Below are 113,118 nucleotides of genomic sequence, written 5' to 3'. Positions count from 1 at the left end.
TACCGATGATTTCGAGCGTGAACAAGCTTTCTCCGCCCAGGGTTTCAACCTCTGCACTCGCACTGACAGCAGCGTTATCGGCCATCGTGACGCTGACGTCGCCAGTGCCAGGTGCCGCGCCTGCGACAAGTGTCACCTGCACTTGGCCGCTTGCGTTCGTCCGGCCCGATGTTCCGGCAAGTTCGCCCGCGGTCGCTGCAAAGGTGACAACCCGGCCTTCAACGGGGCCATTCGCACCCGTCAGGGTGGCCACTATTGTCGCCGAATGTTCACTGGTCACTACACTGGCTGTCGGGTCGCTATAGTTCACCTGCAGCGCCAGCTGGAAATCCTGCACCGCAGTAAAGTTATGGGTAGTAAACTCGCTGTGAGAGTCGAATTCCGTTCGTGCCGTCAGCGTGCCCGCGCCGGACGCGGCGCCAATATCCAGCATGATGCGGGCCACCCCGGTCGCGTCCGTCATTACTCTGCCCGATGATGGCTCGAAGGTACCGAGCTCGGAAGAGAAGACAACGATCTGGTCCGCCACCGGAGCGCCGGATGCGTCGGTCAGCCGCGCTGTTACTTCTTCCGGCTCACTGGCGTTGATCGTCCTCGGTGCGGTCAGGACAATATCGCCCGCTGCTGGCTCTTCGCCCGTCAGCATATAGTTTACTTCCGCGCTCAAGCTGCCAAAGGTGGCCGTGACAGTGCCGGCACCCGGTACGCCGCCGGACGCCAAATTCGCCTGTGCACGTCCATCCGGCCCAGTGAGTACCAGTCCATTTGCGGGCAGTAAGTTCCCGGCAGTGGCATCCAGGCGCACAATTTCGTTCGCTACACCATTTCCCTGTGCATCAAGCAGGCGCACCATGACCAGGCCAATATCATTGCCGCCTATCTGCGTGATATCGGTGCTGTTGGCCTGGTCACGCAACGCCAGCTCCAATGTCCAACCCGTTTGCGGATTTTGTGCAACGCCATCGTCACCAGCGGTGTTGAAATTAACGGAGTCCGCAACGTCTGCCACGCCCCTCAGCGCCGCGGTAATCGTCCCGGCGGTCTCTACCTCACCCGCCAGCAAGCTCAGCGTGGCCACACCCGAAGCATCAGTCAAAGCATTACCGGAAGTGGGGCTCAGGGTTCCCGCGTCGGTTGAAAATTCCACCACCACACCCTCTAGCGGGACACCCCCTTGGGTCACTGTCGCCCGGGCCAGCGCCGGATTGTCCTTGTCCACCTGGATATTGGAAAGGGTCAGCGCAAGCACTGGCTTCTGATCAACCTCGGTGTTGACCAGTGCAAAGTTGAGGGTTACCTCGTGTTGCTCACCTGCCAGCGTAAAGAATGCCCGGAGCGTGCCCGCACCACTGATATCATCAGGGCCTACAGACAGTCGCGTTGCCGCCACGCCGCTTGCATCAGTGAGCCTTGTTTGCTGCTCCAATTGTCCCAGTTCAGTTTCGAAGGTTATTACCTGACCGGGGAAGGGTATCGCATTGTCACCCCGTGTCAGGGTTAGTCGTACTTCGCCCGGGCTGGTATTGGTCAGTGGATTCAATGCATAGGGGTTGGACTCGCCGTCCAGGCTCAACGTCAGTGTTACCGTTTCGCCATCTTCCTCAGATAAGCCGCGCGTCAGGAAGTTGACATTGGCGGTGTAGGTCTGGCCCTGGTACGGCACGGCCGCCAGCAGAGTACCCGCGCCTTCCTGTTGCCCTGCATGTAAACGCACAACAGCCTCGCCCGCTGTATCTGTCAGCGCACTGGCTGGTGCAAGCTCACCAAAATTGCCGCTGCTGAAATTGACAACTTCACCCTCCAGCGGCTGACCATCCAGGGTGACCGTTGCCGTAACCGTTGCCGACCGGTCCTGAGTAACAGGATTGCCCGCGGTACCCACCGGATCACCGGTAGCGTCCCGGAGAGCAAGACTGACAACGAGCGGCGCGGTACCCGTGCCGGGCTGTTGCCCGCCCAGCGATTCCGCATTGATACTGGCATTTACAGTTGCTTGCCCAATGCTCGCAGTGGCGGTGATTGAGCCCGCGTTCGGGGTGACCCCCGCAGACAACGTGGTTTCGGCAATACCTTGGCTGTTTGTCAGTCGCGACGCATGCTCAAGCTCGCCCACGGCGGTAGAAAACCGGATCACCTGGCCAGGTACGGGCGCGCCGTTCTGCGTCATCGTGGCGCGCAATGTCAGAGGCGCCGTAGAGGTTACGATCGCCCCCGCCGGCGCAACTACCGTGCCCGCAGCGTCCACCAACTCCAACACCAGCAGGTAATCCTCGGTTTGCACGGGCGGCGCTCCAGATGCATCGCCGTCAGTCGCAAAATTTACCGTATGAGTCGCTACGCGCTCGTCTTCGCCGTAAAGATAATCATGGATGACTGTCAGCGTGCCCGCGCCTCGCGTTTCGCCAGGCCCCAGGATTACCGTTGCCAAGCCAGAACTGTTCGTCAAGGCGCTGTCTTGTGACAGCTCGCCCAAGGTCACCTCAAAGCGCACCACCTCACTGGCCAGCGGCTGGCCCTCGGGGCCACGCAGCATGACCTGGACGGTCGCGTTCTGGGCTTCACTAACCGGATTTTCTGCTACCCCCACGCCGTTGAGGGAGACCGTCAGGCGGCGTACGCCTGGGTCAGCAGGATCATTCTCTTCAGGGTCTGGGTCCGGCGGGATAACCACCTCGGCGCCACAGCCCACCTGGTGGACTCGATTCGCATCCTTGGAGGCAATGCCATTACGTCCGTTACTAAAGGTACAGACTGTACCCGTAGCTGCCAGAGTCAGGGTATAGCTTTTGTTATCCTGCACCTGGGTGGCGAACGAACGCGTCTGGTCGGTGTTAAAGACGAGCTCGCTTCGGGCGTTAAGCGAGACGGTGACCGTTTGGCCTGCCGTCAGCCCCAGCACTGACACAGAGGGACGTCCCAGGCTGATACCGTCACCCCCGCCGCCACCACCACCGCCGCCGCAACCGAGGAGCAGCCCTGCCATTATCATCCATAGCCAGATATTTTTTTGCATTCCTGTTCCCCCGATGACACGAGCCGTTCGCGGCACTCGCCCACCCCTTTATTAAGCTGTTATAGAGTCCACTATTTAAAAGCGCCAAATAGCCCCGAATGAAGGTCCTTTCAGGGTTACGTTGCCAATATCGTAGTACTGCACATACTCTGCGTTAACACCGATACGCTTACCCAGGCTGATATCCATGCCAACCGCGTAGGAAACGTCATCAAAGGTTTCCCTGAATTTACTGCCGTTGGCCAACTCCAGCCATTCTTTACCGTATGTCAGCCCTACCGCCGCGTACGGCCGCACAGGCCCGATATCATAGCCAGCGCGCAGCATTATCGAAACGATATAATCGTGGCCAAATTCACGGCCGCTCCCGGTTTTTGTCGAGATCGTCGTACCCGCCCGCAGTTCGGTATCAAAGATCTCATTAAGATGCCCACCCAAGCGGAAAAAAACATCTCCGGTATCAAACCGGTCATCGCCAAAAAAACGGTCATTTTGCTCTGGCTGGGCATAGCTGATACCAATATAACCCTGCGGGAAATCCTGCGCCTGAACGCCCCCCCACATACCCATTGCCGCAGCAGCTACGGCCGCACACACCTTTTTCATTTAATTATCTCCATTAAATACCGGCTTTTTGGTTTTGCCGGCTTTTTATATCGATTCGCTTATCGATTCGCGTCGCGGGTACGCTTCGCAGCCTGACGCTGTTCATGCTGTGCGGGTGTGCAACCCAGGCAGCGCAGGAACGTGGAGCGGGCTGGTGCCTTGACGAGTGTCTCGCCGGCTTCATCGACATTGCCGCCCAGTGCACTGAATGGCAGCGAGACCGTAAATGCAGCCAGGCCCAGGCCGGTAATCACCAGCATCACCGGACGCGCAATCAGAATATCCCCCGCCACCGCCATTTCGGTAGGACGATCCTCTGCGTAATACGTGCTGGCGTTAGCGGTAAGTGGTGCCATCCCCATGGTGATCAGAGAGGCGGCAAGGACACCGGCCAGGAACGGCCGCTTGGCTCGCAGCATGATCAATCCCTCATTGATTGTGTTTTATGGAGTGCTTCTTATAGTTAGGGTCTGTTGCCGCTTCATTCATCACCGCGTTGCCGCCCCCAGGCACGCCAGGCAAGGCGCGGGCGCAGGGAAGGGCAGCCCCTTTCCAAGCCCCGCAACGCGGCCTAGCGTGCCTGGGGGCGGCAACCCGAAGGGCCGGGCCTGTTTTTGCGTGGCGCCGCGTTGCTCGCCGCTCATTTAGAATGACTAAACTTCGCTGCTCGCGCCTTGCTCCACGCAAAAACAGGCACCGGCGCGGTGATGAATGAAGCGGCAACAGACCCTCATGTATTGCTGTCATTATCCATTCTAAGTGGTTAATAAACCGGCAATTGCATCACAATCTACACCTTTGGTCTGAGAGCGGCAACCATCCTTACCGCTGATCCGCCGGCTCTTTCAGGTCTGGCAGCGACGGCAATAGACGGTGCTGCGTTGCCCGTGGCGGCTCTGGCTGAGCAGGGTGCCACATTGCAGGCAGGGCGCGCCCGCGCGGCCATATACCGACAATTCCTGCGCGAAGTATCCGGGCTGGCCATCCACCCGGCTGAAATCCCGCAACGTGGTGCCGCCAGCCCTGATTGCCCGGCCCAGCACCTCGCGGATCGCGGCGGACAGACGCTGGTAGCGTGCAGCGCTGATACGGCCCGCCGGTCGCGACGGGTGAATACCCGCCATGAACAGGCTTTCCTGAGCGTAAATATTGCCAACGCCCACCACGATCCGGTTATCCATGATGAATGTCTTCACGCTCTGCCGGCGCCCCCGGGACAGCCGGAACAACAGATCGTCATCAAAGGCGTCGTCCAGCGGCTCCGGCCCCAGGTGATCCAGCATCGGGTGCTGGCCCGGTGAAGCAGTCCAGAGCAGGGCGCCGAACCGGCGTGGGTCGGTAAAGCGCAGCATCTGGCCGCTATCGAGCACGAAATCCACATGATCATGCTTGTTCGGCGGCGTTTTCTCCGGCACCACCCGCAGTGAGCCGGACATGCCCAGGTGCATCAGCATCTGGCCGCGAGGCAGGTCCACCAGCAGAAATTTGGCACGCCGGCCCACGCTGCTCACGGCCGCATTTTTCAGGCTCGCCACTTCATCGGGCACCGGCCAGCGCAGTTGACGCTGGCGCAGGTCCACCCGGCGGATACGGCGGCCTTCCAGATGTGGCGCGATACCCCGGCGGGTGGTTTCGACCTCGGGCAATTCGGGCATGACGCAGTGTTTCCTGTCTGTGTGATAGGGCGATGACATCCGGATGATACCTGCATTATCGCCGAATGCATCGACGACACGGCGCATCCGCGTTACCGTTTCGCAGGCTTTCACCTCAGCGTTACAGGCTCGCTCTTCATGACCTCACCCCGCTTCTGGCTCGGCGTCGACACCGGCGGCACCTTTACTGACTTCGTGCTGCTCGGAGAGGGCATCGAGCGTATCCACAAGGTGCTTTCCACGCCCTCTGCGCCGGAGGAGGCGATCTTCCAGGGCATCCGCGAGATGGGGCTGGAAGAGGCTCTGGGTAGCGGACGGCTGGCGATCATTCATGGCACCACCGTGGCCACCAATGCCGCGCTGGAAGGCAAGGGCGCACGCACGCTGTTCATCACCAACGAAGGGCTGGAGGACGTGCTGCTGATCGGACGCCAGACCCGGGCAGAGCTGTACAATTTAACGCCAACCCGTGATGACGCGGTGATCCAGGCAGATGACATCCTCGGCATTGCCGGACGCCTCAACGCAGACGGCCAGGAGATCGTACCCCTGGATGAGGCGGCCATTGAGCAATTAGTGGCGCGTGTCCGGGCTGTGCGGCCGGAGGCCATCGCGATCAGCCTGCTATTCAGTTATCTCAACCCGGAGCATGAACAGCGCTTGCATGCGGCGCTGGCAGACTGCGCCGGGTTTGTCTGCCATTCCGCCGAGGTGTTGCCCATTGCCGGTGAGTACGAGCGCGGGCTGGCCACTTGGCTGAATGCCTGGCTGGGCCCGAAGGTGGCGGATTATCTCGACCGGCTAGGGCGCGGCGCTTCCCCGGCGCCGGTCAGCATCATGCAGTCCGGCGGTGGCACGCTGGCGCTGGATGCCGCCGCTGGCCGGGCGGTAAATCTGCTGCTGTCCGGGCCGGCCGGCGGGCTCAATGCGGCACGCGCCATCGGCGAGGCACTGGATGAACCGCGCCTGATGACTTTTGACATGGGCGGCACCTCCACCGACGTCGCCCTGCTGGATCATGGTTTCCGGCTGACGCTGGAAGGGCACATCGGCCGCTGGCCGGTCGCGGTACCGATGGTCGACATGCACACCATCGGCGCGGGCGGCGGCTCGCTGGCCGCCGTCGATGCCGCCGGCATGCTGCATGTAGGGCCGACCTCCGCTGGCGCCGACCCCGGCCCGGCCTGTTACGGACGCGGCGGCACCGGTGTGACGGTGACCGACGCCAACCTGGTGCTGGGCCACCTGCCGGACGATCTGCAGCTCGGCGGCGGCCTGCCGCTGTCACGCGCCGCGTCCGAGCACGCGCTGGCGGCGCTGGCCAAACAACTGGGCACATCGCCCGAACACGCAGCACGCGGCGTCATTGATCTGGCCAATGAGCACATGGCCCAGGCACTGCGCGTCATCTCCATCCAGAAGGGGTTTGATCCGGCGGACTTCATGCTGCTGTGCTTCGGCGGGGCCGGCGGCCTGCATGTGTGCGCCCTGGCAGAGATGCTCGGCATCCCCCGCGCCTTGGTACCGCGCAACAGCGGCGTACTCTCTGCCCAGGGGCTGGTGCGCGCGCCACGGCAGCGGGAGCTGATCCAGGCACTGCCTACAGAAACCGATACCGAGAGCCTCAATGCGCTGGCCAGCACCCTGATCATGCAGGCACACGAGGCCATGCAGACGGAAGAGGGCGGCGCCCTTGATCCTGCCGCGCTGGAGCAACAGGTCATGCTGGATGTGTGCTACGCCGGCCAGTCGTTCCCGCTGAGCGTGCCCTGGCAGGGCGACATTGCTGCGGCAGAAGCGCATTTTCACCAACTGCATGAACAGCGCTACGGGCACCGCCTGCAAGCGCCGGTCGCGCGGGTGAACCTGCGTGCCCGTCTGAGCCTGAGGGAGACTCTGCCCGATGCCCCGGCTGGCCGGGTCACGGCGCCCGGTCCGGTCCGGACGAGCCAGGTAGCCGGCCTGGGGCCCGTGCCGGTGCGGGGGCGCGACAGCCTGCCGGTGGACGAGCCGCTCAACGGGCCATTGATCGTTACCGAGGCCGTGGCGACCACCTTCGTGAGCCCCGGCTGGCAGCTGCTTCGGCTGGTGTCGGATCATCTGCTGGTGACGCGTATCCAGTAAGGGAGGTGGCGGGATTCGCTGCGCGCTTCCCGCCGAGCCCACCCAGCCTGCCACACCATTCCGCTTGCAAACTGCTCCCGCGCCCGCACACTAGTAGGGAGAGCGCCCTATCCCGGCGCCTGCGTCATTCAGGAGAAAGCGCCTGTCCCGCCAGATGCGGCTCCTCCGCCCAGCGCTATTGGCCTTACAGCCCCTGCCGAGCCAACGCATCACTGGCTAGAATGGCGACTTTAAACTGTTACCCCGCCCATCGGCGCCGTGGACATTGTTATGTGGAATGGTCTGTTCAACCCTTCGGTCTGGCAGCTTGTACTGATCACGCTGGTCCTGACCCATATCACTATCGTCAGTGTGACCGTGTACCTGCACCGGCACTCGGCGCACCGCGCGCTGGACCTGCATCCGATCGCAGCGCATTTCTTCCGTTTCTGGCTGTGGCTGGCCACCGGCACGGTCACCAAGGAATGGACGGCGATTCACCGCAAGCATCACGCACGCTGTGAAACCGACGAAGACCCTCACAGCCCGCAGGTGCTGGGCCTGAAAAAGGTCCTGCGTGAAGGCGCCGAGCTGTACAAGGCAGAAGCGATGAACCAGGAAACGCTGGCCCGCTATGGCGCCGGCACGCCTGATGACTGGATCGAGCGCAATCTGTACAGCAAGTATTCTTTCGCCGGCATCTTCCTGATGCTGGGCATCGACATTCTCTGTTTCGGCGCCATCGGCATTACCGTCTGGGCGGTGCAGATGGTCTGGATTCCGTTGTTCGCCGCCGGCGTCATCAATGGGGTCGGGCATTTCTGGGGGTATCGCAATTTCGAAAGCCGCGATGCGTCACGCAACATCAGCCCGATCGGCATCCTGATCGGTGGCGAAGAGCTGCACAACAACCACCACACCTATCCGAATTCAGCCAAGCTGTCCGTGCGCCGTTTTGAGTTCGATGTGGGCTGGTTCTGGATTCGCGTGCTGGAAACCCTGCGGCTGGCCAAGGTCAACAAGGTGCCGCCGCGCCCGGTGCTGGCCAGAGACAAGCAGGTGATCGATCTGGACACCCTGCGTGGCCTGATCAGCAACCGCTTTCAGGTCATGGCGCGGTATCGCCGCGAAGTGATCACACCCGTGTTCCAGGAAGAACGCGAGCGCGCCTGTGAAGTCACGCGCAGCTTTTTCCAGCGTTGCCACAGCCTGCTGCACCGAGATGAGAGCCTGATTACCGAACGCTGCCGTGAACGGCTCGACCGGCTGACCTCGCACAATGAAACGCTGGCTGCAATTTACCAGTTCCGGTTGCGGCTTCAGGATATCTGGTCGCGGACCAGCCTGAGTTCGGCGGAGATGCTGGAAGCATTGAAGCAGTGGTGTCAGGAAGCTGAGGAGAGTGGGATACGGGCGTTGCAGGAGTTTGCGGCCAAACTGAGAGCCTATACCGTTCATTCACCTGCCTGAATTTAGAGGATAAAGGCCCGCTGCGAAACGGGCCTTAAATTTGTCTACTCATCAAGTAGCTCACAATTCACGAGGAAGCAGTCTAGCAGAACCACCTGATCCTGACTGACATGGGTTACATCAACAGACATTCCTCCGAGGTTTAAACCCAGGCCCGCAAGCAGCGGGCCCAGAATGTCACTGGCAAGACCATTCAAGACTCGAACCAACGTATCATTCACCAACGACTCAATGGCGGGCCCGGTAATATCGTTCAATAACTCGTCAAGCAGTGGGTTCAGCAATTCACCCAACGGGCAGGTCAGCCAACTGAGCAGGCCGCGGCAATCCTCTTCCTGCAACCTGACGTCCACATCTATCTCCAAACCTGCACCAACCGATGTCACTCCCAACCCGGGCGAAACATAAGCTCCCACAGGCTCTTTTGAATAGAGATTGAACACCAATTCTCTAAGCACAGGTTGTGACGGCCTGCTACCGACTGTTAGCTCTCCAAGACGAGCAGACACAGAAATAGTCAGCAAGCTACGAAGCGCCTCTAAAAGATGAACCTGCACCCCATCTTGCACTAGTGCCCCATTAGCTTGCAGTGTCTGCGTCGATACTTTCACCACCTCGGGCTGCAGCAAAAAGCCAAGCAAAACATTATTGCTCGTCCCCACAGCACAGTCCGCATAAGCTAGATAGCCACTCCCCCCACCGGTTTTAACCAAAAGCGGGACCGTTATCGTAGCCAAGCCAGGTATCTCAACGCCTACCCGCAAACCCAATATCACATCGGCGACTTCAAACGTCAGCATGGGATCACCATTGGGTTCAAACCGGGCGGGGGCTATCAGCACAGCGGGCGCTTCACCCACGGTCAAATCGAGATCGACCGACACTATATCGCCCAAACCGACATTTACCTCTCTAGGTGCAGCGAGACCCACAACATTCCCGGAAAGCGCGTTCAGAACAACAGCCATTACAGTATCGTACACAGGAATCTTGACGTCACCTGGCCTCTCAATAGGGCCGACGCTACGTAATACGTCTCCCAGCCGCACATTGGTGGTGATAAGGCCAGCAGCATCCAGCATTTGATCTATTGCGTCACCCGCATCCCCTCCTCCCTCACCAAGACCGGCGAGAATTGCTTCAAGGAGGTGATCTACTGGCACAAGGCGGTCAGCACCCACCAGAAGATCGCTGACACCGATATTGTCAAGAAAGCCACCAAGAGCAAACGTTGTACTTGCCAGGCTCCTAACGTCCGTTGCATCCAGCGCAAAGGGTTTACCATTTGTCAAAAGCGCCCCGAGCAGCGCGCCCAATAGCCCAGCGGTTTGATCATCTCCGCCGATAACAGCCGTTGATCCGCCTGCGGAAACGGTAGCTACGACTTCTTTGCGTGCCACGGCAATCGCTGCCATATCAACGCCACCAAACAAACCGGGTAGCAATGAGGAAATTGGCTCGCGCAGCGAGTAAACGACTTTTACGGCATTGGATTCTTTGACCGACTGATCGAATTCTCGGAAGTGCCAGCGATCATTAACAGAGGTCAGCGTCCCGGCCTGTATCACCGTCAAATCTCCGCCAAGGGCTTGTTTCCCTGCGGCAACAGCCGCCGCCTCTGCGATACTCCGAATAGATTGATCGTTTTCCAGTTCCAGTCCCGCGCAAGCCTGCGCGCCATCCGCTGCCGCCATGGCAGCCGCATTTGCTACAGCCTGCATTTCGCGCTTTACCGCATACAGCCTCGCACCATCAAGCAAAAGTACTGTGAAAAGGACAATCAATATGATTAGTAACGGCGTGGTAACAGCCAGCACACCGCGCTGGCGGGACAATAATACGATGCGCTCACGACGGTTCATGACACATCTCCTGCAGACACCGCTCAGCGACCGGATTGCTCGCGTGTCTGCTCACCAAAGGAATCGGGAATCGGCGTCCTGAAGCTGTCACCCAGACGACGCTGACTGTCCACGTACAATTGTGCGGGCAGTTCGCTCTCCACCGCGGGCGCGTTCTGTCGCTGTTGTTGCAGCAGCCAGTCGGTCACGGTCTCGCGCTGCATATTGACCACAGTGTCGGAGAACCCGGAAGGATAGGATTCAGGCTCAGCAGCCAGAGCCGGCAATGCCATCACGCCGCTCAGCAATACGACAGAAATCGGCAGGTGTTTCCACATGATCAGAACCTCCTGAGCTGGTTGGCCAGGCTACGCGCATGCGCCAGCTCGTCATCGGTGTAATGATAATTCTGTTGCAGCCTTTCAAGCCCGGCGCTGTCACCAGACAACATGTAGGCCGCCGCCAGGTTCTGGCGCGCACGGCCGGCGCCATTCTCCAGCTCCAGTGCCGTGATCAGTTCGAACATCGCCTCATCGTGACGGCCGGCCATCAACAGCGCATAGCCATGGTCGTTACGTACATCCGGGGAAGCTGGCAGCATACGCGCCGCACGTCGCAGTTCCGACAGGCCGCTCTGTAGATCGCCCTGTTTCACCATCACCATACCAAGGCCATGGCGCGCTTCGCCGGTATCACACTTTTCTACCAGTGTTTCGAATACCGAGCGGGCGCGCAGCAGTTGTTGGGTCTTGGCCTGTAGCTGCCCATAGCGCAGCCAGTACTCAATGTTTTTCTGCTGCGTCTTTTCCAGTTGTGCCAATGCCGCATATGGGCGCCCCCGGGAGGTGAGGGTGTCCACCATTTCCAGCTCCACGCGCTCTTCGGGCGCCACGTTGGTCGAGCAGTTTACTCGGGGCCGGAAGTCACTGCGTACCGGCGTCTCCGCCGGCGCTTCGACCACTCGCGCCGGGGCTGGTGCGGGCTCTGCGGCAGCGTCGGCATGACCACCGTTCAACGGGCGGTTTGCGCAGCCGCTGGCTACAATAGTGATGGCGACCATCAGGGCTGTCTTCATGGATCTCATCCGGGTCACTCCCTTCCTTTTATCCGTTATCGGCTCAACGCCTGTCCGATCGATACGATCGCCGGGCCACCAATGATGATGAACAGCGCCGGCAGCATGAACACCATCATCACAATGGTCATTTTGGCGCCCACGCGGTTAACGTCTTCCTTGATGCGACTTTTTTCGATGTTCTGGCCTTCGTTGATGATCTGCTCGATGCCGCTGGTGATACCGCCGCCGAGCCGGCTACCCTGCTTGAGCAGTTGCGTCAGGTTGTAGAGCACCGGCACGTTGCGGTCGCCGCCCATTTCCGCCAGGGCTTCGCTGCGGTCTGCGCCGGCTTCCATCAGGCGGCCGAAGCGGTCCAGCCGGTAGATCATGGTCGGCATCAGTTCGCGGGCCTGCAGTGTGGCGATGCGAATGGCGCGCTCGATGGACAGGCCAGATTCAATCAGCATGCGCAAGACATGGCCAAACTCGATGGCTTCCAGGTTCTGCCGCCGGCAGGAGCTGTGCCCCATGCCGCGAATCATGCGTCGTGGCAGGATAAACCCCACTGCCAGCAACACCATGAAAGGCACTATGCCGCCCAGAACAAGCCCCAGCACCGCTACGGCGGCCGGCAGCATCCAGCACGCTATCAGGTAGATCGTCTGGATTGATTCGGCACTGCGGCCAGTCAATCGCAGGGCATTCGCCATTTCGAGATAATCGGCCTTCGCAAAGGAGGAGCCCGCAACCCGACGAGACAACATGGACAGCACCGCACTCTGCGGCGCAGGCCCTTCCTCGTCGGGACGTTGCAGCATGCGCTCGGTGACACGCTGGTGGCGCTGCCAGACTTCCGCGCGTCCCACCGCCAGCCAAAGCGCGACCAGCGCGAGCAGTATGACGACCAGGAAACTAACCACGGCCCACCCCCTGAATCATGCGCAGAATGACGATCACGCCCAATGTCTGTAACGCGCCAGCCACCATCAGCATGACCTTGCCACTGTCCGTGCCGAGTAACACATCACGATAGGTGTCGTTGGTGAGCACCATATACAGCGACAGCAGTATCGGCACAGCGGCGAACACACCGGCTGTCATGCGTGTTTCAGCCGTGGAGGCCATGAATTCGCGGCGCATTTCCTGCTGTGCACGCAATGAATCGGACACCTGCCCAAGCACCGGACGCACCGATGAACCAAATCGGCTGGTGGTCCGCAATGTCACCGCCACCAGCACCATCGGTGGCACCTGATACAACCGCGCATAGCCATCGAACAGCCCGGCATATTCACGGCCGGCTTCCACGGCGCTGCGCACCCGGAACGCCAGCGGTGCAAACACCTCCGGCGCTTCCCGCAGGCTATCGATCATGGCCTGGTCCAGCGACCGGCCCGCATCCATGTTGCGCAGTACGTTATCAATAATGGTCGGCAGGTTATCGAAGATCGCGCGACGCAGGCGCTGATAACGCAGGTTCCAGTACACCCAGCCCAGCAGCATCCACCCCAGCAGTGACAGCAGCGCCGCCATCGGCCCGTACAGTGCAAGAATCACTGCTGAGGACACCAGCAATACCAGCGCCAGCAGCATCAGGCCGCTCTGCGTGGTGCGAATACCGGCCTTCATCAGCAGCTTTTCCAGCCGGCCTGTAATCAGCAGACTCTCACTGTTTTCGTCCAGAAACTCACGCTGACTGACCATGCGCGCGCCGATCACTTCGCGCATCTTTCGCCCACGGCGGTAGTGCAGCAGCCAGCACTGCGCGACCACCACCAGGATGGCGAGCAGGCCCAGCATGCGGGCTGCGGACAACAGCGCTTCAGAGCTCATCGGGGCTCCTGTACAGATATTTCATGGCATACAGGTTGTCGTCGTCCGGCGTCAGTTGCACCACTTCCTTGAGGATACGTTTGCCGCTGGGCAGACGTTCAAGCTGGACGATGACATCCAGCGCCGAACTGATCAGCCGGCCAATGGCTTTTTCGCTGGCTTCATAGCCGCTCACCGCCAGCAAGGTTTCAATCCGCACCAGCGCTTCGCGGGTGCCGTTGGCATGGATGGTGCTCATGGAACCGTCGTGGCCGGTGTTCATGGCCTGCAACAATTCGATGATCTCGGCGGAACGTACTTCGCCGACTATGATCCGGTCAGGCCGCATCCGCAGGGCATTGACCACCAGATCTCGCGCTGAGATACGGCCCTTGCCTTCGGCATTGGCCGGGCGGGTTTCCAGCCGCACCACATGCGGATGGTTGAGCACCAGCTCGGCGGAGTCCTCAATGGTAAGAATGCGCTGGTTGCGGGGAATGTACTGGCTGATCAGGTTCAGCATGGTGGTCTTGCCCGTGCCGGTCCCCCCGCTGACGATGATGTTGCGCTTGCCCTGAACCGCATCAATCAGAATGCGCAGGCATTCATCGGTCATTGACCCGGCCTTGATCAGATCATCCGCCATCAGGTGGTGACGGGTGAATTTCCGCACCGACACCGACGGACCGTCCAGCGCCAACGGCGGGATGACCGCATTGACACGCGAGCCGTCCGGCAGGCGCGCATCCACCATTGGGCTGGCTTCATCGAGGCGTCTGCCCAGTGGCGCGAGAATACGGCGGATTACACGCAGTACATGATCATCGTTGATGAAACGGGTTTGTGCTTTTTGCAGCACACCAGCCACTTCCACAAAGACACTGTTCGGGCCGTTAACCAGAATGTCATTGATCCGGGGGTCTTTCAGCAGGGGCTCCAGCGGCCCAAAGCCGGTGACTTCATCGATCATGTCACGCACGAGCTGGTTCATGTCCTGGCTGGAGAGCGGCGTGCGGCTTTCGGTGACGTGCTGGATGACGGCGCGGCGCACGGTATCGTGCAGCCGCTCGGTCTGCGTGCGACTGACTTCAATACCTTCCTCATCCAGCCGCTCCACCACGCGCGAATGCGTGGAGGCTTTTAGCTGCTGGTATTCGTCGTCGATACGTCCCGCCACAATATGCCCCGATCAAAAAAGTTGGTCGCCGTCAGGCGCGTTTCCATGGCCAGAAGCGCCGGCCCGCGCCGCCGCTCTGCACACCACCAAGCGTCATGACCAGTTGATCCATTTTTCGGTTGTACGCGGATTTCGGTGCCACATCCTGAATCGGTTGCCCCAGGTTGATGGCTTCCAGGCGATGCTTCCAGTCCATCGGCAGCGCCCCGGCCACACTGGCGCCGGTGGCCTCTGCCACTTCTTCCACACTCGGCGGCAACTGGGTCTCATGGCCATCCAGCACCAATTGCAGGTTGGAATTGCCGGAAAGATAAGGTCGCCAGTTCATCACCTGCTCACGCACCTGATGCACCTGCTCCACCTGGGGGTGCAGCATCAGCAGCACATGGTCGGCGTGCACGCCCAGCGTGCGTACCCAGGCATGGTGATGACGGCTGCCGATATTCAGCAGCACTTTGTCGAACATGCCCATCAGGCGGTTCAGTGCAATGAACAGATCCGCGCCACGATCGCCCAGCACGTCACCCTTGCCCAGGCCACCGCGCAGCAGGCGCACACCAGGGCGGTATTCTTCCAGTGCGGTGTCGATCAAGGCACGATCGAGCGTGTCCGGGCTGCTGAGCAGATGGTTGAGATCGAAATCACTGCGCGCATCCAGATAGAAGACGCTTTCGCGATGCGACTCGATATCGATGGCCAGGAAGGATTTGTCTGGTTCGTGCCGGCCCATGGCCAGCGCCAGGTTCTGGGTGAAGAAGGCGGTGTCGACCAGCGGATCAGCGCCAGCGACCAGCACCAGATTGCGTATCTTTGATTTCAGCCCTTCCCCCCAGGAGGAAGGGCGGATCAACTGATGGCGGCGCAGACGATCACGCATTTCCGCAGTATCGCCGCCCATGATGATGCAATCCCGCGCACCAGCACGCATGCATTGCAACAGCAATTCCTGGTCGGTGCTGCGGCACACCGCAATCACCGTGACCCAGGGTCGCGCATTGGTCAGCGCGGTGATCACCGCCAGCGACTGGTTAATATCCGCCTCGACCACTTCCACCAGCGCAATCTGCGCGCCGGTGGCTTCCAGCAGGCGCAGCACGCGCCCGAGATCGGCACGGCTCACATCCTCAAGCCTCCAGTTATCTTCCAGCGCGCGGTCCAGCCAGCGTTGCGTATCGGCATCGTCGGTGACCGACAGCAGAATTTCATGCTCCACCATGCTTGGCTCCTTACCAGCTCAGGCCGTGGCGAATAGGCTGCGACCCCTTGCGGGTTTCCGTCATCATGTCCAGCCAGCCGGTGCTGCTTTCGTGGTAACCCGCGCCCGGCAGCACGCCCGGAGGCATGGTCGAACGTTGCGGCGTGACCAGATGCGGCGTCACCACCATCACCAGTTCCTTGTCGTCACGGCTGATGCGGCTGGAACGGAAGAAGGCACCCAGTACCGGAATATTGCCCAGGCCCGGAATACGGTCGCTGTTATTGACCGTGGAACGACTGACCAGGCCGCTGATGATGAAGGTTTCTCCTGGCGCCAGTGACACCGTGGTTTCTGCGCGGCGCACTCGCAGACCCGGCACGGAGACGCCGCCGGTGGTGACGCCGGCAGAGAAGTCCAGCTCGCTCACTTCCGGTGCCACTTTCAGAATGATCTGGTTTTCATCAATCACGGTCGGCGTCAGTGACAGCCCGACGCCGAATTGCTTGTACTCCACCTGAATACCGTTGTTATCACTGCGGATCGGTACCGGAAATTCACCGCCGGAAAGGAACGATGCGTTCTGGCCAGACAGACTGGTCAGGCTGGGCTCCGCCAGCGTGTAGGCAAAGCCGCCGCTTTCCAGCGCGGTGATGATGGTGGTGGAGTTACTGCCGAGACGAAACAGATTGAAGCCATCGGCGCTGATTGGCGCCGTAACACTTCCCGCGCCGCCCGGCGGCACATAACCCGGACCACCCGGAGGGCTGATACCCACACCAGTACCATTGAACACATGACTGTAGGCAAAGCCGAGTGCGTTGAGCTCCGTCTTGCTCACTTCAAGAATGCGGATATCGGTTTGCACCTGTGTCCCGAAGGGCAGGGCACTTCCCGCAGTGGCCGAGACCACCACAGTGCTGACCATCGGCTCACTCATGCCTCGCAACCAGACCGACAGCACCGAGGAACCCTCTTTTTTTGCCGTCAGCAGCAGCTGCGTTGTTTCGCTGACCGTCACCGCCGCCACCTCCGGATCAGAGGTGGCAACACGGACAACCCGATCCGCGTACGTCAGCACACGCTGGTCACCGGGCGCAACACGCATGACGTCGCTGTCCATCTGTGACTGGCCTTGCGCCGGCCATGCCAGCAGCATGCACAAGGCCCCCAGTACGACTCCGACCACTGCGCACTTGCGGCGCACTACCTCTGCCACCCCACCCATGGAACCGTCTCCCTTTTTGCAGTGGCCCTGCGGGCACACGTCGCTAGTGGACATAAGTGCTCCTTGAACTTGACCCCTCGATCACTTCCACACGCTCACCCGGCCGTGCAGCCGGTGCAGCTCGTTGCGGTTTCGGGAACAGGGAATCAAGTTTCATGACGTCTGTTTTAGCCGTTGCGGCAGTCTGCGCGGCCTCACCATCCTTGCCGGCATCAAAGCGCGCCTCACCGGCCACGGCGAGACGCAATGAACCGTTGTCCGACGCCACCAGCAGCCGTGTCAAATCCTCACGCGGCACTGCCAGCACGGCAGAACTGTTGCGGCTGCTACGTTGTTGCCGCGCGTTCTCTGGATCAACCGGCTCGCCATCAAGCTGGCCATAGACGGCGAGCACTTCGATGCTGCTGAGCAAAATCACGGCCGTGGGTTGCGCATCCTGGCCGGTGCGGAATGACGCCAGCACATCCACCAGATCACCGGGCTTGAGCAGCCCGCCTGCGGCAACCACATCATCGATGGAGATAGCAAAGGCGCGATAACCCGCCGGCACGGCGCGGGCAAGCTGATTACCGGCTTCAAGATGGGTGCGCGCAAGGACTTCGCCCTGGCGCAGATTGCGGCGCAGCAACTGCCCCGCCATATTGGTCTCCGCCGTCACCGCGTCCGCAAGCGGCACACTGACTGCGATACGCGCCAGGTCCTCCTCGGCAATGACCGTGCCCACCGGCAGCTCACGCGTGCCAACCCAATATTCATGGGTGAGTGTGGGCTCGCGCTCTTCGACCACCTGGATCACAGTACCAGGCCCCTGCTGCTGATCGGGATCCGGCATGCGCGCCAGACCCACCAGCGCCAGAATTACAGCCAGCACACTCAGCAGTATTGCGGGCAGCATATAAAGCCATCGGGACCCCATATCCCCTCCTGTGTTCACCGGACCGGCACGGGCGACCTGCACTGCTGACGACGGGCCGGTGTGACGTCCCTGTACTACGTGTGATGCGCTTTACGTCAAAACGCCACCTGGGCACTGGCCCGGATACCGTTTGAGGGCGCTGGTGGAAATTGGCCCAGAAAACCAAACGTTATGGCAGGTAGCGCAGCCTGAAGAGCCGCTTGAGGCATTGTCAGCTCACACCGCACCACGACTATGCTTTGCGCAGATACTGTTTCTGTTACACAGTTATCCGCCGACAACTCCAGACGCTCCTGCACGGGAGATGGCAGGTCTTGCACCAGCTCCGTCAGTGCGCTGTAAGCACGGGTACGAACCTGCGTGCCAAGCTGCTGCTCAGGAAAGCGGGAACGGTCCAGATACATCCCACTCGCCACCGCGCCGTCTACAACGCTCTGCATCCTATACTGCCAAGAGAAGAGAACGCTGTAGTAGCCGGCGGCATATAAAATCGCAACGATGAAAGGGAACAGCAGCAGGAACTCAAGAGTTACCACTCCGTCTTCTGCTTTCCCATTGCCATGCGTTACATTCATGGGCCGTGTCCTTTAGAGGGGCAGGAACACCCAATCAACCCTCACCGGCAGGCATGTCAGCCGCATCTCGGAAGAGTTTCTCAAACGCTGCCTCCAAGGTCTCTTTAACCGTATTGTTGGTTGCAAGCACGCCGATAATTATGATGATTGTCGCGGCAAGAATGATGTATTCCAACGCCGAAGCCCCTTTCTGCCGATCTCTCGCCGACCAGCTCGCCACTTGCGTACGTGAAGCCACGACGCGGGCCAACTGAAGCAACCCGCGATACAGAAAGGTAAATACCGATGCAATCTGAATAAGCATTTTCATTTTGACTCTCCCTGAAACAGGAACAACTCTGATACCAATCCGCTTGGCCTGACATCCTGTGTGACGACTGCTCGCCATCCCGCAGAAACCCTGCCGGCCGACCTGAAGCAAGTCATAAGATGGAGATGGTTAGGAAGTGCCCCCGGCAGTCAGGAAAACTGCGAAAAGTAGATTCATCCTTTATTGCTTTATGGGCTTTCCCTAACAACACCGCACCCTAAGCCTTTAGTCGTACCGACTGATTGTTATACTACGGCCGGATAATCCAGTTTCTCAATATGCTTTTGTATCTGAAATCGTCTCTTTCTGTAAGCTATGGCTTACTTGTTCACCTTTGTCATTACTCGAAATGACAGACGCGCCGAAAAAGGTGACCAAAACGATTTGCTTAATGTCATTGTGCTAGGCCAATTATGTTTTCTTATATAATTCACTCGTTCAAATAGATTATTAATTTTGCATGGCATCCTCACTGGCCATGCTTTCTTCTAGTGCATGAACGCGGCCCGCCTCCCGCTTGCCGCGCCACCCTTGCCTCGGCAGCCCGCAGGCGAACTGTTCCCATTTTGCCGCTCATACCGGCCTGTATCTGATATCAAAAGTACAGCCCCGGATTAGCAAAGCAGTCCCTGTCACCGACCAAATTCCCTTAGTATGGCCACAGCCTTTCACGCCCTTTAACCAGGTGTTACTGATGCGCCGTACATTGCGAACACTTCTGGCCGTGAGCGTCATGTTTGCCGGACCAGCCCGGGCCATCACTGTCTATGCCGCCGCCAGCCTGACCGATGTGCTCGATGCCATAACGGAGAAATACCAGCAAATCCGGCCCACCGATATCCGTCTTTCGTACGCCTCTTCCTCCACCCTGGCGCGCCAGATTGAGGCGGGCGCCTCCGCTGATCTCTATATCCCGGCCGATGAACAGTGGATGGATTACCTGTCCGAACGTGACCTGATCGACAAAGGCAGCCGGCGCAGCCTGCTGCGCAACTCGCTGGTGATGATCGCACCCGTGGATCATCCACGGCAGGTAGACATGGCTGCGGCCACGCCACCAGGCTTCGACGGACGCCTGTGCATGGGCGAGCCCGACAGCGTGCCGGCCGGCATGTACGGCCGGCAGGCCCTGGCATCGCTGGGCTGGTGGCCCTTTCTGGAGGCCCGTGTGGCCGGCATGCAGGATGTTCGCGCCGCGCTGGCGTTTGTGGCGCGTGGCGAATGCCCGCTGGGTATCGTCTATGAAACAGACACGCGGGTGACCGACCAGGTCATGATTGCGGGCCGCTTCCCGGAGCACAGCCATATGCCTGTGCGTTATCCCGCAGCACTACTGCACGGGGCAGACCCCGCAGCACGCGATTTCCTGGATTACCTGAGCGGTCCCGAGGCCGCCACCCTGTTTCGTGCCGCCGGCTTCACGGTCATCGCCCCCTGATGCTGACGCCAGCCGAAGGAGAAGCCCTGGCGCTGTCCGCGAAAGTGGCGTTCTGGTGCATGGTGATCGGGCTGGTGCCCGGTGTGGCGCTGGCTTGGCTGCTGGCGCGCGGGCGCTTCCCGGGCAAGGCATTGCTGGACGCGCTGGTGCATCTGCCCATGGTGCTGCCGCCGGTCGTGCCGGGCTATCTGCTATTGCTCGCGTTTGGGCGGCAGGGGCCAGCGGGGCAGTGGCTCAATGAGACATTCGGCATCAGCCTGGCCTTTCACTGGACCGGCGCCGTGCTGGCGTCGCTGGTGATGGGCCTGCCGCTACTGGTGCAGCCAGTACGGCTGTCATTCCAGTTGATCGACTCCCGCCTGGAGCAGGCCTCCCGCTCCCTCGGTGCCGGCCCCTGGCGCACCTTCCTCACCATCACGCTGCCGCTGGCCGCGCCGGGCATCCTGGTCGGAGCGATTCTGGCCTTCAGCCGCAGCCTGGGAGAGTTTGGCGCGACCATTACCTTCGTGGGCAATATCGCGGGCGAAACCCGCACCCTGCCGCTGGCTATCTACAGCTACATTCAGCAGCCGGGCGGTGAAGCGCCGGCCGGGCGGCTGATCCTGATTTCGGTCGGGCTGGCCCTGGCGGCCCTGTTGGCCAGCAATGCGCTGACCCGACGCCTGCAACGCCAGTTGGGGTACCGCGACCATGCTTGAGTTCGATCTGCGCTGGCAACGCGGCGACTTCAGCCTGCGGGCGCAAGGCCGGCTTGATGGCGGCGTCATCGGGTTGTGCGGCCCCTCCGGGGCCGGCAAGAGCACACTGCTGGCAATGATCGCCGGCTTGCAGCGACCGGATGCCGGCGCCGTCCGCTGGAACGGCGTCGCGCTGGTGGAGACAGGCCGGCGCGTTTTCCTGCCTCCGGAGAAGCGCCGCATCGGGCTGGTCTTTCAGGACGGTTGCCTGTTTCCACATCTCACCGTGCAGAACAATCTGCTCTACGGCTATCGCCGCCGGCCCGCCAGCGAGCGGCTGTTTCCGCCAGACGCCATCATTACATTACTGGACATCGGCCACCTGCTCACCCGCCGGCCGCGTGACCTGTCCGGGGGCGAGAAGCAGCGCGTCGCGCTGGGGCGGGCGTTGCTGTACTCGCCGTCGCTGCTGTTGCTGGATGAACCGCTGGCGTCGCTGGACAACCATCGCAAGCAGCAGATCCTGCCGTTCCTGCTGCGGGTGCGGGACACGCTGGGCCTCCCGATGCTGTATGTCAGCCATGCCGAGGACGAGGTGCGCTATCTCACCGACCGGGTCTGGCATATGGAGGCGGGCCGGCTGCATACCGGCCCGGCAGGGGAGAGAATCGGCCCATAGGCTCGCAAATCGGCTCATACCGGTCCAACAATGGGCCGATTACTGGCAAAATGAGCCGATTAACGATAAAGTGAGCCGATACGAGCCGATTTGAGACCGCCTTCATGTCCACCCGTGAAGCCATTCTTCAAGCGCTGTACCGCCAATCCCAGACGACGCATCCCTGGTTAGTCTCCAGCGAACTCGCCAGTGTGGTGGGGACCAGTAAATCCACTGTGAAACGCCATCTCGATGCACTGGTGGACTCAGGCGAGGTCATCCGCGAAGGGCAGGCACGCTCCACACGCTACCGAATCTCAGCCAGCTCGTCGGCCGTACCGACTGTCGTCCACACACCTTTCTCAGGGTTTGCCCTGTCGGCAAAGAGCCAGGCGCTGCTGGCCTCGCTGACGCGCCCACTCGGCGCGCGTGATGTGGTCGGGTATCAGCGCGCCTTTGTGGACGATTACACACCGAACAGAAGCTCGCTGCTACCACCTGCCCTGGCACAGTCTCTGGCCAGCGAAGGGCGCTTGCCAGGCCAGCAACCTGCTGGCACCTATGCCCGCAAGGTGCTGGAACCCCTGCTGATCGACTTGTCCTGGTCATCTTCACGCCTTGAGGGCAACCGCTACTCCTTGCTTGCCACGGAAGCACTTTTCCAAAGCGGCAACGCCGGAGGCGACACCGACGCAGTGATGCTGCTCAATCACAAGGCGGCCATCGAGTTTCTCGTCGATGCGGTACCCGAGTACGGCCTGACGCCCGCCCTGATTCGCAACCTGCATGCCATCCTGATGCAGGATCTCCTTGCCGACGCCTACGGGCTAGGCTGCATTCGCCAGAAGGTGGTGAACATCTCTGACACCACCTATACGCCAAGCCATGTACCCTCGCTGCTGGAAGAAATGTTCGAGCTTATTGTGGAAAAGGCGCGCCAGATCAAGAATCCGGTGGAAGCCGCCTTCTTCCTATGGGTTAACCTGGCCTACCTGCAACCCTTCGAGGACGGCAATAAACGCACTGGCCGGCTATCGGCCAACATTCCGCTGATGCTCTATAACTGTGCTCCCTTATCCTTCCTGGATATCGAGCAGCAAGATTATGCCTACGCCATGATGGGCATTTACGAGCACCGCGATGTGGCGCTCGCTGCGGAGCTTTTTGAGTGGGCCTACCGGCGCTCTGTCGCAAAGTACGCAGTAACACTTGAAGCCATGGGAGCCCCCGACCCGGTCCGCCTGCGCCTGCGCAATGCACTGAATGACGCGATCGGCATGATCGTTCGAGATGGCGCATCGGCAGAAGTCGCTACTGGCACATTGGCATTGTCCGGGGACACAGAGGTTTTCCGAAAGCTACTTTCTGAGGAATTGCGCGCGCTGGGCACGCACAACTGCGCACGCTACCGGCTGACCATGCGACAGACACAACAATGGGTCATGGCCGGGCGACCACACTGACACTCAGAGCAACGACGGAAGGCCACTGCCCAGGGCCATTGTCACGTCTTTGCGCAAGACACAAAAAAGCCCGGCATCGCCGGGCTTTTTCAGCAAGACTTCCGACAGGAAGGCTTACTTGATCTTGGCTTCTTTATAAGCCACGTGCTGGCGCACCACCGGATCGTACTTGCGGATCTCGATTTTCTCGGGCGTGGTCCGCTTGTTCTTGGTGGTGGTATAGAAGTGGCCGGTGCCTGCACTGGACACCAGACGAATTTTCTCACGTACCGCTTTACCTGCCATGACTCAGGCCTCCGTTATACTTTCTGGCCGCTGGCGCGGATATCGCCCAGCACTTTATCGATGCCGAGCTTGTCGATGATCCGCATGCCTTTGGACGATACACGCAGACGCACGAAGCGGTTTTCGCTGGCTACCCAGAAACGATGGTAGTGCAGGTTCGGCTCGAAGCGGCGCTTCGTCTTGTTGTTGGCGTGCGATACGTTGTTACCGGTGACGGGGCGCTTACCGGTAACCTGGCAAACCTTGGACATTGTCTTGCTCCAGAGAATCGTTGCTCGGGGTGTTCCGCAGGCGTGTGGCAGCTGCCGGAACCCCGGAATAAGGCGGCGATTTATACCAGAGGGGACCGGGGGAGGCAAGGCTCTTTTCCGCCCCCGGCCCGGAATGACAGGTTCTCCGCCCTTCAGAACATCTTCCGGCTGGCCATCGACACCCACTTCTCGTCGCCGACCACCAGATGGTCCAGCACCCGGACGTCGATCAGCTCCAGCGCTTTCACCAGGGCCCGGGTGATACAGCGGTCCGCCGAGCTGGGTTCCGGGTCGCCGGAAGGGTGGTTGTGGGCAAAAATCACCGCTGCCGCGTTATGGTCCAGAGCCCGGCGCACCACTTCACGCGGGTACACCACCGCAGCATTGATGGTGCCGCGGAACAGCTCTTCGTAGGTGATGATCCGGTGCCGGTTGTCAAGAAACAGGGCCGCGAACACCTCGCAGGGATGCGGTCGCAGTCGCGACATGAACAGCGGCCCGACATCACAGGGCTCGCGCAGGGGCTCTTCACGAATATAGTGCTGATCCAGATAGCGCTTGCCCATCTCCAGCGCGCCTTTGAAAAGGGCGAGCCGGGCCGGGCCAATACCCCGGAGCTTGCAGAACTGCTCTCGTGGCATATCCAGCAGTTGCCGCAAACCGCCAGCCTGTCTGAGCAGGTCTCGACCAAGGTCCACCGCATTGCTGCCGCCGGGGCCATGTCCGATAAAGAGTGCCAGGAGTTCGGCGTCGCTGAGCGCTTGCGCGCCACGCCGGATCAGTTTTTCGCGGGGCCGTTCGGTTTCATGCCAGTGTTTGATCGCCATGTCACATTTCCCTGTGATACGTGAGAGACCCGGACCACCCGTGCGGGTGTCCGCCTGTCATCTCCCCGAGCAGCCAGTGAGTGGGCAGTTACGCCTGTTACCCATTCGGTGCTACTCTTTGCGCCTTCCCTGGCGCGGCTTTACAGGACAATAGGCACTATGGAACGACTGGTCAACAAACGCATCCTGCTGGGCGTCACGGGGGGCATTGCGGCCTATAAAAGCGCCGAACTGATCCGCCGCCTGCAGGACGCCGGTGCCGACGTGCGCGTGGTGATGACCCAGGGCGCGCAGGAGTTCATTACCCCGCTGACCATGCAGGCGTTGTCCGGCAACCCGGTGCACACCGACCTGCTCGACCCGCACGCCGAAGCCGGCATGGGCCACATTGAACTGGCCCGCTGGGCCGACCTGGTGCTGATCGCGCCAGCCTCCGCCAACTTCATGGCGCGCATGGCCCATGGCCACGGCTCGGACCTGCTCTCCACACTCTGTCTGGCCACCGGCGCACCGATTGCCATTGCCCCGGCCATGAACCAGCAGATGTGGGCCGATATCGCCACCCAGAAGAACCTGCTGATCCTGCAGGAGAAGGGCGTACACGTATTCGGCCCGGCCGCCGGCAGCCAGGCCTGCGGCGAAGTCGGCCCCGGCCGCATGCTGGAGCCGCACGAGATCGCCCTGTGCGCGGCCAACGTGTTCGATTACAACCTGCTCACCGGGCTGCATGTCGTCGTCACCGCCGGCCCGACCCGCGAAGCTATCGACCCGGTGCGTTACATCACCAACCAGAGCTCCGGCAAGATGGGCTACGCCATCGCCGAGGCGGCAGCGGAAGCCGGCGCCCGGGTGACGCTGATCAGCGGCCCGGTGAACCTGCCCACCCCCACCCGTGTGAAGCGCATCGACGTGGTCCGTGCCGAGGACATGTATAACGCCAGCATGGCGGTCGTCGACGAAGGCTGCGACGTGTTCATCGCCACCGCTGCCGTGGCCGACTACCGGCCGTCAGTGACCGCCGAACACAAGATCAAGAAATCCACCGAGGAGATTCACCTGACCCTGGTGAAGAACCCGGACATCGTCGCCGCTGTGTCAGCGCACGCGAAGCGCCCGTTCACCGTGGGCTTTGCCGCCGAAACCCGGGACGTGGTGGCCTACGCCCAGGCCAAGCTGGACAACAAGAAGCTCGACATGATCGCCACCAACGATGTGTCCGGCGAGAACGTCGGCTTCAACAGCGACAATAATGCACTGACGGTAATCTGGCCCGGCGGCCACAAGGTGCTGCCGCTGGCGGCCAAGCGGCAGATCGCCAAACAGCTCATCGAGCTGATCGCCATTCGTCATAAACGCGACTGACCGGGACCGGATAGATCGCGGCACACGGACGTGCCAGCCAGCCCGCTCCCGCGGGCACAGGATGAGACGGCACGGGAAACGCCAGCCTCACCACCGGAGACACTCAGCCGACACGCCGGGGAAGGACGCATGCAATTGCAGTACAAGGTACTCAATCCGAAACTTGGCAGCGAATTCCCGCTGCCGGCCTACGCCACCACAGGCTCCGCCGGTCTGGACCTGCGCGCCATGGTCGAACAGCGCCTGCAGATCGAGCCGGGCCAGACCGTGCTGATTCCCACCGGCCTGGCCATCCATATCGCTGATCCGGGCTACGCCGGGCTGGTGCTGCCGCGCTCGGGCCTGGGCCACAAGCACGGCATCGTGCTCGGCAATCTGGTCGGCCTGATCGACTCCGACTATCAGGGCGAGCTGATGGTGTCCTGCTGGAACCGCGGCCACGCCACCTTTGCGCTGGAGCCGGGGGAACGGCTGGCGCAACTGGTGATCGTGCCGGTGATGCAGGTGACGCTGGAACAGGTGGAAGAATTCGAAGCCAGCCACCGTGGCAGTGGGGGGTTTGGTCACAGCGGCAGGCAGTAACGCGGGGCGCGTCTGGGGGACAGCACCATGGGCAAGAAACAGCAACCGGCAGACAAGAATCCGGCCACACCGGATCAGCCGGACAGGAAAAGCAGAAAGAAAGCCGGCAGCAAAGCCAGCCGGCACGCCGCAGCGCGAGGCATCCAGCGTTTCATGCTGGCCAGCGCAGCCATTACCGTGCTGTTGATCGGCGTGCTGGGCGCGGGGCTGTCGTACCTGCATCAGGGCGAGCGCGAACGTACTGCCAACCAGGCCGCGCACGCGCTGGTGCTGCAACCGGCAGCGCTGCTCAGCCAGGCCATCAACCTCAGCCAGGCCAGCGTGGAAACCCTCGCCGCCAGCTATGCGGTGCGCGACGCGCTCGCCAGCGGCCGCAGCCCGGAGGTGGTCTCGCAGCAGCTCAGTAGCCAGCTGCCCGCCAGCCGTGTCCACCTGATCCGTATCGGGGAACTGCCACGCGCCACCCTCTCGTTCACCGCCCGTGACCTGGTCCAGCAGGCCCGCGAGCACACGCCGCCTGTGGTCCTGTTGCCCGGCAACACACCACAACTGCTGTTCGCCCGGCGCACCCCCGACGGCCAGGGCATCCTGCTGGTGGAACAGGACCTGAGTGACACCCTCAAGCACCTGCGCCGGCTGGACATGCAGACTGGCGGCGTGCGCATCGTGCAGGCCGGCACGCCTGTGCTGCAGCTCGGCAACCCACAGGGGCCGGAGCGCGCCACCGTCCAGGCCAGTGGTGGCCTGACGCTGACCTATCTGGGCACGCCCGGAGGCGGTTTCGATGAAGTGGGCCCGCTGGCCGTGCTGGGCTTCGGCTGCGTGCTGGTGCTGATCCTGCTTGGCCAGTGGCTGGTGTTACGGGCCATCAGTGCCGGTATCAGCCGTGATGCCGGCCACCTGCAACAACACGCGCAGGAAGCCGGCCGCGCCGGTGCCGGCATCGGCCGCCGCTATACCTTCTCGGCGCTGGAAGCCGTGCGCAACCAGCTCGACAAGCTGGCCGGCCAGCGCCGCTCCAGCCGCCCGGCCAGCGCGGCTTCGCGCGGCAGTTCATCAGCGGGCGGCAGCGCCTCCCCGCCGCCAGACGCGTTCCTGGATATCCTGGTGGAGGACGACGCCCACCCGCTGATCGACGACACCGCAGCCCGCAAGATCGCACTGCCGGACGACATCTTCCGCGCCAGTGATATCCGCGGCGTGGTCGGCCGGACACTGACCCCGGACATGGTGGAACTGCTCGGCCAGGCAATCGGCTCCGAAGCTGGCGAACAGGGCCAGCACACCGTGCTGGTAGCCCGCGACGGCCGCACCTCTTCCGACGAACTCAGCCAGGCGCTGATGCGCGGCCTGGTGCGCAGTGGCCGCGAAGTGCTGGATATCGGCGCCATGCCATCACCCGTGCTTTATTACGGCACCGCCGTCATGGACACCCAGACCGGCGTGGTGGTCACCGGTAGCCACAATCCCTCCACCTACAACGGCCTGAAAATCATCATCGGCGGCGAGACCCTCGGTCGCGAGCGCCTGCTGGCCCTGAAGGCCCGCATTGAAGAAGACCGCCTCAGCGAAGGGCTCGGCGAAGTGATCTCGCGCGACATCAGCGAGCGCTACCTGCATGCCGTCAGCGACGACATCCTGCTGGCGCGCCCACTCAAGGTCGTGGTGGATTGCGGCAACGGCATCACCGGCGTGATCGCCCCGCAGCTGTTCCAGGCGCTCGGCTGCGAGGTCATGCCTCTGTTCACCGAGGTCGACGGCCACTTCCCGAACCACCACCCGGACCCCGGCCGCCCGGAGAACCTGCACGCCCTGATCCAGGCGGTAAAACAACACGGCGCGGATATCGGCATCGCCTTCGATGGTGACGGTGACCGCCTCGGCGTGGTCACCCCGGCCGGCGAAATCATCTGGCCGGACCGCCTGCTGATGCTCTACGTGCGGGATCTGCTGACCCGTTCCCCCGGCGCCGACATCCTCTATGATGTGAAGTGCAGCCGCGAGCTGACCAAGCTGATCAGCCGCATGGGCGGCCGGCCGCTGATGGTCCCGTCCGGCTATGCACAGATGAAGGCAAAGCTGCGCGAGACCGGCGCGCCGCTGGCGGGTGAGCTGTCTGGCCACATCTTCTTTGCCGACCGCTGGCACGGGGTAGAAGACGCGCTGTATGCTGCCGCCCGGCTGCTGGAGATCCTGGCACTGGAATCGGCTGGCGCGGACAGCGTATTCGCCCGCCTGAAGACCGGCCTGGTCACACCAGAGCTGTTGATTCCCGCCAGCGACACGGGCAAGTTCGAGCTGATGGACAAACTGCTCGCCCGACAGGACGCCTTCGCTGACGGCAGCATCACCACGCTGGACGGCCTGCGCGTGGACTTCGATGACGGCTGGGGCCTGGTACGGGCCTCCAATACCGTGCCCGCCCTGAGCGTCCGTTTTGAAGGGCGGGACAAAGCCGCCCTGCAACGCATCGCCGGGCTGTTCCGCACCGAACTTCAGGCCATTGAACCGAAACTGAAACTGCCTTTTTGATACGGAGACACCATGGACCAGCAGCGGGCAGGTGAAACCGCGCGCATTCTGATTGAAGCGCTGCCCTATATTCAGCGTTTTTCCGGCACCACCGTGGTGATCAAGTACGGCGGTAACGCGATGGAGAACGAAGAGCTGAAGAACTCGTTCGCCCGCGACATCGTGCTGATGAAAGCCGTCGGCATCCACCCCGTGATCGTGCACGGCGGCGGCCCGCAGATCGGGGACCTGCTGGCCCGGCTCGGCAAGGAATCAAAATTCGTCCAGGGCATGCGCGTCACCGACAGCGAGACCATGGACGTCGTGCAGATGGTGCTCGGCGGGCTGGTCAACAAGGAAATCGTCAACCTGATTCACCGCAATGGCGGCCGCGCCATCGGCCTGACCGGCAAGGACGGCGAGCTGATCCGGGCGAAGAAAATGCTGCTCAAGGGCGACAGCAATGACCCGGCACTGAAAGCCCCGGAAATCATCGACATCGGGCATGTCGGCGAAGTGCAGGGCATCGACGTGCGTGTGCTGGAGATGGTGGCCGGCAGCGACTTCATTCCGGTGATCGCGCCGATCGGCGTCGATGACGAGGGTATTTCCTACAACATCAACGCCGATCTGGTCGCCGGCAAAGTGGCCGAAGTGCTGCGTGCCGAAAAGCTGATCCTGCTGACCAACGTGTCAGGCCTGAAAGACAAGCAAGACAACATTCTCACAGGCCTGTCCGCTCAGCGTGTCCAGGAACTGATCGACGACGGCACCATTTATGGCGGCATGCTGCCGAAGATCGGCTGTGCGCTGGACGCGGTACAGAACGGCGTGCACAGCGCGCACATCATCGATGGTCGTGTACCGCATGCGGTGCTGCTGGAGATCCTGACCAATCAGGGTATCGGCACCTTGATCACGCGCCGCTAGGGGCCGGTGACGCGGCGCACCGCCATCCAGAGGGGAAAAGGGGAGTTGTGATGAGCGAACAGAAAGTCTCGCGCAAGGATCAGATTCTGCAGGCCCTTGCGCACATGCTGGAGGCGGAACCGGGCGGACGCATCACCACCGCCGGGCTGGCCCGCGAAGTGGGCGTGTCCGAAGCAGCGCTGTACCGGCACTTCCCCAGCAAGGCGAAGATGTTCGAGGGGCTGATCAATTTCGTCGATGAAACCGTGTTTTCCCGCATCAACCGCATCCTGCAGGACACTCCGGATGCGCTGGCGCAAACAGAACAGATTCTGACACTGCTGCTGACCTTCACCGAGCGCAATCCGGGCATCACCCGGTTGCTGACCGGCGACGCACTGGCGGGTGAAAACGAACGGCTGCGGCAGCGTATCGAGCAGTTCTTTGACCGCGTGGAAAGCCAGCTCAAACAATTGCTGCGCGATGCGGAATTCAAGCAGGGGTTGCGCACCAGCGCCACGCCTGCAGTGACCGCGAACCTGCTGCTGGCCGCTGCGGAAGGCCGTATCGCCCAGTTCGTCCGCTCCGGTTTCCGCCAGCCGCCGACACAGGGCTGGCAGGAGCAATGGCCGCTTCTGGCTGCAGGGCTGTTCAGGGAATAAACAAAGCGTGGTGGCTTAACGTGAAATCACGCGCAAGCGTTCTATGATGGGCTCGAAGGATTCACGCACCTTGATGATTTCCTGTTCGTAATGCGCGATATCGGTTTCCAGCTCACTGATCTGGCGGGTGTAGCGATCAATCACCAGCGCGGTGTTCTCCGGCACTTGGCGGCCGCTGCGCTCGATACGCGCCGCGTTGCTGATTTCCTGATCCAGCCGGGTGCGGGTCTGTGTGATGTTGCCCTTGGCGTAATCGATGTTCAGCCGTAACGCGCTGATCTGCCGGTCTCGGGCACGTTCGGCGTCTTCCGGTGCCGCATACATGCGCATCAGTTCTGCATCACGTTGCGCCTGCTGCTGCTCCCGGCGTGCCTGTTCACGGGCTTCGCGGATTTCCGCCAGCTCATCAGCGGATGGCGCAGGCGGCACGGTTTTGATCACACGTCCCTGGCTGTCCACCACCTCATAACCCACCTGCACACCTTCCGGCGTAAGCATGCTGGTCATCACCATGTTGCCCTGCGCGTTGATGTAGCGATAAACCGCCCCCGGCGGCAGCACGTCCGGCCCTGTTGACGGAGCCGGCGCACACCACACCGACACCGGCGCCGCCAGCGCCAGGCAGAACACCACCACCCGGGGAAGTCTGATCATCATGAGACGCCATATTCGCGGCGATATGCCTGCATCGCCGCAGTCTGTTCCTGTTGTCCGGTCTGCGCCAGATATTCGATGATATCCGCCATACAGACGATACTGTAGACCGGCACGCCGAGACTGTGTTCGACTTCCTGAATTGCCGACAGTTCGCCGCGCCCTTTCTCCTGGCGGTCCAGCGCCACCACCACGCCGGCCATCTGTGCCTCGGTCCGCTCAAACAGCGTGGCTACCTCGCGGATGGCCGTGCCGGCGGTGATGACATCATCGATCACCAGCGCACGCCCCGTCAGTGGCGCACCGACCAGCCAGCCGCCCTCACCATGATCCTTCGCCTCCTTGCGGTTGAACGCCCAGGGCACATCGCGACCGTGATGCTCGGCCAGCGCCACAGCAACCGCCGCCACCAGCGGGATCCCCTTGTAGGCCGGCCCGAACAGCATGTCGAACTCGACACCACTGGCGACAATCGCCTCCGCGTAAAAGCGCCCCAGCGTGCCGAGCATGGCGCCGGTATGAAAGGTGCCGGCATTAAAGAAGTAGGGGCTCTTGCGGCCGGACTTGAGCGTGAATTCACCGAACTTCAGCGCTTCGCGCGCCAGCGCAAAATCCAGAAACGCCTTCTGATACGCCTGCATGCTCGCCTCTCCGTTACCAGCCCAGCGCCTGCTGTTGCAGGCGGATCAGTTCACGAATGCCGCTGTCCGCCAGGGTCAGCATGGACTGCTGCTGATCCAGCGTGAACGGCTCCGCCTCGGCGGTGCCCTGGATTTCCACAAAGCCGCCCTGCTGGGTCATGACCACATTCATGTCCGTGTCCGCGCTGGAGTCTTCCACGTAATCCAGGTCCAGCACCGGGGTGCCTTTATAGAGGCCCACAGACACCGAGGCGACCAGGCCCACCAGCGGGTCTTCCTTGATCTTGCGGGCATTGAGCAGGTAGGTGAGCGCGTCCACCAGCGCCACACAGGCACCGGTAATGGATGCCGTGCGTGTACCGCCATCGGCCTGCAACACATCGCAGTCAATCAGGATAGTGTTTTCACCCAGCTTTTTGGTGTCCACCGCTGCCCGCAGCGAACGGCCGATCAGGCGCTGGATCTCCAGCGTGCGGCCACCCTGCTTGCCACGCGCCGCTTCGCGCTGGTTACGGGTGTTGGTGGCGCGGGGCAGCATGCCGTACTCCGCTGTGACCCAGCCTTTGCCCTGGCCCTTCATGAAGCGCGGCACGCCGTCCTCCACCGACGCGGTGCAGAGCACCTTGGTGTTGCCGAACTCCACCAGCACGCTGCCTTCGGCGTGCATGGTGTATTGGCGGGTGATACGGATATCGCGCAGTTGGTCCGGGGCACGGCCTGAGGGACGCATGCTGTCTCCTTGCATTCTCGGGGATTGAGTCAGGCCGCGATTCTAGCACAGGCCGGCGGCTCGCAGCCCCGCGCCCGGCGGGTTAGACTGCTTCTCTTCGCAGCATGACGGAAGAGATGATGATTCAGAGCATGACCGCCTTCGCCCGCCGGGACACCCATGTCACTGGCGCCACCCTGGTGTGGGAACTGAAATCCGTCAATCACCGCTATCTTGAAGTCACCCCTCGTCTGCCGGAAGCCTTCCGCGAGCTTGACGGCCCGTTGCGCGAGCTGTGCCGCAAGCATCTCAACCGCGGCAAAGTGGAAGTGGGCCTGCGCTACCAGCTGGACAGCGGCGACACCGACATCGTCATCGACGACGCCCTGGTCACCCAGTTCGGCGCCGCCATGGACCGCATCAACGAACTGCTCGGCCCGACGTCTGCGGTGAATCCGGCTGACATCCTGCGCCTGCCGGGCGTGATGCAGACTCGCGAAGCCGATTTCGCACCGCTGATGGCGCCAGCCCTCGCGCTGCTGGACGAGACCCTCGCCGTGCTGGTGGAAACCCGCGCCCGCGAAGGCGCCGCACTGAAACAACTGCTCGAAGACCGCCTCGACGGCGTGCTGGTGCAGGTGAGCCGCACCCGCGCCGCCTTGCCACGCATCCAGGACGCGCTGCGCCAGCGGCTGGTGAAGCGCGTGGAAGACGTGATCGCCAACCCGGACCAGGACCGGCTGGAACAGGAACTGGTGATGCTGGCGCAGAAGATGGATGTGGCGGAAGAACTGGACCGCCTGGAAGCCCATGTCACCGAAGTGCGCCGTGCGCTGGGGCAGGGCGGGCACGTTGGCCGGCGGCTGGATTTTCTGATGCAGGAACTGAACCGCGAGGCAAATACGCTGGCGTCGAAATCGATTGATACGGAGACGACACAGGCGGCGGTGGAGCTGAAGGTATTGATTGAGCAGATGAGAGAACAGATTCAGAATATCGAATAGAATCCACAGAGATCCACACCTATCCTCAATTCATTGTTTTAAAAGAAATTAACTGACAACTTCGTCCATAGCGATCCATCAGAACCCGCCAGAATCCAGACCATCCTGGTGGGCAAAATGGTGGGCAAAACGTGACTTTCTGCCCACCACCCCCTATTCTCGACACCAAATGGTGGGCAGCAATAACCGCTTCTCACTGAAAGGCCCATAAGCCGCGCCACACAGCTGCAATCCATAATTCAAAAGCGGTGGGCAGCCATTTCGTGACGGCAAGAGCAGAGGATAGGGATGAGTAAACTGACAGCCATGCAGATCAAGTCGCTGCTTAACCAGCCCCCCAAGAAACACGCTGATGGAGGTGGCCTGTATTTCTGTGTCCGGCCATCCGGCTCTCCCTACTGGATGCTGCGCTACAGCAACCAGGGCAAACGACGCGAGGTCACTCTGGGGCAATATCCGCAGATGACACTGGCCCAAGCCAGAGAGGATGCGGTCATGGCCAAGCAAGGCCTCCGCCAAGGCTCAGATCCTATCCAAGAAAAGGCCAAACTGGCGCTGCCGGAGCTCAACACCGTTTCAGAGTTGTTCCAAGACTGGTACGACAGCGACCTTTCAAAGCGTCTGAAACATCCGAATATTCCCAAACGAATCTTTAGGAAAGAGATCGCCCCTGTCATCGGCAAATATACCATAGGCGACGTTTCCCCCAGGGACATACGAGCCGTACTGCAAAAGGTTCAAAGCAGTGACAGACCCACGATTGCCAATGACACCCTCATGTACATGAAACAGCTGTTTCGCCATGGCATTAAACTGGATCTGCTACAAACCAACCCCGCCTCACCTTTTTCACCAAGTGACGCCGGCGGAGAAGAGCGCAGCCGCGAACGAAGCCTTTCCCTGGAAGAGCTAACGCATGCTTTTCAGGTCTTCAAGGAGAACATCAACAGTTTTGGCAGAGATAACCACCTGGCATGCTGCTTGTTTCTTGTACTCGGCGTGAGAAAAAGCGAACTGTGTGAAGCTCGCTGGGATGAATTTGACCTAAATGCCGGCATCTGGAACCTGTCAAAAGAGCGAAGTAAGACTGGAGCAGCCATCACCATCCCCCTGCCCACACAGGCTATCCGGTGGCTCGAAATCCTTCATGGCCATGCCTGTGGTGCCCCCTACGTTTTTCCGGCTCGTCGCGCCAGCAAACGCCCCCATATGGGTCCTGATACCCTAAACCGAGCTATCAGCAAACTGTTTGGCCGGGAAACAGGACGCAAAAAACAGCCTCCCAACAAGATGGGAGGGCTTGAACACTTCACCGTTCACGACCTGCGGCGCACCTTCCGCAGCCTTGCAGCTGCGGAAGGTGTGCCTGGGCATGTGGCAGAAAGGTGTTTGAACCATAAATTGAAAGGGGTGGAAGGTATTTATGACAGATATGACTACTTTGAAGAACGGAAGCTTGCACACCAGAAAGTTGCCGACCGCATTGAACCGGTGATACGGCTCTGATGCACAGGTGTGTTTAGACCGAATATAAAGACTTTCCTGTTGATTACTTCAATACCCTACACCTAGCCCTACACCAGAATTGTGGATTATAGCGGACGAAGATGAACTGATCTGGGCATAAGAAAGACGCGCCGCGCACAGCGGCAGACACATGCATGGTAGGGTCTGAAATCCAAAGGTACCCAGGCATAACGCCACTGGTCATCGCTCCTTGCCTATCCATGACCCAATAATATCGATCAAAAGTAAAGGTACAGCCAAACATCAGCTAGCGGATAGGCGTAACCGTCCGGCGAACTCATCTACCCGACGCCATTTCCGCCAGTAACTTAGGTGTCCACCTATTTCTAAGTGGACACCTAATATGAGTGAGATGCTTCCAGCCAAGACACCAGCCAAGCGCCGCCGCTATTCCCCGGAGTTCAAAGCCAATATTCTCCAGGAGTGCCAGGCCCCGGATGCTTCCGTCGCCAATGTGGCGCTGCGCTACGGTCTTAACACGAATCTTATTCATAAATGGCGCCGTGCTGCCGAAGGCAGTTCCAAGCCGTCGGTTCAGCGTGAGTTTGTCCCTGTGCCGATGCCGACGCCCTCTGTGTCCGGCGCGGCGGAGGTAGTGTTCGAGCTGCCTGGCGTAACGGTACGCTGGCCTCTGGCACAGATCGAGCGCGCCCTTCCCTGGCTGCGGACGTTTACGTCGTGATCCGGATCGACGCCATCTGGATGGCCACGGAGCCGCTGGATATGCGCGCCGGCCCGGATACGGCCCTGGCCCGTGTGGTCCAGGTATTCGGCGAAGCACGTCCCCACTGCGCCTACCTGTTTGCCAACAAGCGAGGCAACCGCATGAAGGTGCTGGTGCACGATGGCTTTGGCCTGTGGCTGGCCGCGCGGCGTTTGCATCAGGGCGGCTTTGTCTGGGGCAGACTGAGTCAGGGCGAGCGTATCGCCCTGACATCCGAACAGCTTCAGGCGCTGGTGGTCGGTTTGCCCTGGCACCGGGTTGGCCGTGACAAGGCCATTGCCATACTTTAAGCCGCTTGGCGCTGGCCTGTGCGCCGGTCAGCGCGCCCTCTCTGGTATCACTCCCGGCGGTGTCGTCTGGCAAGATAATGGCCATGACGACACCGCCGCATCTCGACCAGCTCACTGCCGAACAGCTACGCCAACTGGCGGCGCAACTGTTGGCCGATGCGGCGGAAAAAGAGCACACCATCGCTCAGCAAGGTCAGACCATTGCGCAGCAGGGTCATCAGCTCAAGCGTCACCAGCTGCTGAACGACAAGCTCACGCATGAGCTGGCTATCCTGAAGCGCCATCGCTTCGGCAAGAGCAGTGAAGGCCTGGATAGCCACCAGGCCAGCCTGCTGGATGAACTGGTGGACGCGGATATCGCGGCGATTGAGGTGACACTGTCCGAGCCCGTCGCATCAGTGGGGGCCACCTCGGCACCGGAGAAGCGCCAGCCCAAGCGTGTGCCGTTACCGCCGACCCTGCCGCGCACGATCATCGCGCACGAGCCGGACCACACTGAATGCCGTTGTGGTTGCCAGCTCCAGCGCATCGGCGAAGACATCAGTGAAAAGCTCGATTACACCCCCGGCACCTTTACTGTCGAGCGCCATGTGCGCGGCAAGTGGGTCTGCAAACACTGTGAACGCCTCACCCAGGTCCCGGTCCCGGCGCAGATCATCGACAAGGGCCTGCCCACCAGCGGTTTACTGGCCGACCTGCTGATCGCCAAATACGCCGATCACTTGCCGCTGTACCGGCAGGAAAGGATCTTTGCCCGCGCCGGGCTGGGCATCGCCCGCTCGACGCTGGCTGACTGGGTGGGCCGCTGCGGCGTGGCCCTGCAACCGCTGGCAGATGCCTTGCGTGAAACACTGCTTACGCAGCCGGTCCTGCATGCTGACGAGACGCCTGTGCCCATGCTGTCGCCCGGCAAGAAGAAAGCCCACCGGGCCTACATCTGGGCCTACTGCAGCCCGACCACTGCCGCCCTGCATGCCGTGGTGTACGACTTCGCCGAGAACCGGGCCGGCGCCAACGCCCGCACCTTCCTCGAAGGCTGGCAGGGCAAACTCGTCTGCGACGACTACAGCGGCTACAAGGCGGGCTTCCAGACCGGCATCACCGAGATCGGCTGCATGGCCCATGCACGCCGGAAGTTCTACGACCTGCATACGGCGAACAAAAGCCAGATCGCCGAACAGGCGCTGAGACTGATCCAGCAGCTCTACGAGATCGAGCGCGAGGCCAATGCCTTGTGCGCCGATGAGCGACAGCGTCTCCGGCAACACCGATCAAAACCCATCCTGAACAGCTTGCACCAATGGCTGATGACACACCGGCAGAAAGTGCCGAACGGCTCCGCCACGGCCAGGGCAATCGACTACAGCCTCAAGCGGTGGCAGGCGTTGATACGCTACTGTGAGGATGGGGCCGTGCCCATGGATAACAACCAGGTAGAAAACCAGATCCGGCCCTGGGCGCTGGGGCGTTCCAACTGGTTGTTCGCCGGCAGCCTGCGCAGTGGCCAGCGTGCTGCTGCCATCATGAGTCTGATCCAGTCAGCTAAACTGAATGGGCATGACCCGTACGCGTATCTGAGAGATGTGCTGCAGCGACTGCCGACGCAGAAGAACAATGCCATTGATGAGCTATTGCCGCATCACTGGAAGCCGGATGCCGTTTAGCAAGGCGTGATAGCCGGACGCTTACGGATAGGCACCTTATCGCCGCCGTGCTAAGGGAGCATTTCCTCGATTATTTTCCCCGATATCATTGCATGTATGCTCTGGATTAGGACATCCAACGCGGTGCTTGCCAGCAGGCCGGCATCGTCGAAGCTGAAGCTCGCGCAATCTTACTATTTACGCCCCACTGGCGAAGCCAGACCAGAAGGGGGGGGGGGGGAGAGTTTTCTCTTTTGGCACGATTTCTTCGAACCCGTAAAAGGTCGAGACCACAGCACTACGATACGCGGCTCAACCAACCAATGTCACACCACAACAACCAGAATTCGATCAATGATTACATTCTTGCCATTAACGATCGTGCCATTTATTCGTTGATAGAATTTGGTTTGGGAAAGGAACTTGAACAGTAACAGTTAACCCACCTGACCGGCCAAGCCCGCATCTTACCTCCCCCCCGTAGCGCTGAACGATTTCAAACACAATAGCCAGTCCCAGTCCGTGACCCGGGGCTTGCTCATCAAGTCTTAACCCCCGCTTTCCCAGCGTCTTCAGAGCTTCCCCGGCCACACCCGGGCCATCGTCACCCACGACAATTATCATCTGATCTCGGCATTCCTCCAGAAGGAGCTCTACGCAACGAGACGACCACTTTCCAGCGTTATCGAGAAGGTTGCCAAGTACCTCATTCAGGTCTTGCTCGTCTATAGGCCAGCACCGCTCTTCTGCTAGATTTGTTGCAAGCTCAAAGGATTTTTCCGAGTGTAGACGACCCAGCATCCATAGCAGGTCCCGTGCCAATTTAACCGGGTAAGCGCTTTGGCCTACATGAGCGCCCGCAAATTTGCTACGCCGTAATTTTGCCTCTAGTTGCTTATCGATATCGTCCAGCCTCGAGACTATTGCCTGCCGCAGCTCCTGATCTAAAGGGCGGCCAGTGTCTTGTAGAATCTGGCGTACCGCTGCGATAGGTGTCTTGACGCTATGTGATAAGTTGGTGAGAGCATTCCGAGATCGCTTGAGTCGATGCTCGAGAGAATCCAACAGCTGGTTAAGCTGACCAACAAGCGGACGGAATTCATCTGGTCCGGTGGCGTCGATTCGAGAAATCTGGCCAGACTGAAGCCTGTTCAGCGCGCTCTGAAGGGCCTCTACAGGTCGAAGGGCCAAGGTAACACCTATCCAGAGGCTTCCAACCAGCAGCACCATTAGCAGGACAGAAACAACCGCCGTCCAAGTGTGCAGCGTCTCTTGACTCTGTTGCAGCGACTCCATATTTTCGGCCACAATCACCACAATCATGACTCCATCAATCATGAATGACCGACGATAAGCGAGAATCCATGGCGGTGCTTCAGGTACGGACGCATCATGAATGTTAACTCCCCCCTGTTTATCGGAAGCGAACAAAGGCTTTAAGAGAGGGGCCCAGGACTCAGGGGAAACCATCTGTTGTGACGGTGAGGCAATAGCGAAGGCATGATGGAAAACTTCTTGGAAATAATCACCGGTATCTAAACTATCGATCGCCCCCCCGGACTCTCGTATTCGATGCTCCAGAAAAGCGACCTCTTCCTTTAATCGACTCTCCACAAACTCACGGGACATGCGCTCCAGCAACGTGCCGTGAATAAACCAAGCCAAAGCCATCAAGGCAACGCCTGCGGGCAATAGCAGGAGTAAAAGCATCCCCCGTACCGAGCTGGGCCTTTTAGTCACGGGCATCGAACATATATCCTTGGCCACGTCGTGTTTTAATCGTGTCTGTACCGACTAGCTTCCTCAGCCGGCGGATGTAGGCCTCGATAACGTTCTCACTCGGATTATCGTTTAGGTTATAAAGTTGCTCCATTAACTGCTCCTTGGAAAACACGTGTCCGGGACGCCCCATGAGACACCTGAGCAGCCGGAATTCAGTGCCTGTCAGGCTGTGCTCTTGGCCATCGTTTGCTTTAAGGGTCTGGCGACTCTGATCCAATTCGAAATACCCAGCCTTGACGATATCTACCATCCGCCCTTCGCTACGCCGTATTATCGCATGCAGCCGGGCAATCAGCTCTTCGGCCTGGAACGGCTTGGTCAAATAATCGTCAGCTCCGACCTTCAGCCCGTTGACCTTTTCTTGCCAGTCTCCCCGTGCCGTCAGGATCAATACTGGAAAGCCGATGTTGCTGCCGCGCCAGCGCCGCAAGACGTCCAGGCCGCTACCGTCAGGCAATCCCAAATCCAATATACATGCCCGGTAGCTTTCCTGTTCACCCAGCACTATCCCATCATGGGCTGTAGACGCAATGTCCACACTAAAGCCTAGCTTCTCCAATTGACTCGACAGGCCGTCCGCTAATAGTCGGTCATCCTCCACCAGAAGCAGCCTCATTATTTACACCTTTTAGTCAGTATTTAGATACCCCATCAATATCGCAGAGCAGCCTGAATCCAGCCTGAAAAAAATGGGTAAGCGGATTAAATGGTTGATCTTACCTTTGCATGAGAGTGAGACAGACCGGCATCTCATCGGATTATCTGGTTGATGCTTCACCTACTGCTGGTGCATGTTTCCTTCGCTAATTCCAGCAAGAACCCCACACGCCTCAACTTCCCGGTCATCGTTGCAACTCGCTCTCAGTGAAACGAGTTGTTTCTCAAGCGCTTTCAGAGCGGTTATCTGCGACCGCACATGAGAGATGTGATCATCGAGCAAGGCGTTGACGGCGGTACAAGGCTGATGAGGGTCGTCCTGATAGCTCTGTAGTTCGTGAATCTCAGCCAGTGACAGGCCCAGGATTCTGCAGCGACGGATGAAGGCCAGCCCCTCACCATGCTTCTCGGTATAGACACGGTAACCGTTGTCCTGCCGATCAGGCGGCGGCAACAAGCCCTGCTGTTCATAGAAGCGGATCGTCTGTGTTTCGACCCCTACCAACTGCGCCAACTGACCAATGCGCATCAGCCTCCTCCCCAACGGATTCTTTACTCTATTGACCTTATAGTAGCTTTATAGTTTTAAATGGTACCACAACATTGTTCAAGTGGAGTCGTATCATGAGCAAATCCTGTGGTGGCGCCTGTGGCGGTGATGCAACGTCCGCAGCGGATACCGATATACAGGCCTCCTCCGAGGCGCCAGGGAGATGGGTCAGTGTTTATGCCGTGCCGAAGATGGACTGTCCATCAGAAGAACGAATGATTCGCCTAGCCCTGAACGGCTTTGAGGAGATTCGGGCGCTGTCCTTCGACTTGTCGAACCGCCGGCTGAAGGTCGTGCATGACGGCGAGGTCGAGCCCGTCACCTCGAAACTGAAGACCTTGGGGCTAGGCGCCTCGCTTCAGGAAACCGTCGCTGCAAATCCGGAGACCATCAAGGCCGCCGAGTTTTCGGCAGCTTCTGCTAAGCAAGAATCCGGGACCCTGCGCTGGTTGCTCGGCATCAATGCACTTCTGTTCGTGGTGGAAATGACTGCCGGTCTGATCGCCCAGTCCACCGGCCTGATTGGAGAATCCCTGGACAATTTTGCCGATGCGGCGGTGTACGGGCTTGCCCTTTATGCGGTTGGACATAGCGTGAAAATGCAGGTACGTGCCGCGCATCTTGCTGGTGTACTGCAACTGATCTTGGCTGTGGGCGTGCTCGTAGAGGTGGTGAGACGCTTTGTATTCGGTAGTGAGCCTGAATCGCTGGTGATGATGGCTATCGCATTCGTCGCATTGATTGCCAATACCAGTTGTCTGCTGCTCATATCCAAACATCGGGAAGGCGGGGCGCACATGAAGGCAAGCTGGATATTCTCGGCCAACGACGTGGTGATCAACCTGGGGGTCATCACCGCCGGCGCCCTGGTCGCGTGGACCGGTTCCAATTATCCGGATCTGATTATCGGCACCATCGCGGGGGGCATTGTACTTAACGGTGCCAGACGCATTTTGGCGTTGAAGGGTTAAATAATGCTCATTATTGGCAAAAAGCTCTCGCCGTATGCCCTATTGTCCATATCGGGCCTGCTGGCAGCGTCTGATCAGGCTGTAAAGTGGCTGGTGCAGCAATCAATGGCCTATGGCGAGTATGTTTCGGTGACCCCGTTCTTTAACTGGGTGCACCTATGGAACACCGGTGCCGCATTCAGTCTTTTTGCGAATGGTGGAGGCTGGCAGCGCTACTTATTTATCGGAATCGCGGTAGTGGTCTCGATTTTTCTGATCAAGCTGATCCTTGAAAATCGTCATAAAGGAGAAGCCATCGCTTACAGTCTTATCCTCGGTGGCGCCATGGGCAACCTGATTGACCGGGTCTTTCGCGGCTATGTTGTGGATTCCTTTGATTTCTATTGGCGAGACTGGCATTGGCCGGCCTTCAACCTGGCTGATATTGCAATTGTCCTCGGTGCCTTACTTTTCGTTTCCAGCAGCTTGTTGGGTAAAAAAGCAAACACCAATGCCGAGCCGGATGGATCTGACTGACACCTACGCCTATACAACACCATGACCGAACTTCCCGACAACATCCTTCACCTGCCGCAATACCAAGTACTGGGCTGCAAATCAACCGACGACGAAATGCACTTCCAGGTGGACGTGCCCGATCCCATCGCCTGCGAGGAATGCGGCGTGCAGGGTGAGTTCGTACGGTTCGGCAAGCGTGACGTTCCCTATCGTGATCCGCCCATCCACGGCAAGCGGGTCACTCTCTGGGTGGTCCGCCGCCGATACACCTGCCGGGCCTGCAAGACAACATTCAGGCCCCAGCTACCGGAGATGGTGGACGGATTCCGTATGACACTGCGGCTGCATGAGTACGTGGAGAAGGAATCCTTCAACCACCCCTACACCTTTGTGGCGGCACAGACCGGCCTGGACGAGAAGACGGTGCGCGACATCTTCAACGCCCGCGCCGAGTTCCTGGGGCGCTGGCACCGCTTCGAGACGCCCCGCATCCTGGGCATTGACGAGCTATACCTGAACAAGCGCTACCGCTGCATTCTGACCAACATTGAGGAGCGAACCCTGCTCGACCTGCTGGCCACCCGCCGCCAGGACGTGGTGACCAACTACCTGATGAAGCTGAAAGACCGGCAGAAGGTCGAGATCGTCAGCATGGACATGTGGAACCCCTACCGGGCAGCGGTCAAGGCTGTGCTGCCCCAGGCCCGTATCGTGGTCGATAAGTTCCATGTGGTGCGCATGGCCAACGATGCCCTAGAGAGAGTGCGCAAGGGCCTCAGAAAGGAGCTGAAACCGTCCCAGAGCCGGACTCTCAAGGGAGACCGGAAAATCCTGCTGAAACGCGCTCACGAAGTCTCAGACCGGGAGCGCCTCATCATGGAGACCTGGACAGGCGCGTTCCCGCAACTGCTGGCCGCCTACGAGCACAAGGAGCGCTTCTACGGCATCTGGGACGCCACCACACGGCTCCAGGCAGAAGCCGCCCTGGACGAGTGGATAGCCACCATCCCGAAGGGCCAAAAGGAAGTCTGGAGCGATCTGGTCAGGGCAGTGGGAAACTGGCGCGAAGAGACCATGACCTACTTCGAGACGGACATGCCCGTCACCAACGCTTACACGGAGTCCATCAACCGACTGGCCAAGGACAAGAACCGTGAAGGGCGCGGTTACTCCTTCGAGGTGATGCGGGCACGAATGCTCTACACCACGAAGCACAAGAAGAAGGCACCGACTGCGAAGGTCTCTCCTTTCTACAAGAAAACCATCGGTTACGGACTGCCGGACTTCGCAGAGTGAACCTGCCCCGCTGAAACGGACGCCAGGAAGCGATATTCTCATCGCACCTGGAGGTTCTCATGCAACGTATACCCCGTCGTCGCTACACAGACGATTTCAAGGCTCAGGCGGTCACGCTGGCCGGCTCAATCGGTCGTGCTCAAGCGGCACGACAGCTGGATATATCCGTCAAAACACTGGCCAACTGGCTGGATGCATCACGGGCCGAGCGGCCCGTGAGCTCACCCTCGCGTGCACCGGTTAGCGACCTGGAAAGTGAGCTGGAGCGGCTCCGAGCCGAGAATGCCACGCTCAAGATCGAGCGTGAAATCTTAAAAAAAGCGACGGCGTTCTTCGCCAAGGAGTCCAAGTGAAATACGCCTTCGTCGCTCGTGAACGGGCTCTGTTTCCGGTCAGGTTGCTATGCCGAGTGCTGGCAGTCTCGGTGTCCGGTTTCTATGACTACCTGCGTCGGCAGTCAGCACCGCGCCGGGATTCAGACGCGATGCTTCGGGCGGACCTTCATGCCATCCATGCGGTCAGCCGCCGGACCTACGGCCGTCCACGTCTGGTCAGGGCGTTGCGAGCCCGTGCTCATGTTGTCGGCCACAAGCGTGTTGCCCGCCTGATGCGCGAGGAGGCGCTTCAGGGCAAGGTGAAGGGCGGCTTCAAGCCCCGCACTACCGATAGCCAGCACAGGCGGCAGGTGGCTCAGAACCTGCTGGATCGCCAGTTCGCCGTAGACAGTCCTGTGCCGGCCTGGGTGGGAGATATTACCTACATTCCCACCAGGGAGGGTTGGCTGTATCTGGCTGTGGTACTCAGCCTGCAAACCCGGCAGGTGCTCGGCTACAGCCTGTCCGAGCGCATGCCTGACGACTTGGTGCAGCAGGCATTCCTCAATGCCTGGACCGCTTCGCCGGTCGGTGAGGGCGTGCTGTTCCACTCCGATCGTGGCAGCCAATATGCGAGCGGTGACTTCCGTGCGATGATCGCTGCGCTGGGCTTCGTGCCGAGCATGAGTCGCAAAGGTAATTGCTGGGATAACGCCGTGGCTGAGAGCTTCTTCGCGACGCTCAAAAACGAGGAAGTCACGGGCGCGTATGCCAGCAAAGCGGAGGCACATAACGCTATTGCCAGCTACATCCACGGCTTTTACAACCCCACAAGGTTGCACTCAGCCCTCGGATACGTGTCACCCAATGACTATGCAAGCAGACTGAAACACGCAGCTTGATTCACGGCTTCTTGGCGTACGTTTTCGCGGGACAGGTTCAGATAGACCGCTTCACAGAGCCCTTCTTCATGGGCGAGGGGCAGATTCCGGGAGGTAAACTTGACCAGCCAGGCCTCATCGCCTGGCCTCGCCACCGTGCGGCAGTGATCTGGCTCATCCGGGGAGATGTAGAGCTGCGCCTTAGGCCTGGCACCACCGGAACTGCCCGCCGCTACCAGATCCGCCAGCACCTCTTCCGTCTGACCGTCAAAAAACGCCTGCGCCTCCATGCCTAGCGTCGCTAGCTCGATGTCGCCGGTTGAGGCAAGCGGGTATTCCGAGGTCGGCGAGAATGACAGCCCCCCCATCCCGGAAGCCCCAACGAACGCCAAACGATCCATGGCGGTAATCTGGGCCGGGAGAATGCCATGCTGCCGGAATACGCGATCTTGCAGCAGCACCCCCCAGCCATCCGGCAGACTGTCGCCGAACAGGCCATGCAGGCCCGAGTGCGGCCTTTTGGGAGCAAGCTGCAGCTCCGTGGTTGCCTTTAGGCCAAAGGGCGAGAGGTTGCCATATCGCCCCAGATAATCGGCATCGTACTGAAAGAAGACGCCCTGCCGGTTCTGCGCCAGCACGCCCACCATCACCGCCTGCCCCGTTGTCAGCGTCCGGGTCACCGTCAGCTTGCGAACCGGTTTAAAGGTCATCGCTCAATACCTCATCGATACTGGATGGCATCTCGGTTTGGTCAGAGGAGTGACGGGTTAGCGCGTACAGGCGACGCAGATCATCCAGGCTCTGCCAGAGCAACAGCAACTGCCGGAACGAGATTTGGCCGGTGAGCTCGAATTTCTTGATGGTGGATGCCGGCACCCCGCTACGCGCAGCTAGCGCATCGCGAGACAGCTTGGCCTGCTTGCGCAAACGCCGCAGATGGGTAGCAAAGGCCTGTTGAACATCGGCATCGTCAAGTAGGGCGACCATATCACACCTATATGGATACTATTTTGTCCAATTATCGCATCAAATGAACAAAATAGACACGATAATGCCCATTACCGACAGGCCGTGCACCAAAGACCAGGAATCGTTCTGCCTTTAGCAACAACTCCTTCGCCAGCAATCTTAGCCAAACCCCTTCACTAACAAACGTGAGAGCCCTGGAGCCTCATTCAGTAATAAAGCCAATGCCGGGCCCAATGAAGAATCCGCCTTCCAGGTCCTCAGCACCGCCCCTTCTTCATTAGTAGCTACCAGCCATCCATCCAGATAACGCCAACAAATTGTCATCTTGCTCTCCAGTGAGTATGTTCACCAGAAAACCTATCGTCACGACCTGAAAACCGGGCAACATGGACCCTGAATTTTCAGCAAGCCCCCTCCTCCAAAAGGCCCCGCGTATTTGCTCATTAAGCTAAATCAAGGGCTTAAAAGTGGTGGGCAGCATGGTGGGCAAAGCAAAAACCGCCACACAAAAACACCTTCAACCAATTGATTTCCAAGTATTTTAAACTTTTAACCAACAAACAAATTCAGAATATTGAGTAACCTTCGCATCGCCGGCGGAACAATCCCCAACTCTGAGAGGTCAGCATGTTCAAGTACGGGTGGTTAGTATTGATACTATGTCTGAACCTGCCGGCCCATGCTGGCGAGGCACGCTTCGACGATATCCCGTTGAGCGAGTTCACAACCGGGAAGGCCGTCAGCATTGCTGGCCTGGAAGACGACAAGCCCACTTATCTCAAGTTCTGGGCCACCTGGTGCAAACCCTGTATGGAGCAGATGGCTCATTTTGAGGCACTGCACCAGACGTATGCCGACCGGATGAATATCGTCGCGGTCAATATCAATATCAATGAACAACGCCCCCATATTGAAGGCGTTATTGAACAATATGATCTGAGCATGCCGGTATGGCTGGATGAAAAAGGCCAGCTCGCGCAGGCCCTGGGCCTGGTGGGCACGCCCTACTCCGTACTCATCAACACCGCTGGCAACGTCGTCTATACCACCCACGAATCCGATGACAGGCTTGACCGTTTCATCAGTATGCTGGCACAGGGCCAACAACTCGAAAGCGCCGGCACCGAGGCGCTTACCGAAACGCAGCAACAGGCATTGCTCGAACCCTGGATGAAGGGCGAGCACCTTTTGTTTTTTACAGCCACCTGGTGCGACTGGTACCTGAAGGATTCCAGGCCCGAAATGTCACAAGCCTGCGCGCAGGTGCAGAGCGGATTGAATGACCTGCACGCACGGCTCGACGACAAGCACTGGCAAGGGGTGGTCAATCACCTTTGGACCGACGAGCAGGCCCTGGCGGATTTCACGCAGCTGTATGACCTTGAGATGCCCTTCCAGGTGGATACCGGCGGAGCCTTGTTCACTGCGTTCCAGGTCAGAAGCATTCCCACCCTGATCCGGGTGAAGGACGGGGAGGTTCAGGCCAGAATTACGGATTTCAGCAATAGCGATACCGTGATAGAGCAACTGGCATACTGATCCCCCGGCAGCCTCATATTGGCGGGTATCAACCCAGGGAACCTCTGAATAACTCCCCGGGACAATTATCAGAAACAGGAAAGTCAGCCGCACTTCAACACAACACACATACCTCTCAACAGGCAGGCCAGCCGCTCCCCCAGAGACAATTGATCGGCACGGCGTACAACCCCTCGCCAAACCGCACCACTGAATCGCCATCGTAGAGCACACACCCCACGGCAAAACGCTTGCCCACGGTGCTCTGCAACATTTTCAGCCCCTTGAAATCACCTGCCGTGACAGTCGATGCCGCCTTGACCTCAACCCCCACCAGCTTTCCGGCAGATTCCATCACCACATCCACTTCCACTTTTTCCTTGGTGCGGAAATGGAAGAATCTCACAGGGGCTTCATACCAACTCGCCTGTCGTCGCAATTCCTGGAAGACAAACGATTCAAGCATCTGCCCGTACAACGCACGATCTTCCCACAGTGCCACACCGTCCATGCCAAGCAGGGCACAGGCGAGACCAGTGTCACCGATATGCAGTTTCGGTGTTTTGATCAGGCGGCTCAGTTGATTGCTGTGCCAGGGCGGCAAGGTGTCCAGCAGGAAAACGCGTTCAAGCAGGGTGATGTAATCACGAATGGTCGGGCGGCTCATCTGAAACGGCGCGGCCAGGTCCGTCACGTTGAGCAGGCGAGCGGTCTGGCTCGCCGCCATTTGCAGCAGACGAGGCAGGGCATCCAGGGCATTGATGCGTGCCAGGTCCCGCACATCCCGCTGCACCAGCGTTTCGATGTAGTCCCGATACCAGGCCGCGCGGCGCTTCATGGTCTGGCGCATTAGCGCAGCAGGGTAGCCTCCTGCGACAATCCGCTCCGCCAGAGCCTGCCCCTGCCGCGCCCCCACGTTGCCAGCAGAAAGACGCCCTGAGAACAGCGCGACCAACAACCCGTCCGCCGACCCATGCAGCTCTGCCTGCGCCAGCGGATGCAAACGGAGTATCTCCATCCTGCCGGCCAACGAATCCCCCAGTCTGGGCACCAGCAATACGTTGGCCGAACCCGTCAGAATGAAACGTCCAGGCGTCCGCCGGTTGTCTACCGCCGCCTTCAGCGACGTGAACAGTTCGGGAACGCGTTGCACTTCATCCAGAATCACCCTGTCAGGCAGCTCCGCCACGAAACCGACCGGGTCCGCTTGAGCGGCCGCTTTCTGAAGGTCATCGTCAAAGCTCAGGTAAGTGTAATCCCGCGTCTCGGCCACCTGCCGGCACAAGGTTGTCTTGCCGCTTTGGCGGGGTCCGTGCACCAACACCACGGGGGTGTCAGCCAAGGCCTCCAGCAGGTTCGGCATCAGGAACCGCTGGTGTAGTGGCGCGTCCATCCGGCTTCCCTCATGGCATCATCAAACCCGGTCATTCTGACTGATCGAAAGGTAGCATGTCGACCAATTGAAAGTTAAAGGGCGACCGATCGAAAGCAGCCATTCTGATTCATTGATATGACATGGTGTGAGGAAGCCCCTCCCGGCCGCCGATAAGCCAGCTACCGTTTTGACACCGCCCATTGATCAAGAGAAGATGCGCCGCAGAACAAGGCCGGCACCCAACCGGCACCCGTCCCACCCCGATCCGACCGAGTACCCGCATGCATCCAGTGTCCCATCGCGGCAGCCTGTTTATCGTTTCCGCGCCCTCCGGCGCCGGCAAGACCAGCCTGGTGGCGGCGCTGGTGGCGCAGATGCCGAACGTCTGTATCTCGGTGTCGCATACCACCCGGGCGATGCGCCCCGGGGAAGAAGAGGGTGTGAACTACCACTTCACCGACCGAGAGAGCTTCCTCAGGCTGGTGGCCGACGGACGGTTTCTGGAGCATGCCGAGGTGTTCGGCAATCTGTATGGCACCTCGGCGGACTGGGTGGAGCAGAAGCTGGCCGAGGGGCTGGACGTGATCCTGGAGATCGACTGGCAGGGCGCGGTGCAGGTGCGGCACCTGGTGCCGGCGGCGACCAGCATCTTCATCCTGCCGCCGTCGCTCCCGGAGCTGGAGAAACGCCTGCGTGGCCGCGGCCAGGATGACGATGCCGTGATCGCCCACCGGCTCTCCGGGGCCCAGGAAGAGATGGCCCACTATGCGGAATTCGACTATCTGGTGGTCAACGACACCTTTGACCACGCCCTGGGCGACCTGAAGGCCATCCTGCACGCCAGCCGCCTGAGCCAGGCCCGCCAGCAGGAGACGCTGGCCGAGGCGATTGGTGAATTGTTGTCCAGCCCCCCCGCAAACGGGTAGAATCGCCCGTCCGGCGCCCGCCAGACGGGTGCGCACCGCATCAAGCACTTACTGAGGTAGCAGCATGGCCCGCGTCACCGTTGAAGATTGCCTGGAAAAACTCGACAACCGCTTTGAACTGGTGCTGGTGGCCAGCAAGCGCGCGCGGCAGCTCCAGACCGGCGGCAAAGAGCCCCGCGTGGCCTGGGAAAACGACAAGCCGTCCGTGGTTGCCCTGCGTGAAATCGCCGAAGGCTATGTGACCCGCGATTCCGTCGACAACGACCTGTCCGATCGCAGCGGCGAGATCGATGAACTGGCGCTGCTGACCGAGTCGTTCGGCGAGTAAGCCCCTTCCCGACAAAACCCCCGCTTTATCAAGCACTCACGGCGCTTTCATCAGAAAGCGCCGTAGACAAAGCCCGGCTTCAGACTTAGGCTTGGGTGTAACGATCCGTTACAGCCCGTGATGCACCACTGAAGCAAAAAAGGCGCCCCTTTGCCCACCGTCAACAACCTGGTCAAACGACTGAAGAGTTACCTGAGCGACGATCAGATCGCGCAGGTCGTGCGCGCCTATGAGTTTGCCGAGCGGGCGCATGAGGGGCAGTACCGCCGCACCGGCGACCCGTACATCACCCACCCGCTGGCCGTGGCGAACATTCTCACCGACATGCACATGGACCATCAGAGCCTGATGGCCGCCATGCTGCACGACGTGATCGAGGACACCGGCGTCACCAAGGAGCAGCTCGCCGAGTTGTTCAGCCCGGATGTGGCCGAGCTGGTGGACGGTGTGTCGAAGATCGCCCAGATCAAGTTCGAATCCAAGGCCGAGCAGCAGGCCGAAAACCTGCGCAAAATGATGCTGGCCATGACCCGCGATATCCGCGTGATCCTGGTAAAGCTGGCCGACCGGCTGCACAACATGCGCACACTGCATTCGATGCCGTCGGAGAAGCGCAAGCGCATCGCCACCGAGACGCTGGAGATCTACGCCCCCATCGCCAACCGGCTGGGCATGTACAACATGCGGGTGGAATACGAAGACCTGGGTTTCAACGCCATCTATCCGATGCGCGCCAACCTGATTTCCAAGGCCGTGAAAGCCGCGCGCGGGCACCGCAAGGAAATTCTCTCCACACTGAAAGCCAGCATCGAGCACTGCCTGGAAGAAGAAGGCATCCCGGCCCGCATCCTCGGCCGCGAGAAGCACCTGTACAGCATTTACATGAAGATGAAAGAGCAGCACAAGCCGCTCAATGAAATCATGGATGTGTACGGCTTCCGCATCATTGTCGACAAGGTGGATACCTGCTACCGCGTGCTCGGTGCCGTGCACAATTATTTCACGCCGATTCCCGGCCGCTTCAAGGATTACATCGCCATCCCGAAGGCGAACGGCTACCAGAGCCTGCACACCACCCTGAAGGCGCGCAGCGGCATTCCGCTGGAAATCCAGATCCGCACCGAGGAAATGGAAGCGATGGCCAACAACGGCATCGCTGCGCACTGGCTGTACAAGGCCGAGGAAGCCGGCAGCAACACCCCCACACACACCCGCGCCCAGGCGTGGATGGGCCGCCTGCTGGAAATGCAGCAGAAAGCCGGCAACTCGATGGAATTCATCGAGAACGTGAAAGTAGACCTGTTCCCCGACGAAGCCTATGTGTTCACGCCCAAGGGCGAGATCAAGGAACTGCCGGTGGGCGCCACGCCGGTGGATTTTGCCTACGCGGTGCACACGAAAGTGGGCAACACCTGCGTCGCCGCACGCATCGACGGCAAGCTGGCGGCCCTGTCCACGCCGCTGGAATCCGGCCAGACGGTGCGCATCATCACCGCACCGAATGCCACACCGAATCCGTCCTGGCTCAACTTCGTCGTCACCGGCAAGGCCCGCTCCAATATCCGCCACTTCCTCAAGCATCAGCGCCGCGATGATTCCATCCACCTGGGTGAACGCCTGCTGGAAAAGGCCCTGGCCGGCTATGGCATCACCATGAACGAGCTGCCGATCGAGCGCGTGGTCGCGGAACTCGCCGCTAACGGCTACGCCTCGCTGGATGACCTGCTGGAAGATATCGGCCTGGGCAACCGGCTTGCGCCGCTGGTCGCGCGCAAGCTGGCCGGCGGTCGCGAGGAAGAACGGCAGGACGCCGACGACCGCAAGCCACTGGCCATTCGTGGCACCGAAGGGCTGATGGTCAGCTATGCCAAATGCTGCCACCCGCTGCCGGGCGACGCGGTGGTGGGACATTTGAGTGCCGGGCGCGGTATCGTGGTGCACCGGGACACCTGCAACAACCTGCTCAGTGAAATGCGCAGCAACCCGGAAAAATGTATCGCGCTGTACTGGGATCGCGACGTGGAGCAGGAATTCTCCGTCGCCATCCGGGTAGAGCTGGTGAACAAGAAAGGCGTGCTGGCCACACTGGCCACCACCTTTTCCGAACTGGGTTCCAACATCGACACCATCACCATGGCGGAGAAAGACGCCACGGTGACCGTGATAAATGCCACCGTGACGGTGCGTGACCGGATTCATCTGGCCCGGCTGATCAAACGACTGCGGAAACTGGAAAACGTCATCCGCATCAGCCGCCTGAATGCCTGAACGCACCGGCACATTGCTCAAGACAGGACAACGACATGCCAAACCGATCCACGATCCAGACCGACAAGGCGCCCGCCGCCATCGGCACCTATTCGCAGGCCATCAAGGTCGGCGACACTGTGTACCTCAGTGGCCAGATTCCGCTCGATCCGGACAGCATGGAACTGGTCGGGGGGGATATCAGCGTCTCGATCCGCCGGGTCTTCGACAATCTCACCGCCGTGTGCGAAGCCGCTGGCGGCTCGCTGCAGAACATCGTCAAGCTGAATATCTTCCTCACCGACCTGGGCCACTTCGCCACCGTGAATGAAGTGATGGCGGAATATTTCGAGCAGCCGTATCCGGCCCGTGCGGCCATCGGCGTCGCCGCGCTGCCGAAAGGCGCGCAGGTGGAAATGGATGGTGTGATGGTCATCGAGTAATCGATACCCGGCGGGCGCGTCAAGCGCGCCCGCGTTCACTGCAACGTCTGCAATACCGCCTGATAGCCGCTGCGATAATCCGGATGCAGCAGGCGATACTGACCACCGCCCAGGTACTCGCTGTGCACAGCCCGCCCGGGCACCTGTTCAGGCACCACCAACCCGAGTGGATGGCCTGTCCGCTCACCCAGCCAGCCCAGCACCTCAAGATTCGACACCGGACATTGATCCGTACCGATCACCACGGCCGGCGGTGCATCGTTCTTCAGCCAGCGCTCACCCAGATGCCGCAACAGACCGACACAATCCGCGCTGTGAATGCGGTTGGTCAGCACCGGCGCAGGCGGCGCTTCGCCACCTGCGATGGCGTCCACCTGGCGTAACAACCGCAAGCGTCCCGGCCCATAGATGCCGGAGAAGCGCACACTCGTGCCCACCGTGCGCAGGGAGATCTCCTCTTCCGCCGCCAGCAGGATGCGGCCATTGAAGCGGGCAGGGCGCGGCGGTGTCAGTTCGTCCACGGTGCCTTCGGCCTCGCCGTAAACTGCCGTGCTGGACACAAATACCACGGGCGGCAAGGGCTGCTGCCCGGCCAGTGCATCCAGCAGGCGCGCAGGCGCGCCCAGAAACACACGTTGATAGGCGGCTTCGTCACGGCCATCCGGTGTCAGGATGATGTAGAGCAGGTCCACCTGATCCGGTGGCAGCAGCGGGGTGCCTTCCAGGATATCCTGCGCATACAGGTCCACCCCCGGTGGGGCCTCATTACGGCGGCGGATGGCACTGACGCGATGTCCGTCGCGCATCAGCGCCTGCGCAAGGCCGGCGCCCAGGTCGCCCAGGCCGAGGATCAGGATATGTGCCATGTGATACGCCCCGCAGGTGCCTTGACCGGCACCGCATTTGCCCCTATTAATTCTCAATGATTCATAGCTAGACCTGATTACCATAGGCCGCTAACGTATACGTCATGACACTAACAGAACTTCGCTATCTGGTGGCGCTGGCCCGGGAAAAACACTTCGGCCGCGCCGCCGACGCCTGCCACGTCAGCCAGCCGACGCTGAGTGCTGCCATCCGCAAACTGGAAGAGCACCTCGGCCTGAGCCTGTTTGAACGCCGCCCGCGCGAGGTGCGCGTCACCGCCGATGCCGAGCCGGTGATCGCCCAGGCACAACGGGTGCTGGAACAGGTCGAGCTGCTGGAGCAACTGGCCAACACCCAGCGCGATCAGCTGGCCGGCCCGTTGCGGCTGGGCGCCATCTTCACCGTCGCCCCCTATCTGTTCCCGGTGCTGGTGCCGAAAGTGCGCAAGAACGCGCCGGGCATGCCGCTGTTCATTGAAGAAAACTACACCCATGTGCTGCGCGGCAAGCTGGAGCGTGGCGAGCTGGATGCGATCATCGTCGCGCTGCCGTTCTCCGGCGGCGGGCTGGTGCGCGCGCGCATGTACGAGGAATCCTTCTCGGTGCTGTTGCCCGCCGGTCATCCGTGGGAAAAACAGAAAGCCATCCGCCCGGACCAGTTGCTGGAAGAAAACCTGCTGCTGCTCGGCGAAGGCCACTGCTTCCGCGACCAGGTGCTGGAGCTGTGCCCGGCGATTGATTCCGAGAAGCACAAGAACCTGGTGCAGATCGAAGGGGGTTCCCTGGAAACGCTGCGGCACATGGTCGCGGGCGGGCTGGGCATCACCATCCTGCCGGATTCCGCGCTCAACAGTCACGGCTACAAGGAAGATGCCTTTGTGGTGCGGCCGTTTGTGAAACCGGTGCCGATGCGCACCATCGCGCTGGTCTGGCGTGACAGTTTCCCCCGCCCGAAAGCCATCGAGGTCGTCCGCCAGGCCGTACCGAAGGAAGGTCTCGGCCATTGAGCGAGCTGGCCGCACGCGCCGTGGGTTCGCTGCGGGGCGTCGGCCCCCGCGCGGCCACGCGGCTGGCGAAACTCGGCATCCACACCGTGGAAGACCTGCTGTTCCATCTGCCCTTCCGCTATGAAGACCGCACCCGCATCGCGCCCATAGGCCGCCTGCGCCCCGAGCAGCACGTGGTGGTGGAAGGCGAGATCATGGCCGCCGACATCCTATTCGGCAAACGCCGCAGCCTACTGTGCAAGGTCAGCGATGGCACCGGCATGATCAGCCTGCGGTTTTTTCACTTCAGCGCTGCGCAAAAGAACAACCTGGAACGCGGCCGCCGCATTCGCGTCTACGGTGAAGTCCGCGTGGGCGGCACCGGGCTGGAGTTTTTTCACCCGGAGTACGAGCTTGCCGATGACGACACCCTGCCTGCACTGCACAAGAGCCTGACGCCGGTGTACCCGACCACCGAAGGCGTGCAACAGCGCAGCCTGCGCACGCTGATGCAACAGGCACTGGCGCTGCTCAACCAGCACCCGCCCCGCGACCTGCTGCCGGAAGCCCTGCTGGCCCGCAACGGCCTGCCCACATTGCGCGAAGCCCTGCTCAAACTGCACGCCCCGAACGTCGATGATCCGGTCGACATGCTGCTCTCCGGTGGCCATCCGGCCGTGCAGCGGCTGGTGATGGAAGAAATGGTCGCCCACCAGCTCGGCATGTTGAGCAAGCGCGCTGGCCAGAAAGCGCATGGCGCGCCAGTGCTCGAAGGCGAGCGATTGTTCGCCACACTCTGCGACGGGCTACCGTTCAGCCTCACGGGCGCCCAACAGCGGGTGATTCATGAAATCGCTGCCGACCTGGCACTGCCTTCACCGATGCTGCGCCTGGTGCAGGGCGACGTGGGCGCAGGCAAGACACTGGTGGCCGCCGCCGCCGCGCTGATGGCGATTGAATCCGGCTACCAGGTGGCGCTGATGGCGCCCACCGAACTGCTCGCCGAGCAGCATCTGGCCAGTTTCCGGCGCTGGCTGGCGCCGTTGGGCATTGAGGTGCTGTGGCTGTCCGGCAGCCTGGGCCAGAAGGCCCGGCGTGAAACGCTGGAAAAACTGGCCGACGGCAGCGTCGGCATGGTGGTGGGCACCCACGCCCTGTTCCAGGAAGCCGTGCAGTTTCACCGGCTGGGGCTGACCATCATCGACGAGCAGCACCGCTTCGGCGTGCACCAGCGGCTGGCGCTGCGCGAGAAAGGCCGGCAGGACAATCAGGTGCCACACCAACTGGTGCTGACCGCCACGCCGATCCCGCGCACCCTGGCGATGAGCCTGTACGGTGACCTCGACACCTCCGTGATCGACGAACTGCCGCCGGGCCGCGAGCCGATCGAGACACTGGCGCTGCCCGCCGCCAGCCGGCGCGCCGATGTGATCCAGCGCGTGCATGCCGCCGCCGCAAAGGGCACCCAGGCGTACTGGGTCTGCACCCTGATCGAAGAATCCGACACCTTGCAGGCCCAGGCCGCCGAGGCCACCTGGGAAGACCTGAAAACCGCCTTGCCCGATCTCACCATTGAGTTGGTGCACGGCCGCATGAAGCCGAAAGACAAGGCCGCCGCCATGGCCCGTTTCGCCAGTGGCGAGGCACAGCTGCTGGTGGCCACGACGGTCATCGAAGTGGGCGTGGACGTGCCCAACGCCACGCTGATGGTGATGGAGAACGCCGAGCGCCTGGGCTTGTCCCAGTTACATCAGTTACGCGGCCGGGTCGGGCGTGGCAGCGGCAAGAGCTATTGCGTGCTGCTGTACCAGACGCCGCTATCACAGACCGCCAGACGCCGGCTGGCGGTGATGCGCGAAACCGGCGACGGTTTCCGCATCGCCGAAGAAGACCTGCGCCTGCGCGGCCCCGGCGAATGGCTGGGCACACGGCAGACCGGCGAGCTGGCGTTTCGCATTGCTGACCTGATGCGCGACGAGGCACTGATGGTGCCGGCGCGTGACATGGCCGAACGATTGCTGGCCGACCACCCGGCCAATGCCGAGGCGCTGTTGCGCCGCTGGCTCAAGGGCGCGGAGGGTTACGCCGACGTCTGACCTTTTTGTGATAGACCGGGAGAACAGGATGACTTTCCGCCGTATCACGCTCATTGCACTGGCCGTGCTGCTGTTGCTGGCCGTGATCGCCACGCTGGTGATCAGCCGTATCGACACGGACACCTATCGCGACGCCCTCGAACAGGCCGTCGCCGAGCGTCTCAACGCAACGCTGGATATCGGCGGGCCGCTGACGCTGCGCTGGTTCCCGTCTCCCGGCGCCAGTGCAGAGAGCCTTAGCCTGATGCAGGGAGACACCGAGGTGGCGAGCGCGGACAACGCGGAGGTCAGCCTGAGCTGGGCCACACTATGGCGAGGTGAACCGGTGCTGCAGAGCGTGACGCTCACGTCGCCCACGCTGCATCTGGTACGCGATGCCGAAGGCAACCTGAATCTGCAACGGACATCCACCCGCCCGGACAACGGTCGCGGCGCCAGCCTGGCCAGGCTGCGGGTGGACCATGGCACCCTGTCGCTGACGCAACAGACACAGGGCACCTCAAAGACCTTCGAGGCCAACGCACTCACGCTGGACCTGCGTGACATCCATCTGCAGGCCGGCGATGCCCCCCTGCCGCAACGCCTGACACTGCAAGGACAACTCAACGCGGACACGCTGGATATCCATGGCATCCCCGCCAGCGACATCGCGCTCGACATCGACGCCAGCCATGGCCTGGTTACACTGGCCAACCTGCGCGCGCGACTGTTCGACGGCACCGGCGAAGGATCGCTGACAGCAGATTATTCCGAGGACATGCCGGTCTATGACCTCAGGCTGTCGTTGCGGGATTTTTCCCTGCAGCAGTTTCTGCGGCAGCTCTCTCCCGATCAGCAGGCCAGCGGCCAACTGGCCTTTACCACCTCGCTGCGCACCCGCGGCCGCAGCCTGGACGACTGGCTCGCGCAACTGGATGGCGACGCCACCCTGCGCGGCGATCAACTGGTCATCGAAGGCATCGATATTGATCAGGAACTGTCGCGCTACCAGAGCACGCAACGTTTCAATCTGGTGGACCTGGGTGCCCTGGCGTTCGCCGGCCCGGTGGGTATCGCGGCCACAAAAGGGGCCGGCTTTGCGCGTCTGTTTGATCGTACCGATGGCAGCTCCACCCTCACTGCACTGATTTCCGACTGGCAGATCAGGGAGGGCATCGCCCGCGCCCGCGACGTCGCCATGGCGACAGAGAAAAACCGGCTGGTGATGCTCGGCGAAGTAGACCTCGGCCAGCGCCGTTTCAGCGACGCCCGTGTGGCCGTGGTGGACCGGCACGGATGCACGATCATGACGCAGGGCATCGCCGGGCCGTTTTCAGCGCCGAGGGTAGAATCGGTCAGCTATGTGAAAGCACTGCTGGGTGCGCCACTGGATCTGCTACGGCAGGGCTTGTCGCTGGTGGAGATGGACGAGGAATGTGAACCGGTCTACGAGGGCAGCGTTGCCGCACCGTAAATAACGGCTACGCGACGCCCGGTGTCATGACATGCCCCGGATAAACCGGGGCGTGTCGTCTGAAGGCTTCTGCGCCCGTTCCGTCGGGCGCGGTGAGCCAGCAAACAATGCACCATCTGGTGAGAAAATTTGCCATGGCCGGCAGAGCATGGACACGGCGGGTGTCGCCGCAGGCGACGCCCGCCCGACGCATCAGCTGCTCAGTTCCAGTAACAGTTTATTGATACGCTGCACGTAGGCGGCGGCGTCTTTCAGGTTATCGCCACCGGCCAGCCGTGCCTGTTCATAGATCACCATGACCAGATCACGCGTGCGCTCATCGCTGCCTTCCTGGTTCAGCCGCTGCACCAGTGGATGTTCCGGATTGATCTCCAGGATCGGTTTGGCATCCGGCACTTTCTGGCCTGCGGCTTCGAGGATACGGCGCATCTGCGCGCCCATGTCGTGCTCAGCCACCACCAGGCAGGCCGGGGAATCCGTCAGCCGGTGGGTAGTCCGCACGCTGTCGACATCCGCTTCCAGTATTTTGGCGATTTCCGCCGTCAGCGAGGCAAACTGCTTGTCGGTTTCTTCATGCGCCTTTTTCTCGGCCTCGTCCTCCAGCTCGCCCAGATCCAGGGCGCCGCGCGCCACGTCCTGCAACGGCTTGCCGTCGAATTCATTCAGATGGCTCATCAGCCATTCATCAATGCGGTCCGACAGCAACAGCACTTCGATACCCTTTTTGCGGAACACTTCCAAGTGCGGGCTGCCCACCGCGTTGCGGTGCCCGTCGGCGACGACGTAATAGATCGCTTTCTGGCCTTCCTTCATGCGGCCGACGTAATCCGCCAGGCTGACGTTCTGCGCAGCGTCGCCGGTCTGCGTGGAAGCAAAGCGCAGCAGTTTGGCGACGGCCTCACGGTTGGCATAATCCTCCGCCGGGCCTTCTTTCAGGACCGCACCGAATTCATCCCAGAACTGCTGGTATTTTTCCGCGTCGTTGTCCGCCAGTTTTTCCAGCATACCCAACGCGCGCTTGGTCATGGCGGCTTTCAGTGCCGCGACCGTGCGATCATTCTGCAGAATTTCCCGAGACACGTTCAGCGACAGGTCGTTGCTGTCAATCACGCCCTTGATAAAGCGCAGGTACAGCGGCAGGAACTGTTCCGCGTCGTCCATGATGAACACGCGCTGTACATACAACTTCAGCCCGCGCGGCGCTTCACGCTGCCAGAGATCAAACGGCGCCTTGCCCGGGACATACAGCAGCGAGGTGTAGTCGAGCTTGCCTTCCACCCGGTTGTGGCTCCAAGTGAGCGCATCGCTGTAGTCGTGCGACACGTGCTTGTAGAAATCCTGGTACTCCTCGTCACTGATTTCGGACTTGCCGCGCGTCCACAGGGCGGTGGCGGCATTGACCTGTTCCCAGGCCGGCGCCGGCGTGTCATCGCCATCTTCGGCCGGGGCGGGTTCTTCGCGCATCATCACCGGCACGGCCACATGGTCGCTGTATTTGCGCACCAGGGACTTCAGCCGCCAGCTATCCAGAAATTCCTTTTCGTCGTCACGCAGGTGCAATACCAGCCGGGTGCCGCGCTCGGCCAGCTCGGCCTCACCCAGTTCAAACTGGCCATCGCCTTCGCTGGACCAGTACACACCTTCGCTGGCCGGCGCGCCGGCCTTGCGGGTGAAGACCTCGACCCGGCTGGCGACAATAAAGGCGCTGTAGAAACCGACGCCGAACTGGCCGATCAGGCGGGAGTCTTTTTTCTGGTCACCGCTGAGCTGCCTCAGAAATTCCGCCGTGCCGGAACGGGCGATGGTGCCCAGGTTGGCCACCACCTCGTCACGGGTCATGCCGATGCCGTTGTCGCGCAGCGTCAGGGTGCCGGCCTCTTTGTCCGGCTCGATCCAGATGCGCAGGTCGCCATCGCCTTCGAACAGGCTGTCATCCTGCAATGCCAGGAACGACAGCTTGTCGCCAGCGTCCGAGGCGTTGGAGATCAGCTCACGCAGGAAAATCTCCTTGTTCGAATAGAGCGAGTGCACCATCAGGTGCAGCAGCTGTTTCACTTCCGTCTGGAATTCGCGTTTTTCGGTCCGGGCTGTCTCCGCCATGGTGCTGAATATCCTCTCTGGTTCAGTGTGCTGGTTCAGTATTGCAGATGGGCGCTTTCTGGGGCTGCCCGCCGGGTTTTCAACCCCGGGCGGCCAGGCTAAAAAACTGTAAAGGCCGCTGCGGCGGTGGCAGCCGGCCGGTATCCTTGGGCCAACTTCGCCATTCCCCTAACGGTATGCAACGACTGAAATCCCTGATTCTCTGGCTGATCGACATGGCCCGCCGCCACCCGGGCCTGATCGCACTGTTCGGCTTCGTCTCCGGCGTGGCCAGCCTGGTGCTGGTGGAACGCAAGGAAAGCCTGGCCCAGATGATCGCCATTCTGATGCTGGTGAGCTGGGTCTGGCTGACGCTGGAGAACGTGCTGCGGAGGGGGATTGCCGCGCGCTTCGGGGTACAGCTGCCGCCGCCGGTGCTGGCCTTCCTGACGCAGATGGTGCACCAGGAGAGCCTGTTCTTCGTGCTGCCGTTCTTTATGCTCGCCACCACCTGGGACAGCGGCCAGCTGGTCTTCACCGGCCTGCTGATGGCGGCGGCGCTGATCTCCGTGGTGGACCCGCTGTACTACAAGTGGCTGGCACGGCGGCGCTGGCAATACCTGGCGTTCCATTCGCTGACACTGTTCGCCGTGCTGTTGACCGCGCTGCCGATCCTGCTGCACCTGACCACCGCCGAGAGCTACAAGCTCGCCACGCTGATTACCGCCGTGCTCTCGTTCCCGAGCCTGGCCCAGACCGTGCCACTGGGCCGCTGGTGGCGCGCCCCCCTGGTGGGCCTGATGATGCTGTCCCTCGGCGCGCTGGTATATCTGGTCCACACCTGGATTCCACCCGCCACGCTGCGGCTGACCGAGGTGGCCGTCACCACCGAACTGAATAATGGCGAGCGCACCCCCGGCGAGCGCCTCGCGCGGCTCGACAGCGCCACCTTGCGCAACAACGGGCTGTTTGCCTATACGGCCATCCGGGCACCACGCGGCCTGAACGAGCGCATCTACCACGTCTGGTACCAGGATGGGGCCGAGGTGGACCGCATCCCGCTGGATATTCGCGGTGGCCGCCAGCAGGGCTACCGCGCCTGGACCCACAAGCGCAATTTCCCCGCTGCGCCGGCCGGCCGCTGGCGAGTGCGGGTCATCACCGAAGGCGGGCAACTGATCGGCGTGCTGCGGTTCCAGGTCACCCCCTGACCCGGCACCCTGATTGCATCCGGCCAGTGATGCTGGGAGAATGATAACGATTTCTATTTCCATGCAACCCGATTGCACCCGCATCGGTCGCCCGAGATGCCCGGATGATGAGCTTTACAACGCGCCCCGCCTGGCGGCCCGCGCTGGCCGTGCTGTCCCGTCTCATTGCTGCACTGTTCGGCGGCTACGGGCTGGCCGTGCTCAGTGGCTGGATGATCGCGCTACTGCTGGTGCGTTTCACCGATACCACCCGCGCGGACGCCGTACTCACCGGGATGTTGCCCGGTTTTTTGGTATTTGCCTGCGCCGCGCTCTGGACCTTTGCCGCCCGTGACAGCCTGCGTGCCTGGCTTGGCCTGCTGGTGCCGGCGGCACTGATGGCGTTGCCGGTGTGGCTGCTGTGGCAGGGAGCGGGCGCATGAAAGGGAATTTCCGGCAGTCCATGGCCTGGCTGCATACCTGGTCGGGGCTGGTGGTCGGCTGGCTGCTGTTCATGATCTTTCTGTCCGGCACCGCGACTTATTTCCGCCAGGAAATATCGCAGTGGATGCGGCCGGAACTGAACGTGCCGGTAGTCAGCGCCGAGGCTGCGCTCGACAGCGCCACCCGCTATCTCAACACCCATGCCGCCGATGCGACACGCTGGTTTATCCGCCTGCCGGACCCGCGCAACCCGGCGGAAATGTTCGCCTTCTGGGAGCACCCGGACGGCAGCTTCGGCGACGCCCTGATCCATCCCCAGACCGGCGACGCCCTGACGGCCCGCGACACCCGGGGTGGCGAATTCTTCTACCGCCTGCATTTTGACCTGCACTATATGCCGGCCATTCCGGCGCGGCTGATCGTGGGCCTGTGCGCCATGATCATGCTCATCGCCCTGATCAGCGGCATCATCACGCACAAGAAAATCTTCAAGGAATTCTTTACCTTCCGCCCGGGAAAAGGACCGCGCTCCTGGCTGGATGCCCACAATGCGCTGGCGGTGCTGTCGCTGCCCTATCATCTGGTGATCACCTATACCGGGCTGCTCACGCTGATGTTCCTGTACCTGCCGTTTAACCCGCAGCCGCTCTACCCGGAGGCCGGCCGCACCTTCTTTAACAAGGCCGTCGGCCATCTGCCCGCCCCCGAAGCCACCGGCGAGCCCGCCGCGCTGGCCGACTTCGCGCCCATGCTGGCGGCAGCCAGTGCCCGCTGGGACGGGGCCGCCGCCGGCATCGTGACCGTGCATCATCCTGGCGACCGCGCCGCGCGGGTGGATATCCAGCGCCTCGACAGCAGCCGTATCGCCTTCAATCCGCAGGTGGCCGTGTTCAATGGCGTGACCGGCGAATTCGTCCGCGCGGCCGGCAACCCGTCGGCTGCGGCCACCACCTTCGGCGTCCTGTACGGCCTGCATATCGCGCGCTTTGCCGAACCCGCACTGCGCCTGCTGCTGTGTCTGGCCGGGCTGGCCGGCACCGCCATGATCGGTACCGGGCTGGTGCTGTGGGTGGTCAAGCGCCAGCCAAAGCAGGCCGGGCAGCGGCAACCGTTTGGCGTGCGGCTGGTGACGGCGCTCAACCGCGCCGTGGTGATCGGGCTGCCCACCGCCATGGTGAGTTATTTCTGGGCCAACCGGCTGCTGCCGGTCGGCATGGCGCAGCGTGCCGAGTGGGAGATCCACCTGTTCTTTATCGTCTGGACGCTGGGCCTGCTGTTTGCCTGGCTGCGGCCGGGCCTGCGTGGCTGGCTGGCGCAACTGTGGCTTACCGCCGCCCTGTGTGCATTGCTGCCCCTGGTCAATGCGCTGACTACCGCACGCAGCTTGCCCAGCACGCTGATGCAGGGCGACAGCGTCTTTGTCTGGTTTGATGTCGCGATGCTCGCCATCAGCGCGCTACTGGCGATGACGGCCCGTTACCTGCAACGCCGTGCACGCCAGGCGCGCCGTTCGCCGGCACAGCGCGCACGCCATGCGGCATCGCTGGAGTCGATATCGTGATCCTGCTGGCCAGCCTGCTGACCTTTATCGCCTTGCTGCTGTTGTGCATGGCGATGCGGCGCTCTGCTGCGCGGCCGGGCCGGCACCGGAAGGTGCCACCGGCTGCGCGGCGACAACGCTGGCGCCTCGCCGGCATGGCGCTTTTGGTGGTGTCACTGGGGCTTTGTGCAGCGCACTATGGTTTCGGCGCCGGGCTGGTGTGCTGGTTCTGCATGATTTCCGCAAGCGGGCTGGTGCTGATTTTTTGCCTGCCGTATCGGGAGCGGTGGAAGCAAGCATGGCTGCGGCGCGGCTGAACCACCGCGCCGCAGCTTTTCATGTCATGCAGAGGAAATGTTGTTAACGCGTTTGCCCGTGCGGAACAGCTGATCCATCTCGCCCTGGTAATAGGCTTCCACACGCGGGTTCATTACCTTCTTCCACAACGGTGGAAATAGCGCCAGCACATACATGCTCGCGTAGCCACCGGGCAGTTGCGGGCTGTCGTCGTAATGTCGCAGCACCTGATAGCGCCGCTTGGCGTAGGCGTGATGATCCGAATGCCGCTGCAACTGGAACAGCGCCAGGTTGGTGAGAAAATAATTCGAGTTCCAGCTATGTGCCGGCGTCACCCGCTCGTACTTGCCATTCTCAAGCACGCGACGATGCAACCCGTAGTGCTCGATATAATTGATCACTTCGAGCGTAAAGGCGGCGACGAAACTCTGTCCGTAGAAGAACAGTACACCCTGCCAGCCAAACAGAAACCAGAACAGCACACCGAGCAGGGCAGAGATGCCGTACCACCAGATCAGCTCGTTGTGCAGGCTGATATTCTTCTTGCCCTTGCGCGCCAGATACTGTTTTTCCAGTTTCCAGGCATTGATGAAATTATGCGGAAACGCATGCAGCAGAAACGCGTACACGCCCTGGTTGTAACGCGACGACGATGCATCTTCCGGCGTAGACACGGTCACATGGTGGCCGCGCACATGCTCCACCTTGAAACCCGCATAGGTTACCGAAGCCAGCAGCAGGCCGCCGGCCCAGCTTTCCAGTTTTGGGTCTTTATGGATCAGTTCGTGCGCCAGGTTGATGGCGATGACACCGCCGACCGTACCGATGGACACAATCCAGCCGAGCTGGCCAAACCAGCCGTAGTCGTTGTTCACGAACACCCAGCCGGCATAAAGCAACACGCCGTACCAGAGCGGCACCATCAGTAACGTCAGCACCCGGTAGAAGGTTTCCTGGGTCATGGCCGGCACCTGGACGGCTTCATCCGGGTTGCTGGGGTCTTTGCCGATGATGTAATCCAGGATCGGCACGATGCCGAAGATGACAATGTAGATGAACCAGGCCCAGTAATCCTGGGTGCCGGATTCGCGTCCGATCATCGCCGACAGGGGCAGGATCGGCAGCACGGACAACCAGAACAAAAGGTAGCCCCATTTCTTCAGTTTCAGCACCCGGTTCGGGTCTGCGCGGCGCAACATGACACGGCCTCCTCGCGGGGATTGTTATTTTTACATTGGCCAATGTAACGTTCCGATCTTAGCACCGAAATGGCGCATCGCCACCCCATCCTGGCGGGCCATGAAATCCGGATTATGTCGGGATTTTCACCTGCTACACTGCACCCTTTCCCCTCTGTACAGGCAGAGCTCATGCACGCGACCTCCGAACAACTGATCCGCGACTACTACGACGCCTTCAACGCCGGCGACATGGACCGCTTCCTGGCCCTGCTCACCGACGACGTGATCCACGACATCAACCAGGGTGAGCGCGAAACCGGCCGCGACGCCTTTGCAGCCTTCATGACGCGCATGAACCGTTGTTACCAGGAAAGGCTGGAGGATATGGTCATCATGGCCAGCGGCGACGGGCGCCACGCAGCGGCGGAATTCGTCGTGCTGGGAGAATACCGGACCATGGATGAGGGGCTGCCGGAGGCCAACGGCCAGACCTACCGCCTGCCGGCGGGCGCCTTCTTCGAGATCCGCGAGGGCAGGGTGGCGCGCGTCACCAACTACTACAACCTGAACGACTGGCTCGCCCAGGTCAGCGCCTGATTCAGCCCACCGGATGATGCCGGCGCCAGCGCAGCGGGGTGGTGCCGGTGTGTCGGCGGAACGCCTTGCTGAAACTGCCGGCGTCGTTGAAGCCCAGCCGCGCAGCCACCTCGCCCACCGGCAGGCGGGTGTCGCGCAGCCACTGGCAGGCCTGCTCCATCAACACTTCGTCTTTCAGGGCACGAAAACCCGGCCCGGCCTGATCCAGCAGACGGCGCAACGAGCGCACCCCCAGCCCCATCGCCCGCGCCAGGTCGTCCAGCGTACCGATCGCCGGCAAGCCGGCGCGCAGCACCTGCCGGGCCTGTGCCACCGGGTCCTGGCCCGGCGCGCCGTCCAGGCCAGCGAGATAAGCCTGCACGCCGGATTCGCCCTGCCGCACCAGCGCCTCATTGCCACCCAGACGGGGTGCTTCCAGCAGATCCCGGGGATACCAGAGCACGGTTTCCGGGGCACCGAAGGCCGGCAGCACACCGAACGCCTTGCGCCAGGGCGCGGGCTGTATCGGCGCCGGGCGGCTGAGGCTGACTGCCACCGCGCGCAGTGTGTCACCACCCACCAGCTTCATCATGCGCAACTGCCCGGCAGTGAACGCATCCAGCGCCATCGGGTGCACCGGCACCTGCGGCAGCTCGCGAATGCACAGGCCCAGCCGGCCCGGCTGGCTGACCAGTTGCACATGCACACTGTCGGAGATCAGCCGGTAGTAGCGCACCAACGCCAGCAACACGTCCAGCGGCCGCTGGCAGGCCAGCATCATGATGCCCAGGTCGCGGAAGTGCAGCGGCTGAGCGTGGCCGGCCACTTTCAGGCCAAAGGCCGGGTCGCCGGTCTGCTGTTGCACCAGTGCCCACAGCCGCGTCATCAGCGCCGTCGGCACACGGCCCCCCGGCGAGGCTTCCAGCACTGGCTGGCTCAGGCCCGCCATTGCCAGCAGGGCAGCACCATCGCGGCCATCCGCGTCCAGCGCACGGGCCACCGCCAGTGGCCAACTGGCCAGGGTGGTGGGCGTTTTCAATCCTTCTGGTTCCATCATGGCCATTTCGCACGATTTTCTGGCCATTTAGCCCGAAAACCGGCGCCGCGCCCAGCCTAGAATGGAAGCCATAACAACAAGGGAGCCTTTGCCATGCGCCACCTGTGCCTGCTGCTGACCGCCGCCTTGCTCGGCGGATGCGGCGACGAAGCCGCCACCACCACGCCGCTGCGTTCTCCGGAGGGGCTGCATGCCCACAGCGAACTGTTCGAGCGGGAAGTGATTGAAGTCACCGAAGGCGTCCATGTCGCAGTGGGCTTCGGGCTTGCCAACAGCATCATGATCGAGGGCGACGACGGGCTGATCATTATCGACACGCTGGAAAGCGTGGAAGGGGCCGGGAAGGTATTGCGGGCCTTCCGCGCCATCAGCGACAAGCCCGTGGCCGCCATTATCTATACCCATAACCACACCGACCACGTGTTCGGCGCCGCCGCCTTTGCCGAGGGGCGCGACATTCCTGTCTATGCGCACGACAGCACGGCGTACTACATCAATCGCGTGATCAACGTGGTGCAACCGATCATCACCACACGCTCCATGCGCATGTTCGGCAACCACCTGGAGGAGGATGGTCTGGTCAACGCGGGCATCGGCAAAGCGCTGTTGCTGACACCGGACCACACCCTCAACGCGCTGCCGCCCACCCACACCTTCGCCGACCGGATGCACGTCAGCATTGCCGGCGTCGAGCTTGAGCTGGTCCATGCACCGGGCGAAACCAACGACCAGATCATGGTGTGGTACCCGGCGAAACGCGTGCTGTTTTCCGGCGACAATATTTATGAAACCTTCCCCAACCTGTACACCATCCGCGGCACCCCCCACCGCGACGTACTGCAATGGGCCAACAGCCTGGACCAGATGCGCGCCCTGCACGCCGAACACCTGGTGCCGAGCCACACGCGCCCGGTCAGTGGCGCCGACACCATCACCGCATTGCTGACCGATTACCGCGACGCCATCCGCTTTGTGCACGACCAGACCGTGCGCTATATGAACCACGGCCTGACACCGGACGACATCATCCAGCGCGTCACCCTGCCGCCGCATCTCGCCGGGCATCCCTGGCTACAGGAATACTACGGCACCGTGGCCTGGTCCGTGCGCTCGATCTTTGACGGTTATCTGGGCTGGTTCGACGGTAACCCTGCACACCTGCAACCCCTGCCACTAGCGCAGAAAGCCGCTGCCATGGCAGACCTCGCCGGTGGCGCACAGGCCCTGCTTGAGCGCGCTGTCGCCGCGCAGGAAAACGGCGAGGCGCAATGGGCGCTTGAGCTTACTGATTACCTCCTGGTCGTGTTGCCCGATGACCAGCGCGTGACTGATCTGCGCGCGGCGGCGCTGCGCACACTGGGCGAAGCAGAGAGCAACCCGAATGCCCGTCATTATTACCTGACCATGGCCGAGGAACTGCGCGACGGGCTGGTGCCCGGCTTCCGCATGAAGACACCGCCGGCGTTTCTGGCTTCATTACCGATTGAGAATTACATGCATACCATGCCGATTCTTTTGAAAGCGGAAGAGACGCTGGAGGTGGATGCGCATATCGGATTTCGTTTTACCGATACTGGCAAGGCGTTTACGTTGGCGATCCGGCGTGGTGTGGCCAGTGTGAGCGAAGGGGAAACGGAAGGTGCCACTGCCACGCTGGTGGCGCCGGAGCAGGTGTGGAAAGAGGTGGCGGCGGGGGAGCGGAATTTTTTGGTGACCGTGGCGGGGAGTGATATGGGGGTTGAGGGGAGTCGTACCGGGTTGTTGCGTTTTTTGAGTTATTTCGAGAGGCGTTGAGAGAGGAGCGGCCTGGCCTTTCTCTGGCCTACTGATGGAGTCACCGGCGATGCCTCCCGAATAGCATCGCAGGTAGCTCTGCATCCAGGCTTTGCGTGCACCGTAGGCTATCGCTAGACACAAAGGAACCAAAAACCAATCGGGGACACGTATAAATTTATAATGACAGAGGCCATCGAAACCATACCCCCATACCTAACTAAACCGACAATTCATGTCTATTCCGGCTTTCGATACCGAAGTTCGTCTGTTTCCTGAACTTCGTCATTAGTGCCGGATCTATTGAAAAAAACAGGCACAAACATGATTAGAACTGAGCTTATAAAACCAGCCGCCATCGCCAAAGCTCCTATTGGATGGAATACGCCGAAAAATAACAAAGCCGTCCACGATGAAGAAAGCAGAAGCATCGCTATACAGAAGATTATAAATCTCTTCCCCCTACTGCCAGCCCCTGCTATTACCCAAACAGCTAGAATTGTCGTGGCAAGGACAGCAACGACGAACAATGGCAACCCAGCGCTCATTACCCTGTAGTCTCCTTTGGAAAAATAAGGACATGGTCGGGGACACGCATACATTTATAATGACAGATGCCGTCAAAATCACATCCCGAACCGAGCTAGGCCGACAACTCATGCGTGTGCCGAAACCTATCTTTGGTGTTGGATGGAAAACTTGGAACTGCACCGAAAATAGCCACCGTTAGTCCAGAAGCCTCTCTGGTGCATCCATCTCTTCGTGCAAAACACGAACAACGAGAATCTCCAGTTCAAACACTTGATAAAAAACAGCGTGATGTTCGACCTGCAATCTGCGATACCCAGGAAAAACATGGGCGTAGTCCGCGCCAAGCGATGGATGGTTAATCAGCTGCTTCATTCCACCCTCCAGTTGATCCAGGTATTTATCCGCCTGATCAACCCCCCATTCTTCGCAGGTATACATCCAGATTCCGACGAGGTCTGATTCCGCCTTCGGCGTGACGCTTAGCTTCAGCACTAATCTGCCGCCTTGGTCCGCTTACGGCCAGCCGCCTTGATTGCCGATATATCCAACGGTCTGGGCTCACCGCTTGACTCACCTGCAGCGAGGGCTTGTCTCAGCATGGCAAGACGTTCTTTGGCCAGCTGATCTCTTCGGATGAGATCGCGGATATACTCGCTGTCATTGCCAAAGTGACCGCTCTCAATCTGGCCCTTCACCCAGTCGTCTTGCTGTTCAGTCAGTGTGATGGTTTTCCGATGCATGCTCATGGCTGGTGCTCCTAGCACAGGAGAAGTATGACAATATCATACCACTCCCTTGTGCCGAATCAACGCTCCACTTCTCGGGAAGAACAGTCAGGGGCACGCATCCATTTATCATTGAGCAGCCCGCCAACACCTTGAACCGCTATCCCAGCGCACACGCAAATCTTTGTCCTGACACCCAACATCGCCCCGTCGAGGCGGCAAAGACTTGCAAACGCACCAGTGAGCCCATAGAAAGGCGCGCCGGAAACAACGGCAGATGCAGTGGTAGTACGACATATCGTCCAGGGAAATCTGGGATGCTCGAGACTGGGTCATGGCAGCACTCCTTGCTGATTGAGTTGCCGCCATAACCGGAACCCGCCAAGCTGAATGTCAGCTTATTGACCGGATCGCTGTAGGTGTCCAATTCGTGTGTGTCCTGGATTTCAGTGTCAGCCACATCAGCCTGCCAACGTGTTACCAAGGGGTGACCGGAGAACAGTCTCATCCAGCGCTCAGCCACCTCCTCGGATGACCAGGACAGCGCGCGATGGCGGTCTATCTTCAGTACCAGATGGTAATGATTGGACATCACCGCATAAGCGCACAGGTCGACGGCGAAGACTTCCACCAGCAAGGCAAGCCGGTCCACTACCCACTGTCGGCGATGCTCGTAGTCCTGGCCTGAGTAATGATCCCTGCCACATAGAAAGGCACGCCGGACACAGCGGCAAATGCAGTGGTAGTAAGGGGTGTCATCCAGGGATATCTGGGATGCTCGAGACTGGGTCATGGCAGCGCTCCTTGCTGATTGAGTCGCCACCATAACCGGAACTCGCCAAGCCGGATGTCAGCTTATTGACCGGATCGCTGTAAGAGATTGTCCAATTTGTGCGTGTCCCGGACTTCTATTCCACTGCATGCGATTGTTATGTTTTGGTTCTGTCATTGACTGGCAACTCTGCTAAAATTTTCATAAGCTGTTGTTTGTCAACAATGATTTCGCAAAGCTTCCTATCTTTGTCATTTGAACCTCTAGTCATAATATCAAGTGATAGATACTCAATATGATCAAATTTGTCAGATGCGGAAGAAAACTTAATCCAACGCTCTGAAACTTCGCAGCTTAGCTTTCCTTCTTTGGCTTCTAATCGCTTTCTGTCTCCAGAGCGTTTAGGAAATCGAACTATATTCTTACTCATGTTTTATTGCTTCCAGAAAAGTTCATTGTCATACTCTGGCTGTAGATCCGTGTCAGATATTCCTTTGCATTTTTTTATGATTTCGATGCAATCAGGGCATGTTACTTTGCCTTCACCAAGCTCCACTGCTTCATTTTCTTCGTGTATCGCATTTGAGCAAAGAGCAAAACCTTCTGTATCCGTTGCGTGAGTTCGAACCCAATTCCGACCTTTGATGCTTACTCTTTCAAAAAGTATTTCAGTCATCCTTGCTACCTACCTCGTGAAACATAACAGGTATTAAGACAGTTCATGCGTGTCCTGAACTTCGTCACCGGCTGATTGAGTTGCCACCATAAACGGAATCTGCCAAACCGGATGTCGGCTTATTGATCGGATCGTTGTAAGAGATTGTCCAATTTGTGCCTGTCCCGGACTTCTCCCGCTTTATTCGTGCGTGTCCCGGACTTCGGCGCTGCGACTGTTAGCCACGACCTGGATACCAAAACATTTGCGCACCAATATGCCGCCCGATAAAACCACTCAGCAGGCTCCGCACAAGCCATACTTTTCCTACGTCACTTCCACTTGAAAGCGAGTCAGATATTTGACGCAAATCCACCTGCCAACTCTCATCATTAACCGCTAGCTCCTTTAGTGATTCATAAAGCAGTCTATTTGATTCTGACATTGATGCTTTTCTCGTCTCGCGGAGACGCTCAAAAATGAAATCGTTACCCAATCTGGGGGATTTTTCTATTTCACTATGAAGCAAAAAGAAATCGCTAGTCTCCGTAAACGTCACATATTTATGTAGCTGGGTAATATCTCGCACATCCAGGAAAGGCGTTTTGCATAGCAAGCTACCATCCTTCGATATTTCTTTAAGATTTTCTTTTTTTAGAGTTGAATTTGTCGCGTAAAACGTGGGGTAATTTTTATTTGCAAGCTCTTTAAGCCTTTCCCACTGGTGATAGTCATCTTGATGCCTGTTATCCGGACCTTTGGTGCTATGCGGGATTTTGAATCGAAGATAGGGCTCTTTCCAATCGTTCCATTGCCCAGCACCTCTGGTAGTCAACTCACACGAAAGTTTATACTGAATGAAAAAATTGCAGCCTTCATGTTCTTCTAGCGCAGGGTGAGGCAACCATGGAAAGTAAAATGCCGAATCCCAACCAAGCACAAACTCATCAAATAGAGAAGGCACGTTCGCAAAGACCCATTCTCCGCGCTCCTCAAAAATTAACCTGATAAACGCAGAGTTAACAGCTTGCTGTAGCTGTGATTCAGAAAAATTTGGTTCTAGCATCGATTTCCCTATGGCTAGCAGGTATTAGAACGCTCGCACGTATATCGAATAACGACGCACGCGGCACAACATTATAGGAAAGCACATCAAAATCCCCTCGCAGCTCTTTAAAATATAAGACTGCATTTTTCTACGAGCCGCGCGGTCCGGGTGATAGGCAAAAGGCGACTTTAGTCCGCTGCCTCAGCCACACCACCACCGCAAATACATGCATGACACGGCCAATCCCGCCCTCTGCAAGCCAGCACACTTCACCCGTGCCAGGTACAGTCCTGATGCAGATGTCACTCAGAAAAAGCAACACAAAAGCGATCATTTCAGGCGATCACTCTTTGCCACAATCCAATCATTTCCCCGATTTCCACACCACCGGGCTACCACCGCCCTCCGCTGGCAGCTCCGCAACCGACGGCTCCGCATCCAGATCCTTACGCATCCCACAGGCAACACACTCCATCCAGAGCATGTCACCATCCTCCACCCGCACAATCTTATCCAGGGCGCCGCACTCGGGGCAGGTGGCACCAGCAATAAACCGCCGCCTGATCACGCCGCAATCCCGCTATGCCGCAACAACGGCTCCACACTCGGCTCACGCCCACGAAACGCAACAAACAGCTCCATCGGCTCACGGCTGCCGCCCTGCGACAGGATATGACGCCGAAACGCCCGCCCGGTCTCTTCATTGAAGATGCCTTCTTCTTCAAAGCGGGAATACGCATCAGCAGACAACACTTCCGCCCATTTGTAGCTGTAGTAGCCTGCGGCATACCCCCCGGCAAAGATGTGCCCAAAGCTGTTCTGGAAACGATTGAAGGCCGGCGGGCGAATCACCGACACTTCATCGCGCACTTCATCCAGAATCTGCTGGATATCCAGGCCGTCTTTGTATTCGGCATGGATACGCATATCGAAGATGGAAAACTCCAGTTGCCGCACCATGCCCATGGCGCTCTGGAAGTTTTTCGCCGCCAGCATCTTTTCCAGTTTTTCCGCAGGCAAAGGCTCGCCGGTTTCGTAGTGACCTGAAATCAGGCGGATGCCTTCTTCGGTCCAGCACCAGTTCTCCATAAACTGACTCGGCAACTCGACCGCATCCCAGGCCACGCCGTTAATACCGGAAATCCCGCTGACTTCCTGCTCGGTCAGCATGTGATGCAAACCATGGCCGAATTCATGGAACAGGGTGACCACTTCATCGTGGGTCAGCAGGCCCGGTTTGCCGCCGGCGGGTGGGGCGAAGTTGCAGGTCAGGTAGGCCACCGGCAGTTGCAGTGAACCGTCCGCACGGCGACGGCGAACTTGGCAATCGTCCATCCAGGCACCGCCACGCTTGCCGGTGCGGGCGTACATGTCGAGGTAGAAGCCGGCCATTTTCTGGCCACTGTCGTCGAACACGTCGTAATAGCGGACATCGGCGTGCCAGGTGTCCACGTCGTCGCGCTGTTTGATCTGGATGCCGAACAGTTTTTCAACGACGGCGAACATGCCGCCGATGACTTTTTCGGCCGGGAACCAGGGGCGCAGTTCTTCTTCGGAAATGCTGTAGCGCGCTTCGCGCAGGCGTTCGCTCCAGAAGGCGATATCCCACGGCGCCAGTTCACCGGCGCCCTGTTCGGCGGCGAAGGCCTGCAATTCGGCCAGTTCTTTTTCCGCCTGGGGTTTGGCGCGGCGGGCGAGGTCGCGCAGGAAGCCCAGCACTTCGTCCACGTCGCGGGCCATTTTGGTGGCCAGGGATTTTTCTGCGTAGCTGGCGAAGCCCAGCAGCTCGGCCTGTGCATGGCGCAGCGCGAGGATGTCGTTCATGCGTGCGCTGTTGTCGAATTTGCCGGCGTCCGGCCCCTGGTCGGAGGCGCGGGTGCTGTAGGCGCGGTAGATGTCCTCGCGCAGGGCGCGATTGCGGGCATGGCAGATCACGGCGTAGTAGCAGGGGAAATCCAGGGTCAGCAGCCAGCCGTCCAGGCCTTCTTCCCTGGCCTTGTCGGCGGCGCCTGCGAGCGCCACGTCCGGCACGCCATCGAGCTCGGCAGCGTCGGTCACATGGCGGCGCCAGCTCTGGGTGGCGTCGAGCACGGCATCGGAAAAGGCGGACGTCAGCTCGGAGAGACGTTTGCTGTTTTCCATGTACTGCGCTTTCTTGTCCGCCGGCAGGTCGACGCCGGAGAGGCGGAAGTCGCGCAGGGTGTCGTCCAGGTCTTTCTGTTGTGCGGGCGTCAGGGTGGCGAATTCGGCGCTGTCGCGGACGCTCTGGTAGGCGCGGAACAGTTCGGCGTTCTGGCCCACTTCGGTGCCGTATTCGGACAGTTGCGGCAGGCAGACATTGTAGGCGTTGCGCAGGGCTTCGTTCTGGGCCACCGCATTCAGGTGCCCGGCGGGGCCGAAGGCCTTGCCGAGGCGGTCGTCTTCTTCATCCAGGGCGTTGACCAGGTTGTCCCAGTTCCACGGGCCGCCGCTTTTCAGCACGTCAGCGATGCGGGCGCGGCCGTCACTGATCAGGGCCTGGACCGCCGGCTCGACGTGCTCGGGGCGGATGTCGGAAAAGGGCGGCAGGCCGGGGTAGTCGATCAGGGGATTCTTGCTCATAGTCACGCTCTTGCCGATTGGTCAGGCAGCACCGCTGCCGGGACATGATTTCTGGATATCAGGGTGGACAATACCACTATCAAGTGCCAGTTTCAGAGGCCGCACGACTCAGCACAGGGGGCAACATGGCAGTACGGTCATTCGGCGGCAAAACGCCGCAATGCGGGGCAGGTGTGTGGGTGGATCCGTCGGCGCAGGTGATCGGCGATGCCAGCCTGGGCGAGGACTGTTCCGTCTGGCCGGGGGCCGTTATCCGGGCCGACATGCATTTTATCGAGCTGGGCGCCCGGGTCAGTGTGCAGGACAACGCCGTGCTGCACATCACGCACGATTCTCCGTTCAACCCCGGTGGTTTCGCGCTGACGATCGGTGACGATGTGACCATCGCCCATCAGGCCATGTTGCACGGCTGCCATATCGGCAACCGGGTGATGATCGGCATGCAGGCCATCGTGATGGACGGGGCGCAGATCGAGGACGATGTGATTCTGGCCGCCGGCTCGCTGGTGCCGCCGGGCAAGCGGCTGAAGTCCGGGTTTCTCTATCGTGGCAAGCCGGCGACGCAGGTGCGCCCGCTCACGCGCGAGGAGCGGGAATTTCTGCCCTATGTGGCAGGCAATTACGTGAAACTGAAGAACCAGTATCTGGCTGAGGCGGACTGATCACATGCGCCAGGTGAACGACAGGGTGCCGAAGGTCAGCGGTTCCTTATTGGTCTGCTCCTGTGCCGTCGTGGCGCGCACGGTCAGGGCGAAGTGGAAGTTGTTCGAGTGCAGGCCAGCGCCAACACTGACATGCCCGACCACCGGCTCCTGTTCGAACTGGTACGGCCCGGCCTTGTCCTCGATGTAGGAATACGGGATCACCTCACCGAGCAAGCCGGCGAAGACCGTCCAGCCGGCGCCCGGCGCGTCAAGCATGCCCGGCAGGCCGACGGACGAGGACATGCCGGCGTACTCGGGCACAAAGTTGCCGGGCAGGTTGCGGCCCATGCGCCAGAAGATGCCAACTTCACCACTGCTGATGAACGAGCTTGCCGTCGCCCCCGCACCCCAGACAAATTCGTGCTGGATCTCTGACGGATCGCCACTGAGGAAAAAGCGACGCGCATGCATCGCCTGAACCCCGCCGACCACATCCGGGCCCAGCTGGTTTTCCCAGCCTCGGGGGTCGGTGCTGCCGGTCACCTTGTGCACCCATTCCTGTGTACGCCGGGCGCCGGAATCCGGCCCGGTCACACCGATCGTGATGCCATAACCGGTCAGGCGGGTGCGGTTCCAGGCATACAGGCCCGCGTCGATCGACAGGTAACCCACATAGGGGATGTCATCGTATTGCGGGGTGTCGAGCTCGATGTTTTCCGGCGTCACCATGGCCTGTTGCAGGCTGACCGCCAGCGCATGATCAGATTCAGGGCTGCCGATCCCCGGCAGCCAGGACAGGCCATCGCGTACGCCGGCGGCGACACAGAAACGGCAGCTGTCGTTGCGCTCTGCCGCCGTACTCAGCCATGAGAGACGCAAACCGTTGGTATAGCCGCGATCAGTCCCGGTAAAGAGATCGTTGTCCCAGGCCACGTTCCATAATCCGGCCTCCGCCGGTGTGACTGCCAGCAGGCCCAGTGACAACATCCAACCTCTGTTCATCGAGCACACCCTCACGATCCCCCCCCGGCAGTATGACGACGACATGCATCAGACAATGGCAACAGTGGGCCGCCTGTTTCGCAGCCACACGAGGTACATCTACCTCATCCTGCATTACGGGAGACTGACACAACCCCGATTACCCACGCTCGATACTGCACGCAGCCGGAAAATAATTCCGTTATCTTTGCGATAAGCGAATGTCACACGCCAGTAAACATCTGCAAAACCCCGTGAGGCATTGCAAAACGTGACAGGACATCAGGAAGTGACGGGCGCCCTGCTGGTGACGACGCCCGGCGAAGAAACGGCGTCGCTATTTGCCGAACGAGGCGATCACTGCTGCGGTCACCGGCCGCCAGCCGTGCCAGATCAAAAAGGCTTCGGCAGCCTGTTCCACCAGCATGCCACGACCGTCGGCGGTCGCTGCACCCTGTTGTGCTGCCCAGCGCAGGAAAGGTGTCGGCTCGGCGCCATACATCATGTCATAACATTTGCTGTCGCGATGCACCTGCATTGCAGGCAGCGTCAGCGCAGCACCGGCCAGGCTCGCAGAGGTGGCATTGATGATCAGATCGAATTCACCCTGCAGGTCGTCCAGACCACCGGCTGTGATATTGCCATGGCCGGCAAACAGTGCGGCCAGCTGATCCGCTTTGTCGCGTGTGCGGTTGGCCACATGCAGGGAAGCCGGCGCCGCCGCGAGCAACGGGCCGAGCACACCACGCACCGCACCACCGGCACCCAGCACCAGTATGCGCCGGCCCGCCAGTGGCCAGCCCAGGTTGTGGCACAGGTCCGTGACCAGCCCGGCGCCATCGGTGTTGTCACCGAACAGCCGGCCTCCTTCCTGCCAGAGCGTGTTCACTGCGCCGGCCTGTTGTGCGCGCGGCGTGAGCACGTCACACAGAGAGAACGCCTGTTCTTTGAACGGCACGGTCACGTTGGCGCCCGCACCATCGTGCTGGAAGAAGGCCGTCACGCTGCCGGCAAAATCGTCCAGCGGCGCCTCGATACGTTCGTAACGGAGCGACAGCTCGCGCTGGGCCGCGAACGCCGTATGGATCTGCGGCGATTTTGAATGCGCAATCGGGTTGCCGAACACGGCAAAGCGCTTTGGCGGCTGCGGCGTGCTCATACCCACTCCCGGTGACACAAAAATTGTTCGTACAACGCAGCTTCCGGCGTGCCCGGCTCAGGCTGCCAGTCGTAATCCCAGCGCACCAGCGGCGGCAGCGACATCAGGATGGATTCCGTGCGGCCGCCGGACTGCAGGCCAAACAGGGTGCCCCGGTCATAGACCAGATTGAATTCCACATAGCGCCCACGGCGGTACAACTGGAACTGTCGTTCACGCTCGCCCCAGGCGGTGTCTTTGCGACGCGCCATGATCGGGCGGTAGGCGTTGATAAAGGCATTGCCCACGCTTTGCATCATGGCAAAGCTTTGTTCAAAGCCGGGTGCGTTCAGGTCGTCAAAGAACAGGCCGCCGACGCCTCGCGGTTCATTGCGGTGGCGCAGGAAAAAATACTCGTCGCACCATTTCTTCCAGGCCGGGTACAGGTGCTTACCGAAGGGCGCGCAGGCGTCCCGCGCCACGCCATGCCAATGACGCACATCGTCCTCGAAGCCGTAGTAGGGCGTGAGATCGAAGCCGCCGCCAAACCACCAGACGGGCGGCTCGCCTTCTTTTTCAGCGATGAAAAAACGCACATTGGCGTGGCTGGTGGGCACATAGGGGTTGCGCGGGTGTATCACCAGCGATACGCCCATGGCCTGGAAACTGCGCCCGGCCAGTTCCGGCCGTGCAGCCGTGGCGGAGGCGGGCAGGGTGCTGCCGAATACATGGGAAAAATTCACGCCGCCTTTTTCGATCACCGCGCCGTCGGTGAGCACGCGTGAGCGGCCACCGCCGCCTTCTTCACGATCCCAGCTGTCTTCCACGAAACGCCCTGCGCCGTCTTCCTGTTCGAGCTGGGCGCAGATGTCGTCCTGCAGGCCAAGCAGGTAAGCCTTTACGGCATCGGTGGCGATGTCTGTCATAACGGGTGTCCAGGCACTGAAAAAGGCTCAGCCGCGCAACGTGCGGCCGCTGGTCAGGTCGATAATGGTAGAGGGTTTGGCCGCCAGATCACATTGACCTGCGACCAGGAAATCGATCTCCTGCCCCAGTTGTCGCCCTACCTGAAACGCATTGCGCGCCGATGGCCGGCCAGACAGGTTGGCGCTGGTCGAGACAATCGGCGTGCCGGCGGCCAGGGCGAGCGCCCGTGCCAGCGGATGGCCGCTGACCCGCACCGCCACGCTGCTGTGCCGGCCACGCACCCATGCGGGCACGCGCTCACTGGCCGGCACCACCCAGGTCACCGGGCCGGGCCAGGTGGCCTGCATGCGAGCCATGTCCGTGTCGGATACGCTGATCCAGGGGCGCAGCTGTGCGGTGTCACCAGCAAGCAGGATCAACCCCTTGTGCATCGGGCGCTGCTTGATGGCGAGCAGGCGCCGCACGGCGGCTTCGTTGGCCGGGTCACAGCCCAGTCCGTAGACCGCTTCGGTGGGATACGCAACGACACCGCCGGCGCGAATCACGCGCGCGGCAGTGTGCAGGGGCCAGTAGGTGGCAGTGGTCAGACTCATGGCAGGCATCGCCGAACGGACAGGCTCAAGGGCCTGCAAGGTAACCAAGCGCTCTGCGCCAGACAAGCCCGGCGTGCCCCGGCGTTTATTCTGCGCGGGCGTAACCGGTGCCCAGGCGCATCACGCGGCCTTCGATTTCCAGCGCCGACAACTTGCGCATCAGCTCGGCAGCCTCCAGCCCGGTGCGTTCGATCAGGTCATCCAGGCTGTTCACGCCGCTGGCGAACAGCGCCAGCAGCGGGTCGGTGCAGGCCTGCGGCGCGGCCTCCGCCTCCACGCCCGCCGCCAGCGTGGCGAACTGGGCAAACTCCGCCAGCACGTCGTCCACGCTTTCCAGCCACAGCGCGCCGTCACGCAGTAACTGATGGCAGCCCCGGCTGAGCGGGTTGTGTACCGCGCCGGGCACCGCGAACACCGCCCGGCCCTGTTCCGCCGCCAGCCGGGCGGTGATCAGGGAACCGGAGCGCAGCGCCGCCTCGACCACAATGGTCCCCAGCGACAGGCCGCTGATGATGCGATTGCGCTGCGGAAAATGCGGTTTGCGTGGCCCCACGCCGGGCGGGTACTCGGTGACCAGCGCCCCGCCACCGTCGAGAATACGCCGGGCCAGCGCCTGGTGGCGCGCGGGATAAATGCGGTCACCGCCCGTGGCCATCACCGCCAGCGTGCGGCCGCCTGCCAGCGCGCCCTCGTGTGCAGCGGCGTCGATACCCAGCGCCAGCCCGCTGGTAATGACCAGGCCCGTGGCCGCCAGCGCCCGGGCGAAGTGCCGTGCACTGCGCAGGCCATCCGGCGATGCCCCCCGTGCGCCCACCATGGCGATCTGCGGCGCTCGCAGTAACGCCGCATCGCCGCGCACGAACAGCATGCCGGGCGCATCGGACAGGGTGGCAAGCAGGGGCGGGTAGTCCGGGTCGCCCAGGGCGATCAGTTGCCAGCCGTCATCGGCCAGCCAGGCATGCCAGTGGTCCGGCGGGGAGGTGGCGGGGCGGATACCCGGCGGCACCTGTGCGCGCCATACCGCCGGCTGTTGCAGCAATTGCTCCACGCTGCCGGCATCACGCAGCAGGCGACCGAGCACGGGCGAGGCAGTATGAAATGTCAGGGCGAGGGCAAGACGGGCGTGCTGGCCATCCATGGAGCACCTTTGATGTTGTAAGTGAACGGCGACGCATCCATGCGCCGCCGCAGGTGAACCCGGCTCAGAGGCCGCCGGGGTTTTTCACCAGGTCGTTCATGTAGATCGGCTTGGTGGATTCGATCACCAGGCCATAGGACACCTTCTCGAACACGCGGAACAGCACCAGGGTGCCGGATTTGCTGTCCGGCAGGCGGATCATTTCGTTGCGCACCTGATCGCGCACGCGCTCGCCACGCTGGTACACATCCAGCACATTGCCTTCTTTCAGGCCCTCGCGGGCGCCGCGGCTGATGACCACCACGTCGTTGCGCGCCACGCTGCTCAGGCGGCCGAACAGGCGGATGATGGAGGCGTTCACCTCGGTCTCCGGCGCGGACGGATAGAACATCGACTGTACGCGGCGTTCCGGGCTGCTCAGCACGCGGTCTTCCGCACGCAGGTCCTGATTCGACTGCTGCACGCGCAGGGTCAGCATTTCACCATCGTGGGCCGCCACGCTGCCACGGCCGATCTGCAGGGCTTCATAGCCGAGAATTTCCTTGGTTTCCGGGTCCACGTACTGGGTGCCGACGCGGTAGAAGCCGTAATCCTGCAGCAGGTCGTCCCACTGGTCCGCCGGGTCGCGGGCATACACCACATCACCCTGGCCAAACACCACCCGGCGATCCTGGCCGCCCACCAGATACGGCGAGGTGGCCAGCTCGTCGCGGCTGAGCACCAGCGCCTCTTTCAGGAAGGATTGAATGCTGCCCAGCGGGATCGCAGGAATGGCCGCTGCCAGGGGCATCTCCCTCGCCTGGGGCGAGAGCCGCACCACGCCGTCGCTGTCCGGCTCGATCTTCACCGCGCGGTCCACGGTCAGTTGCGGCTGGCCGTCCACGTAGCGCAGGCGGATCGCATCGCCGGGGTAGATCAGGTGCGGATTATCGATCTGCTGGTTGCCGTGCCACAGCTCCGGCCATTCCCAGGGGTTGTGCAGGAAGGCGCTGGAAATGTCCCAGAGGGTGTCGCCGGCTTTCACATAATAGACTTCCGGGTGGTCGCTTTTCAGCGCGACATCAGCCGCCGTCAGCCCGGACACAGCCAGCAGGGCACCAGCGGTGAGTGTCCGCAGGAGCGATTTCATCATTGCCGGAATCCTTTTATCATTATTGGCACACTTGCGACCTGACGGTCGGCCCCCGAATGTGTTGGCGTGAGATACCGGGGTGGACGCCGAGGCGGCCAAACCCGATAGTGCTACAGTCGTTGTACGATTTTCGACCGATATTAGCAATCTGATCATGCAGTTAGCAACCGACTTTCGAGTGCCGTCACAACTTTGCACTTCAACGCTGGAACGCCCATGGCAGTAATGGACATTCTCGAATTCCCGGATCCCCGGCTACGCACGGTAGCAAAGCCGGTGGAAAAGGTGGATGACGAGCTTCGCAAACTGATCGACGACATGATTGAAACCATGTACGACGCCTCCGGTATCGGCCTCGCCGCCACCCAGGTCAATGTGCACCAGCGCCTGCTGGTACTGGATGTCTCCGAAGAGCGTGACCAGCCGCTGGTGTTCATCAACCCGGAGATCACCCCGCTCACCGACGACACCAAGACCTATGATGAAGGCTGCCTGTCGGTGCCCGGCTTCTACGAAACCGTCGAGCGCCCGGACCGGGTGCGGGTGAAGGCCCTGAATCGTGACGGCGATGTCTTCGAGATGGACTGCGACGGCCTGCTGGCCGTGTGCCTGCAACACGAGATTGATCACCTGGACGGCAAGCTGTTCGTCGACCACATCTCGCGCCTGAAGCGCGACCGCATCAAGAAGAAGATGGAAAAACTGCACCGGCAACAGGCCTGAGCCTGACCGGCTTCGCGCCAGGGACGGCGCCCGCCCCACCGCATCCCGAGAGGTTTCACCTTGTCCAGCTTGCGCATTGTCTTCGCCGGTACGCCGGATTTTGCCGCCATCAGCCTGCGCGCCCTGCTGGCCACCCCGCACGAGATTGTCGGCGTGCTGACCCAGCCGGACCGCCCGGCCGGGCGCGGTAAAAAGCTGCAACCCAGCGATGTAAAAATGTTGGCCAGTGAGCACCAGCTTACTGTGCTGCAACCGGAAAACCTGAAAGGCGACGACATCCGCCAGCAATTACGCGACTGGGCGCCGGACGTCATGGTGGTGGTGGCCTACGGCCTGATCATTCCGCAGGCGGTACTGGATATTCCCCGCTACGGCTGCATCAACGTGCACGGCTCACTACTGCCACGCTGGCGCGGCGCCGCACCGGTGCACCGTGCCATCGCCGCCGGCGACGCCGAAAGCGGCGTCACCATCATGCAGATGGAGGCCGGCCTGGATACCGGGCCGATGCTGCTGAAACAGGCCACACCGATCCATCCGGACGACACCGGCGGCAGCCTGTACCAGCGCATCGCCGACCTGGGCGCCGAGGCGCTGGTGAGCGTGCTGGCGGATCTGCCCGCGCACCTGGCCCGCGCCACACCGCAGCCGGCGGCAGGCGTCACCTATGCGCACAAGCTCAGCAAAGACGAAGCTCAACTGGACTGGGCCGAACCGGCCCGTGCCCTGCACGACCGCATCCGTGCCTTCAATCCCTGGCCGGTGACCTGGGCGCCCTTCGGCGAACAGGTGCTGCGCATCTGGGCCAGCGAGCCGGCCAGCGGCAAGGGCGCGCCGGGCACGATCCTGGCGGTCGGCCCGGACGCGATCGAAGTGGCCTGCGGCGACGGCAGCCTGCGCCTTCTCCAGGCCCAGCTGCCCGGCAAAAAGCCGTTGCCCGTCCGCGACCTGCTCAGTGGCCGTGCCGATCAGCTGGTAAGCGGGCAATTACTCGCTGACGGTTTCCGGGGAGCCCGGTCATGAGCGGCCAGCCACGGCTGATCGCCGTCCGCACCCTGATGGACGTCCTCCCCGGCGATGGCCATGGCCGCAGCCTGCGCGAAGCCCTCGCACACCACCGCCAGCCATTGGAGCCCGCCGAGCGCGGCCTGCTGACGGATCTCTGCTTCGGCGTCTGCCGGCATTACCGTTTGCTCGACCACTGGCTCGACCAGCAACTGCAAAAGCCGCTCAAAGCCTCCGCACGCCAGGTTCGGCTGGCGTTGCTGTGCGGCCTGTACGAACTCTGGTTCACCGAACGCGCCGCGCACGCCGTCGTCAACGCCTACCCGGACCTGTGCCGCACCTTGAAAGCCCCCTGGGCCGCCGGGCTGGCCAACGCCGTGCTGCGCAAGGCCACCCGGCTGGACCTGGCCACCTGGCGCGCCACGCTGCCGGTGCCGATTCGCTGCTCGCTGCCCGACTGGCTATGGCAGCAGTGGCAACAGGACTGGGGCGAGGCCGCCACCACGCTGGCGGAGGCCAGCCTCAACGAACCACCGATGACGCTGCGTGTGAACCGGCAACATCAGGACCGCGATGCTGCCCTGGCCAGCCTGGCCGCGGCCGGCATCGCCGCCAACCCCGGCACCCGCGCACCGTTCGCCATCACGCTGGCGCACGCCGTACCGGTCCAGCACCTGCCAGGTTTCGACCAGGGCACGCTTTCTGTACAGGACGAAGCCGCACAACTGCCGGCGGAGCTGATCGAGGCGCCGCCCACCGGACGCCTGCTGGATGCCTGCGCCGCCCCCGGCGGCAAGACCGGGCAACTGGCCGAGCGATTTCCCGAGGCGTCATTGCTGGCCCTGGATAATGATGCGCACCGCCTGCAACGGGTGCGCGAGAACCTGACCCGCCTGGGCCTGCACGCCGACGTGCAGCAAGGCGACGCCAGCGACCCGACACCCTGGTGGGACGGCACCCCGTTCGACGCCATCCTGCTCGACGCCCCCTGTTCCGCCACCGGTATCCTGCGCCGGCAACCGGATGTGAAATGGCATCGCCGCGCCGCCGACCTGCCGGCGCTGGTCGGTTTACAGGCCCGCATGCTGGATGCATTATGGCCGCTGATCAGGCCGGGCGGCCTGCTGGTATACGCCACCTGTTCACTGCTGGACCAGGAAAACGCCGCACAGATCAGCGCCTTTCTGGCCCGCCATGGTGACGCGCAGGACGACACACCGCCCGACACGGGGGATGTTCCGGTCACGGCCGGGGCCCAGTTACTGTCAGGGACAGGCCAACACGATGGCTTCTACATTGCGCGGCTGCGCAAGCACTGACCCGCTCCACGGAGCACACGGCGACCTATGAAAATCATCATTCTCGGCGCCGGTCAGGTGGGTGGCACCCTGGCGGAAAACCTCGCCGGTGAACGCAACGACATCACCGTCATTGATACCGACGCCGAGCGGTTGCGCGAACTGAGCGACCGCATCGACATCCGCACCGTGGAAGGCCGCGGCTCCTACCCGTCGATCTTGCGTCAGGCCGGCGCCCAGGATGCCGACATGCTGATCGCCGTCACCAGCAGTGACGAGGTCAACATGGTCGCCTGCCAGGTGGCCTATACGCTGTTCCGCACGCCGACCAAGATCGCCCGCATCCGCGCCGCCAGCTACCTGCACAAGGAAAAGCTGTTCAACAACGACGCCATTCCGATTGATGTGATCATCAGCCCCGAGCAGGTGGTGACCGATTACATCCGCCGGCTGATCGACCTGCCCGGGGCACTGCAGGTGGTGAACTTCGCCGGTGGCCGCGTGCAGCTGGTGGCGGTGCGCGCCTATTACGGCGGCCCGCTGGTGGGCAACGAACTGCGTGAACTGCGCCAGCACATGCCCAACGTGGACACCCGCGTGGCGGCGATCTTCCGCCGCAACCGCGCCATCCAGCCGGAAGGCACCACCATTATTGAAGCCGACGACGAAGTGTTCTTTGTCGCGGCACGCAACGACATTCGCGCGGTGATGAGCGAGCTGCGCCGGCTGGAACACAACTACAAGCGCATTGTCATCGCCGGTGGCGGCAATATCGGTTTCCGGCTCGCCAAGGGCATGGAGCACCGTTACAACGTCAAGCTGATCGAAAGGTTTCCGCAACGCTGCGCCTGGCTTGCGGAGAACCTGCACCGCACGGTGGTGATGCAGGGGCTGGCCACAGACCGCGACCAGTTGCTCAAGGCCAATATCGAAAACGCCGACGTTTTCTGCGCGCTGACCAACGACGATGAAGCCAACATCATGTCGTCGATGCTCGCCAAGCGGCTCGGTGCGCGCAAAGTGATGACGCTGATCAACAATCCCGCCTATGTGGACCTGGTGCAGGGCCATGACATCGACATCGCCATCTCGCCGCAGCAGGCCACCATCGGCAACCTGCTCACCCACGTGCGACGTGGCGACGTGGTCAGTGTGCATTCCCTGCGCCGGGGCGCGGCCGAAGCAATCGAGGCAATCGCGCACGGCGATTCACGCAGTTCGAAAGTCGTGGGCCGCATGATCGAGGATATCGACCTGCCCGAAGGCACCACCATCGGCGCCATCGTGCGCGGCGAGAAAGTGCTGATCGCCCACGGCGATGTGGTCATCGAACCGGATGACCATGTGATCATGTTCCTGATGGACCGCCGCCGCATCGCTGACGTGGAAAAACTGTTCCAGGTCGGTTTCACCTTCTTCTGATGAACGCCCAGAGCCCGCGGCCATGCACTTTGCACTGATCACCAAGATTCTCGGCATTCTGCTCATGGTGTTCAGTTTCACCATGGCGCCGCCGGTGGCCATCGCCTACTGGTACAACGACGGCAGCGAGATGGCATTCCTGGCGGCGTTCGCGGTGATCTTCCTGCTCGGCCTGGGCATGTGGCTGCCCGTATGGCGGCACCGCGCCGAACTGCAGACCCGCGACGGCTTTCTGGTCGTGACGCTGTTCTGGACCGTGCTCGGCGTCATCGGCGGCATTCCCTTCCTGTTCAATCCGGCACTCGACATCAGCATCACCGACGCCGTGTTCGAATCCGTTTCCGGGCTCACCACCACCGGCGCCACGGTACTGAGTGGCCTGGATGCCCTGCCGAAATCACTGCTGTTCTATCGCCAGCAACTGCAATGGCTCGGCGGCATGGGCATCATTGTACTGGCCATCGCCATCCTGCCGATGCTCGGCGTCGGCGGCATGCAGCTCTACAAGGCCGAAACCCCCGGCCCGATGAAAGAGGCCAAGCTGACACCCCGCATTGCCGAAACCGCAAAGGCGCTGTGGTTTCTGTACGTGGCCTTTACCATCCTGTGCGCCGTGCTGTACCGCGCTGCCGGGATGGACTGGTTTGATGCCGTGGCACACAGCTTCAGCACCATTTCCACCGGCGGGTTCTCCACCCACGATGCCAGCATGGCGCACTTCGACAGCCCGACCATCGACATGATCGCGTCGCTGTTCATCCTCATCGGTGCCATGAGTTTCACACTGCACTTCGCCGCTTTCCGCAGCCGGTCGTTGAGGGCCTACGTGCTCGACCCCGAGTTCCGTTTCTTTATCGGCCTGCTGACCATCTATATCACCATGGTCGCTGTCGGCCTGTGGGTCTACGATCACTACCACCACAATGCCGGCACCACCTTGCGCCACGCCATCTTCCAGGTGATGTCGTTCAGCACCGGCACCGGCCTGACCAGCACGAACATGGCGGCCTGGCCTACCTATGTCCTTTATTTCCTGGTGCTGACCAGCTTTATCGGCGGCTGCGCCGGCTCCACCGGCGGCGGCATGAAAGTGATCCGCTCGGCACTGGTCTTCCACCACAGCCTGCGCGAACTGCGCCGGCTGATTTATCCCTCCGGCGTGTTCGCCGTCGGCTTCGGCAACCGCTCTACCGATGATCGCGTGCTGCAGGCGGTGTGGGGATTTGTCGGCGTCTACATCATGCTGGCGGTGATCTTCACCATGATCTTTATCATGACGGGCCTGGACCCCGGTACGGCACTGGCCACGTCGGCCGCGTCACTGAACAACGTGGGGCAGGGGATTGCCGGCGTCGCCAGCGGCTTTGGTGACATCACCGATTTTGCCAAATGGATGATGTGCTTCGCGATGCTGCTGGGGCGGCTTGAGGTGTTTACAATGCTGGTGTTGTTTATGCCGTTGTTCTGGCGGCAGTAGGGTGGGTAGAGCCAAAGGCGAAACCCACCATGTCCATGTCGCACACTGCTCGCACAAAACCAGCGAAACTACCCACTACCCAAGCCGGGTGATTTCGATGATTTTGCGGGAGTGAGTAACAGGCATGGTCCCGGTGGGTTTCGCCTTTGGCTCTACCCACCCTACGGTCCCCGCACAAAAAAACGGCCTTCAAACGCGGAGTGTCTGAAGGCCGTCAAGGGACACGCGCCGCCATCCCGGCAGCGCGAAAGGTCACTCGGTATCAGGCAATGTTGTTAACCCGCTTGCCGGTACGGAACAACTGATCCATCTCACCCTGGTAGTACGCTTCCACCCGCGGGTTCATCACTTTCTTCCACAGCGGCGGCACCAGCGCCAGCACGTACATGGCCGCGTAGCCGCCCGGCAGTTGCGGGCTTTCCTCGTAGTGACGCAGCACCTGGTAACGACGCTTCGCGTAGGCGTGGTGGTCGCTGTGACGTTGCAGCTGGAACAGCGCGATGTTGGTGAGCAGGTAGTTGGAGTTCCAGCTGTGGGCCGGCGTAACGCGCTCGTACTTGCCGTTATCCAGCTCGCGACGGTGCAGGCCGTAGTGCTCGATGTAGTTGATCACTTCCAGTGCAAAGGCGGCGAAGAAGCTCTGGCCGAGGAAGAACACCACGCCCATCCAGCCGAACAGCAGGCCAAAGACAACGGCCAGCGCGGCGGAAATGCCGTACCACCAGATCAGTTCGTTATGGACGCTGATGTTCTTTTTCCCTTTGCGCTCGAGGTACTGCTTTTCCAGCCGCCAGGCGTTGATGAAGTTGCGCACGAAGGCGCGCGGCAGGAAATGGTACAGGCTCTGGTTGTAGCGCGAGGACGAGGCATCGTCCGGAGTGGACACATGCACATGATGGCCGCGCACGTGCTCGACCTTGAAACCGGCGTAGGTCACCGAGGAGAGCAGCAGGCCGCCGGCCCAGGTTTCCAGGCGGGAATCCTTGTGGATCAGCTCGTGCGCCAGGTTGATGGCGATGATGCCACCCACGGTGCCGATGGACACGATCCAGCCCAGCATGCCGAACCAGGAATAGTCGTTGTTCACGAATACCCAGCCAGCCCAGAACAGGGCGCCAAACCAGATCGGCACCATCAGCAGGGTAAAGACGCGATAGATGCGCTCTTCGTTCAGCGAGGGCACTTCGGTGATCTCGTCCGGATTGGAGGGGTCCTTGCCGATGATGTAGTCGAGGACAGGGATGATGCCGAAGACAACGAAGTAGAGGCCCCAGGCCCAGTAATCCTGGGTGCCGGCCTCGCGGCCGATCAGGGCGGTGAGGGGCAACAGGGGCAGCATGGTGGCCCAGAACAGCGGGTAGCCCCATTTCTTGATGGTCATCATCCGCTGGGCATCACTACGTTCAAACATGGTGTCTCTCCCATCGGCCTCGCGGGCCGGATTTGTCCTTGTCATTGGGTACTGTCAAGGTGGGAGGCTATACCTGAGTAATTGAAGTGTCAAACAATTCATGTATTCTGTCTGTCACGGTCTGTTGTGTATACTGGCCGCTCTGACACGGAGTCCTGATCCATGCCCCTGAAAGCCGTCGCCCTCAGCGACCAGATTGCCGATCACCTGGCAGAGCAGATCATTCACGGCACGCTGCCGCCGGGCGCCCGTCTGCATGAGAATGAGCTGGCCAAACAGCTTGATGTAAGCACCAACTCACTTCGGGAGGCCTTCAGGCTGCTGGAGGCACGGCATCTGATCGAGATCCAGCCACGCCGGGGCGCGCGCGTGCGCGAGGTGACAGAAGCTCAGGTGCAGGAGCTGTATGACTTCCTGTTCCTGATGCTCTCCGAACTGGCCGGGCGGGCGGCGAAGGTCTGGCAACCGGGAGAGCTGGACGAGCTGGCGCGGATGCTGCCGCAACTGGAACAGCTGCATCAGGCCGGCGACATAGCAGGCGCCCACCAGATGGTGTTCCGGTTTCTGCCACATATGCTGGTGTTTGCCCGCAATGCGTACATGGCGCGCGCGATCAGCGATCTGATTCCCCTGCTGCAACGCTATTCGTACATCGCGCTGATCGAGGAAACCTCAGAGTTCGATATGTCATTGCAGATTTTCCAGCGGCTGCTGGTCAACGTGGTGGCACGGCAGGCCGAGGCGGCCTCGGCGGATATTCTCGAGTACGGGGAAAACCAGTGCCGCATCGTGCTGCGCGCGCTGCACAAGCGGAACGCCACGCCGGTCGCGGCCGTTCAGTAAAGCAGCCACCATGATCCGGCGCCGCCGAGCGTGGTCAGCGCCAGGACGGGCAACAGCCCCCAGCCACGCCACGCCAGCAGCCACAATGCCAGCGCACACCAGCCCAGTGGCAGCCATTGCAGACTGTGCAGCACCGGCAAGGTCATGCCGGCGATATGCCGGGTTTCGCTGAACAGCACATGCGCCGCAAACCACAACGCCAGGCTGGCCATCACACCCAGCACGGCGGCGGTGATCGCCCGCAGCGCGCCGGACAAGGCCTGATTGGCGCGCAGCCGTTCAACATAGGGCGCGCCAGCAAAAATAAAGAGGAAGCAGGGCACGAAAATCACCCAGGTGGTGAGCACCGCCCCCAGCAGCCCGCCCAGCCAGGGGGAGAGCGGCGCGGCATCACGGAACACGGCCAGGAACCCGACAAACTGCACCACCTGGATCAGCGGCCCCGGGGTGCTTTCCGCCATGCCCAGGCCATCGAGCATTTCACCCGGTTGCAGCCAGGCGTACTGCTCCACCGCCTGCTGTGCGATGTAGGCCAGCACCGCGTAGGCCCCGCCGAAGGTCACCACTGCGACTTTGCTGAAGAATTCTCCCACCGTGACCAGCACGTGATCCGCACCCAGCCATAACGCACACGCGAGCACCGGCGCCGCCCACAACACCAGGCCGAGCGGCACCACCCGCCAGAGGTGGCGATGACTGACCCTGCCGTGCGGCATGTCCACCGCCGGCTGCAAGCCATCGCCCAGCCAGGCTCGCCGATGACGCGCCACCCAATAGCCGAGCGCACCCGCACCCAGCACGATGAGCGGGAACGGCAGGTCAAACACCGCAATGGCAACAAACGCTGCCACCGCCAGCCCCCGCAGCCAGGATGTCACCAGCGCCTTGCCCGCCAGACGCCACACGGCCATGAAGACCAGCGCCAGCACGGCGGCTTTCAGCCCGAACAGCAGCGCCGTGACCGCCGGCACATCCCGCATGCCTGCATACAGCAGCGACAACGCCAGAATCGACACAAACCCGGGCAGCACAAACAGCACCCCCGCCACCAGCCCGCCGCGCACACCATGCAATGTCCAGCCCAGATACGTGGCCAGTTGCTGGGCTTCCGGCCCGGGCAGCAGCATGCAGAAATTCAGCGCGTGCAGGAAACGGGGTTCATCCACCCAGCGTTTTTCGTCCACCAGGATCCGGTGCATCACCGCAATCTGTCCGGCCGGCCCGCCAAAGCTCAGCAGCGCCACGCGTAACCACACCACCAGCGCATCACGAAACGGAATCGCAGGGGAAGATGGCATGGACACTCCGCGCGCAACAAAGGGTGTCGGCAGTGTAGCGGGTGAAGATGACAGGCAGAATAGGCGTGCGGCCGATACCACGGCCGCACGCAGGAGGACAGGTCAGCCGCGGCCGAGCAGATCGCGCGCGATGATCTCCAGCATGATTTCGCTGGTGCCGCCGTAAATACGCTGGATACGCGCATCCACGTAATCACGGGAAATCGGGTATTCCTGCATGTAGCCGTAACCGCCGAACAATTGCAGGCACTGGTCCGCCACCACGCCCTGCAGTTCGGTGGTGGTGTACTTGGCGATGGAGGCGTTGGTGGTGCTCAGCGCGCCATCGTCGTACTGGTCTGTACATTGCGCCACAAACGCCTTGTTCACTTCGACCTGGGCTTTCAGGTTGGCCAGCTTGAAGCGGGAATTCTGGAACTGGGCGATGGACTGTCCAAAGGCCTTGCGCTCCTGCACATAGGTCGTGGTGCGCTCGAGCATGCCTTCGCAGGCACCCACGGCGCCGATGGCAAGGATCAGACGTTCCCGTGGCAGCTCGTTCATCAGGTTGGCAAAGCCACGGCCTTCGCCGCCGAGAATCTGGTCGGCGCCCACGCGCACGTTCTCGAAGAACAGCTCGGAGGTGTCGGCACAATGATGCCCCATTTTTTCCAGGTTGCGGCCACGGGAAAAGCCGGGCAGGGAAGTATCGACGGTAAACAGCGTCATGCCTTTGCTGCCGGCGTTCGGATCGGTCTTGGTGGCGAGCACGATCACGTCGCAATGCTGGCCGTTGGTGATAAAGGTTTTCTGGCCGTTGATCACATAGCTGTCGCCGTCTTTTTCGGCACGGGTTTTCATGCCCTGCAGATCCGAGCCGGCGCCCGGTTCGGTCATGCCGATGGCACCGATGGCTTCGCCGGTCACCATTTTCGGCAGCCAGGTCTGTTTCTGTTCTTCCGTCCCCAGGTGCAGGATGTACGGCGCCACAATATCCGAGTGCACGGAGATGTTTGACGCCAGGCCGCCAAAGCCGAGGCGGGAGGCTTCTTCCACCACGATCGCGGACAGACGGAACGGCGCGCCGAAGCCACCGTATTCTTCCGGTACGTCGACACACAGGAAGCCATTCTCGCCCAGGCCGGTCCAGACCTCTCGCGGCAGGATTTCTTCTTTCTCCCACTTCGCGTAATGCGGGCCGATTTCCTTTTCCAGGTATTTGCGGACGTTGGTCCGGAACAGTTCGATTTCGCTTTGATCCAGCATGCGGGCATTCCTGTTGTTGTGGGGTGCCGGGACACAAAAAGGACACACCATGGCGCGCACCACGCGGCCGCCATGTCCATTCAGAGTCGGGATTGTAAGGAAAACCGGCGCGCCGGGCGAAACCGGCCAGTCACTGTTGCCGGGCGCCGGGCCCGGCGCAGGCCTGTCGCAGCCGGGGTCACCGGTCTGCGGGCCTGGCGGCGAAGGGGATCAGAAGGTCGGGATCTCCGGCTCCAGCAGCATGCGTGCGTTCAGGGTGTTGGCGATAAAGCAGTGCTGGTGGGCGTCATCATGCAGACCGCGCAGGGTGGCCTCATCCGGGGTCGTGTCATCGGCGAACACCACACGCGGGCGCAGCGTGACTTCGGTAATGGCCATGCGGCCCTGCGCGTTACGGTCCAGCACGCCGGAAGCGCGATCCAGATAACTCAGGACACGCAGTTTTTTCTTTGCGGCCAGGGCCAGGAACGTGAGCATGTGACAGCTCGCCAACGCCGAGATCAGGGCCTCTTCCGGATTCACGCGCGAGGCCGTGCCCTGATAGTGCGGGGACGCAGATGCCGGCACCACTTCACCACCGGGGAAGGTCCACTCGTGATCGCGATTGTAGCTGTCGGGAGAGAATGCCGCGCCGGGGGCCACGTGCCAGGTGACCGTGGCGCTGTATTGGGAACTCTGTGAAGAATCGCTGGATCGCATTGCACCGGATTCCACCATAACCGTCTCCTTGCCTGCCATGAAATACAGGCAGCATCACCGGACTGTTACGGCTTGCCTCCCGGACGATACCGCCCTCACTGCTTTCATCATGGCGCCGTTGGGCAGATGACTCAAGCCTGTTTGCGACCAACGTCTTGCCCTGTGTCAACAAGCGGCCATTCAGTGCTCCTGCGCCGATTCTTCTGCGGGTTCACTCTGCTCGCTGGTGCCGCGCAGGCAGGCTTCCACTTCGTCGAGCACGCGGCGGCTGTAGAGCAGTGCGCAGTGACCATGCAGCGGTACGTGGATGTTGCCGGCGCCGGGCAGCACGGCGCTGCTGGCCGGCAGGATGAAGTTGTCGAAACTGGAATAGATTGAATAGAAACGTGTGTCACCCGGCGGCTCGCCCAGCGCGTTCAGTTCACGAATGAAAGCGCTCTGGTAACGCATCTGGAACGCGGCACCGATAGCCGGGAACAGGTTTGCCACGCGAGAACCTGCATGGGGCGAACCCAGCGTGACGACCTTGCCGACCCGGCCGGCCAGGCCAAGATGATGCAGGGCGTAGCGCGTCAGTGGGCCGCCCATGCTGTGACAGACCAGGTGCGCCTTCTCCGCCTGGGTGACACGCAGCACTGCCTCCACGTGGTCGGCCACCTGCTGCGCCAGCTTGCGCGCGTCGATAATCGGTGGCGTGTAACTCACCGCGTAGACATTGCGCCAGCCCCGTCGCTTGAGCCGCCACTGCATCAGCAGAAAATTGGCACTGTCGCCGCCGTAACCGTGCACGAGGATGATCGGTTCTTCACCCGGCCTGCGGTTTTTGACCGGCGAGGCGTCATGCAGCAGCCGCAGCGGGTAGCTCACCACCAGCGCCGTGATGGAAAGCCATTCGCGCACTGCACCCAGCAGGCCCGGCCACAGCCTGACCGGGGTGCCGCCCGGCACCGCCGCCAGCTCGGGTGAAACGCGTTGTTCGTAGAACCAGATGGCATAGAAGGCGAAGGTTTGCAGCCCCGTACCAAGTAACAGCAAGCCCGCCAGCCACAGCAACAGTTCCCACATACGCCTGATCCCCGGATTTGAATGTGTTCTGATATTAACAGGCTGTTGATAAACAGCCTCAGACTGAGGACAAACCCCTGTTTTTATGAATCACCTCTTCGAGGCGATATAAAAGTGGGTGGTCGCATTCCAGGTTGCAGCCCTATGGCTATGCAAGTGGAGGCTATCACCAGAAAAACAGCGACTCTTTGCCCTGGGTGGATAATTTTTTAGTAGAAGAATGGCTGCCGAGGTTTGTCAGCAGCCTGAGGCTGTTGATAAACAGCCTGCTCAAGCTGTCAGCAAAATCAAGCGCGACAAGCGATTGATTTCCCGTACCCACCTTGGGGCTCAGCCGACGCGGGTTCAGGTTTCTTCTTCCACCAGCGTCCGGCGTACGTTGATCGCCGTCGCCTGCGGGCGGATCACCCGGCCCCGGGCTTCGGCGTGGGCACGTGTGAAGGCCGCACCAAACAACAGGATCATCGACGAGTAGTAGACCCACAACAGCAGCAGCACCAGTGACCCCGCCGCACCATAGGTGGACGCAGTCGCCGTATTGGCGAGATAGAACGCGATGAGAAAACGCCCAAGCGAAAACAGCAGCGCGGTAATGAACGCACCCAGCCGCACATCCCGCCAGGTCAGGCGCACGTCCGGCAAGACGCGGAAAATGGTGGCGAACAACAGGGTAATGACAGCCAGCGAGACCAGGGTTTCGAGCCCCACCGCAATAAAGCCCGGCATCGGCAGCCAGTCGGAAGCGAACGTCATCACCGCCCGCAGGATGACGCTCAGCAGCAGCGACACCAGCAGCACAAAGCCGATCGACAGCACGATGGTCAGCGACAGTACGCGACTTTTGAGCAACAGAAAGAGGGTGTTGCGTGACGGACGCGGCATCACACCCCAGATGTTGTTCAGCGACCGCTGCAACTGGGCGAACACCGTGGTGGCCCCCACCAGCATGGCGCCGAGACTGATCAGCGTCGGCAGGATACCGCCGCGATTGATCTGCGTACCCTCCACCGCAACGCGGACGGCCTCGGCCGCGTCCGCACCGATGGCTTCCTGCAGCTGGGCCATGATCTGGTTCATTGCCGCATCCGTACTGAGGACGATACCGATCACCTGTACCGCCAGAATCACCACTGGAGCAATGGAAAACAGGGTGAAGAAGGCCAGCGCCCCGGCATAGATCATCGCCTGGCTGCCGAGCCAGTTCTCCAGCGCAGCACGGGTGATGCGGTACCAGTACTTCCAGTGCTCAGTCACGTCAGCCTCCTGCGGCATGGCCAGGAGCCGAGTCTACCAGTCTCCGCAGATGCATCCGACGCCCGGCAGTGGCAGACTTGGCCCGCTTGACAGGCTGTTGGTCGCAGCCTGTGCTGATAGCCTGATCAAGCCTCAAAAGGCTTTGTCAGCATTCTGTGAACAGCATAACAGGGCCGGCCAGGCCCTTCCGGGAGAGCACAGCATGCGCGAGCGCGTGATCATCAATGAAGTGGGCCTGCGCGACGGACTGCAGAACCAGCCGAAACACGTCAGCACCGGGGACAAGGCCCGGCTGGCACGGGCACTGGTGGATGCCGGTGTCCGATACCTGGAGCCGGTCAGCTTCGTCAGCCCGAAGGCCGTGCCACAGATGGCTGATGCCGCAGCGCTGACCACGCAACTGCCCCGCGATGCGGGCCTGCACTACACCGCCCTGGTGCCCAACCTGAAAGGTTACCAGCTGGCGCGCGACGCCGGTTACGCCACCGTGGCGCTGGTGCTGTCCACCACCGACACCTTCAACCAGCGCAACCTGAACATGTCCCTGGCACAGGCCGTCGACAGCTGCCGGTTGATCATTGAGGCCGCGCGCGCAGACGGCATTGCCACGCGCACCTATATCTCCGGCGCGTTTGCCTGCCCGTATGACGGCACGACGCCCGTGGACGTCACGCTTGACCTGACCCGCCGCATGATCGAGGCGGGCAGCGACGAGCTGGCCATCGCCGACACCATCGGCGCCGGGCATCCGCAGCAGATGAAAGACATCATGACACCGCTGATCAGCGAGTACGGCGCTGAACGGTTCTATGTGCACCTGCACGACACGCGCGGCCTGGCCAGCGCACTGGCCTGGACTGCCTGTGATCTCGGCATCCGCCGTTTCGACGCCTCCGTCGGCGGCCTCGGCGGCTGCCCGTTCGCACCGGGCGCCACCGGCAATGTGGCCACGGAAGACCTGGTCTATCTGCTGGAGGCCGTGGGGCTGGATACCGGGATCGATATCCAGGGGTTGCGCGCGGCGGTCCGGATCGCCGAAGCCGCCACGGAGCGGACCCTGGGCGGGCGCATTCTGCGCTGGATCGACTCCCAGGAAGCGCGCGGCAAAACGGTCTGTCTGAGCTGACCCGTCAGCGGATGTAGGCGATCGCTGACACATACCGACGCCAATGTCGTCTGGTCATACACTGTCGGTCATGCACACTGGCAGCAGGATTTTTCAGCAGGGACGCTGCCTCATGTACCGCTCCATCTCCGCACTCTTCATACCCGCGCTGCTGGGCTGCTGCCTGGCCTGCCAGGCCGGACAGATATGGCGATGCCAGCAGAACGGCCAGATGGTCTACGTCAATCAGCCGTGCGAAGGGCAGGGCGAACCGGTAGAACTCGCACCACTGGGCGAAATCAGCGGCATGGAAAACCGGCCGGCACCCCGCCGCGCGCCGCCGCCAGCGCGTCACAACACCACCGCCGACACCCGCCGGCAAAGCAACGACGGCCCGCTCGGCTACGGGGAACGCAGCCGCCTGCGCCAGCTGCAGATTGAACGCGATGGCTTGCAACGGGACCTGCAGCGGGGCAACGTGCGCGGCCACACCCGCACCGCCATTCAGGACGAATTGCGTGACATCTCACGGGAGATCGCACCGCTGGAGCGCCGCGCCCGTCAGTACCCGAGCGGGCCCTGAGACCGGCGCCGGTCAGCGCCGACGCCACCAGAGCAGCAATACGCCCAGCAGAGCGCCGGAACCATTGGCGACCATGTCGATCAGGTCAAACTGCCGGGAAAGCGTGAACGACTGGGCGTATTCCATCGCCACACCGAACAGGAATGACACCAGCCAGATCAGCCACAGTGGCTGCCGCGGCCAGCCGCAACCAAGCAACCAGGCCAGCGCAACGTATGCGAGAAAGTGCCCCACCTTGTCATTGATGTAGCCCATGCCGACGCGCACCAGTTCATCCGCCGGCCACAGGCTCAATACCGCCAGCGCCACGGCGCAGAACAGCGCCAGTACACGCCAGAACAGCGCCATGTCACGACTACCCGTCTGCTTCACGCTGCCTGTCTCCGTACAGAAAACACCTGCTTCATGATTGTCCCTGCTCAGGCGTGATCGCCGCGCAATTGCTGTACCTGATCCCGCAGGGCGGCGGCACGGACCGTTTCCGGTGGCTGCGGGGCACCGACGATCAGTGCCACGCGTGCGCGCAACCGTTTCGGCAGTTTGGCCAGCGCACGGCCGCCCTGGTGGCTGAAGTAGCTGCCCCACAGCCCCTGCAGTGCCATCGGGATCACCGGCACCGGGCTGTCGGCCAGCATCTTTTCCACACCGGCGCGGAATTCGCCAATCTCGCCGTCCGGTGTCAGCCGGCCTTCGGGGAAAATGCAGACCACATTGCCTTCCGCCAGTTCTTCCTTCACACGCACAAAGGCTTGCTCGTACACCTCGGGGCTGCGCTCCCTGCTGTCGATGGGAATGGTCTTGCCGGTGCGGAAGATGTAGTTCAGCAACGGCATCTCGTAAATCTGCTTCTGCATCACAAAGCGCACCGGCCGTTGCACCGAGCCGGCAATGAGCAATGCATCCACATAGCTCACATGATTACAGACCAGCACACACGGACCCTGTTCCGGAATCTGCTCAAGACCTTGCCGTTTTACGCGGTACATCACTTTTGTGAGCATCCAGATCAGGAACCGGATCATGAACTCCGGCACCATCGAATAGATGATCGCCGCCACCACCAGGTTGGCCAGTGCCAGGATCAGGAAGAAGCCGGGGATGCTGATATCCAGCAGGCCCACCACCACGATCCCCGCCACGGCAGAAAGCACCATGAACAACGCATTGAGCACATTGCAGGCGGCGATCACCCGCGCCAGGTGGCTGCGGCGGCTTCGCCACTGTACAAACGAAAACAGCGGCACAATGTAAAATCCGCCGAAGACGCCGATGCCGAACAGGTCCATCACAATGCGCAGGCCGGCGCCGTCACGCAGGAACTCACCCACCGACATCAGCGTACCGTCCAGCGGCGGCACCAGCCCCTGGTAGGAGAAGTAGAGATCAATACTGAACAGCGACAGCCCCAGGGAGCCGATCGGCACCAGCCCCAGCTCGACCCGTTTCGCCGACAGCTTTTCGCACAGCACCGAGCCAACACCGATGGCAATGGAAAACGTGGCCAGCAGCAGGGCATAGACCATCTCGGTGCCGAAGATGTAATTGTCCACGTAGACTTTCAGTTGCGTGGTGTAGGCCGCGCCCAGGAACCAGAACCAGGAAATGGCCAGCACCGAATACCAGACCGATTTTACTTCCCGTGCATGGCCAATCACGCGTGCTGTTTCGCTGAAAATATTCCAGTTGATCCTGACACTCGGGTCTGCCGCCGGGGCGGCGGGGATGGCGCGCGCGGCCAGGTAGCCGAGCACGGCAATGGTGATGACCGCCGCCGGCGCCCACCAGCTTTCCGAGCCGGACATGTTCAGCACCACACCGGAGATGGAGCCCAGCAGAATCGCAATATAGGTGCCCTGTTGCACCAGCGCGTTGCCGCCCACCAGCTCGGTCGGCTTGAGATGTTGCGGCATGATGGAATACTTCAGCGGCCCGAAGCAGGTCGACTGGAAACCCATGCAGAACAGCACGCCGAGCAGGAACCAGAGCGCATCAAAGTAGAAGCCCACCGCCGCCACCAGCATGATCACGACTTCCGCCAGCTTGATGCCGCGAATCAACCGGGCCTTGTCGTACTTGTCGGCAAACTGCCCGGCCAGTGCAGAAAACAGAAAGAACGGCAGGATGAACAGCGCCAGTGCAATGTTGTTCAGCGTGTTCGGCGCCACCGCCGTGACCACCCCGGAGGTGATCAGAAGAATCAGCGCCTGACGAAAAACGTTGTCGTTGAAAGCACCGAGGAACTGGGTCAAAAAATAGGGAGCAAAGCGACGGGCCACCAGCAGGCGGGTGAGGGAAGCTGATTGCATGCGGTTTCCTTGTCTGGTTTTTAACGCGGCATGGCAAGTCTGGCAGTGTCACTGACACCGCGCCGAGTGGTGCATCACCGTTTGTCCGGCTCACGCCGGCCGATCGGCCGCGCGGGGTTGCCCGCCACAATGGTGCCCTCGGGCACATCCCGTGTCACTACCGCGCCCATGCCGACCACGGCGCCGTCACCGATACGTACGCCATCCACAATACCGACGCCGGCACCGATCCAGACATCACAGCCGATATCGATACCCTGCGATGTCACCGGTTGCGCCCGCACCAATGCGTCCGGCGACAGACCGTGGTTGAAGGCGTAGACCGTGCAGCGCGCCGCAATGCGCGTGTGATCCCCGATACGGATGCCCGCTGCGCCGCCGTCCATGCTCACCCCGTGGTTGATGCTGACATGCGCGCCGAGCCGGACCGGCCCATGCAGGAACACGTCCGCCGCAATCTGGCTGTAGTCGCCAATCACGATATCCCGGCCCGGCTCGGCAAACAGGTTGGCTTCCGGCGCGATAAAGCAGTGCGCGCCGATATGGACCGTCTCCAGCGCCATCAACTCGTTCTGGAGCGCACGCTGCCAGGCCTCTGCCCAGGCACGGTGCGCCGGTTTCAGCCGGGCATACAGCCACGGCATATAGCTCAGCCGTCGCTGATGCTGGCGACGGTAGCGGTCATCGGTCATGGGAAAGTCCTTCGCCGGTCATCACAATGCAGGCCAATGTCTTTATAGTAGCAGCAGGTTGATCACGCCCGGCCGGGCGCCTTCGTCTCACAAGGATAGCGGACATGTCACAGCCGTTCTTTTCGCGTCTGACCAGCGTACTGGTCGTTTTCTGCCTTGCCGGCATACTCACTGCCTGCGAGTCCATGCAGGGCTGGCCGGTGGCCGGCGACACCGGCACCCAGGGCGGCAGCACGGCCTCCCCGCTGGTCAATGCCGTCCGCCAGACACTGGTGCTCAGCAGTGACCGCGCCACCACAGCGTTATCGGCCCCGGGCGGATACGCGAACAACCCCGCGCTGCGCATCACGCTGCCGTCGCAACTGGATACCGTCACACAGACCCTGCGTCAGTTCGGCATGGGCCAGTATGTCGACAAGCTTGAAGCACGCATGAACGAAGGTGCCGAGCAGGCCGCCGTGGAAGCCAAGGAGGTATTTCTCACTACCATCCGCGAGATGAGCATCACCGATGCACTGGGCATCGTGCGTGGCGGAGACACCGCCGCCACCGATTATTTCCGCAGCCAGACCGAGTCCACGCTGCGCCAGCGTTACCAGCCGATCATCCGGCAGAACCTGGAGAAAGTCGGTTTTTATGACCAGTACCGGCTGGTGCTGGATGTGTACAACACCCTGCCGGTCAGCAACCGCCTCAATCTCGACCTGGAACAGTATGTGCTCAACCAGGGCCTGGACGGGCTGTTCGGGCGCATGGCCGAGGAAGAGCAGCTGATCCGCCGCGACCCGCTCGGCCGCGGCAGCCAGGTGATCAACGCCATCTTTGGCGGCTGATGCCTCAGACCATCGCGGCGCAGGCCGCGTGGCGCGGGCATTGGATCATGTGATCGTTGACCACGCCCACGGCCTGCAGATAGGCATAGATGATGGTCGGGCCGACAAACCGGAAACCGCGTTTCTTCAGGTCCTTGCTGATCCGCTCGGCCAGCGGCGTCACCGCCGGGACATCGCCCCTGCCACGCGGCCGGTTTACCACCGGCTTGCCATCGACGAAGCCCCACAGATAACGGTCAAATGAACCGAACTCCTTCTGCACCGCCAGAAACGCCTTCGCGTTGGACACGGTGGATTCCACCTTCAGGCGGTTGCGAACGATGCCGGGGTCCTGCAACAGCTTTTCCTGTTTCGCGGGCGTAAAGCGCGCCACCTTGACCGGATCGAAGCCGGCAAACACCTCGCGATAGCGCTCACGCTTGCGCAATACCGTAATCCAGCTCAGGCCGGCCTGGGCACCTTCCAGCGTGAGGTACTCGAACAACACCTGATCGTCGTGAACCGGTACGCCCCATTCCTCGTCGTGGTAACGGCGGTAGAGCGGGTCGTCCCCGCACCAGGGGCAGGCCTCGATCATCTTCATTCCGGTTCTCCTGTACGCACAACGACACTGACCATATGGACAGCCGAATGCTACCTCGCCGCAACGCCCCACGCCAGCGCCGGTATCACCCGACATGCGCTGACGCTATACTTGGCGGCTTGATTTTTCCCGGTCCAGACGCGGCATTACGCCATCAACCCGGCGGGGCGGGGCACACTTTTTTCCAGGCAACAGGATTGATCATGGCGGCTCAACCGCAAGTGGACATCAGCACCTTCCAGGGCCTGATACTGGCCCTGCAACAATACTGGGCCGAGCAGGGCTGCGTGATCGTGCAGCCGCTCGACATGGAAGTGGGCGCGGGGACGTTTCATCCGTCCACCTTCCTGCGCGCCATTGGTCCGGAAAACTGGAACAGTGCCTATGTGCAGCCGTCACGGCGGCCCACTGACGGTCGTTATGGGGAAAACCCGAACCGCCTCCAGCACTATTACCAGTTCCAGGTGGTGCTGAAACCTTCGCCGGACAACATTCAGGAGCTGTACCTGGGTTCACTGCAGCGGCTTGGCTTTGACACCCGTGTGCACGATATCCGCTTTGTCGAGGACAACTGGGAATCCCCGACGCTGGGCGCCTGGGGCCTGGGCTGGGAAGTGTGGCTCAACGGCATGGAAGTCACCCAGTTCACCTATTTCCAGCAGGTCGGTGGCATTGACTGCTACCCGGTGACCGGCGAAATCACGTACGGCCTGGAACGGCTGGCCATGTATCTGCAGGGCGTGGATTCGGTCTATGACCTGGTGTGGTCCGACGGCCCGTTTGGCAAGGTCACCTACGGTGACGTATTCCTGCAGAACGAGATCGAGATGTCCACGTTCAACTTCGAGTATGCCAATGTCGAGGCACTGTTCGGGCAGTTCGACCTGTTCGAACGCGAAAGCGCACGGCTCATCGAGGCCGGCCTGCCATTGCCCGCTTATGAATATGTGCTGAAAGCCTCGCACACCTTCAACCTGCTGGACGCGCGCAAGGCGATTTCCGTCACTGAACGGCAACGCTTCATCCTGCGTGTGCGCACGCTGGCCCGCGCGGTGGCCGATGCCTACTTCAAGGCACGCCAGGCACTCGGTTTCCCGATGGCCGATGCCAATCTCAGAGACGAAGTGCTGGAACAACTCGCCCAGCAGGCTGATGCAAAGGCTGTGCGGGAAAGCAAGCAGGCGCAACGTGCCAAGGGAGAGCAATAATGTCCGCATCGTCCCATTCCCTTCCGCACGCTGATCTGCTGATCGAGCTGGGCACGGAAGAACTCCCCCCGAAATCGCTGGCCGCGCTGTCGGAAGCTTTCGCCGGTGAAGTGCTGCGCCAGATCGACGAGGCGGGCCTCAGCCACGGCGCGATGAACATTTTTGCCGCCCCGCGCCGGCTGGCGTTCCGTATTGACGCCTTGCAAACCCGCCAGCCCGACCGCGACATCGAACGCCGTGGTCCGGCCGTGAGCGCAGCGTTTGACAGCGACGGCAACCCGACCCGTGCTGCGCAGGGGTTTGCCAGCTCCGTCGGCCTGACCGTCGACCAGCTCGACACACTGGAAACCGACAAGGGTGCCTGGCTGGTGGCGCGCCTTCAGGAACAGGGCCGCACCACCGCTGAACTGCTGCCGGAATTCCTGGCGCAATCCGTGCAGCGCCTGCCCATCCCGAAGCGCATGCGCTGGGGTGCGCGCAAGGTCCAGTTCGTGCGCCCGGTGCACTGGCTGGTGGGGTTGCTGGGTGAAACCGTGCTGCCGCTGAACCTGCTGGATCTCGCTGCCGGCGCCGTGAGCCACGGCCACCGCTTCCACGCACCGGATGCCATTACTTTCCGGCAACCCGTCGAGTATGAAGCCCGGCTGGAAAAAGAAGGCTATGTGATCGCTGATTTCGCCCGCCGCCGCGACATGATCCGCGCGCAGGTCGTGGGCGCTGGCCAGCAGGCGGGGGGCGTGGCCGTGATTGATGATGACCTGCTCAATGAAGTCACCGCACTGGTGGAATGGCCGGTGCCACTGGTCGGCCGGTTTGATGCCGATTTCCTGCGCGTACCGCAGGAAGCGCTGATGACCGCCATGCAGGAACACCAGAAGTATTTCCCGGTGGTCGACAACGACGGCAAGCTGATGAATGCGTTCATCACCATCAGCAATATCGACAGCACCGACAAGGCCGTGGTGATCAGCGGCAATGAGAAAGTGATCCGCCCGCGCCTGTCCGATGCCGCGTTCTTCTACGATAACGATTGCCGCAAGACACTGTCACAGCACGCCGAGCCGCTGCGCAATGTGGTGTTCCAGCAACAGCTGGGCACGGTCGCCGACAAGTGCGCCCGGATCTCGAAACTGGCCGGTGTGATCGCCGGGCAGATCGGGGGGGATGTGGCGCTGGCCGAACAGGCCGGCCTGCTGTGCAAGGCGGATCTTGCCTCTGAAATGGTGTACGAGTTCGACACCATGCAGGGCATCATGGGTTATTACCTGGCCCGCAACGAAGGGCTGCCGGAAGAACTGGCCTGCGCGTTGAAGGAACAGTATCTGCCACGCTTCGCCGGCGACACGCTGCCCGGTACTCGTACCGGCCAGGCCGTGGCCATTGCCGACAAGCTGGATACGCTGGTCGGTATTTTCGGCATCGGCCAGAAGCCGTCCGGCGACAAGGATCCGTATGCGCTGCGCCGTGCAACGCTCGGTATCTTGCGCACCATCATCGAATGCGAGTTGCCGCTGGATATCCAGATGCTGGTAGAGCAGGCGGTGGCGCTGCTGGGTGATTGTGTTGATGCCGGCGCGGCACGTGACGCACTGGAGTTCATCAATGGCCGCTATCGCGCCTATTACCAGGAACAGGGCATCGATACACCGGTGATCCTGTCCGTGCTGGCGGTGCAGCCGACCCGGCCACTGGATTTTGACCGCCGCGTCAAAGCCGTCGCCGCGTTCCGTCAGCGGCCGGAAGCAGAAGCACTTGCCGCCGCCAACAAGCGCGTCGCCAATATCCTTGCCAAGCTGGACAGTGCACCAGGCGATGAAATCGATGGCGCGCTGCTGGTGGAAGATGCGGAGATGAACCTGGCCAACGCCGTCGTCGATGCCTACGCAGCGGCTGAGCCCTTGCTCGACAAGGGTGATTATCGTGCCTTGCTGGCCATGCTGGCCGACCTGCGCGAGCCCGTGGATGCTTTCTTCGACCAGGTGATGGTCATGGCCGATGACGCCGCAACCCGCGACAACCGTCTGGCGCTGCTGTCGTTCCTGCGAGACCTGTTCCTGAACGTCGCGGATATTTCCGAGCTGGGCTGATGACCGATGCAAACAGACTGGTGATCCTCGATCGCGACGGCGTCATCAACGAAGATTCGGATGACTACATCAAGTCGCCGGCGGAGTGGATCGCCATCACCGGTTCCGCCGACGCCATCGCACGCCTGAATCAGGCGGGTTACACCGTGGTGGTCGCCACCAACCAGTCCGGTGTCGGGCGCGGCTATTATGATCTGGCCACGCTCGATGCCATCCACACGAAAATGCACCACACCGTAGAAAGCGCCGGCGGTCATATCGACGGCGTTTTCTTTTGCCCGCACGCGCCCGAAGACGATTGCGACTGCCGCAAGCCGCGCCCCGGCCTGCTGGACCAGATTCGTGACTATCTGGGCTATCCGGTGACGGGTGCCTGGCTGGTTGGCGACAGCCTGCGCGATCTGGAATGCGGCCTGGCCCGGGATTGCCGGCCGGTGCTGGTGCGTAGCGGCAAGGGCGAGCGCACCCTCGCCAGAGGATTGCCCACGCCACTGGCCGATATACCCGTGTTTGATAATCTTGCCGCGTTCGCCCACCACCTGACGTCATGATGCGGCATTGTGGCTGCCGTCAAGGAACTCCCGATGCCCGCTGTCAGTATCAATATCCGCCTGCGAAGCCTGTTGTTTTTTCTCGTCTACAATCTGCTCGGCATCGTGCACAGCCTGTTGTGCCTGCTGGTTGCCCCCTTCCTGAATTTCCGCCAGCGCTATGCGTTCGTGAACCTGTGGACCGCTGGCGCCCTGTGGTTGCTGCGGCACATCAACGGCATTCAGGTCGAGGTGCGTGGCCGCGAGAATATTCCCGTCGGTGAAAGCGTGGTGGTGATGGCCAACCACCAGAGCCAGTGGGAAACGTTTTTTTTGCAGTTGCTGATTGCTCCACAGACTACCGTGCTCAAGCGCGAGCTGCTGTGGGTCCCCTTTTTCGGCTGGGCGCTGGCGCTGCTGGACCCGATTGCCATCGACCGGAGCAAGCCGGGCGACGCACTGAAGACGATTCTGCGCGCAGGCCGCAAGCGTCTGGCGGACGGCACCAGCGTGGTGATTTTCCCTGAGGGCACGCGCCAGGCGCCGGGGCAGGTCGGTCGTTTCAACGCCGGCGGCGCCATGCTGGCCTGCCAGGCCGGCGCGCGGGTGGTGCCCATCGCGCATAACGCCGGCTGCTTCTGGCCCGCCCGTTCACTGATGCGTTACCCCGGCACGGTTACGCTGGAGATCGGGCCGCCGATCGAGACCGCTGGCCGCAAGGCACAGGCCGTCGCAACCGAGGTGGAAGACTGGGTGCGCCGCCATGTTGAGGCCCTGAATCCGCCGCGTTGAGCGGCCTGACGGCCCGGCTTTTTCACCGGTCGGGCTATGGTGCTTTTTTGACAGCATGCTAGAGTAGCTGCCCTGTCCGGTCGGCTTCGCCGCCATGGCCCAGAATGACCTTAGCTGCCCGCAAATCTCACTGCATTCAGTCTGTCGCTGTTAACAAGGAATACCTATGAACATCAATCTCGCACCGTTGTCGATTTCGGAGCTGGAGCAACTGATCGCCGACGCGAATACCCTGATTGAGAAGAAGAAGAACGAATCGATCCGCAATGCCAAGGCCGAAATCGAGAAGATTGCCGCCGAAGCCGGCCTGACCATCGAAGAGCTGATGGGGATTGCCAAGCCTGCTGCCGGTGGCGCTGGCAAGGGCACACGCAAGCCGGCGGCGGTGAAGTTCCGTCATCCGAAAGACGAGAACCTGACCTGGTCCGGCCGTGGCAAACGCCCGAACTGGCTGCAGGATGAGCTTGCGAAAGGCAAGAATCTGGACGATTTCGCTGTCTGACGCCCAGGGGCAGCGCCGTCCGGCGTTGCCCTGCCGGCCTCCGCCGGCCATGTTCCGAGGGGATTACCCGACGCTGGCCAGCCTGACTGGCAAAGCCGCCTGCCCCATGGCGGGCGCTGCTCTGCGTTCCGGTTCACGGGCCTTGTCTACCCGATACCCCAGTCCCGGCACCGTGATGATCACCGAGGCGCGTCCGGATGCGCTGTCGCCGGCGAGCAGGGCCAGTTTTTTGCGCAGACGATAGATCAGCACCGTCACCGTCTCCGGGCTGCTGCCCTCGATACTGCCAGACAATGCATCCGCCAGTTGTTCCCGGGAGACCGTGCGGCCGGCCGCATTGGCCAGGGCGGTAAGAATATCGCTTTCCCCGGCCGTCAGGGCCACGCTGTGTCCTTCGCCATCGCGCAGAGTCCGTTCACCGCTGTACAGCCGCCAGGGGCCCACCGTCACCGCGTCGCCCATCCTGCCGGCCGGACGCCACTGGCGACTGAAAAAATTGCCAAGGCGCAGCACCAGTTCCCGGGCGAGGAAGGGTTTGCTGAGGTAGTCGTCCGCGCCCAGCTCCAGCGCAGCCAGCCGGCTCTGTTCATCCTGGCGGCCGGACAGGACGAATACCGGCATGTTGCCCCGGGCGCGCAGGCGCCGCAGCAGCACCAGCCCGTCCTCGTCCGGCAGATTCAGATCCAGCAGTACCGCATCATGGTGCGCCTGCGACAACTGGCGCAGAAAACCTTCACCGTCCGCCACGTCCGTGACCCGATATCCCTGTGCCTTCAGCAACGCGGCCGTGGCGCGTCGCTGTTGCGCGCAGGCTTCCACCAGAAGCAGATGTGCACCTTGCATGGCGTATCCTCCCTCGAACGGACAACACCACCACTGCAAGCCACGGGCCACCTTTTTCCCGTTTTTTCTCAATAAGTTAGGAGATCACGCCAGAAGAGGGGCACAAATTTTGTTATTTTCTGACGTGTCTTGCTGGGACGGGTGTCCCCGCACCACCTGGGTGCGGGGTGGAGGCGGGGAGCGGGTCAGATATCGAGGTTGGCCACCTGCAGCGCGTTGGTTTCGATGAACTCCCGGCGGGGCTCCACATCGTCGCCCATCAGCGTGGTGAAGATCTGGTCGGCCGCAATGGCGTCTTCTACCGTCACCTGGAGCATACGGCGTACTTCCGGGTCCATGGTGGTCTCCCAGAGCTGTTCCGGGTTCATCTCGCCCAGACCTTTATAGCGCTGAATGCTGGTCCCTTTGCGAGCCTGCGCCATCAGCCAGTCGAGCGCCTCGGCGAAGCTGGCCACCGGCCGGCGGGTTTCGTTACGTTCCACCAGCGCGTCGTCGGTCAGCAGGCCTTCCAGTTTTTCGCCCAGCGCGCGGATGCGGGCGTAGTCCGGGGACTGGATGAAGTCCACTGTGACCTGGAAATCGCGGGTCACGCCGTGAGCGAGCACTTGCACACTTGGCAGATACCAGCCACGCTCGGGGTCCTTGCGCGCCTGAATGGTGTAGGTCTGTGCCGTGGTCGCCGCATGATTCGCCCGGGCCGCCAGGTTGGCGCACCATTGCTGCATGAAGCCTTCATCGGTGAGCTGCGTTTCCTGCAGGGAGGGCACATACAGCATCTGCATCAGGACAGCTTCCGGGAACACCCGCGACTGGCGATGAATCGCTTTCATCACCGTGCGGTATTCATGGATCAGCGCTTCCAGCCGCTCGCCCACGATGGGCGCTGAGGCGTCACCGTCAGGCAACAGGGCGGCTTTCTCCAGCGCGATATTGGTCAGGTACTCTTCCAGCGCAGCATCGTCCTTGAGGTAGCTTTCCTGCTTGCCCTTTTTGATCTTGTACAGTGGCGGCTGGGCGATATAGATATAGCCGCGCTCGATCAGCTCTGGCAACTGGCGGAAGAAGAACGTCAGCAGCAGGGTGCGAATGTGGGAACCGTCCACATCAGCATCGGTCATGATGATGATGCGGTGGTAACGCAGCTTGTCCGGGTTGTATTCGTCGCGGCCAATGCCGCAACCCAGCGCGGTGATCAGGGTGCCCACCTCCTGGGAGGACAGCATCTTGTCGAAGCGGGCCTTTTCCACGTTCAGGATCTTGCCCTTCAACGGCAGGATGGCCTGGGTTCGGCGGTCACGCCCTTGCTTCGCAGACCCACCCGCGGAATCACCCTCCACCAGATACAGTTCTGACAGCGCCGGGTCTTTCTCCTGACAATCCGCCAGTTTGCCGGGCAGGCCGGCAATATCCAGCGCGCCCTTGCGGCGGGTCATCTCGCGGGCCTTGCGGGCCGCATCACGGGCGCGGGCTGCGTCGATGATTTTCTGCACGATCTGTTTGGCTTCGGCCGGGTTTTCCAGCAGGTAATCCTGGAACAGCTCCGACATGGTCTGCTCTACCGCAGTTTTCACTTCGGAAGACACCAGTTTGTCCTTGGTCTGGCTGGAAAACTTGGGATCCGGCACCTTCACCGAGATCACCGCAGTCAGACCTTCCCGGGCGTCATCCCCCGTGGTGGCCACCTTTTCCTTTTTCAGGAAGCCCTCGTTCTCCATGTAGCTGTTCAGAGTACGGGTCAGCGCGGCACGGAAGCCCGCCAGGTGGGCACCGCCGTCCCGCTGGGGGATGTTGTTGGTAAAGCAGTAGATATTCTCGTTGTAGGAGTCATTCCACTGCAGCGCCACTTCCACGCCAATGCCGTCTTCCCGGTCACACTGGAAGTGAAACACGCGGTTCAGCGGGGTTTTGGCGCCGTTCAGGTAGGCAACAAACGCCGACAGACCGCCTTCGTACTCGAAAAGATCTTCCTGGCCAGTGCGTTCATCCTTGAGATGAATGCGAACACCGGAGTTCAGGAAGCTCAGCTCTCGCAAGCGTTTGGCCAGAATATCGTAGTGGAACTTGATGTTGGTGAAGGTCGCAGCGCTCGGGCGGAAGCGCACCGTGGTACCGGTCCCTTCCGTTTCACCGACCACTTTCAGCGGTTCATTCGGCACACCATGCCGATACACCTGCTCATGGACCTTGCCATTGCGGCGGATGGTGAGCTTCAGCTCTTCGGACAGGGCGTTGACGACCGATATCCCGACGCCATGCAGACCGCCGGAAACCTTGTAACTGTTGTCGTCGAACTTACCGCCGGCATGCAGGACCGTCATGATTACCTGGGCAGCAGAGACACCTTCCTCGGAATGGATATCCACAGGAATTCCACGGCCGTCATCTGCGCACGTCACGCTCTCATCCGGATGAATAGTGACTTTGATGTCCTTGCAGTGGCCTGCGAGCGCCTCATCGATGGAGTTATCCACAACTTCAAACACCATGTGATGCAGGCCGGTGCCGTCGTCCGTATCGCCGATGTACATGCCGGGGCGCTTACGCACCGCGTCCAGACCTTTCAGGACTTTGATACTGCCGGAATCGTAGCTGTTTTCCGTCATGGCTTTTCCTTCGCTTGCTGCGCTTTAACCACTATTGGTGCCGGGCCGCCCGTTAATCCAGGCGTCTCAGCACACCATGTTCCACGTGGAACATTCTTGTTCCGTTGCCTTCTGCCTGAACAGGCAAGGCATCTGCCGACAGGGCGGTGATGATCATCTGCTGCTTCAAGTCTTTCAGCGCCGCCAGGACCGCTGCGCTGTGCTGGCTATCGAGTTCAGATGCCAGGTCGTCCACCAATACCAGGCATTGGCCGCCGTGGCCGTGCACAAGCAGGTAGAGCTGGGCCAACAGCAATGCATAGCTCAGCGTCTTGGTTTGCCCCCTGGAGAACACATCCCGCACTGGCCCAGCTGCTGTTGTCAGGCGCAGTTCCGCACGGTGGGCACCGCGCCCTGTATGTCCTCGTTGCCTGTCCTTTTCAATATCAGCAGCCAGCAAGGCCTGCAGATCCTCGCCTTCCGGCCAGCCAGGGAACAGGCTGATGCTCACTTCCGGCAGTTCACCAATATGGCCCAGAACCGCCTGGAGATGGGGGCTGAGCGCCGTGAGATAGGCGCTGCGCAACTGACTGATTCTACCAGAAACCGTAGCAACTTGCTGATCCCAGACCAGCATCTCCCGGTGTTGGAACCGGCCGCTCCGGAGCAGCCGATTGCGCTGCTGCAGCGCCGTGTAGAGCTGCCGCCAGAGGGGGAGGAAAGATTGTTCCACGTGGAACAATCCCCAGTCGAGGTAGCGGCGCCGCGCCGAAGAAGGGCCCTCGACAATCTCGACCGTCCCGGGATGAAACGCCTGCACCGGGAGGATCCGGGCCAGGTCCGACAACCCCCGCACGTTTGCGCCGTCCAGTTTCAAACCGGAAAATCCCTGGCGGTTACGTGCCATCCCCAACCGGTGCATCACACCCTGATGGCTCATCACCTCGGCAAACAGCACCGCATCCTGCGCGGACTCCTTCACCAATCGCTGTAATCGACTGGTACGGAAGCTGCGCCCGGAACCCAGCAGGTAAATCGCTTCCAGAAGGCTGCTTTTGCCAGAACCGTTATCACCCACAACCAGATTGACCCCGGCTCCGGGAACAAACTCAGCCTGTTGGTAATTGCGAAAAGAGGAGAGGGCGAGGCGCTGCAACATGGGGAGGGGGGGAAGCAGACCTGCCGGGTCAGATCAATCGCGCCCGGCAGGTCCAGTCCGATCAGAGCCGCATCGGCATGACGACGTACAAGGTCGCAGTGACGTTCGGATCGACGATCACCGCACTGCTGTTGCTGTCACCCAACTGAATCTGTACCTCTGTGCTGTGCAAGGTATTCAGCACGTCCAGCAAATAGCTGACGTTGAAGCCGATCTCCAGCTCCGAACCCTGGTAGTCCACGGACACTTCCTCTTCCGCCTCTTCCTGCTCCGGGTTGTTGGCCTGAACCCGCAGGCTGGCATCAGAAAGCTGAATCCGCACACCGCGGTATTTCTCGTTGGAGAGGATGGCCACACGGCCAAGTGCCTGGCGCAGCGTCTCGCGATCCGCCATCACCCGACGTTGGCCTTCGCGCGGAATCACCCGCTCGTACTCGGGAAACTTGCCGTCCACCAGCTTGGAGGTGAAGGTCACATCCCCGGCGATCACCCGCACGTGGTTCTTGCCCACGGTCAGCTTGACCGGCTGAGTGCTGTCCCCCAGAAGACGGGCCAGCTCCATCACGCCCTTGCGAGGCATGATCACCTGCGCGTCGTCGCTGATGCCAGTCACTTCCGCATCAGACATCGCCAGCCGGTGACCGTCAGTGGCCACCGCGCGCAGACGCCCTTTACGCAGTTCCAGCAGCAGGCCATTCAGGTAGTAACGTACATCCTGCTGCGCCATGGAAAACGCGGTGCTGTCGATCAGGCGGCGCAACTGGTCAGGCGCGACTTCCAGCAGAGCGCCCCCCACCTCCTCTTCGAGGTTCGGAAACTCGGACGCAGGCAGCGTGGACAGGGTGAAACGGCTGCGACCGGAACGCACCACCAGCCGTTCGCCGTCCACCTCCAGGCGGATATCGGCTTCCGCCGGCAGGCTCTTGCAGATATCGAGCAGTTTTCTTGCTGGCACGGTCGTCTCACCGGACTGGACTTCACCTTCCAGCGGCAGCCGGGCAACCAGTTCCAGCTCCAGGTCTGTGCCGGTGACAGACAATTGCTGGTCCGTCACTTCAATCAGCACATTGGACAGCACCGGCAATGTCTGACGCCGCTCAACCACCCCGGCCACCTGTTGCAGGGGCTTCAGCAGCAGCTCGCGGTTGATGGTGAATTTCATATGCATTCCCCTACATTTTGCATGGTTATCAGGAGGTCAGACTGCGCAGCAGATTCTGGTAATCCTCTTCAATCTCCGTACTGCCTTCACGGAGCTCCTTCACCTTCCTGCACGCATGCAGCACGGTGGTATGGTCCCGGCCACCGAACGAATCCCCGATCTCCGGCAGACTGTGGCTGGTCAGTTCCTTCGACAACGCCATGGCCACCTGCCGCGGCCGGGCCACCGAGCGGCTGCGGCGTGGCGAGAGCAGGTCAGCGATCTTGATCTTGTAGTACTCGGCCACGGTGCGCTGGATGTTGTCCACACTCACCTGACGGGCCTGGATGGCGAGCAGATCACGCAGGGCATCCTTGACCAGGCCTATGTCCAGCGGCGCGCCTGTGAAGCGCACATGGGCGATGACGCGTTTTAGCGCCCCTTCCAGCTCCCGCACATTGGACCGGATACGCTGTGCAATAAAGAAGGCTGCCTCATTCGGCAGGTCAATACGCGCCTCCTCGGCCTTCTTTTTCAGGATCGCCACCCGTGTTTCCAGCTCCGGCGGCTCCATCGGCTGCGACAGCCCCCACCCGAAGCGGCTCTTCAGGCGCTCCTCCAGGCCATCAATCTCTTTCGGAAACTTGTCGCAGGTAAGAATGATCTGCTGGCCGTTTTCCAGCAAGGCATTAAAGGTATGGAAGAACTCTTCCTGCGACTGTTCCTTGCCGGCGAAAAACTGGATGTCATCGATCAGCAGGGCATCCACCGTACGGTAGAAGCGCTTGAACTCATTGATGGTCTTGTTGCGCAGCGCCGAAATCATGTCCGCCACAAAGCGTTCGCTGTGCAGGTAGACCACTTTCGCGTTCGGATTCCGCTTCAGCAGGCCGTTGCCCACCGCATGCATCAGGTGGGTCTTGCCCAGCCCCACACCACCGTACAGCAGCAGCGGGTTATACCCGTGGGTACCCGGGTTCTCGGCCACCTGCTGGGCTGCAGCAGCGGCCATGCGATTGGATTTACCTTCGACGAAGTTATCGAACAGGAAAGTGCTGTTCAGATTGCTGCGATGTTTTGCCGTCGTGGTGGAAGCTGCCGTATCCCGGGGAGGCTGGACCGGCGCGTTGACGGCGGGTGTGGGCGCCGGCGTGGCAACCGGTGCCGGCGTCACTGCCGGTCGGGAAGGCCGCGATGCACCGACTTTCAGATTCAGCGTGGGCAGCGCCCCCGTCTGCAGTTCACCCAGCAATTCACCGATGCGTTCCAGGTACTTGTCCCGCACCCAGTCAACGATAAAGCGGTTCGGCGCAAACAATATCAGCTCGCCGCCATCCGCCGAGGCCACCACCTGCAAGGGTCGGATCCACATACTGTACTGCTGCGCGGGCAGCTCATCTTCCAGCCGCGCGAGACAGCGATTCCAGAGCTCTTCGGACACGTCCCTGCCTTTAGTTCTATCTTTACGAGGGTGAATGG

General features: G+C 61.2%; 110 protein-coding genes (1 of these 110 only partly in view). 50 read left to right on the top strand and 60 right to left on the bottom strand.

All coding sequences use genetic code 11. The annotated features are described in order from the left end of the window. From S7S_RS19960 to mutM, 4 genes are all read right to left on the bottom strand, one after another. Nucleotides 1-3,013: the 5' portion of an Ig domain-containing protein group 1 domain-containing protein gene (locus S7S_RS19960; protein ID WP_008739092.1), read on the bottom strand. 2,402 nt of this gene lie to the left of the window's left edge; only the first 3,013 of its 5,415 coding nucleotides appear in the window; the start codon lies at nt 3,011-3,013; its stop codon lies beyond the left edge, outside the window. A 75-nt stretch (nt 3,014-3,088) separates the two neighbouring features. Next, nucleotides 3,089-3,619 (bottom strand): porin family protein, encoded by a 531-nt coding sequence (locus S7S_RS00525; protein WP_008739090.1) that lies wholly within the window; start codon nt 3,617-3,619, stop codon nt 3,089-3,091. Between the two features lie 59 nt (nt 3,620-3,678). Continuing rightward, nucleotides 3,679-4,038: a hypothetical protein gene (locus tag S7S_RS00520; RefSeq protein ID WP_008739088.1), complete on the bottom strand. Its 360-nt coding sequence runs from the start codon at nt 4,036-4,038 to the stop codon at nt 3,679-3,681. A 426-nt stretch (nt 4,039-4,464) separates the two neighbouring features. Beyond that, nucleotides 4,465-5,274, bottom strand: a complete 810-nt coding sequence (gene mutM / locus S7S_RS00515) for a bifunctional DNA-formamidopyrimidine glycosylase/DNA-(apurinic or apyrimidinic site) lyase (RefSeq protein WP_008739087.1) — start codon at nt 5,272-5,274, stop codon at nt 4,465-4,467. Nucleotides 5,275-5,412: 138 nt separating this feature from the next. Here mutM and S7S_RS00510 point away from each other — a divergent pair, with 138 nt between their 5' ends. Then, a complete protein-coding gene (locus S7S_RS00510) occupies nt 5,413-7,398 on the top strand; it encodes a hydantoinase/oxoprolinase family protein (protein WP_008739085.1) in 1,986 nt (661 codons plus the stop codon). Between the two features lie 270 nt (nt 7,399-7,668). Further along, the gene (locus tag S7S_RS00505) at nt 7,669-8,847 is read left to right on the top strand and encodes a DesA family fatty acid desaturase (protein ID WP_008739084.1); all 1,179 of its coding nucleotides are present in this window, start codon (nt 7,669-7,671) and stop codon (nt 8,845-8,847) included. Nucleotides 8,848-8,891: 44 nt separating this feature from the next. On the opposite strand, the gene S7S_RS00500 is transcribed toward S7S_RS00505, so the two are convergent. The 11 genes from S7S_RS00500 to S7S_RS00450 form a co-directional block, all read right to left on the bottom strand. Further along, nucleotides 8,892-10,709: a TadG family pilus assembly protein gene (locus tag S7S_RS00500; RefSeq protein WP_008739082.1), complete on the bottom strand. Its 1,818-nt coding sequence runs from the start codon at nt 10,707-10,709 to the stop codon at nt 8,892-8,894. A gap of 23 nt (nt 10,710-10,732) precedes the next feature. Continuing rightward, nucleotides 10,733-11,026, bottom strand: a complete 294-nt coding sequence (locus tag S7S_RS00495) for a hypothetical protein (RefSeq protein ID WP_008739080.1) — start codon at nt 11,024-11,026, stop codon at nt 10,733-10,735. A gap of 2 nt (nt 11,027-11,028) precedes the next feature. Beyond that, a complete protein-coding gene (locus tag S7S_RS00490) occupies nt 11,029-11,763 on the bottom strand; it encodes a tetratricopeptide repeat protein (protein WP_008739079.1) in 735 nt (244 codons plus the stop codon). A 35-nt stretch (nt 11,764-11,798) separates the two neighbouring features. Beyond that, entirely contained in the window at nt 11,799-12,665 is an 867-nt protein-coding gene (locus S7S_RS00485; protein WP_008739077.1) for a type II secretion system F family protein, read from the bottom strand. Further along, nucleotides 12,658-13,578, bottom strand: a complete 921-nt coding sequence (locus S7S_RS00480) for a type II secretion system F family protein (RefSeq protein ID WP_008739071.1) — start codon at nt 13,576-13,578, stop codon at nt 12,658-12,660. Before S7S_RS00480 ends, S7S_RS00485 begins: the two co-directional genes overlap by 8 nt. Next, nucleotides 13,568-14,734, bottom strand: coding sequence for a TadA family conjugal transfer-associated ATPase (locus S7S_RS00475; RefSeq protein ID WP_035205569.1), 1,167 nt, complete (start codon nt 14,732-14,734; stop codon nt 13,568-13,570). Before S7S_RS00475 ends, S7S_RS00480 begins: the two co-directional genes overlap by 11 nt. Nucleotides 14,735-14,765: 31 nt before the next feature. Further along, on the bottom strand, nt 14,766-15,950 hold the full coding sequence (locus S7S_RS00470; protein ID WP_041025835.1) for a CpaE/TadZ family protein: 1,185 nt from the start codon (nt 15,948-15,950) through the stop codon (nt 14,766-14,768). A gap of 10 nt (nt 15,951-15,960) precedes the next feature. Further along, entirely contained in the window at nt 15,961-17,211 is a 1,251-nt protein-coding gene (locus tag S7S_RS00465) for a type II and III secretion system protein family protein (protein ID WP_144401552.1), read from the bottom strand. Continuing rightward, a complete protein-coding gene (gene cpaB / locus S7S_RS00460) occupies nt 17,201-18,073 on the bottom strand; it encodes a Flp pilus assembly protein CpaB (RefSeq protein ID WP_008739067.1) in 873 nt (290 codons plus the stop codon). Before cpaB ends, S7S_RS00465 begins: the two co-directional genes overlap by 11 nt. Before the next feature lie 95 nt (nt 18,074-18,168). Beyond that, a complete protein-coding gene (locus tag S7S_RS00455; protein ID WP_008739066.1) occupies nt 18,169-18,648 on the bottom strand; it encodes a TadE/TadG family type IV pilus assembly protein in 480 nt (159 codons plus the stop codon). A gap of 34 nt (nt 18,649-18,682) precedes the next feature. After that, the gene (locus S7S_RS00450; protein WP_008739065.1) at nt 18,683-18,958 is read right to left on the bottom strand and encodes a hypothetical protein; all 276 of its coding nucleotides are present in this window, start codon (nt 18,956-18,958) and stop codon (nt 18,683-18,685) included. A gap of 694 nt (nt 18,959-19,652) precedes the next feature. Here S7S_RS00450 and modA point away from each other — a divergent pair. The 4 genes from modA to S7S_RS00430 all read left to right on the top strand — a co-directional run bounded on the left by modA (nt 19,653) and on the right by S7S_RS00430 (nt 23,194). Next, nucleotides 19,653-20,396 (top strand): molybdate ABC transporter substrate-binding protein, encoded by a 744-nt coding sequence (modA, locus tag S7S_RS00445; RefSeq protein ID WP_035205565.1) that lies wholly within the window; start codon nt 19,653-19,655, stop codon nt 20,394-20,396. Further along, nucleotides 20,396-21,094, top strand: coding sequence for a molybdate ABC transporter permease subunit (gene modB / locus S7S_RS00440; RefSeq protein ID WP_008739063.1), 699 nt, complete (start codon nt 20,396-20,398; stop codon nt 21,092-21,094). Before modA ends, modB begins: the two co-directional genes overlap by 1 nt. Beyond that, on the top strand, nt 21,087-21,752 hold the full coding sequence (locus tag S7S_RS00435; protein ID WP_008739062.1) for an ATP-binding cassette domain-containing protein: 666 nt from the start codon (nt 21,087-21,089) through the stop codon (nt 21,750-21,752). Before modB ends, S7S_RS00435 begins: the two co-directional genes overlap by 8 nt. A gap of 104 nt (nt 21,753-21,856) precedes the next feature. After that, nucleotides 21,857-23,194: a Fic family protein gene (locus S7S_RS00430; protein ID WP_008739059.1), complete on the top strand. Its 1,338-nt coding sequence runs from the start codon at nt 21,857-21,859 to the stop codon at nt 23,192-23,194. Between the two features lie 114 nt (nt 23,195-23,308). Here the strand turns inward: S7S_RS00430 and rpmG are convergent, their stop codons facing one another. From rpmG to radC, 3 genes are all read right to left on the bottom strand, one after another. Further along, on the bottom strand, nt 23,309-23,479 hold the full coding sequence (gene rpmG, locus S7S_RS00425; RefSeq protein ID WP_008739057.1) for a 50S ribosomal protein L33: 171 nt from the start codon (nt 23,477-23,479) through the stop codon (nt 23,309-23,311). Nucleotides 23,480-23,493: 14 nt separating this feature from the next. Further along, entirely contained in the window at nt 23,494-23,730 is a 237-nt protein-coding gene (gene rpmB, locus S7S_RS00420; protein WP_008739055.1) for a 50S ribosomal protein L28, read from the bottom strand. Between the two features lie 152 nt (nt 23,731-23,882). Next, a complete protein-coding gene (gene radC, locus S7S_RS00415) occupies nt 23,883-24,557 on the bottom strand; it encodes a RadC family protein (RefSeq protein ID WP_008739054.1) in 675 nt (224 codons plus the stop codon). A gap of 159 nt (nt 24,558-24,716) precedes the next feature. On the opposite strand from radC, the gene coaBC reads away from it, so the two are divergent. From coaBC to slmA, 5 genes are all read left to right on the top strand, one after another. Further along, on the top strand, nt 24,717-25,919 hold the full coding sequence (gene coaBC, locus S7S_RS00410) for a bifunctional phosphopantothenoylcysteine decarboxylase/phosphopantothenate--cysteine ligase CoaBC (protein ID WP_008739053.1): 1,203 nt from the start codon (nt 24,717-24,719) through the stop codon (nt 25,917-25,919). 129 nt (nt 25,920-26,048) lie between these two features. Next, entirely contained in the window at nt 26,049-26,501 is a 453-nt protein-coding gene (gene dut, locus S7S_RS00405; protein WP_008739052.1) for a dUTP diphosphatase, read from the top strand. Nucleotides 26,502-26,528: 27 nt separating this feature from the next. Then, a complete protein-coding gene (locus S7S_RS20075; protein ID WP_008739051.1) occupies nt 26,529-29,033 on the top strand; it encodes a phosphomannomutase/phosphoglucomutase in 2,505 nt (834 codons plus the stop codon). Nucleotides 29,034-29,045: 12 nt separating this feature from the next. Continuing rightward, the gene (gene argB / locus S7S_RS00395) at nt 29,046-29,942 is read left to right on the top strand and encodes an acetylglutamate kinase (protein ID WP_008739050.1); all 897 of its coding nucleotides are present in this window, start codon (nt 29,046-29,048) and stop codon (nt 29,940-29,942) included. Nucleotides 29,943-29,992: 50 nt separating this feature from the next. Beyond that, on the top strand, nt 29,993-30,583 hold the full coding sequence (gene slmA / locus S7S_RS00390) for a nucleoid occlusion factor SlmA (RefSeq protein ID WP_008739049.1): 591 nt from the start codon (nt 29,993-29,995) through the stop codon (nt 30,581-30,583). 15 nt (nt 30,584-30,598) lie between these two features. On the opposite strand, the gene S7S_RS19755 is transcribed toward slmA, so the two are convergent. From S7S_RS19755 to rph, 3 genes are read right to left on the bottom strand one after another with little or no spacing between them, the layout of a single operon-like run. Further along, nucleotides 30,599-31,240, bottom strand: a complete 642-nt coding sequence (locus S7S_RS19755) for a hypothetical protein (protein ID WP_052269176.1) — start codon at nt 31,238-31,240, stop codon at nt 30,599-30,601. Beyond that, on the bottom strand, nt 31,237-31,878 hold the full coding sequence (gene pyrE, locus S7S_RS00380) for an orotate phosphoribosyltransferase (RefSeq protein WP_008739046.1): 642 nt from the start codon (nt 31,876-31,878) through the stop codon (nt 31,237-31,239). Before pyrE ends, S7S_RS19755 begins: the two co-directional genes overlap by 4 nt. 13 nt (nt 31,879-31,891) lie before the next feature. Further along, nucleotides 31,892-32,608: a ribonuclease PH gene (gene rph, locus S7S_RS00375; protein WP_008739045.1), complete on the bottom strand. Its 717-nt coding sequence runs from the start codon at nt 32,606-32,608 to the stop codon at nt 31,892-31,894. A 131-nt stretch (nt 32,609-32,739) separates the two neighbouring features. Here rph and S7S_RS00370 point away from each other — a divergent pair, with 131 nt between their 5' ends. The 5 genes from S7S_RS00370 to tnpC all read left to right on the top strand — a co-directional run bounded on the left by S7S_RS00370 (nt 32,740) and on the right by tnpC (nt 37,796). After that, on the top strand, nt 32,740-33,591 hold the full coding sequence (locus S7S_RS00370) for a YicC/YloC family endoribonuclease (protein WP_238582918.1): 852 nt from the start codon (nt 32,740-32,742) through the stop codon (nt 33,589-33,591). Between the two features lie 288 nt (nt 33,592-33,879). Further along, on the top strand, nt 33,880-35,097 hold the full coding sequence (locus S7S_RS00365; RefSeq protein ID WP_008739035.1) for a tyrosine-type recombinase/integrase: 1,218 nt from the start codon (nt 33,880-33,882) through the stop codon (nt 35,095-35,097). Between the two features lie 364 nt (nt 35,098-35,461). After that, nucleotides 35,462-35,800, top strand: a complete 339-nt coding sequence (gene tnpA / locus S7S_RS00360; protein ID WP_082027590.1) for an IS66-like element accessory protein TnpA — start codon at nt 35,462-35,464, stop codon at nt 35,798-35,800. Further along, nucleotides 35,797-36,132 carry an IS66 family insertion sequence element accessory protein TnpB gene (gene tnpB, locus S7S_RS00355; protein ID WP_041025834.1) on the top strand — a complete coding sequence of 112 codons (336 nt, stop codon included), beginning with the start codon at nt 35,797-35,799 and terminating at the stop codon, nt 36,130-36,132. The genes tnpA and tnpB overlap by 4 nt, the downstream gene beginning before the upstream one ends. Nucleotides 36,133-36,215: 83 nt before the next feature. Beyond that, on the top strand, nt 36,216-37,796 hold the full coding sequence (tnpC, locus tag S7S_RS00350; RefSeq protein ID WP_041025833.1) for an IS66 family transposase: 1,581 nt from the start codon (nt 36,216-36,218) through the stop codon (nt 37,794-37,796). A gap of 351 nt (nt 37,797-38,147) precedes the next feature. On the opposite strand, the gene S7S_RS00345 is transcribed toward tnpC, so the two are convergent. The 3 genes from S7S_RS00345 to cadR all read right to left on the bottom strand — a co-directional run bounded on the left by S7S_RS00345 (nt 38,148) and on the right by cadR (nt 40,743). Next, the gene (locus S7S_RS00345) at nt 38,148-39,485 is read right to left on the bottom strand and encodes a sensor histidine kinase (protein ID WP_202966515.1); all 1,338 of its coding nucleotides are present in this window, start codon (nt 39,483-39,485) and stop codon (nt 38,148-38,150) included. A 22-nt stretch (nt 39,486-39,507) separates the two neighbouring features. Then, entirely contained in the window at nt 39,508-40,173 is a 666-nt protein-coding gene (locus S7S_RS00340) for a response regulator transcription factor (protein WP_008740518.1), read from the bottom strand. A gap of 162 nt (nt 40,174-40,335) precedes the next feature. Further along, on the bottom strand, nt 40,336-40,743 hold the full coding sequence (gene cadR / locus S7S_RS00335; protein WP_008740519.1) for a Cd(II)/Pb(II)-responsive transcriptional regulator: 408 nt from the start codon (nt 40,741-40,743) through the stop codon (nt 40,336-40,338). A 95-nt stretch (nt 40,744-40,838) separates the two neighbouring features. Here cadR and S7S_RS00330 point away from each other — a divergent pair, with 95 nt between their 5' ends. From S7S_RS00330 to S7S_RS00310, 5 genes are read left to right on the top strand one after another with little or no spacing between them, the layout of a single operon-like run. Then, nucleotides 40,839-41,735 (top strand): cation efflux transmembrane domain-containing protein, encoded by an 897-nt coding sequence (locus tag S7S_RS00330; RefSeq protein ID WP_004574643.1) that lies wholly within the window; start codon nt 40,839-40,841, stop codon nt 41,733-41,735. Between the two features lie 3 nt (nt 41,736-41,738). Next, nucleotides 41,739-42,251 carry a signal peptidase II gene (gene lspA / locus S7S_RS00325; RefSeq protein ID WP_008740521.1) on the top strand — a complete coding sequence of 171 codons (513 nt, stop codon included), beginning with the start codon at nt 41,739-41,741 and terminating at the stop codon, nt 42,249-42,251. A gap of 21 nt (nt 42,252-42,272) precedes the next feature. After that, a complete protein-coding gene (locus S7S_RS00320) occupies nt 42,273-43,529 on the top strand; it encodes an ISL3-like element ISPpu12 family transposase (protein WP_008740525.1) in 1,257 nt (418 codons plus the stop codon). Between the two features lie 59 nt (nt 43,530-43,588). After that, complete coding sequence (locus tag S7S_RS00315) at nt 43,589-43,882, top strand: transposase (RefSeq protein WP_041025832.1); 294 nt, start codon at nt 43,589-43,591, stop codon at nt 43,880-43,882. Further along, the gene (locus S7S_RS00310; RefSeq protein WP_041025831.1) at nt 43,879-44,745 is read left to right on the top strand and encodes an IS3 family transposase; all 867 of its coding nucleotides are present in this window, start codon (nt 43,879-43,881) and stop codon (nt 44,743-44,745) included. Before S7S_RS00315 ends, S7S_RS00310 begins: the two co-directional genes overlap by 4 nt. Here S7S_RS00310 and S7S_RS00305 read toward each other — a convergent pair. After that, entirely contained in the window at nt 44,715-45,434 is a 720-nt protein-coding gene (locus S7S_RS00305) for a type II toxin-antitoxin system HipA family toxin (protein WP_238582917.1), read from the bottom strand. The two genes, S7S_RS00310 and S7S_RS00305, sit on opposite strands and share 31 nt — an antisense overlap. Continuing rightward, nucleotides 45,424-45,711 (bottom strand): helix-turn-helix domain-containing protein, encoded by a 288-nt coding sequence (locus S7S_RS00300; RefSeq protein ID WP_008734286.1) that lies wholly within the window; start codon nt 45,709-45,711, stop codon nt 45,424-45,426. The genes S7S_RS00305 and S7S_RS00300 overlap by 11 nt, the downstream gene beginning before the upstream one ends. A gap of 609 nt (nt 45,712-46,320) precedes the next feature. Between S7S_RS00300 and S7S_RS00295 the strand changes: the two genes are divergently transcribed. Continuing rightward, nucleotides 46,321-47,232: a TlpA family protein disulfide reductase gene (locus tag S7S_RS00295; RefSeq protein WP_035203582.1), complete on the top strand. Its 912-nt coding sequence runs from the start codon at nt 46,321-46,323 to the stop codon at nt 47,230-47,232. Between the two features lie 115 nt (nt 47,233-47,347). Here S7S_RS00295 and S7S_RS00290 read toward each other — a convergent pair whose 3' ends face one another. After that, nucleotides 47,348-48,604: an ATP-binding protein gene (locus S7S_RS00290; RefSeq protein ID WP_008734288.1), complete on the bottom strand. Its 1,257-nt coding sequence runs from the start codon at nt 48,602-48,604 to the stop codon at nt 47,348-47,350. Nucleotides 48,605-48,867: 263 nt separating this feature from the next. Here S7S_RS00290 and gmk point away from each other — a divergent pair, with 263 nt between their 5' ends. The 4 genes from gmk (at nt 48,868) to S7S_RS00270 (ending at nt 52,530) form a co-directional block, all read left to right on the top strand. Next, on the top strand, nt 48,868-49,512 hold the full coding sequence (gene gmk / locus S7S_RS00285) for a guanylate kinase (protein ID WP_008734289.1): 645 nt from the start codon (nt 48,868-48,870) through the stop codon (nt 49,510-49,512). A gap of 64 nt (nt 49,513-49,576) precedes the next feature. After that, on the top strand, nt 49,577-49,840 hold the full coding sequence (gene rpoZ, locus S7S_RS00280) for a DNA-directed RNA polymerase subunit omega (protein ID WP_008734290.1): 264 nt from the start codon (nt 49,577-49,579) through the stop codon (nt 49,838-49,840). 150 nt (nt 49,841-49,990) lie between these two features. Then, the gene (gene spoT, locus S7S_RS00275; protein ID WP_008734291.1) at nt 49,991-52,108 is read left to right on the top strand and encodes a bifunctional GTP diphosphokinase/guanosine-3',5'-bis pyrophosphate 3'-pyrophosphohydrolase; all 2,118 of its coding nucleotides are present in this window, start codon (nt 49,991-49,993) and stop codon (nt 52,106-52,108) included. Nucleotides 52,109-52,143: 35 nt separating this feature from the next. Next, nucleotides 52,144-52,530, top strand: coding sequence for a RidA family protein (locus S7S_RS00270; protein ID WP_008734292.1), 387 nt, complete (start codon nt 52,144-52,146; stop codon nt 52,528-52,530). Nucleotides 52,531-52,565: 35 nt separating this feature from the next. On the opposite strand, the gene S7S_RS00265 is transcribed toward S7S_RS00270, so the two are convergent. Next, nucleotides 52,566-53,396, bottom strand: coding sequence for an NAD-dependent epimerase/dehydratase family protein (locus S7S_RS00265; RefSeq protein WP_008734293.1), 831 nt, complete (start codon nt 53,394-53,396; stop codon nt 52,566-52,568). 104 nt (nt 53,397-53,500) lie between these two features. On the opposite strand from S7S_RS00265, the gene S7S_RS00260 reads away from it, so the two are divergent. From S7S_RS00260 to S7S_RS00250, 3 genes are read left to right on the top strand one after another with little or no spacing between them, the layout of a single operon-like run. Next, on the top strand, nt 53,501-54,403 hold the full coding sequence (locus tag S7S_RS00260) for a hydrogen peroxide-inducible genes activator (RefSeq protein WP_035203584.1): 903 nt from the start codon (nt 53,501-53,503) through the stop codon (nt 54,401-54,403). Then, nucleotides 54,400-56,478, top strand: coding sequence for an ATP-dependent DNA helicase RecG (recG, locus tag S7S_RS00255; protein ID WP_008734295.1), 2,079 nt, complete (start codon nt 54,400-54,402; stop codon nt 56,476-56,478). The genes S7S_RS00260 and recG overlap by 4 nt, the downstream gene beginning before the upstream one ends. 28 nt (nt 56,479-56,506) lie before the next feature. Next, nucleotides 56,507-57,931: an AsmA family protein gene (locus S7S_RS00250; protein WP_008734296.1), complete on the top strand. Its 1,425-nt coding sequence runs from the start codon at nt 56,507-56,509 to the stop codon at nt 57,929-57,931. Between the two features lie 192 nt (nt 57,932-58,123). On the opposite strand, the gene htpG is transcribed toward S7S_RS00250, so the two are convergent. Then, a complete protein-coding gene (gene htpG / locus S7S_RS00245; protein WP_008734297.1) occupies nt 58,124-60,031 on the bottom strand; it encodes a molecular chaperone HtpG in 1,908 nt (635 codons plus the stop codon). 176 nt (nt 60,032-60,207) lie between these two features. On the opposite strand from htpG, the gene S7S_RS00240 reads away from it, so the two are divergent. From S7S_RS00240 to S7S_RS00225, 4 genes are all read left to right on the top strand, one after another. Continuing rightward, on the top strand, nt 60,208-61,221 hold the full coding sequence (locus S7S_RS00240; RefSeq protein WP_008734298.1) for a DUF5924 family protein: 1,014 nt from the start codon (nt 60,208-60,210) through the stop codon (nt 61,219-61,221). Between the two features lie 104 nt (nt 61,222-61,325). Further along, complete coding sequence (locus S7S_RS00235; RefSeq protein WP_008734299.1) at nt 61,326-61,643, top strand: DUF3649 domain-containing protein; 318 nt, start codon at nt 61,326-61,328, stop codon at nt 61,641-61,643. After that, nucleotides 61,640-63,205, top strand: a complete 1,566-nt coding sequence (locus tag S7S_RS00230) for a PepSY-associated TM helix domain-containing protein (protein WP_008734300.1) — start codon at nt 61,640-61,642, stop codon at nt 63,203-63,205. The genes S7S_RS00235 and S7S_RS00230 overlap by 4 nt, the downstream gene beginning before the upstream one ends. Next, nucleotides 63,202-63,501 (top strand): DUF3325 domain-containing protein, encoded by a 300-nt coding sequence (locus S7S_RS00225; RefSeq protein ID WP_008734302.1) that lies wholly within the window; start codon nt 63,202-63,204, stop codon nt 63,499-63,501. The genes S7S_RS00230 and S7S_RS00225 overlap by 4 nt, the downstream gene beginning before the upstream one ends. A 24-nt stretch (nt 63,502-63,525) precedes the next feature. On the opposite strand, the gene S7S_RS00220 is transcribed toward S7S_RS00225, so the two are convergent. Continuing rightward, on the bottom strand, nt 63,526-64,680 hold the full coding sequence (locus S7S_RS00220) for an alkane 1-monooxygenase (RefSeq protein ID WP_008734304.1): 1,155 nt from the start codon (nt 64,678-64,680) through the stop codon (nt 63,526-63,528). A 171-nt stretch (nt 64,681-64,851) separates the two neighbouring features. Here S7S_RS00220 and S7S_RS00215 point away from each other — a divergent pair, with 171 nt between their 5' ends. Further along, nucleotides 64,852-65,259 (top strand): ketosteroid isomerase-related protein, encoded by a 408-nt coding sequence (locus tag S7S_RS00215; RefSeq protein WP_008734305.1) that lies wholly within the window; start codon nt 64,852-64,854, stop codon nt 65,257-65,259. Nucleotide 65,260: 1 nt separating this feature from the next. Here the strand turns inward: S7S_RS00215 and S7S_RS20070 are convergent, their stop codons facing one another. After that, entirely contained in the window at nt 65,261-66,295 is a 1,035-nt protein-coding gene (locus S7S_RS20070) for an AraC family transcriptional regulator (protein ID WP_169745539.1), read from the bottom strand. Between the two features lie 93 nt (nt 66,296-66,388). Between S7S_RS20070 and S7S_RS00205 the strand changes: the two genes are divergently transcribed. Further along, entirely contained in the window at nt 66,389-68,089 is a 1,701-nt protein-coding gene (locus S7S_RS00205) for an alkyl sulfatase dimerization domain-containing protein (RefSeq protein WP_008734309.1), read from the top strand. 705 nt (nt 68,090-68,794) lie between these two features. Here S7S_RS00205 and S7S_RS00200 read toward each other — a convergent pair. The 8 genes from S7S_RS00200 to prlC form a co-directional block, all read right to left on the bottom strand. After that, nucleotides 68,795-69,091, bottom strand: a complete 297-nt coding sequence (locus S7S_RS00200; protein WP_008734310.1) for a type II toxin-antitoxin system RelE/ParE family toxin — start codon at nt 69,089-69,091, stop codon at nt 68,795-68,797. Continuing rightward, complete coding sequence (locus S7S_RS00195; protein ID WP_008734312.1) at nt 69,091-69,345, bottom strand: type II toxin-antitoxin system ParD family antitoxin; 255 nt, start codon at nt 69,343-69,345, stop codon at nt 69,091-69,093. The genes S7S_RS00200 and S7S_RS00195 overlap by 1 nt, the downstream gene beginning before the upstream one ends. 139 nt (nt 69,346-69,484) lie before the next feature. Then, the gene (locus S7S_RS20155) at nt 69,485-70,117 is read right to left on the bottom strand and encodes a hypothetical protein (RefSeq protein WP_420795639.1); all 633 of its coding nucleotides are present in this window, start codon (nt 70,115-70,117) and stop codon (nt 69,485-69,487) included. Between the two features lie 136 nt (nt 70,118-70,253). Next, entirely contained in the window at nt 70,254-70,526 is a 273-nt protein-coding gene (locus S7S_RS19465) for a hypothetical protein (protein WP_144401550.1), read from the bottom strand. 3 nt (nt 70,527-70,529) lie between these two features. Beyond that, a complete protein-coding gene (locus tag S7S_RS19460; RefSeq protein ID WP_144401549.1) occupies nt 70,530-70,772 on the bottom strand; it encodes a hypothetical protein in 243 nt (80 codons plus the stop codon). Nucleotides 70,773-70,989: 217 nt separating this feature from the next. Then, a complete protein-coding gene (locus S7S_RS19455) occupies nt 70,990-71,817 on the bottom strand; it encodes a hypothetical protein (protein ID WP_144401548.1) in 828 nt (275 codons plus the stop codon). Nucleotides 71,818-72,163: 346 nt separating this feature from the next. Next, entirely contained in the window at nt 72,164-72,367 is a 204-nt protein-coding gene (locus tag S7S_RS00190) for a YheV family putative metal-binding protein (RefSeq protein WP_008734314.1), read from the bottom strand. After that, nucleotides 72,364-74,400, bottom strand: coding sequence for an oligopeptidase A (gene prlC / locus S7S_RS00185; protein WP_008734315.1), 2,037 nt, complete (start codon nt 74,398-74,400; stop codon nt 72,364-72,366). The genes S7S_RS00190 and prlC overlap by 4 nt, the downstream gene beginning before the upstream one ends. A gap of 125 nt (nt 74,401-74,525) precedes the next feature. Between prlC and S7S_RS00180 the strand changes: the two genes are divergently transcribed. Next, nucleotides 74,526-75,062 carry a gamma carbonic anhydrase family protein gene (locus S7S_RS00180; protein WP_008734317.1) on the top strand — a complete coding sequence of 179 codons (537 nt, stop codon included), beginning with the start codon at nt 74,526-74,528 and terminating at the stop codon, nt 75,060-75,062. Here the strand turns inward: S7S_RS00180 and S7S_RS00175 are convergent, their stop codons facing one another. From S7S_RS00175 to S7S_RS00150, 6 genes are all read right to left on the bottom strand, one after another. Beyond that, nucleotides 75,063-76,046 carry a lipid A deacylase LpxR family protein gene (locus tag S7S_RS00175; protein ID WP_035203589.1) on the bottom strand — a complete coding sequence of 328 codons (984 nt, stop codon included), beginning with the start codon at nt 76,044-76,046 and terminating at the stop codon, nt 75,063-75,065. 316 nt (nt 76,047-76,362) lie between these two features. Continuing rightward, a complete protein-coding gene (gene aroE, locus S7S_RS00170) occupies nt 76,363-77,184 on the bottom strand; it encodes a shikimate dehydrogenase (protein ID WP_008734323.1) in 822 nt (273 codons plus the stop codon). Further along, nucleotides 77,181-78,089, bottom strand: coding sequence for an oxygen-dependent coproporphyrinogen oxidase (hemF, locus tag S7S_RS00165; RefSeq protein WP_008734325.1), 909 nt, complete (start codon nt 78,087-78,089; stop codon nt 77,181-77,183). Before hemF ends, aroE begins: the two co-directional genes overlap by 4 nt. A 27-nt stretch (nt 78,090-78,116) precedes the next feature. Continuing rightward, complete coding sequence (gene tsaC / locus S7S_RS00160) at nt 78,117-78,683, bottom strand: L-threonylcarbamoyladenylate synthase type 1 TsaC (RefSeq protein ID WP_035203591.1); 567 nt, start codon at nt 78,681-78,683, stop codon at nt 78,117-78,119. A gap of 85 nt (nt 78,684-78,768) precedes the next feature. Continuing rightward, nucleotides 78,769-79,821 (bottom strand): DNA-processing protein DprA, encoded by a 1,053-nt coding sequence (gene dprA, locus S7S_RS00155; RefSeq protein WP_008734329.1) that lies wholly within the window; start codon nt 79,819-79,821, stop codon nt 78,769-78,771. Nucleotides 79,822-79,885: 64 nt separating this feature from the next. Beyond that, complete coding sequence (locus tag S7S_RS00150) at nt 79,886-80,953, bottom strand: LysM peptidoglycan-binding domain-containing protein (protein WP_008734331.1); 1,068 nt, start codon at nt 80,951-80,953, stop codon at nt 79,886-79,888. A 216-nt stretch (nt 80,954-81,169) separates the two neighbouring features. Between S7S_RS00150 and def the strand changes: the two genes are divergently transcribed. From def to S7S_RS00125, 5 genes are read left to right on the top strand one after another with little or no spacing between them, the layout of a single operon-like run. Next, a complete protein-coding gene (gene def, locus S7S_RS00145; RefSeq protein ID WP_008734333.1) occupies nt 81,170-81,676 on the top strand; it encodes a peptide deformylase in 507 nt (168 codons plus the stop codon). Nucleotides 81,677-81,736: 60 nt separating this feature from the next. Then, entirely contained in the window at nt 81,737-82,699 is a 963-nt protein-coding gene (fmt, locus tag S7S_RS00140; RefSeq protein WP_008734336.1) for a methionyl-tRNA formyltransferase, read from the top strand. After that, nucleotides 82,696-84,000 (top strand): 16S rRNA (cytosine(967)-C(5))-methyltransferase RsmB, encoded by a 1,305-nt coding sequence (rsmB, locus tag S7S_RS00135; RefSeq protein ID WP_008734339.1) that lies wholly within the window; start codon nt 82,696-82,698, stop codon nt 83,998-84,000. Before fmt ends, rsmB begins: the two co-directional genes overlap by 4 nt. 27 nt (nt 84,001-84,027) lie before the next feature. Then, on the top strand, nt 84,028-85,401 hold the full coding sequence (gene trkA / locus S7S_RS00130) for a Trk system potassium transporter TrkA (RefSeq protein ID WP_008734341.1): 1,374 nt from the start codon (nt 84,028-84,030) through the stop codon (nt 85,399-85,401). A gap of 22 nt (nt 85,402-85,423) precedes the next feature. Next, the gene (locus S7S_RS00125; protein ID WP_008734342.1) at nt 85,424-86,878 is read left to right on the top strand and encodes a TrkH family potassium uptake protein; all 1,455 of its coding nucleotides are present in this window, start codon (nt 85,424-85,426) and stop codon (nt 86,876-86,878) included. A 262-nt stretch (nt 86,879-87,140) separates the two neighbouring features. On the opposite strand, the gene S7S_RS00120 is transcribed toward S7S_RS00125, so the two are convergent. Next, complete coding sequence (locus S7S_RS00120; RefSeq protein ID WP_008734344.1) at nt 87,141-88,289, bottom strand: alkane 1-monooxygenase; 1,149 nt, start codon at nt 88,287-88,289, stop codon at nt 87,141-87,143. A 162-nt stretch (nt 88,290-88,451) separates the two neighbouring features. Here S7S_RS00120 and S7S_RS00115 point away from each other — a divergent pair, with 162 nt between their 5' ends. Then, nucleotides 88,452-89,132 carry a GntR family transcriptional regulator gene (locus S7S_RS00115; protein WP_008734347.1) on the top strand — a complete coding sequence of 227 codons (681 nt, stop codon included), beginning with the start codon at nt 88,452-88,454 and terminating at the stop codon, nt 89,130-89,132. Here S7S_RS00115 and chrA read toward each other — a convergent pair. The 5 genes from chrA to S7S_RS00090 all read right to left on the bottom strand — a co-directional run bounded on the left by chrA (nt 89,126) and on the right by S7S_RS00090 (nt 94,693). Continuing rightward, nucleotides 89,126-90,430, bottom strand: coding sequence for a chromate efflux transporter (gene chrA, locus S7S_RS00110; RefSeq protein ID WP_008734349.1), 1,305 nt, complete (start codon nt 90,428-90,430; stop codon nt 89,126-89,128). The two genes, S7S_RS00115 and chrA, sit on opposite strands and share 7 nt — an antisense overlap. A gap of 102 nt (nt 90,431-90,532) precedes the next feature. Next, a complete protein-coding gene (locus S7S_RS00105) occupies nt 90,533-91,675 on the bottom strand; it encodes an acyl-CoA dehydrogenase family protein (RefSeq protein ID WP_008734351.1) in 1,143 nt (380 codons plus the stop codon). Between the two features lie 210 nt (nt 91,676-91,885). After that, nucleotides 91,886-92,374, bottom strand: coding sequence for an OsmC family protein (locus tag S7S_RS00100; RefSeq protein ID WP_035203718.1), 489 nt, complete (start codon nt 92,372-92,374; stop codon nt 91,886-91,888). A gap of 180 nt (nt 92,375-92,554) precedes the next feature. Continuing rightward, on the bottom strand, nt 92,555-93,439 hold the full coding sequence (locus tag S7S_RS00095; RefSeq protein ID WP_008734355.1) for an esterase/lipase family protein: 885 nt from the start codon (nt 93,437-93,439) through the stop codon (nt 92,555-92,557). A gap of 345 nt (nt 93,440-93,784) precedes the next feature. After that, complete coding sequence (locus tag S7S_RS00090; RefSeq protein WP_008734357.1) at nt 93,785-94,693, bottom strand: YihY/virulence factor BrkB family protein; 909 nt, start codon at nt 94,691-94,693, stop codon at nt 93,785-93,787. Between the two features lie 202 nt (nt 94,694-94,895). On the opposite strand from S7S_RS00090, the gene S7S_RS00085 reads away from it, so the two are divergent. After that, nucleotides 94,896-95,819 (top strand): hydroxymethylglutaryl-CoA lyase, encoded by a 924-nt coding sequence (locus tag S7S_RS00085; RefSeq protein WP_008734359.1) that lies wholly within the window; start codon nt 94,896-94,898, stop codon nt 95,817-95,819. Between the two features lie 112 nt (nt 95,820-95,931). Continuing rightward, entirely contained in the window at nt 95,932-96,381 is a 450-nt protein-coding gene (locus S7S_RS00080) for a DUF4124 domain-containing protein (RefSeq protein WP_008734361.1), read from the top strand. 12 nt (nt 96,382-96,393) lie between these two features. On the opposite strand, the gene S7S_RS00075 is transcribed toward S7S_RS00080, so the two are convergent. The 3 genes from S7S_RS00075 to S7S_RS00065 form a co-directional block, all read right to left on the bottom strand. Next, nucleotides 96,394-96,753, bottom strand: a complete 360-nt coding sequence (locus tag S7S_RS00075; RefSeq protein ID WP_202966514.1) for a VanZ family protein — start codon at nt 96,751-96,753, stop codon at nt 96,394-96,396. A 47-nt stretch (nt 96,754-96,800) separates the two neighbouring features. Next, nucleotides 96,801-98,687 carry an MFS transporter gene (locus S7S_RS00070; protein ID WP_008734367.1) on the bottom strand — a complete coding sequence of 629 codons (1,887 nt, stop codon included), beginning with the start codon at nt 98,685-98,687 and terminating at the stop codon, nt 96,801-96,803. Nucleotides 98,688-98,761: 74 nt separating this feature from the next. After that, nucleotides 98,762-99,379: an acyltransferase gene (locus S7S_RS00065; RefSeq protein ID WP_008734368.1), complete on the bottom strand. Its 618-nt coding sequence runs from the start codon at nt 99,377-99,379 to the stop codon at nt 98,762-98,764. Nucleotides 99,380-99,483: 104 nt separating this feature from the next. Between S7S_RS00065 and S7S_RS00060 the strand changes: the two genes are divergently transcribed. Beyond that, entirely contained in the window at nt 99,484-100,212 is a 729-nt protein-coding gene (locus S7S_RS00060) for a DUF4197 domain-containing protein (RefSeq protein ID WP_008734370.1), read from the top strand. 4 nt (nt 100,213-100,216) lie between these two features. On the opposite strand, the gene S7S_RS00055 is transcribed toward S7S_RS00060, so the two are convergent. Beyond that, nucleotides 100,217-100,795, bottom strand: a complete 579-nt coding sequence (locus S7S_RS00055; RefSeq protein ID WP_008734372.1) for a DNA-3-methyladenine glycosylase I — start codon at nt 100,793-100,795, stop codon at nt 100,217-100,219. 203 nt (nt 100,796-100,998) lie between these two features. Here S7S_RS00055 and glyQ point away from each other — a divergent pair, with 203 nt between their 5' ends. From glyQ to S7S_RS00030, 5 genes are all read left to right on the top strand, one after another. After that, the gene (glyQ, locus tag S7S_RS00050) at nt 100,999-102,003 is read left to right on the top strand and encodes a glycine--tRNA ligase subunit alpha (RefSeq protein ID WP_008734374.1); all 1,005 of its coding nucleotides are present in this window, start codon (nt 100,999-101,001) and stop codon (nt 102,001-102,003) included. Further along, entirely contained in the window at nt 102,003-104,090 is a 2,088-nt protein-coding gene (gene glyS / locus S7S_RS00045) for a glycine--tRNA ligase subunit beta (protein ID WP_041025830.1), read from the top strand. The genes glyQ and glyS overlap by 1 nt, the downstream gene beginning before the upstream one ends. After that, nucleotides 104,090-104,641 carry a D-glycero-beta-D-manno-heptose 1,7-bisphosphate 7-phosphatase gene (gmhB, locus tag S7S_RS00040; RefSeq protein WP_008734376.1) on the top strand — a complete coding sequence of 184 codons (552 nt, stop codon included), beginning with the start codon at nt 104,090-104,092 and terminating at the stop codon, nt 104,639-104,641. Before glyS ends, gmhB begins: the two co-directional genes overlap by 1 nt. Before the next feature lie 33 nt (nt 104,642-104,674). Further along, the gene (locus S7S_RS00035) at nt 104,675-105,412 is read left to right on the top strand and encodes a lysophospholipid acyltransferase family protein (RefSeq protein WP_008734378.1); all 738 of its coding nucleotides are present in this window, start codon (nt 104,675-104,677) and stop codon (nt 105,410-105,412) included. 166 nt (nt 105,413-105,578) lie between these two features. Then, the gene (locus S7S_RS00030; protein WP_008734379.1) at nt 105,579-105,914 is read left to right on the top strand and encodes an H-NS histone family protein; all 336 of its coding nucleotides are present in this window, start codon (nt 105,579-105,581) and stop codon (nt 105,912-105,914) included. A 63-nt stretch (nt 105,915-105,977) separates the two neighbouring features. Here S7S_RS00030 and S7S_RS00025 read toward each other — a convergent pair whose 3' ends face one another. From S7S_RS00025 to dnaA, 5 genes are all read right to left on the bottom strand, one after another. Then, a complete protein-coding gene (locus S7S_RS00025) occupies nt 105,978-106,757 on the bottom strand; it encodes a response regulator transcription factor (RefSeq protein WP_008734381.1) in 780 nt (259 codons plus the stop codon). Between the two features lie 185 nt (nt 106,758-106,942). Continuing rightward, entirely contained in the window at nt 106,943-109,360 is a 2,418-nt protein-coding gene (gene gyrB, locus S7S_RS00020) for a DNA topoisomerase (ATP-hydrolyzing) subunit B (RefSeq protein WP_008734384.1), read from the bottom strand. Nucleotides 109,361-109,412: 52 nt separating this feature from the next. Then, a complete protein-coding gene (recF, locus tag S7S_RS00015) occupies nt 109,413-110,498 on the bottom strand; it encodes a DNA replication/repair protein RecF (RefSeq protein WP_008734386.1) in 1,086 nt (361 codons plus the stop codon). 61 nt (nt 110,499-110,559) lie between these two features. Continuing rightward, nucleotides 110,560-111,660 carry a DNA polymerase III subunit beta gene (gene dnaN, locus S7S_RS00010; protein WP_008734388.1) on the bottom strand — a complete coding sequence of 367 codons (1,101 nt, stop codon included), beginning with the start codon at nt 111,658-111,660 and terminating at the stop codon, nt 110,560-110,562. Nucleotides 111,661-111,688: 28 nt separating this feature from the next. Then, nucleotides 111,689-113,080 (bottom strand): chromosomal replication initiator protein DnaA, encoded by a 1,392-nt coding sequence (gene dnaA / locus S7S_RS00005; RefSeq protein WP_008734390.1) that lies wholly within the window; start codon nt 113,078-113,080, stop codon nt 111,689-111,691. Nucleotides 113,081-113,118: the final 38 nt, after the last annotated feature.

Source organism: Isoalcanivorax pacificus W11-5, assembly GCF_000299335.2.
GTDB classification, from domain to species: domain Bacteria; phylum Pseudomonadota; class Gammaproteobacteria; order Pseudomonadales; family Alcanivoracaceae; genus Isoalcanivorax; species Isoalcanivorax pacificus.
This window is presented reverse-complemented; position numbering and strand designations above follow the sequence as displayed.

What these genes read in the sequence shown, in the direction of transcription:
- S7S_RS00250 (WP_008734296.1), top strand. Translation starts at nt 56,507, where the DNA reads ATGACTTTCCGCCGTATCACGCTCATTGCACTGGCCGTGCTGCTGTTG.
- S7S_RS00300 (WP_008734286.1), bottom strand. Translation starts at nt 45,711, where the DNA reads ATGGTCGCCCTACTTGACGATGCCGATGTTCAACAGGCCTTTGCTACC.
- S7S_RS00220 (WP_008734304.1), bottom strand. Translation starts at nt 64,680, where the DNA reads ATGTTGCGCCGCGCAGACCCGAACCGGGTGCTGAAACTGAAGAAATGG.
- S7S_RS00435 (WP_008739062.1), top strand. Translation starts at nt 21,087, where the DNA reads ATGCTTGAGTTCGATCTGCGCTGGCAACGCGGCGACTTCAGCCTGCGG.
- modA (WP_035205565.1), top strand. Translation starts at nt 19,653, where the DNA reads ATGCGCCGTACATTGCGAACACTTCTGGCCGTGAGCGTCATGTTTGCC.
- mutM (WP_008739087.1), bottom strand. Translation starts at nt 5,274, where the DNA reads ATGCCCGAATTGCCCGAGGTCGAAACCACCCGCCGGGGTATCGCGCCA.
- dnaN (WP_008734388.1), bottom strand. Translation starts at nt 111,660, where the DNA reads ATGAAATTCACCATCAACCGCGAGCTGCTGCTGAAGCCCCTGCAACAG.
- S7S_RS00510 (WP_008739085.1), top strand. Translation starts at nt 5,413, where the DNA reads ATGACCTCACCCCGCTTCTGGCTCGGCGTCGACACCGGCGGCACCTTT.
- S7S_RS00195 (WP_008734312.1), bottom strand. Translation starts at nt 69,345, where the DNA reads ATGAGCATGCATCGGAAAACCATCACACTGACTGAACAGCAAGACGAC.
- S7S_RS00060 (WP_008734370.1), top strand. Translation starts at nt 99,484, where the DNA reads ATGTCACAGCCGTTCTTTTCGCGTCTGACCAGCGTACTGGTCGTTTTC.
- S7S_RS00025 (WP_008734381.1), bottom strand. Translation starts at nt 106,757, where the DNA reads ATGCAAGGTGCACATCTGCTTCTGGTGGAAGCCTGCGCGCAACAGCGA.
- coaBC (WP_008739053.1), top strand. Translation starts at nt 24,717, where the DNA reads ATGGAACGACTGGTCAACAAACGCATCCTGCTGGGCGTCACGGGGGGC.
- slmA (WP_008739049.1), top strand. Translation starts at nt 29,993, where the DNA reads ATGAGCGAACAGAAAGTCTCGCGCAAGGATCAGATTCTGCAGGCCCTT.
- S7S_RS00430 (WP_008739059.1), top strand. Translation starts at nt 21,857, where the DNA reads ATGTCCACCCGTGAAGCCATTCTTCAAGCGCTGTACCGCCAATCCCAG.
- S7S_RS00290 (WP_008734288.1), bottom strand. Translation starts at nt 48,604, where the DNA reads ATGGACGCGCCACTACACCAGCGGTTCCTGATGCCGAACCTGCTGGAG.
- rpoZ (WP_008734290.1), top strand. Translation starts at nt 49,577, where the DNA reads ATGGCCCGCGTCACCGTTGAAGATTGCCTGGAAAAACTCGACAACCGC.
- S7S_RS00115 (WP_008734347.1), top strand. Translation starts at nt 88,452, where the DNA reads ATGCCCCTGAAAGCCGTCGCCCTCAGCGACCAGATTGCCGATCACCTG.
- S7S_RS20075 (WP_008739051.1), top strand. Translation starts at nt 26,529, where the DNA reads ATGGGCAAGAAACAGCAACCGGCAGACAAGAATCCGGCCACACCGGAT.
- S7S_RS00085 (WP_008734359.1), top strand. Translation starts at nt 94,896, where the DNA reads ATGCGCGAGCGCGTGATCATCAATGAAGTGGGCCTGCGCGACGGACTG.
- glyS (WP_041025830.1), top strand. Translation starts at nt 102,003, where the DNA reads ATGTCCGCATCGTCCCATTCCCTTCCGCACGCTGATCTGCTGATCGAG.
- S7S_RS19460 (WP_144401549.1), bottom strand. Translation starts at nt 70,772, where the DNA reads ATGACTGAAATACTTTTTGAAAGAGTAAGCATCAAAGGTCGGAATTGG.
- dut (WP_008739052.1), top strand. Translation starts at nt 26,049, where the DNA reads ATGCAATTGCAGTACAAGGTACTCAATCCGAAACTTGGCAGCGAATTC.
- S7S_RS00100 (WP_035203718.1), bottom strand. Translation starts at nt 92,374, where the DNA reads ATGCGATCCAGCGATTCTTCACAGAGTTCCCAATACAGCGCCACGGTC.
- glyQ (WP_008734374.1), top strand. Translation starts at nt 100,999, where the DNA reads ATGGCGGCTCAACCGCAAGTGGACATCAGCACCTTCCAGGGCCTGATA.
- chrA (WP_008734349.1), bottom strand. Translation starts at nt 90,430, where the DNA reads ATGCCATCTTCCCCTGCGATTCCGTTTCGTGATGCGCTGGTGGTGTGG.
- S7S_RS00480 (WP_008739071.1), bottom strand. Translation starts at nt 13,578, where the DNA reads ATGAGCTCTGAAGCGCTGTTGTCCGCAGCCCGCATGCTGGGCCTGCTC.
- pyrE (WP_008739046.1), bottom strand. Translation starts at nt 31,878, where the DNA reads ATGCAGGCGTATCAGAAGGCGTTTCTGGATTTTGCGCTGGCGCGCGAA.
- lspA (WP_008740521.1), top strand. Translation starts at nt 41,739, where the DNA reads ATGCTCATTATTGGCAAAAAGCTCTCGCCGTATGCCCTATTGTCCATA.
- S7S_RS00240 (WP_008734298.1), top strand. Translation starts at nt 60,208, where the DNA reads ATGCAACGACTGAAATCCCTGATTCTCTGGCTGATCGACATGGCCCGC.
- S7S_RS00175 (WP_035203589.1), bottom strand. Translation starts at nt 76,046, where the DNA reads ATGAACAGAGGTTGGATGTTGTCACTGGGCCTGCTGGCAGTCACACCG.
- gmhB (WP_008734376.1), top strand. Translation starts at nt 104,090, where the DNA reads ATGACCGATGCAAACAGACTGGTGATCCTCGATCGCGACGGCGTCATC.
- S7S_RS00330 (WP_004574643.1), top strand. Translation starts at nt 40,839, where the DNA reads ATGAGCAAATCCTGTGGTGGCGCCTGTGGCGGTGATGCAACGTCCGCA.
- tsaC (WP_035203591.1), bottom strand. Translation starts at nt 78,683, where the DNA reads ATGAGTCTGACCACTGCCACCTACTGGCCCCTGCACACTGCCGCGCGC.
- S7S_RS00035 (WP_008734378.1), top strand. Translation starts at nt 104,675, where the DNA reads ATGCCCGCTGTCAGTATCAATATCCGCCTGCGAAGCCTGTTGTTTTTT.
- S7S_RS00505 (WP_008739084.1), top strand. Translation starts at nt 7,669, where the DNA reads ATGTGGAATGGTCTGTTCAACCCTTCGGTCTGGCAGCTTGTACTGATC.
- gyrB (WP_008734384.1), bottom strand. Translation starts at nt 109,360, where the DNA reads ATGACGGAAAACAGCTACGATTCCGGCAGTATCAAAGTCCTGAAAGGT.
- S7S_RS00205 (WP_008734309.1), top strand. Translation starts at nt 66,389, where the DNA reads ATGCGCCACCTGTGCCTGCTGCTGACCGCCGCCTTGCTCGGCGGATGC.
- S7S_RS00305 (WP_238582917.1), bottom strand. Translation starts at nt 45,434, where the DNA reads ATGACCTTTAAACCGGTTCGCAAGCTGACGGTGACCCGGACGCTGACA.
- rpmB (WP_008739055.1), bottom strand. Translation starts at nt 23,730, where the DNA reads ATGTCCAAGGTTTGCCAGGTTACCGGTAAGCGCCCCGTCACCGGTAAC.
- tnpC (WP_041025833.1), top strand. Translation starts at nt 36,216, where the DNA reads ATGACGACACCGCCGCATCTCGACCAGCTCACTGCCGAACAGCTACGC.
- S7S_RS00490 (WP_008739079.1), bottom strand. Translation starts at nt 11,763, where the DNA reads ATGAAGACAGCCCTGATGGTCGCCATCACTATTGTAGCCAGCGGCTGC.
- aroE (WP_008734323.1), bottom strand. Translation starts at nt 77,184, where the DNA reads ATGAGCACGCCGCAGCCGCCAAAGCGCTTTGCCGTGTTCGGCAACCCG.
- S7S_RS00055 (WP_008734372.1), bottom strand. Translation starts at nt 100,795, where the DNA reads ATGAAGATGATCGAGGCCTGCCCCTGGTGCGGGGACGACCCGCTCTAC.
- S7S_RS00125 (WP_008734342.1), top strand. Translation starts at nt 85,424, where the DNA reads ATGCACTTTGCACTGATCACCAAGATTCTCGGCATTCTGCTCATGGTG.
- S7S_RS20155 (WP_420795639.1), bottom strand. Translation starts at nt 70,117, where the DNA reads ATGACCCAGTCTCGAGCATCCCAGATATCCCTGGATGACACCCCTTAC.
- hemF (WP_008734325.1), bottom strand. Translation starts at nt 78,089, where the DNA reads ATGACAGACATCGCCACCGATGCCGTAAAGGCTTACCTGCTTGGCCTG.
- rph (WP_008739045.1), bottom strand. Translation starts at nt 32,608, where the DNA reads ATGCGTCCCTCAGGCCGTGCCCCGGACCAACTGCGCGATATCCGTATC.
- recF (WP_008734386.1), bottom strand. Translation starts at nt 110,498, where the DNA reads ATGTTGCAGCGCCTCGCCCTCTCCTCTTTTCGCAATTACCAACAGGCT.
- S7S_RS00065 (WP_008734368.1), bottom strand. Translation starts at nt 99,379, where the DNA reads ATGACCGATGACCGCTACCGTCGCCAGCATCAGCGACGGCTGAGCTAT.
- S7S_RS00465 (WP_144401552.1), bottom strand. Translation starts at nt 17,211, where the DNA reads ATGTCCACTAGCGACGTGTGCCCGCAGGGCCACTGCAAAAAGGGAGAC.
- radC (WP_008739054.1), bottom strand. Translation starts at nt 24,557, where the DNA reads ATGGCGATCAAACACTGGCATGAAACCGAACGGCCCCGCGAAAAACTG.
- trkA (WP_008734341.1), top strand. Translation starts at nt 84,028, where the DNA reads ATGAAAATCATCATTCTCGGCGCCGGTCAGGTGGGTGGCACCCTGGCG.
- S7S_RS00235 (WP_008734299.1), top strand. Translation starts at nt 61,326, where the DNA reads ATGATGAGCTTTACAACGCGCCCCGCCTGGCGGCCCGCGCTGGCCGTG.
- S7S_RS00070 (WP_008734367.1), bottom strand. Translation starts at nt 98,687, where the DNA reads ATGCAATCAGCTTCCCTCACCCGCCTGCTGGTGGCCCGTCGCTTTGCT.
- S7S_RS19755 (WP_052269176.1), bottom strand. Translation starts at nt 31,240, where the DNA reads ATGATGATCAGACTTCCCCGGGTGGTGGTGTTCTGCCTGGCGCTGGCG.
- S7S_RS00450 (WP_008739065.1), bottom strand. Translation starts at nt 18,958, where the DNA reads ATGAAAATGCTTATTCAGATTGCATCGGTATTTACCTTTCTGTATCGC.
- tnpA (WP_082027590.1), top strand. Translation starts at nt 35,462, where the DNA reads ATGAGTGAGATGCTTCCAGCCAAGACACCAGCCAAGCGCCGCCGCTAT.
- S7S_RS00260 (WP_035203584.1), top strand. Translation starts at nt 53,501, where the DNA reads ATGACACTAACAGAACTTCGCTATCTGGTGGCGCTGGCCCGGGAAAAA.
- rsmB (WP_008734339.1), top strand. Translation starts at nt 82,696, where the DNA reads ATGAGCGGCCAGCCACGGCTGATCGCCGTCCGCACCCTGATGGACGTC.
- S7S_RS00120 (WP_008734344.1), bottom strand. Translation starts at nt 88,289, where the DNA reads ATGTTTGAACGTAGTGATGCCCAGCGGATGATGACCATCAAGAAATGG.
- S7S_RS00520 (WP_008739088.1), bottom strand. Translation starts at nt 4,038, where the DNA reads ATGCTGCGAGCCAAGCGGCCGTTCCTGGCCGGTGTCCTTGCCGCCTCT.
- dprA (WP_008734329.1), bottom strand. Translation starts at nt 79,821, where the DNA reads ATGGATGGCCAGCACGCCCGTCTTGCCCTCGCCCTGACATTTCATACT.
- S7S_RS00230 (WP_008734300.1), top strand. Translation starts at nt 61,640, where the DNA reads ATGAAAGGGAATTTCCGGCAGTCCATGGCCTGGCTGCATACCTGGTCG.
- S7S_RS00270 (WP_008734292.1), top strand. Translation starts at nt 52,144, where the DNA reads ATGCCAAACCGATCCACGATCCAGACCGACAAGGCGCCCGCCGCCATC.
- S7S_RS00365 (WP_008739035.1), top strand. Translation starts at nt 33,880, where the DNA reads ATGAGTAAACTGACAGCCATGCAGATCAAGTCGCTGCTTAACCAGCCC.
- S7S_RS00470 (WP_041025835.1), bottom strand. Translation starts at nt 15,950, where the DNA reads ATGGTGGAGCATGAAATTCTGCTGTCGGTCACCGACGATGCCGATACG.
- S7S_RS00340 (WP_008740518.1), bottom strand. Translation starts at nt 40,173, where the DNA reads ATGAGGCTGCTTCTGGTGGAGGATGACCGACTATTAGCGGACGGCCTG.
- S7S_RS00265 (WP_008734293.1), bottom strand. Translation starts at nt 53,396, where the DNA reads ATGGCACATATCCTGATCCTCGGCCTGGGCGACCTGGGCGCCGGCCTT.
- S7S_RS00030 (WP_008734379.1), top strand. Translation starts at nt 105,579, where the DNA reads ATGAACATCAATCTCGCACCGTTGTCGATTTCGGAGCTGGAGCAACTG.
- S7S_RS00180 (WP_008734317.1), top strand. Translation starts at nt 74,526, where the DNA reads ATGGCAGTACGGTCATTCGGCGGCAAAACGCCGCAATGCGGGGCAGGT.
- def (WP_008734333.1), top strand. Translation starts at nt 81,170, where the DNA reads ATGGCAGTAATGGACATTCTCGAATTCCCGGATCCCCGGCTACGCACG.
- S7S_RS00345 (WP_202966515.1), bottom strand. Translation starts at nt 39,485, where the DNA reads ATGCTTTTACTCCTGCTATTGCCCGCAGGCGTTGCCTTGATGGCTTTG.
- S7S_RS00315 (WP_041025832.1), top strand. Translation starts at nt 43,589, where the DNA reads ATGCAACGTATACCCCGTCGTCGCTACACAGACGATTTCAAGGCTCAG.
- S7S_RS00455 (WP_008739066.1), bottom strand. Translation starts at nt 18,648, where the DNA reads ATGAATGTAACGCATGGCAATGGGAAAGCAGAAGACGGAGTGGTAACT.
- S7S_RS00525 (WP_008739090.1), bottom strand. Translation starts at nt 3,619, where the DNA reads ATGAAAAAGGTGTGTGCGGCCGTAGCTGCTGCGGCAATGGGTATGTGG.
- rpmG (WP_008739057.1), bottom strand. Translation starts at nt 23,479, where the DNA reads ATGGCAGGTAAAGCGGTACGTGAGAAAATTCGTCTGGTGTCCAGTGCA.
- modB (WP_008739063.1), top strand. Translation starts at nt 20,396, where the DNA reads ATGCTGACGCCAGCCGAAGGAGAAGCCCTGGCGCTGTCCGCGAAAGTG.
- S7S_RS00080 (WP_008734361.1), top strand. Translation starts at nt 95,932, where the DNA reads ATGTACCGCTCCATCTCCGCACTCTTCATACCCGCGCTGCTGGGCTGC.
- prlC (WP_008734315.1), bottom strand. Translation starts at nt 74,400, where the DNA reads ATGAGCAAGAATCCCCTGATCGACTACCCCGGCCTGCCGCCCTTTTCC.
- S7S_RS20070 (WP_169745539.1), bottom strand. Translation starts at nt 66,295, where the DNA reads ATGATGGAACCAGAAGGATTGAAAACGCCCACCACCCTGGCCAGTTGG.
- S7S_RS00495 (WP_008739080.1), bottom strand. Translation starts at nt 11,026, where the DNA reads ATGTGGAAACACCTGCCGATTTCTGTCGTATTGCTGAGCGGCGTGATG.
- cadR (WP_008740519.1), bottom strand. Translation starts at nt 40,743, where the DNA reads ATGCGCATTGGTCAGTTGGCGCAGTTGGTAGGGGTCGAAACACAGACG.
- cpaB (WP_008739067.1), bottom strand. Translation starts at nt 18,073, where the DNA reads ATGGGGTCCCGATGGCTTTATATGCTGCCCGCAATACTGCTGAGTGTG.
- S7S_RS00215 (WP_008734305.1), top strand. Translation starts at nt 64,852, where the DNA reads ATGCACGCGACCTCCGAACAACTGATCCGCGACTACTACGACGCCTTC.
- S7S_RS19455 (WP_144401548.1), bottom strand. Translation starts at nt 71,817, where the DNA reads ATGCTAGAACCAAATTTTTCTGAATCACAGCTACAGCAAGCTGTTAAC.
- gmk (WP_008734289.1), top strand. Translation starts at nt 48,868, where the DNA reads ATGCATCCAGTGTCCCATCGCGGCAGCCTGTTTATCGTTTCCGCGCCC.
- S7S_RS00500 (WP_008739082.1), bottom strand. Translation starts at nt 10,709, where the DNA reads ATGAACCGTCGTGAGCGCATCGTATTATTGTCCCGCCAGCGCGGTGTG.
- htpG (WP_008734297.1), bottom strand. Translation starts at nt 60,031, where the DNA reads ATGGCGGAGACAGCCCGGACCGAAAAACGCGAATTCCAGACGGAAGTG.
- S7S_RS00150 (WP_008734331.1), bottom strand. Translation starts at nt 80,953, where the DNA reads ATGATGAAATCGCTCCTGCGGACACTCACCGCTGGTGCCCTGCTGGCT.
- S7S_RS00105 (WP_008734351.1), bottom strand. Translation starts at nt 91,675, where the DNA reads ATGCTGGATCAAAGCGAAATCGAACTGTTCCGGACCAACGTCCGCAAA.
- S7S_RS00370 (WP_238582918.1), top strand. Translation starts at nt 32,740, where the DNA reads ATGACCGCCTTCGCCCGCCGGGACACCCATGTCACTGGCGCCACCCTG.
- S7S_RS00320 (WP_008740525.1), top strand. Translation starts at nt 42,273, where the DNA reads ATGACCGAACTTCCCGACAACATCCTTCACCTGCCGCAATACCAAGTA.
- S7S_RS19465 (WP_144401550.1), bottom strand. Translation starts at nt 70,526, where the DNA reads ATGAGTAAGAATATAGTTCGATTTCCTAAACGCTCTGGAGACAGAAAG.
- argB (WP_008739050.1), top strand. Translation starts at nt 29,046, where the DNA reads ATGGACCAGCAGCGGGCAGGTGAAACCGCGCGCATTCTGATTGAAGCG.
- S7S_RS00295 (WP_035203582.1), top strand. Translation starts at nt 46,321, where the DNA reads ATGTTCAAGTACGGGTGGTTAGTATTGATACTATGTCTGAACCTGCCG.
- S7S_RS00095 (WP_008734355.1), bottom strand. Translation starts at nt 93,439, where the DNA reads ATGTGGGAACTGTTGCTGTGGCTGGCGGGCTTGCTGTTACTTGGTACG.